99 protein-coding genes and 2 tRNA genes are annotated in these 114724 nt (G+C 59.6%); 48 read left to right on the forward strand and 53 right to left on the reverse strand.

From position 1 onward, the window contains the following. The first annotated feature begins 21 nt into the window (after positions 1-21). Positions 22-2298: an NADP-dependent malic enzyme gene (locus HER32_RS08480; RefSeq protein WP_168681555.1), complete on the forward strand. Its 2277-nt coding sequence runs from the start codon at positions 22-24 to the stop codon at positions 2296-2298. Positions 2299-2331: 33 nt separating this feature from the next. Here the strand turns inward: HER32_RS08480 and HER32_RS08485 are convergent, their stop codons facing one another. Beyond that, a complete protein-coding gene (locus HER32_RS08485; protein ID WP_168681556.1) occupies positions 2332-3516 on the reverse strand; it encodes a carboxypeptidase-like regulatory domain-containing protein in 1185 nt (394 codons plus the stop codon). A gap of 734 nt (positions 3517-4250) precedes the next feature. Here HER32_RS08485 and ruvA point away from each other — a divergent pair. From ruvA to HER32_RS08510, 5 genes are all read left to right on the forward strand, one after another. Then, positions 4251-4856, forward strand: coding sequence for a Holliday junction branch migration protein RuvA (gene ruvA / locus HER32_RS08490; RefSeq protein ID WP_149069548.1), 606 nt, complete (start codon positions 4251-4253; stop codon positions 4854-4856). Positions 4857-4972: 116 nt separating this feature from the next. Continuing rightward, on the forward strand, positions 4973-12274 hold the full coding sequence (gene sprA / locus HER32_RS08495; protein WP_232066448.1) for a cell surface protein SprA: 7302 nt from the start codon (positions 4973-4975) through the stop codon (positions 12272-12274). A 162-nt stretch (positions 12275-12436) separates the two neighbouring features. Further along, positions 12437-12817, forward strand: a complete 381-nt coding sequence (gene gcvH / locus HER32_RS08500) for a glycine cleavage system protein GcvH (RefSeq protein ID WP_149069549.1) — start codon at positions 12437-12439, stop codon at positions 12815-12817. A gap of 11 nt (positions 12818-12828) precedes the next feature. Continuing rightward, positions 12829-13227: a VanZ family protein gene (locus tag HER32_RS08505; protein WP_168681557.1), complete on the forward strand. Its 399-nt coding sequence runs from the start codon at positions 12829-12831 to the stop codon at positions 13225-13227. A gap of 103 nt (positions 13228-13330) precedes the next feature. Next, positions 13331-14539, forward strand: a complete 1209-nt coding sequence (locus tag HER32_RS08510; protein ID WP_168681558.1) for a M28 family metallopeptidase — start codon at positions 13331-13333, stop codon at positions 14537-14539. An 86-nt stretch (positions 14540-14625) separates the two neighbouring features. Here the strand turns inward: HER32_RS08510 and HER32_RS08515 are convergent, their stop codons facing one another. After that, complete coding sequence (locus tag HER32_RS08515) at positions 14626-15168, reverse strand: hypothetical protein (RefSeq protein ID WP_149069552.1); 543 nt, start codon at positions 15166-15168, stop codon at positions 14626-14628. Positions 15169-15500: 332 nt separating this feature from the next. Next, on the reverse strand, positions 15501-16385 hold the full coding sequence (locus HER32_RS08520) for a YicC/YloC family endoribonuclease (RefSeq protein WP_232066450.1): 885 nt from the start codon (positions 16383-16385) through the stop codon (positions 15501-15503). A 175-nt stretch (positions 16386-16560) separates the two neighbouring features. Between HER32_RS08520 and HER32_RS08525 the strand changes: the two genes are divergently transcribed. The 4 genes from HER32_RS08525 (at position 16561) to HER32_RS08540 (ending at position 23639) form a co-directional block, all read left to right on the forward strand. Beyond that, positions 16561-19323, forward strand: coding sequence for a TonB-dependent receptor (locus HER32_RS08525; RefSeq protein ID WP_168681559.1), 2763 nt, complete (start codon positions 16561-16563; stop codon positions 19321-19323). A 105-nt stretch (positions 19324-19428) separates the two neighbouring features. Then, positions 19429-21036, forward strand: coding sequence for a T9SS type A sorting domain-containing protein (locus HER32_RS08530; RefSeq protein WP_168681560.1), 1608 nt, complete (start codon positions 19429-19431; stop codon positions 21034-21036). 101 nt (positions 21037-21137) lie between these two features. Next, complete coding sequence (locus tag HER32_RS08535) at positions 21138-22352, forward strand: glycosyltransferase (protein ID WP_168681561.1); 1215 nt, start codon at positions 21138-21140, stop codon at positions 22350-22352. Between the two features lie 18 nt (positions 22353-22370). Then, on the forward strand, positions 22371-23639 hold the full coding sequence (locus HER32_RS08540) for a lipopolysaccharide biosynthesis protein (RefSeq protein ID WP_168681562.1): 1269 nt from the start codon (positions 22371-22373) through the stop codon (positions 23637-23639). On the opposite strand, the gene HER32_RS08545 is transcribed toward HER32_RS08540, so the two are convergent. Then, positions 23636-24451: a class I SAM-dependent methyltransferase gene (locus HER32_RS08545; protein WP_168681564.1), complete on the reverse strand. Its 816-nt coding sequence runs from the start codon at positions 24449-24451 to the stop codon at positions 23636-23638. The two genes, HER32_RS08540 and HER32_RS08545, sit on opposite strands and share 4 nt — an antisense overlap. A gap of 11 nt (positions 24452-24462) precedes the next feature. Continuing rightward, entirely contained in the window at positions 24463-25422 is a 960-nt protein-coding gene (locus tag HER32_RS08550; RefSeq protein WP_149069559.1) for an AAA family ATPase, read from the reverse strand. A 252-nt stretch (positions 25423-25674) separates the two neighbouring features. Here HER32_RS08550 and HER32_RS08555 point away from each other — a divergent pair, with 252 nt between their 5' ends. The 4 genes from HER32_RS08555 (at position 25675) to HER32_RS08570 (ending at position 29312) form a co-directional block, all read left to right on the forward strand. Beyond that, positions 25675-27906: a T9SS type A sorting domain-containing protein gene (locus HER32_RS08555; protein ID WP_168681566.1), complete on the forward strand. Its 2232-nt coding sequence runs from the start codon at positions 25675-25677 to the stop codon at positions 27904-27906. 47 nt (positions 27907-27953) lie between these two features. After that, positions 27954-28163, forward strand: a complete 210-nt coding sequence (locus HER32_RS08560; protein WP_149069561.1) for a PID-CTERM protein-sorting domain-containing protein — start codon at positions 27954-27956, stop codon at positions 28161-28163. Between the two features lie 117 nt (positions 28164-28280). Continuing rightward, complete coding sequence (xrtX, locus tag HER32_RS08565) at positions 28281-28805, forward strand: exosortase X (protein WP_262383895.1); 525 nt, start codon at positions 28281-28283, stop codon at positions 28803-28805. A gap of 3 nt (positions 28806-28808) precedes the next feature. After that, the gene (locus tag HER32_RS08570) at positions 28809-29312 is read left to right on the forward strand and encodes an XrtX-associated membrane protein (protein ID WP_168681569.1); all 504 of its coding nucleotides are present in this window, start codon (positions 28809-28811) and stop codon (positions 29310-29312) included. Between the two features lie 36 nt (positions 29313-29348). On the opposite strand, the gene HER32_RS08575 is transcribed toward HER32_RS08570, so the two are convergent. The 13 genes from HER32_RS08575 to HER32_RS08635 all read right to left on the reverse strand — a co-directional run bounded on the left by HER32_RS08575 (position 29349) and on the right by HER32_RS08635 (position 45486). After that, a tRNA-Leu gene (locus HER32_RS08575) sits at positions 29349-29431 on the reverse strand. A gap of 60 nt (positions 29432-29491) precedes the next feature. Continuing rightward, positions 29492-29564: transfer RNA gene (locus tag HER32_RS08580), tRNA-Gly, on the reverse strand. A gap of 358 nt (positions 29565-29922) precedes the next feature. After that, positions 29923-30159: a hypothetical protein gene (locus tag HER32_RS08585; RefSeq protein ID WP_168681570.1), complete on the reverse strand. Its 237-nt coding sequence runs from the start codon at positions 30157-30159 to the stop codon at positions 29923-29925. Positions 30160-30262: 103 nt separating this feature from the next. Next, positions 30263-32476, reverse strand: a complete 2214-nt coding sequence (locus HER32_RS08590) for a prolyl oligopeptidase family serine peptidase (protein WP_168681572.1) — start codon at positions 32474-32476, stop codon at positions 30263-30265. Positions 32477-32563: 87 nt separating this feature from the next. After that, positions 32564-33259, reverse strand: a complete 696-nt coding sequence (locus HER32_RS08595) for a hypothetical protein (RefSeq protein ID WP_168681573.1) — start codon at positions 33257-33259, stop codon at positions 32564-32566. 129 nt (positions 33260-33388) lie between these two features. Further along, on the reverse strand, positions 33389-34849 hold the full coding sequence (locus tag HER32_RS08600; protein ID WP_168681575.1) for a hypothetical protein: 1461 nt from the start codon (positions 34847-34849) through the stop codon (positions 33389-33391). Between the two features lie 140 nt (positions 34850-34989). Next, a complete protein-coding gene (locus tag HER32_RS08605; protein WP_149069568.1) occupies positions 34990-36486 on the reverse strand; it encodes a hypothetical protein in 1497 nt (498 codons plus the stop codon). A gap of 205 nt (positions 36487-36691) precedes the next feature. Then, positions 36692-40162 carry a hypothetical protein gene (locus HER32_RS08610; RefSeq protein ID WP_168681576.1) on the reverse strand — a complete coding sequence of 1157 codons (3471 nt, stop codon included), beginning with the start codon at positions 40160-40162 and terminating at the stop codon, positions 36692-36694. Positions 40163-40457: 295 nt separating this feature from the next. Continuing rightward, positions 40458-41906: a hypothetical protein gene (locus tag HER32_RS08615; protein WP_168681577.1), complete on the reverse strand. Its 1449-nt coding sequence runs from the start codon at positions 41904-41906 to the stop codon at positions 40458-40460. Positions 41907-41922: 16 nt separating this feature from the next. After that, positions 41923-42384: a hypothetical protein gene (locus tag HER32_RS08620; RefSeq protein WP_168681578.1), complete on the reverse strand. Its 462-nt coding sequence runs from the start codon at positions 42382-42384 to the stop codon at positions 41923-41925. Positions 42385-42389: 5 nt separating this feature from the next. Beyond that, entirely contained in the window at positions 42390-42782 is a 393-nt protein-coding gene (locus HER32_RS08625) for a hypothetical protein (RefSeq protein WP_149069572.1), read from the reverse strand. A gap of 104 nt (positions 42783-42886) precedes the next feature. Beyond that, positions 42887-44257 carry a hypothetical protein gene (locus HER32_RS08630; protein WP_168681580.1) on the reverse strand — a complete coding sequence of 457 codons (1371 nt, stop codon included), beginning with the start codon at positions 44255-44257 and terminating at the stop codon, positions 42887-42889. Positions 44258-44487: 230 nt separating this feature from the next. After that, positions 44488-45486 (reverse strand): sugar phosphate nucleotidyltransferase, encoded by a 999-nt coding sequence (locus HER32_RS08635; RefSeq protein WP_149069574.1) that lies wholly within the window; start codon positions 45484-45486, stop codon positions 44488-44490. A gap of 222 nt (positions 45487-45708) precedes the next feature. Between HER32_RS08635 and HER32_RS08640 the strand changes: the two genes are divergently transcribed. The 3 genes from HER32_RS08640 (at position 45709) to HER32_RS08650 (ending at position 47674) form a co-directional block, all read left to right on the forward strand. After that, complete coding sequence (locus tag HER32_RS08640) at positions 45709-46287, forward strand: LemA family protein (RefSeq protein WP_149069575.1); 579 nt, start codon at positions 45709-45711, stop codon at positions 46285-46287. A 113-nt stretch (positions 46288-46400) separates the two neighbouring features. Continuing rightward, on the forward strand, positions 46401-46853 hold the full coding sequence (locus HER32_RS08645; RefSeq protein ID WP_149069576.1) for a TPM domain-containing protein: 453 nt from the start codon (positions 46401-46403) through the stop codon (positions 46851-46853). Continuing rightward, the gene (locus HER32_RS08650; RefSeq protein ID WP_168681582.1) at positions 46850-47674 is read left to right on the forward strand and encodes a TPM domain-containing protein; all 825 of its coding nucleotides are present in this window, start codon (positions 46850-46852) and stop codon (positions 47672-47674) included. Before HER32_RS08645 ends, HER32_RS08650 begins: the two co-directional genes overlap by 4 nt. Positions 47675-47770: 96 nt before the next feature. Here the strand turns inward: HER32_RS08650 and HER32_RS08655 are convergent, their stop codons facing one another. Both HER32_RS08655 and HER32_RS08660 read right to left on the reverse strand, forming a co-directional pair. After that, positions 47771-48367 carry an exonuclease domain-containing protein gene (locus HER32_RS08655; protein WP_168681583.1) on the reverse strand — a complete coding sequence of 199 codons (597 nt, stop codon included), beginning with the start codon at positions 48365-48367 and terminating at the stop codon, positions 47771-47773. A 28-nt stretch (positions 48368-48395) separates the two neighbouring features. Then, the gene (locus HER32_RS08660) at positions 48396-49034 is read right to left on the reverse strand and encodes a DUF1684 domain-containing protein (RefSeq protein ID WP_168681584.1); all 639 of its coding nucleotides are present in this window, start codon (positions 49032-49034) and stop codon (positions 48396-48398) included. A gap of 143 nt (positions 49035-49177) precedes the next feature. Here HER32_RS08660 and polA point away from each other — a divergent pair, with 143 nt between their 5' ends. Next, positions 49178-52063, forward strand: coding sequence for a DNA polymerase I (polA, locus tag HER32_RS08665; RefSeq protein WP_168681585.1), 2886 nt, complete (start codon positions 49178-49180; stop codon positions 52061-52063). Positions 52064-52150: 87 nt separating this feature from the next. Here polA and HER32_RS08670 read toward each other — a convergent pair whose 3' ends face one another. Then, positions 52151-52603, reverse strand: a complete 453-nt coding sequence (locus tag HER32_RS08670; RefSeq protein WP_168681586.1) for a lipocalin family protein — start codon at positions 52601-52603, stop codon at positions 52151-52153. Positions 52604-52955: 352 nt separating this feature from the next. On the opposite strand from HER32_RS08670, the gene HER32_RS08675 reads away from it, so the two are divergent. Then, entirely contained in the window at positions 52956-53408 is a 453-nt protein-coding gene (locus tag HER32_RS08675) for a DoxX family membrane protein (protein ID WP_168681588.1), read from the forward strand. 220 nt (positions 53409-53628) lie between these two features. Here the strand turns inward: HER32_RS08675 and kbl are convergent, their stop codons facing one another. Then, on the reverse strand, positions 53629-54876 hold the full coding sequence (gene kbl, locus HER32_RS08680) for a glycine C-acetyltransferase (protein ID WP_149069582.1): 1248 nt from the start codon (positions 54874-54876) through the stop codon (positions 53629-53631). A gap of 161 nt (positions 54877-55037) precedes the next feature. Between kbl and HER32_RS08685 the strand changes: the two genes are divergently transcribed. Then, complete coding sequence (locus HER32_RS08685; protein WP_168681590.1) at positions 55038-55814, forward strand: DUF475 domain-containing protein; 777 nt, start codon at positions 55038-55040, stop codon at positions 55812-55814. An 8-nt stretch (positions 55815-55822) separates the two neighbouring features. Here the strand turns inward: HER32_RS08685 and HER32_RS08690 are convergent, their stop codons facing one another. Then, positions 55823-56899, reverse strand: a complete 1077-nt coding sequence (locus HER32_RS08690) for a patatin-like phospholipase family protein (RefSeq protein WP_168681592.1) — start codon at positions 56897-56899, stop codon at positions 55823-55825. A gap of 121 nt (positions 56900-57020) precedes the next feature. Between HER32_RS08690 and HER32_RS08695 the strand changes: the two genes are divergently transcribed. From HER32_RS08695 to HER32_RS08705, 3 genes are all read left to right on the forward strand, one after another. Next, positions 57021-58007, forward strand: coding sequence for an NAD-dependent epimerase/dehydratase family protein (locus tag HER32_RS08695; protein ID WP_168681593.1), 987 nt, complete (start codon positions 57021-57023; stop codon positions 58005-58007). A 181-nt stretch (positions 58008-58188) separates the two neighbouring features. After that, the gene (locus tag HER32_RS08700; RefSeq protein WP_149069586.1) at positions 58189-58488 is read left to right on the forward strand and encodes a hypothetical protein; all 300 of its coding nucleotides are present in this window, start codon (positions 58189-58191) and stop codon (positions 58486-58488) included. Positions 58489-58649: 161 nt separating this feature from the next. Then, positions 58650-59378 carry a DUF3891 family protein gene (locus tag HER32_RS08705; RefSeq protein WP_149069587.1) on the forward strand — a complete coding sequence of 243 codons (729 nt, stop codon included), beginning with the start codon at positions 58650-58652 and terminating at the stop codon, positions 59376-59378. 124 nt (positions 59379-59502) lie between these two features. Here the strand turns inward: HER32_RS08705 and HER32_RS08710 are convergent, their stop codons facing one another. Continuing rightward, positions 59503-60303: a hypothetical protein gene (locus HER32_RS08710; protein WP_168681595.1), complete on the reverse strand. Its 801-nt coding sequence runs from the start codon at positions 60301-60303 to the stop codon at positions 59503-59505. 155 nt (positions 60304-60458) lie between these two features. Here HER32_RS08710 and HER32_RS08715 point away from each other — a divergent pair, with 155 nt between their 5' ends. Both HER32_RS08715 and HER32_RS08720 read left to right on the forward strand, forming a co-directional pair. Then, positions 60459-61427: a YihY/virulence factor BrkB family protein gene (locus HER32_RS08715; RefSeq protein ID WP_149069589.1), complete on the forward strand. Its 969-nt coding sequence runs from the start codon at positions 60459-60461 to the stop codon at positions 61425-61427. 181 nt (positions 61428-61608) lie between these two features. Continuing rightward, complete coding sequence (locus HER32_RS08720) at positions 61609-62775, forward strand: hypothetical protein (protein WP_168681596.1); 1167 nt, start codon at positions 61609-61611, stop codon at positions 62773-62775. Between the two features lie 96 nt (positions 62776-62871). On the opposite strand, the gene rlmN is transcribed toward HER32_RS08720, so the two are convergent. The 4 genes from rlmN to HER32_RS08740 form a co-directional block, all read right to left on the reverse strand. Beyond that, the gene (gene rlmN / locus HER32_RS08725; RefSeq protein ID WP_373281600.1) at positions 62872-63942 is read right to left on the reverse strand and encodes a 23S rRNA (adenine(2503)-C(2))-methyltransferase RlmN; all 1071 of its coding nucleotides are present in this window, start codon (positions 63940-63942) and stop codon (positions 62872-62874) included. A gap of 117 nt (positions 63943-64059) precedes the next feature. Continuing rightward, positions 64060-64419, reverse strand: coding sequence for a hypothetical protein (locus tag HER32_RS08730; RefSeq protein WP_168681598.1), 360 nt, complete (start codon positions 64417-64419; stop codon positions 64060-64062). Between the two features lie 27 nt (positions 64420-64446). Next, on the reverse strand, positions 64447-65052 hold the full coding sequence (locus HER32_RS08735; RefSeq protein WP_168681599.1) for a hypothetical protein: 606 nt from the start codon (positions 65050-65052) through the stop codon (positions 64447-64449). A gap of 75 nt (positions 65053-65127) precedes the next feature. Beyond that, the gene (locus tag HER32_RS08740) at positions 65128-65559 is read right to left on the reverse strand and encodes a thioesterase family protein (RefSeq protein WP_168681601.1); all 432 of its coding nucleotides are present in this window, start codon (positions 65557-65559) and stop codon (positions 65128-65130) included. A gap of 128 nt (positions 65560-65687) precedes the next feature. Here HER32_RS08740 and mnmD point away from each other — a divergent pair, with 128 nt between their 5' ends. The 4 genes from mnmD to HER32_RS08760 all read left to right on the forward strand — a co-directional run bounded on the left by mnmD (position 65688) and on the right by HER32_RS08760 (position 68509). Further along, positions 65688-66365, forward strand: coding sequence for a tRNA (5-methylaminomethyl-2-thiouridine)(34)-methyltransferase MnmD (mnmD, locus tag HER32_RS08745; RefSeq protein WP_168681602.1), 678 nt, complete (start codon positions 65688-65690; stop codon positions 66363-66365). A gap of 106 nt (positions 66366-66471) precedes the next feature. Further along, on the forward strand, positions 66472-67692 hold the full coding sequence (locus HER32_RS08750) for a DUF2157 domain-containing protein (RefSeq protein ID WP_168681604.1): 1221 nt from the start codon (positions 66472-66474) through the stop codon (positions 67690-67692). Beyond that, positions 67689-68279 (forward strand): GDYXXLXY domain-containing protein, encoded by a 591-nt coding sequence (locus HER32_RS08755; RefSeq protein ID WP_168681606.1) that lies wholly within the window; start codon positions 67689-67691, stop codon positions 68277-68279. The genes HER32_RS08750 and HER32_RS08755 overlap by 4 nt, the downstream gene beginning before the upstream one ends. Beyond that, positions 68276-68509 carry a hypothetical protein gene (locus HER32_RS08760; RefSeq protein WP_168681607.1) on the forward strand — a complete coding sequence of 78 codons (234 nt, stop codon included), beginning with the start codon at positions 68276-68278 and terminating at the stop codon, positions 68507-68509. Before HER32_RS08755 ends, HER32_RS08760 begins: the two co-directional genes overlap by 4 nt. Positions 68510-68539: 30 nt before the next feature. Here the strand turns inward: HER32_RS08760 and HER32_RS08765 are convergent, their stop codons facing one another. The 15 genes from HER32_RS08765 to HER32_RS08835 all read right to left on the reverse strand — a co-directional run bounded on the left by HER32_RS08765 (position 68540) and on the right by HER32_RS08835 (position 82060). Then, a complete protein-coding gene (locus HER32_RS08765; RefSeq protein WP_168681608.1) occupies positions 68540-69049 on the reverse strand; it encodes an ExbD/TolR family protein in 510 nt (169 codons plus the stop codon). Between the two features lie 93 nt (positions 69050-69142). Continuing rightward, complete coding sequence (locus HER32_RS08770; RefSeq protein ID WP_168681609.1) at positions 69143-69715, reverse strand: 5-formyltetrahydrofolate cyclo-ligase; 573 nt, start codon at positions 69713-69715, stop codon at positions 69143-69145. Between the two features lie 12 nt (positions 69716-69727). Beyond that, the gene (locus tag HER32_RS08775) at positions 69728-70603 is read right to left on the reverse strand and encodes a carboxypeptidase-like regulatory domain-containing protein (RefSeq protein WP_168681610.1); all 876 of its coding nucleotides are present in this window, start codon (positions 70601-70603) and stop codon (positions 69728-69730) included. A 135-nt stretch (positions 70604-70738) separates the two neighbouring features. Next, positions 70739-72331 carry a bacillithiol biosynthesis cysteine-adding enzyme BshC gene (gene bshC, locus HER32_RS08780; RefSeq protein WP_168681611.1) on the reverse strand — a complete coding sequence of 531 codons (1593 nt, stop codon included), beginning with the start codon at positions 72329-72331 and terminating at the stop codon, positions 70739-70741. Between the two features lie 104 nt (positions 72332-72435). Then, on the reverse strand, positions 72436-73245 hold the full coding sequence (locus HER32_RS08785; RefSeq protein WP_168681612.1) for a phytanoyl-CoA dioxygenase family protein: 810 nt from the start codon (positions 73243-73245) through the stop codon (positions 72436-72438). Positions 73246-73380: 135 nt separating this feature from the next. After that, positions 73381-74694, reverse strand: a complete 1314-nt coding sequence (gene rimO, locus HER32_RS08790) for a 30S ribosomal protein S12 methylthiotransferase RimO (RefSeq protein WP_168681613.1) — start codon at positions 74692-74694, stop codon at positions 73381-73383. Positions 74695-74857: 163 nt separating this feature from the next. Then, on the reverse strand, positions 74858-76006 hold the full coding sequence (locus HER32_RS08795; protein WP_168681614.1) for an acyltransferase family protein: 1149 nt from the start codon (positions 76004-76006) through the stop codon (positions 74858-74860). Between the two features lie 220 nt (positions 76007-76226). After that, the gene (locus HER32_RS08800) at positions 76227-76694 is read right to left on the reverse strand and encodes a hypothetical protein (RefSeq protein ID WP_168681615.1); all 468 of its coding nucleotides are present in this window, start codon (positions 76692-76694) and stop codon (positions 76227-76229) included. Positions 76695-76843: 149 nt separating this feature from the next. Beyond that, positions 76844-77821, reverse strand: coding sequence for a signal recognition particle-docking protein FtsY (gene ftsY / locus HER32_RS08805; RefSeq protein WP_149069606.1), 978 nt, complete (start codon positions 77819-77821; stop codon positions 76844-76846). Between the two features lie 176 nt (positions 77822-77997). Beyond that, complete coding sequence (locus HER32_RS08810; RefSeq protein ID WP_149069607.1) at positions 77998-78159, reverse strand: DUF4295 domain-containing protein; 162 nt, start codon at positions 78157-78159, stop codon at positions 77998-78000. A gap of 8 nt (positions 78160-78167) precedes the next feature. Further along, complete coding sequence (rpmG, locus tag HER32_RS08815; RefSeq protein WP_022825071.1) at positions 78168-78350, reverse strand: 50S ribosomal protein L33; 183 nt, start codon at positions 78348-78350, stop codon at positions 78168-78170. Positions 78351-78572: 222 nt separating this feature from the next. Further along, on the reverse strand, positions 78573-79361 hold the full coding sequence (locus HER32_RS08820) for a DUF5602 domain-containing protein (protein ID WP_149069608.1): 789 nt from the start codon (positions 79359-79361) through the stop codon (positions 78573-78575). 200 nt (positions 79362-79561) lie between these two features. Continuing rightward, positions 79562-81208, reverse strand: coding sequence for an aminopeptidase P family protein (locus HER32_RS08825; protein ID WP_168681616.1), 1647 nt, complete (start codon positions 81206-81208; stop codon positions 79562-79564). A 194-nt stretch (positions 81209-81402) separates the two neighbouring features. Next, positions 81403-81642 carry a 50S ribosomal protein L28 gene (gene rpmB / locus HER32_RS08830; protein ID WP_044003635.1) on the reverse strand — a complete coding sequence of 80 codons (240 nt, stop codon included), beginning with the start codon at positions 81640-81642 and terminating at the stop codon, positions 81403-81405. Positions 81643-81826: 184 nt separating this feature from the next. Continuing rightward, complete coding sequence (locus tag HER32_RS08835) at positions 81827-82060, reverse strand: DUF5522 domain-containing protein (RefSeq protein WP_168681617.1); 234 nt, start codon at positions 82058-82060, stop codon at positions 81827-81829. Positions 82061-82089: 29 nt separating this feature from the next. Here HER32_RS08835 and rocD point away from each other — a divergent pair, with 29 nt between their 5' ends. Continuing rightward, complete coding sequence (gene rocD, locus HER32_RS08840) at positions 82090-83334, forward strand: ornithine--oxo-acid transaminase (RefSeq protein WP_168681618.1); 1245 nt, start codon at positions 82090-82092, stop codon at positions 83332-83334. Positions 83335-83472: 138 nt separating this feature from the next. Here rocD and HER32_RS08845 read toward each other — a convergent pair whose 3' ends face one another. After that, positions 83473-84648, reverse strand: coding sequence for a glycosyltransferase family 87 protein (locus HER32_RS08845; RefSeq protein ID WP_168681619.1), 1176 nt, complete (start codon positions 84646-84648; stop codon positions 83473-83475). 246 nt (positions 84649-84894) lie between these two features. Here HER32_RS08845 and HER32_RS08850 point away from each other — a divergent pair, with 246 nt between their 5' ends. The 3 genes from HER32_RS08850 to hemB all read left to right on the forward strand — a co-directional run bounded on the left by HER32_RS08850 (position 84895) and on the right by hemB (position 86907). Continuing rightward, the gene (locus tag HER32_RS08850; RefSeq protein ID WP_149069612.1) at positions 84895-85110 is read left to right on the forward strand and encodes a hypothetical protein; all 216 of its coding nucleotides are present in this window, start codon (positions 84895-84897) and stop codon (positions 85108-85110) included. Between the two features lie 130 nt (positions 85111-85240). Next, positions 85241-85783, forward strand: coding sequence for a hypothetical protein (locus HER32_RS08855; protein WP_168681620.1), 543 nt, complete (start codon positions 85241-85243; stop codon positions 85781-85783). Between the two features lie 131 nt (positions 85784-85914). Further along, a complete protein-coding gene (gene hemB, locus HER32_RS08860; RefSeq protein ID WP_168681621.1) occupies positions 85915-86907 on the forward strand; it encodes a porphobilinogen synthase in 993 nt (330 codons plus the stop codon). 299 nt (positions 86908-87206) lie between these two features. On the opposite strand, the gene HER32_RS08865 is transcribed toward hemB, so the two are convergent. Then, positions 87207-88643: an APC family permease gene (locus HER32_RS08865; protein ID WP_168681622.1), complete on the reverse strand. Its 1437-nt coding sequence runs from the start codon at positions 88641-88643 to the stop codon at positions 87207-87209. Between the two features lie 291 nt (positions 88644-88934). Between HER32_RS08865 and HER32_RS08870 the strand changes: the two genes are divergently transcribed. The 6 genes from HER32_RS08870 (at position 88935) to HER32_RS08895 (ending at position 94119) form a co-directional block, all read left to right on the forward strand. Then, on the forward strand, positions 88935-89876 hold the full coding sequence (locus HER32_RS08870; RefSeq protein WP_168681623.1) for a cation diffusion facilitator family transporter: 942 nt from the start codon (positions 88935-88937) through the stop codon (positions 89874-89876). A 95-nt stretch (positions 89877-89971) separates the two neighbouring features. Beyond that, a complete protein-coding gene (locus HER32_RS08875; RefSeq protein WP_168681624.1) occupies positions 89972-91186 on the forward strand; it encodes an amine oxidase in 1215 nt (404 codons plus the stop codon). Positions 91187-91203: 17 nt separating this feature from the next. Then, positions 91204-91929, forward strand: a complete 726-nt coding sequence (locus tag HER32_RS08880; protein WP_168681625.1) for a phospholipase D-like domain-containing protein — start codon at positions 91204-91206, stop codon at positions 91927-91929. A gap of 50 nt (positions 91930-91979) precedes the next feature. Continuing rightward, positions 91980-92480: a methylated-DNA--[protein]-cysteine S-methyltransferase gene (locus HER32_RS08885; RefSeq protein WP_149069619.1), complete on the forward strand. Its 501-nt coding sequence runs from the start codon at positions 91980-91982 to the stop codon at positions 92478-92480. A 101-nt stretch (positions 92481-92581) separates the two neighbouring features. Beyond that, positions 92582-93313, forward strand: a complete 732-nt coding sequence (locus tag HER32_RS08890) for a tetratricopeptide repeat protein (RefSeq protein ID WP_149069620.1) — start codon at positions 92582-92584, stop codon at positions 93311-93313. A gap of 77 nt (positions 93314-93390) precedes the next feature. Next, positions 93391-94119 carry a hypothetical protein gene (locus HER32_RS08895; RefSeq protein ID WP_149069621.1) on the forward strand — a complete coding sequence of 243 codons (729 nt, stop codon included), beginning with the start codon at positions 93391-93393 and terminating at the stop codon, positions 94117-94119. An 86-nt stretch (positions 94120-94205) separates the two neighbouring features. On the opposite strand, the gene HER32_RS08900 is transcribed toward HER32_RS08895, so the two are convergent. Continuing rightward, positions 94206-96152 (reverse strand): M4 family metallopeptidase, encoded by a 1947-nt coding sequence (locus HER32_RS08900; RefSeq protein ID WP_168681626.1) that lies wholly within the window; start codon positions 96150-96152, stop codon positions 94206-94208. Positions 96153-96521: 369 nt separating this feature from the next. Then, on the reverse strand, positions 96522-98927 hold the full coding sequence (locus tag HER32_RS08905; protein ID WP_149069623.1) for a M4 family metallopeptidase: 2406 nt from the start codon (positions 98925-98927) through the stop codon (positions 96522-96524). 276 nt (positions 98928-99203) lie between these two features. Between HER32_RS08905 and HER32_RS08910 the strand changes: the two genes are divergently transcribed. Beyond that, a complete protein-coding gene (locus HER32_RS08910; RefSeq protein WP_168681627.1) occupies positions 99204-99980 on the forward strand; it encodes an SDR family oxidoreductase in 777 nt (258 codons plus the stop codon). A 50-nt stretch (positions 99981-100030) separates the two neighbouring features. Here the strand turns inward: HER32_RS08910 and HER32_RS08915 are convergent, their stop codons facing one another. Together HER32_RS08915 and HER32_RS08920 are read right to left on the reverse strand one after the other, a co-directional pair. Beyond that, positions 100031-100930: a RimK family alpha-L-glutamate ligase gene (locus HER32_RS08915; protein WP_168681628.1), complete on the reverse strand. Its 900-nt coding sequence runs from the start codon at positions 100928-100930 to the stop codon at positions 100031-100033. 23 nt (positions 100931-100953) lie between these two features. After that, on the reverse strand, positions 100954-102264 hold the full coding sequence (locus HER32_RS08920; RefSeq protein ID WP_168681629.1) for an amidohydrolase: 1311 nt from the start codon (positions 102262-102264) through the stop codon (positions 100954-100956). 164 nt (positions 102265-102428) lie between these two features. Here HER32_RS08920 and HER32_RS08925 point away from each other — a divergent pair, with 164 nt between their 5' ends. From HER32_RS08925 to HER32_RS08940, 4 genes are all read left to right on the forward strand, one after another. Beyond that, positions 102429-103214 (forward strand): WG repeat-containing protein, encoded by a 786-nt coding sequence (locus HER32_RS08925; RefSeq protein ID WP_168681630.1) that lies wholly within the window; start codon positions 102429-102431, stop codon positions 103212-103214. 84 nt (positions 103215-103298) lie between these two features. After that, positions 103299-104084 (forward strand): energy transducer TonB, encoded by a 786-nt coding sequence (locus HER32_RS08930; RefSeq protein WP_168681631.1) that lies wholly within the window; start codon positions 103299-103301, stop codon positions 104082-104084. Between the two features lie 63 nt (positions 104085-104147). Continuing rightward, positions 104148-105704 (forward strand): hydroxymethylglutaryl-CoA reductase, encoded by a 1557-nt coding sequence (locus HER32_RS08935; protein WP_197748883.1) that lies wholly within the window; start codon positions 104148-104150, stop codon positions 105702-105704. A gap of 72 nt (positions 105705-105776) precedes the next feature. Next, positions 105777-106583: a hypothetical protein gene (locus HER32_RS08940; protein ID WP_168681632.1), complete on the forward strand. Its 807-nt coding sequence runs from the start codon at positions 105777-105779 to the stop codon at positions 106581-106583. An 89-nt stretch (positions 106584-106672) separates the two neighbouring features. Here HER32_RS08940 and HER32_RS08945 read toward each other — a convergent pair whose 3' ends face one another. The 4 genes from HER32_RS08945 to HER32_RS08960 form a co-directional block, all read right to left on the reverse strand. After that, positions 106673-107212, reverse strand: a complete 540-nt coding sequence (locus HER32_RS08945; RefSeq protein ID WP_149069629.1) for a hypothetical protein — start codon at positions 107210-107212, stop codon at positions 106673-106675. A 79-nt stretch (positions 107213-107291) separates the two neighbouring features. Further along, positions 107292-108575, reverse strand: coding sequence for a hypothetical protein (locus HER32_RS08950; RefSeq protein WP_168681633.1), 1284 nt, complete (start codon positions 108573-108575; stop codon positions 107292-107294). Positions 108576-108597: 22 nt separating this feature from the next. Next, entirely contained in the window at positions 108598-109806 is a 1209-nt protein-coding gene (locus tag HER32_RS08955) for a homogentisate 1,2-dioxygenase (protein ID WP_168681634.1), read from the reverse strand. Between the two features lie 175 nt (positions 109807-109981). Further along, positions 109982-111661: a S41 family peptidase gene (locus HER32_RS08960; RefSeq protein WP_168681635.1), complete on the reverse strand. Its 1680-nt coding sequence runs from the start codon at positions 111659-111661 to the stop codon at positions 109982-109984. 358 nt (positions 111662-112019) lie between these two features. Between HER32_RS08960 and ruvX the strand changes: the two genes are divergently transcribed. The 4 genes from ruvX (at position 112020) to HER32_RS08980 (ending at position 114658) form a co-directional block, all read left to right on the forward strand. Further along, entirely contained in the window at positions 112020-112430 is a 411-nt protein-coding gene (ruvX, locus tag HER32_RS08965; RefSeq protein ID WP_149069633.1) for a Holliday junction resolvase RuvX, read from the forward strand. Further along, positions 112427-113026, forward strand: a complete 600-nt coding sequence (gene def, locus HER32_RS08970) for a peptide deformylase (RefSeq protein ID WP_149069634.1) — start codon at positions 112427-112429, stop codon at positions 113024-113026. The genes ruvX and def overlap by 4 nt, the downstream gene beginning before the upstream one ends. Positions 113027-113217: 191 nt before the next feature. Further along, positions 113218-114192 carry a zinc dependent phospholipase C family protein gene (locus HER32_RS08975; protein WP_149069635.1) on the forward strand — a complete coding sequence of 325 codons (975 nt, stop codon included), beginning with the start codon at positions 113218-113220 and terminating at the stop codon, positions 114190-114192. A 94-nt stretch (positions 114193-114286) separates the two neighbouring features. Next, positions 114287-114658 (forward strand): DMT family protein, encoded by a 372-nt coding sequence (locus HER32_RS08980; RefSeq protein WP_149069636.1) that lies wholly within the window; start codon positions 114287-114289, stop codon positions 114656-114658. Positions 114659-114724 lie beyond the last annotated feature (66 nt).

The raw sequence follows: 114724 nt of genomic DNA on the forward strand, positions 1-114724 counted from the left end.
ACCACCTAGTACTGCACACCCATGCTCAAAATCAACAAGCAAGAGGCCCTTGATTATCATTCCCAGAGTCCGGCCGGCAAAATTGAGGTAATTCCCACCAAGCCCGTCAGCACCCAGTTGGACCTGGCGCTGGCGTACTCACCCGGCGTAGCGGAGCCCTGCAAGGAAATTGCGGCCGACAAAGATGCCGTGTACAAATACACCGCCAAGGGCAACCTGGTGGCCGTTATCAGCAACGGTACGGCCGTGCTCGGGCTGGGCAACATCGGTCCTGAGGCCAGCAAGCCGGTAATGGAAGGTAAAGGCGTACTATTCAAGAAGTTTGCGGGCATCGACTGCTTCGATATTGAAATAGACGCTACTGACCCCGACGAGTTCATCCGCATCGTGAAGGCGCTGGAGCCGACGTTTGGGGGCATCAACCTGGAAGACATCAAGGCCCCGGAGTGCTTCCGCATCGAGACGGAGCTGCGGGATAAAGTGAACATTCCGCTGATGCACGACGACCAGCACGGCACCGCCATTATCTCGTCGGCGGCCTTGCTGAATGCGCTGGAAGTAGTCGGCAAGAAAATCGAGGAAGTTAAAGTCGTGGTGAGCGGGGCCGGCGCCGCGGCCATCAGCTGCCTGCGCCTGTACCTGGAGCTGGGGCTACGCCTGGAAAACATTGTAGTCTTCGACAAGGACGGCATCATTCACCCCGGCCGCACGGACCTGGCCTCCCTGCAGCTGCAGTTTGCCACTTCCCGCCCCATTACCACCCTGGCCGAAGCCCTGGACGGGGCCGACGTATTTCTGGGGCTTTCGGCGGCCAACGTGCTGCCCGCCGAGCTGCTGCTGAAAATGGCTCCCAACCCTATCGTGTTTGCTCTGGCCAACCCCGATCCGGAAATTGCCTATGAGGTGGCCATGGCTACGCGCCCGGACATCATCATGGCCACCGGCCGCTCCGACCATCCCAACCAGGTAAACAACGTACTGGGCTTTCCCTACATCTTCCGTGGGGCCCTGGATGTACGCGCTACCGGCATCAACGAAGCCATGAAGCTGGCCGCCGTGCGCGCCCTGTCTGACCTAGCCAAGGAGCCCGTGCCGGATATGGTAAACCGGGCCTACGGCGACAACACCCTGAGCTTTGGCCGAACCTACCTGATTCCCAAGCCCCTCGACCCACGCCTGATTACCGCCATCAGCCCGGCGGTGGCCAAAGCAGCCATGGAAAGCGGAGTGGCACGCGTGCACATCACCGACTGGCCCGCCTACGAGGATGAGCTGCGGAGCCGCCTGGGCGTGAACCAGAAGCTGATGAACCGCATCACCAACGCGGCAAAGAGCAACCCCAAACGCGTGGTATTCGCCGAAGGCGACACCTACAAGATCCTGAAAGCCGCCCAGATTCTGCAGGACGAAGGCATTGCCCAGCCCATCCTGCTGGGTAACCGCAACAAGATTGCCCGCCTCGCCGCCGAAAACAACCTCGACCTGGAAGGCTGCGAAATTATCGACATCCTGCACGAAGAAGCCAAGCGGGAGCAGTATGCCGAGCTGCTATATGAGAAGCGCCAGCGCCGGGGCATGACGCGCTACGAAGGCCGCCGCCTGCTGCGGGAGCGAAACTACTACGGCTCTATGATGCTGGAAAACGGGGAGGCCGATGCCTTTATTACCGGCCTGAGCAAAGACTACGGCAAAAGCATCATTCCCTCCCTCCAGGCTATTGGGGTGGCCGAAGGCGTCAAGCGGGTAGCGTCCATGTACATCATTCAGCATAAAAAGGGCCCTTACTTCTTCGCCGACACCACAGTGAACATCGACCCCACGGCGGAAGAAATGGTGGATATCATTGGCCTGACGGCCAATGCCGTGCGCTTTTTTGACACCGAGCCGCGGGTAGCAGTTATCAGCTACTCCAACTTCGGCTCCAACCCCGGCGAGCTGCCCGACAAAGCCCGCCGTGCCACGGAGCTGGCCAAGCAGCGCTATCCTGAGCTCATTCTGGACGGGGAAATGCAGGCCAACACGGCCCTGAACCCCGAGCTGTTGCAGGAGCAATATCCCTTCTCGGAGCTGGCCGACAAAGGCGGAGCCAACACGCTCATCTTCCCGAACGTGATTAGCGGCAACATTGCCTACAAGGTTATCCAGGAAATCGGGGGGGCTGAGGTAATCGGGCCGGTGCTGATGGGCATGCGCAAGCCGGTGCACATTCTGCAGCTGGGAGCCTCCGTGCGCGAGATTGTGAACATGGCCGCCATTGCCGTAGTAGACGCGCAAAAAGCGGGTGGCAAAGGACTGTAATATGCTTTCTCCGCAATAAGGCCCGTGCGGGCCTTATTGCGGAGAAAGCATATTGCCAAAAACTTTTTCCCGCTCAAATGACTTGATTACCTCCTCTTCCAGAGGCGTCCGTTTCACCACGCTATTATTTTGCCAAAACACCGGGTCATAGGGCGCCATTTTCACGGCGGCTAAGTCCGCCTGGTTCAAATTAGGCTTTTCGTATGTAACCCCAGGTAATGGGGTAGGTTGTCCTCCGTAGAAGAAAGCAAAGGCCGATACGTGCACAGCCAGCGTAGGCTTCAACTTGCGCTTTGCGTCAGCGGTATAAGTGGTATTGATGTAATTCAGGATGGGCACTCGTTCTCCAGGCAGAAAAGCGCATTCGAAGTTCATAACACCGTTGCGAAGCTCAAAATCTGGATTGCTGGATGTGAAGGAAAACCCCTTCATGGCTACTTTAAGTCGCAATAGTTGCCCGGTCACAACGTCAATGACTGCGCTGCCCGCCATCTGGCTGGACTTACTTACAAACCCAATTTCGGCCAGTTGCTGCGCCCCCTGCTGCTCAATGCCCAGCAGTTTGAGCGTATAGTATTGTCCGGCGTTGGGACTAAGAAAAGACCGGGCCTTCGTGCTGTCAGCATCCGGCATAAAGTCAATATTGCCCCTGGTGTTTACCGAAAAATTCTCAAAGGTCACCAGTGATTTTTTCTTGGCGTACCGGCCTTGCATCAAGGCCGTACCCTTAACCCCGGTATTGCAGGTTTCGGTATTCCACAACTGCTCCTGCACTTCCGTGGCTTCCTTTTGCAGGCGCGTAACCTGCCGATAAAACGCCTGCCCATAGCTGTGGACATGGTTGTTGCGAAGCAGCACCCGATAGGCCCGAGTCAGCAAGTTCTCCACGTAATTGGGCACCTGCACTTCGGGCAACAGCATCGGAGAAGGCTTCAGCTTCACCAACAAGGATTTTTCTTCACCCACGAGCACGCTGTCGGGCACGTACCCAAGCTCCGAGAAGATGAGTTGCTTGCCTTTTGCTGGCAATATCAACTCAAATTCGCCATCCGCATTGCTCGTCGTTCCGAGAGCGGTATCAGGTACCCGCACACTAACGAACGGCAACCCCTGCCCGGTTACCGCATCCGTCACTTTGCCGAGCAGGCGCACTTGTGCAACGACTGGCCAACTTAATAGTATAGCTAGTACGACAAAGAGAAGGAGTCCTTTATACATAGTGTGTGCTTGCGGTAGGATTGAAAACAAAGAAAGTACAAGCTCGTCCGAAAATCGGAGAGTACCTTGCTGTTCAGAGTACTTGTGCTTTCTTGGTCTACTGGAACGTAACGTTGGCTTCCGTCTTAACTCGCGTGCCTCCGTACGTGTATCCGTCTCATTGTCAGCAATTTTTTTGTCATTCGCCGGCTTCGAGGCGCTGCTCCAAGTATTCTGCTTCAAACGCCAGCGTGCCGCTTCGTTCAGTCGGCCGAAGACTGAGCGGAAAAAACGTTTTCATATGGCCGATTCAGACGCCGTGGAGAGAAGCGGCTCTTCGCGTCTTTACGTTCGCGCCGCCTGACCAAAATCCAGCACCGTGGAGACGCGAAGTGTCGCGTCTCTATACCCCCTACACTGTTTGCGAAACCGATATAGTAAAAATTACATACAAAGGGCACTTGTTTAACTAGCTGACAAATAATCATTTACCACTACCAGTGCCAACAGAAAGCGTGCGTAGCGCTACATTTCCTGCGTGCTAAGCTATTACTTCCCGCTAACGGAAAACAGGTTTCCCGTTGGTCTACGACACGTAGTTTCTTTGTGGAGAATACGACTAAATCCATTATCCATTTCACTGGAATGATACAGAAGGCTAACCCTGCTATTGCTGAAAAAAGCCGGTAGATTTGGGAGAGAATCTCATACCTGGTGTTATCTAGCTACAGAAAACCTTTTCTCCTTCCTCACGCATGATTGCTTATATCAACGGAAAACTCGCTTATAAAGACCACGCCCAAGCCATCCTCGACGTGAGCGGCATTGGGTACGAAGTGCGCATTTCGCTGGCTACCTACTCCAAGCTGCCCGCCGAAGGAGAACTGGCCAAGCTCTATACCTATCAGCATATCAAAGAGGACGGGCAAACGCTCTACGGCTTTCTGGACCCGAATGAAAAGGCCCTGTTTATGCAGCTGATATCCGTGTCGGGTATCGGGCCGGGTACGGGCATTGTCATGGTATCGTCGATGTCGGTGGGCGAAATCCGCCAGGCCATTGTGCAGGAAGATGTGCGGGCTATCCAGAGCATCAAGGGCGTAGGGCCTAAAACGGCCCAGCGCGTGGTGCTGGAGCTTAAGGACAAGCTGCGCAAAGATGAGCTGCTGGCCAAAGCCGGCATCGATACCGTGCCCCTGGCCAAAGCACACAATACAAACCGCTCCGAGGCGTTAGCTGCTTTGGTGACCCTGGGCTTTGCGCGCGCCGCCGCCGAGAAGACCCTCGACCAGATTCAGAACCGTCACGGCAACGACCTGAGCGTGGAAGAATTAATTAAATTTGCTCTTAAGTCCCATTAAGTAAGCCGCCTGCTACCAGCTACTTCAGAGCAGCCGGGGAGAAATCCGCTTACGCCTTCCATTCCTCCTACCTAACAGCTTGCGGCTCGTGGCTTGCGGCTTGATGTTTACCCTGCTTGAATACCGGCAAGAAGACCTTTACCACCGTATCCCTAGTTCTGGCGTCGTTGTTGGCGTGGTGGTCGCAGGCGGGTGCCACCGGCGGCGCCAGCGCGGCCTTCCGGCTAAGCTGGGCTACCTGGCGTAATACGGCCGGCCGGCTTGCGTGGTTACCCGATACGCCCCGCACTACGCCCACCGATACCACCCGCTACCGACCCAGCCGCCGGCCCCGCGTAGATCCGGAAGACCGTATCGGCAACCGGCTGAGCCCCCAGCGCCGGGAATCCCCCCTGCTCCTGGAACTGCCCCCGAACGTGAACCTGAACGTAAGCGTGGACGACAGCCTGCAGGGCGTGGATGTGTCGGAGCGCGTGGGAACGGACATTGACTTCCGGGGCCCCACGCGTATGTCGTTTGAGGAGTACTCGCGCTGGCAGCAGCAGCAAACCATCCGCAACTACTTCCGCACCCGCGCGGCGGGCGGTGTAGCCGGGGAAGCCGGCGCACCCGCCGTTGCGCAGCGCCTGATTCCGAAGATTTACCTGGGACCCGCCGCCAACCGCATTTTTGGGGGTAACTACGTCGATATCCGACCCAATGGCTCGGTGACGGTGCGGGCCGGGGCCAAGTTCAACCGCAACCGCAACCCTACGCTTACCCTGCGCCAGCAGAAAACCGGGGACTTCAACTTTGAGCAGAACATGAACCTAAACCTCACCGGCCAGATCGGGGAGAAAATGCGGGTGACGCTCAACTACGATACGAAGGCGGCTTTCGACTTCGAAAACAACATGAAGCTCGATTTCACGGGCTTCGACACCGATATTATCCGCAAGGTAGAGTTGGGGAACGTAAGCCTGCCCCTCAACAACTCCCTCATCCAGGGCGGGCAGAACCTGTTTGGGGCCAAAACCCAGCTGCAGTTTGGCAAGCTATCCGTAACGGCTGTGGCCTCCACTCTGCGCGGGCAGGCCGACGAGGTGCGCGTGTCCAACGGCGGGCAGAGCCGCACGTTTGAAATCAAGGCCAGCCAGTACGAGCGGGACCGGCACTTCTTTCTTTCCCAGTTTTTCCGCGACCGGTACGACGCGTCCCTGCGCAACTTGCCCACCCTGCAGTCGGGTATTCAGATCCGGCGCCTAGAGGTGTACGTGACCAACGACAACCGCACCACCGAGAACCTGCGCAACGTGGTAACGCTCATGGACCTGGGCGAGCCGGAAGTCATCTACCAACGCGACCTGTTCGACAAAGGCGGCAACGCCCGCACCCCTACCGACAATACCGCCAACCGGGAGTACGATCTGGTGAAAGGCAACCGCGACAACCTGGGCGTAGATGCTTCGCTGGCGGGCCTCGGCCTTACCAAGAACATCGACTTTGAGCACGTGCGGGCCCGGAAGCTCGACCCCCGCGAGTACACCTTCAACGAGCAGCTAGGTTACATCTCGCTCAACACCCAGCTGCTGCCCGAGCAGGTGCTGGGCGTATCGTACGAGTACACCTACAACGGCAAGCCCTACAAAGTGGGCGAGACGTCGGAGTCGTATGGGGCCAGCGTAGAGGAAAATCAGGTGGTGTTCCTGAAGATGTTGAAAAGCACCAACCCGGCGTTGCAGTATCCCACCTGGGACTTGATGATGAAAAACATCTACTCCCTGAACGCCACCCAGCTCAACCGTGACCAGTTCCGACTGGACATCATCTACAAAGACGACGCTACCGGCGTGGACCTGCTTTCTCTCAAGGATGGGGCGCAAACCGCCAATATTCCATTGGTGCAGGTATTTAACCTCGACAACGCCAACGCCAACAACGACCGGCCCTCGGATGGCAACTTCGACTTCCTGACCGGCATTACCATCGACCCGGAACAAGGCCGCATCATCTTCCCGCAGGTGGAGCCGTTTGGCCGCTACCTGAAATCGAAGTTTGACACGGTAGCGGAACGCGACCTGGTAGACCGGTACGTGTACCAAGAGCTTTATGAGCAGGTGCAGAGTGATGCCCAGCAGCGCCAGGAAAAGGATAAGTTCTTCCTGCGCGGCCGCTACCAGGCTACTTCCTCCGACGAAATCAACCTACCCGGCATCCGGGTGGCCGAGGGCTCGGTGCGGGTATACGCCGGCAGCACCCTGCTCACGGAAGGCACTGATTACCAGGTTTTTTATGATCAAGCCAAGGTAAAAGTCCTGAACCCGGCTTACCTGAACGCCGCCAACGAGCTGCGCGTGACGTTTGAGAAGGACGCCCTAGTGCAGGTGCAGCCCCGCAGCTTGCTGGGAGCCCGCTTCGACTACCGCCTCAACGACGACATCAACTTTGGGGCGACGGTGCTACACCTGCTGGAAAACCAGGCCCCGGGCATCAACCGCGTGAACATCGGCGACGAGCCCGGCAACAACACCATCTACGGCCTCGATGTGAACCTGCGCCGCGAGTCGCGGGCCCTGACGCGGTACCTGGACATGCTGCCCCTCATTTCCACGAAGGCCCCTTCCACGGTATCATTCAGCGGCGAATTTGCCCAGCTGGTTCCCGGCAAAACTCAGTTGGGCCGCGGGGAAAACGGGGTTTCCTACATTGATGACTTCGAGGCCGCCCGCACGCCCTACACGCTCACGGGCGGTGTAAGCTCCCTCACGGCCTGGCGGCTGGCGGCTACGCCTACCCCGCTGCTGAGCGGCAGCTCTACCACGGACCTGGCCGCCAACTACCGCCGCGCCAAGCTGGCTTGGTACAGCGTAGACCAGAGCTACTACAACAGCGGCCCCAGCCGCCCCAGCAACATCACCGCCGACGACCTGCTGAACCACTACACCCGGGGGGTGCAGCGCAAGGAAATCTTCCCCAACCGCGACGTAGGCACTGTGGGCAATGGCTACGAATACCCCCTGGACCTGGCGTATTTCCCGGCGGAGCGCGGCCCCTACAACTATAACCCACAGGTGGGTGCCGATGGTCGCACGCTGCCCGGTGCTGCAAGCAACTACGCAGGCATTAGCCGGGAAATCACCTTCGATACTGACTTCGACAACGCCAACATTGAGTACCTGGAGTTCTGGCTGATGGACCCGTTCCTGAAGGGAAAGAATGGCCAGATCAACGACTCTCAGAACACACCCACCGAAAATATCACGGGCGGCGAGCTGTACCTGAACCTGGGCACTATTTCGGAGGACGCCCTCAAGGATGGCCGCTACGAGTTTGAAAACGGCCTCTCCGACAACCCCGCGGAGCCGAATCGCGACACGGACGAAACCCAGTATGGCCGGGCCAGCCGCCTGCAGTTTCTCACCGATGCCTTCTCGACTGCCCCCGGTGGCCGCGACCGGCAGGATGTGGGCCTGGACGGCCTGAACGATGCCGAAGAAAAAGCCAAGTTCTCGACGGGGGTGCTGGCCAACGTGGATGACCCCTCCGCCGACAACTTCCGCCACCACCTGAGTGACTACTATTCCTCCGGCGGCCGCGACGTCAAGATTCTGGGGCGGTACAAGGAGTACAACGGGCTGCAGGGCAACTCCGCCGAGAACAGCCAGCAAAGCTCCACGCCCCTACCCGACAAGGAAGATCTGAACCGCGACAACATCATTCAGGACACGGAGCGCTACTACGAGTACCGGGTGCCGCTGCGCCCGGGGGAGCTGGAAGTAGGCCAGAACTACATTATCGATAAGGTCAGCAACCGCATCAACGGGGATATAGTCACTTGGTACCAGTTCCGGATTCCCATCCGTCAGCCCTCGGCCGTGCGGAGCGCCGATGGCAAAAACGAGCCGTTCGGCTTTAAGAGTATCCGCTTCATGCGCCTTTATCTCACGCAGTGGCAGCAGCCCACCGTGTTGCGCTTTGTGCAGATGCAGTTTGTGGCTAACCAGTGGCGCCGCTATCTGGGCACCGTGGCTGAGCCAGGCAAACCAAACGTGAATACCGATACGGATGCGGACCTGTTCACAATCTCGACGGTGAGCATTGAGGAAAACGGCCGCTCCGGCGCCGGCGGCGGCGACGCCATTCCCTACGTGCTGCCCCCCGGCATCCGCCGCGACCAGGAGTACGGCTCCAGCACGGTAAACCGCGAGCAGAATGAGCAGAGCTTGCGCCTGTGCGTGGAAGGCCTGCGGGAAGGCTACGGCAAGGCTTCCTACAAGAACATCAGCACCAATATGCTGCGCTACAAGCGCCTGCGTATGTTCCTGCACGCGGAAAGTGAAACCGGCACCCGCGACGACCAGGTGCGCGCCTTCCTGCGCATCGGCACCGACTACACCCAGAACTACTACGAGTACTCGCTGCCGCTGAAGATTACGCCCCAGGGCAGCACCACCGAAGCCCAGATCTGGAACCCCCAGAACGTAATCGATGTGGCTTTTCAGGACTTCGTCGATGCCAAGGTGGAGCGCAACCGCCTGGGTATTTCTCTCCAGACGCCCTACACCAAAACCCTGGCCGACGGGCGCACCATCACGGTGCTGGGCAACCCTGATTTCTCGGCCGTGCAGGGCGTGATGATTGGCGTTTTCAACCCCACCGACAACGGGAATGATCAGTCGGTATGCATCTGGGCCAACGAGCTGCGCGTGTTCGACTTCGACCGCACGGCGGGCTGGGCGGCCACGGCCCGGTTCAATACCCAGCTGGCCGACCTGGCAAACATTACGGCTACGGGCAGCTATACCTCCATAGGTTTTGGCGGCCTGCAGGACCGGGTGCAGCAACGCTCCCTGGATGACATTACCCGCGGCGACCTGAACGCTACAGTGGCGGTGGACAAGCTGCTCCCGGAGAAGCTGGGGCTGCGTATTCCGGTGCTGGTGCAGGCTGGGCATGAGTCCCGCTCGCCCCAGTACGACCCGCTCGACCCGGATGTGAAGCTTAGCCAGTCCTTGCAGAAATTTGAGGATGCGGGCAAGCGGGAAGAGTACCGAAAAGAGGTTATCGACCAGACCAGCAGCCGCAGCTTCAGCGTGCTGAACCTGCGCAAGGAGCGCACCAATCCCGAAAAGAAGGTGCGCCCCTACGACATCGAGAACTTTGCGCTGAGCTACGCCCTCACCGAGCAGCTGCACACCGATATTCGCACCGATAAGGATTTCACCCGCACCTACACCGGCGCGCTGGCCTACACCTACCAGACGACGCCCAAGAACTATACGCCGCTGGCCAATGTGAAGGCCCTGGACTCGCCTTACCTGAAGTTTTTCAAGGAACTCAACTTCACGCCCCTGCCCAGCCGGTTTGCCTTTCGGGCCGACTTGGACCGTCGCTACAACGAGCGGTTCCTGCAGCGCATCACCCAGCCCGGCGAAGTTCCGTCTCCGGCTGGCATTCCGGGCGTTTTCCAGAAGAGCTTCTTCTTCAACCGCATCTACGACCTGAAGTGGGACCTCACCAAGAGCCTGGCATTTGACTACACCGCCAACAACCGCGGGGTCATCGATGAAGGTCCGGGGGCTACGCTGGGCAATACGCCCGAGGCCGAGCAAAACCGTGCCCTGATTCGGGAGAACCTGAAGCGCGGCGGACGCACCACCAACTTCAACCAGGTTGTAGCCCTTACGTATCGGTTGCCGCTGGATAAGTTTCCGCTGACCGACTGGCTCACGGCCGACACGCGCTACGCAGCTACCTACTCCTGGCAGGCCGCCTCTACGGCGCTGGTAGACCCCATCGACAGCCTGAAAACGCTGAGACTGGGCAACACCATTCAAAACAACAGCGAGTTCAGCGCCAACGGCAAGATTGATCTGGTGAAGCTCTACAACAAAGTGCGCTTCCTCAACATCATCAACAACGCCCCCGCGCCCAAGCGCCCCGCCCCAGCCGACCCCAACGCCCCGCGCGGGCGTACCCCCGCTACGCCAGCGGCGGCCGCTGCTGATACCACCAAGAAGTCGGAGCTGCGCTTGGTGAAGGCCGTGCTGCGCTCCTTGATGACGGCCCGTAGCCTCAACTTTACTTACACCCGCAGTGCCGGCACGCTGCTGCCGGGCTACCTGCCCCGCACCAAGTTCCTCGGCCTGGATGGTGACTTCAATGCCCCGGGCCTGCCCTTTATCCTTGGCCGCCAGTACGAGCTGGAAGAGCTGTACAACCGGGCAAACTCGCGCGGCTGGTACACCCCGGAAAGCCAGTACCTCAATACCCCGCTCAGCAACCTTGCTACCACGGACCTGAACCTGCGCACCAGCCTGGAACCGTTCCGCGACTTTAACATTCAGCTGGATGCCCGCCAGCAGACAGTCCGCAACAACGAGTCGTTTTACCGGCGGGCTATTGACGAAACTACCCAGCTTCCACTGAACGAGTTGGCACCCCGCCTGCCCCTGGAAACGGGTTCTTTCTCCGCTTCCTTTATTTCGGTAGGCACTCTGTTTGGCGACCTAAGCCGGGACGGCACGGATTCCAAGGCCTTCAGCCAGTTTGTGACGAACCGCGGCTTTGTGCGCGACAAGCTGGTAGCCGCTACCGATGCCAACGACCCTAAGTACAGCTACAACTCCCAGGACGTGCTGATTCCAGCCTTCTTGGATGCTTACCGCGGCCGGTCTTCCAGCGGCTACAAAGCCAAGAAGTTCGACCCCTTCTCGGTACTACCGGTTCCCAACTGGCGCGTCGACTACAACGGTTTGAGCGAGCTGCCCCTGGTTCAGCGCTACTTCCGCTCCGTCACCCTGTCGCACGCCTACTCCTCGGTGTACAATGTGAGCAGCTACTCCACCTCGGCGCAGTACCTGAGCAAGCCCGAGGATTTTCCGACGGTGGTGCAGGACGGGCTGTTTGTTCCGTACTACGTGCTGGGGCAGGTAAGTATCATCGAGCGGATGTCGCCGCTGATTCGCCTGAACGTGCAAACGCTGAACAACCTGACCGGCAACGTGGAGTACCGGACGGAGCGTCAGGTTTCCCTGAACACCACCAATGCCCAGGTGACCGAAGTACACACCGAGGAAGTAATCTTTGGCTTTGGCTACGTGACCAGCCAGTTGAAGCTGCCATTCCGCATCGGTGGGGAGCAGCGCATCCTACGCAACGAGCTGACGGCCCGCCTCGACTTATCCATCCGCGACAACACCACGGCGCAGCGCACTATTGTGGATGCCAGCACGACCGAGCTGGGCACCCCGCGCGGGCAGATTGTAAATGGCAGCCGGCAGGTGCAGCTACGCCCTACCATCGACTATGTCCTCAACCAGCGGCTCAACCTGCAGTTCTACTTTACCCGCGTGATTTCGGAACCGCGGGGCACTTCCGGCTACCGCAACGCGGCCACGGAAGGCGGCCTGCAGCTGCGGTATAGCCTCTCCCAGTAACCGCCCGGCGCCAACAGAAAAGCCTCCTATCTTCGTGAGACAGGAGGCTTTTTTCTAACCTCTTCGGCAGCCTTCTGCGTTAGCCAATCCAGGATTTAACCCTTACTTTTGGGCACGGCCCATTGCCGTGGCATCCCAGACTCTTATTTCACCCCTGCTTTTATGAATTTGCCTGCCACCCTCAAGTACACCAAAGAACACGAGTGGGTTCGTGTTGAAGGCGACGTAGCGTATATCGGCATCACCGACCACGCCCAGCGTGAACTCGGCGACATCGTATATGTTGACATCGACACCCTTGATAAAGAAGTAGCTCAGAACGACGTATTCGGTACCGTTGAGGCAGTAAAGACCGTTTCGGATCTGTTCAGCCCCATCACCGGCACCGTACTCGAAATAAACGACAAGCTCGACAGCAGCCCCGAGCTGGTTAACTCCGACCCTTACGGGGATGGTTGGATGGTGAAGATTTCGGTAAGCAACCCCGCCGAGCTGGAAGCCCTTCTCTCCGCCGAAACCTACGGTGAACTGGTAGGAGCTTAATTTTCTACCTGATGTCTCCGCCCACGCCACGCCGCCGCGCCTATCTTGCGCTGCCCGTCGCGTGGGCGGTGTTTATTCTGGTCCTTACGCTTACTCCCGCCAACCAGATGCCGCCTCAGCCCCGCTGGCAACTCCTTTCGTTTGATACGGCGGCGCATGCGGGTGTTTTCTGGATGCTGGCCGTGCTTAGCTACTTTTCGGCCCGCCGCCAGCTTACGTGGCCTTGGTTACAGCGCCACTGCGTGTGGGTACTATTGGTAGCGGGGGTTGCCTTCGGCTTGCTGATTGAGCTACTGCAAACCACCATGGCAGTGGGCCGGCACGGCGAATGGACCGATGGCCTCAGCGACGCTATCGGTATGGGCCTCGGCCTACTAATGGCTTGGGGAGTTAGACATAAGTTCAGCTGATTCCGTCCTGGGTATGCGGCACAACTACTTGCGTGGCGGCTGGGTCGCGTCGCCTTTTCTAGGCTTTTGGCTACTCACTGCACTACCGGCCGCATCTCAGGATATGGCACGTGTTCGTCAGACCCTAACGGTGCTTACCAGTAAGCGGCTGCATGGGCGCGGATATACGCACCGGGGCGACCAACGGGCAGCAGCTTATTTAGCCAAACGCTTCAAGACCTTGGGCCTAAAAAGCTGGACAAAAAAGTACCGGCAGCCCTTTCCCCTCGCCGTCAACACTTTTCCGGGCGCTTTAAGCGTAACGCTCGGCAAGCACGTGCTGCGCCCTGGCAAGGACTTTATTCCTGATCCTACTTCCGGCTCCTTACAGGAGAAATTAGCCGTCGTCTACTTCGATACGCTGGCTTTCACAGATCCGGTTAGCTTAAGCAAACTGCTTCAGCAGGACTTGCGCCACACGGCAATAGTGTACTCGCAAGCAGTCCAGGCACGCTTGGCGCAACGGCCTGAGTTGGTAGCCAAGCTAACCCAGGCATCGGCAGTGGTGGCACTGACTACGGAGAAGCTTACAGCATCTGTTGCGGCTACGCAGCGTGGGCAAGCGCGTCTAATCGTTCGGGCAGCCGCATGGCCCACTAGGGAAGCCTGGCTTTCCCTGAATATTGAAGCAAACCTGCTTCCCCGATATGTTACGCAAAACGTTTTGGGCTATGTTCCAGGCACGGCAGTACCCGACTCTTTTGTAGTGGTAGCAGCCCACTACGACCATCTGGGGGAACTCGGCCGAAAGGCATATTTCCCTGGCGCCAATGATAATGCGAGCGGAACGGCTATGCTGCTGGAACTGGCTGCCTATTTTGCCCAACCAGCCCATCGGCTTCGGTATTCTGTGGCTTTCATTGGTTTCAGCGGGGAGGAAGCAGGCCTGCTCGGCTCGCAGTTTTTCGTGCATCAGCCCACTTTTCCGTTGGCAAACATTCGTTTCCTACTCAACCTGGACTTAGTGGGTACTGGCGCAGAAGGAATAACCGTCGTCAACGGGAAAGTACACGCTGCCGAGTTCCAGTTACTCCAACAACTTAATTCAGAGTCGGGCGCTATAGGCTCCATAGCCGCTAGAGGACAAGCAGCCAACTCAGACCATTTTCCTTTTTCGGAATACCACGTTCCTGCGTTCTTTTGGTACACCCGGGGTGGCACGGTTGCCTACCATGATGTTCACGACCAAGCACCGCAACTGCCTCTTACCCTGTTTCCGCAGGTATTTGATTTAGCCAAACGGTTTTTGACGAAAATTACGCGCACCCTATAAACGCAGTTATTCCGACCAAGCTCGGGATACCGCGAGCTTGGTCGGAATAACTATACTAACGACCTTGAAGAGACGAGTAGGCTAGCTTAGCCGTTCGACTTGAAGGAATTCATGATTTGCTTGGCAACCATTTCCCACTCCGGCTTCTGACGGTCGGCGCAGGTGAAGGTGCACATGAGCAACTTGCCCTCCACGTCAGTGAAGAAAATCAGGTTGTATACCTCATGGCCAAGCTCAGGCTTCATCAGCTCCAGGTAACCTACCTGACGGCCGCTGATTTCCTTGAGACCTTTACCAAACCAACGAGCATCGGGAAACTGCTTGCTGTAGGTTTTGATAAAGTTGTCCGTGTACATCTGGATCATGTCCTGATCAGCCGTGTTGTCGGTGTAGGTAAAGGAGATGCTCGCCTGCTTGTTGTTGGTGTAGATCAGGCTGGGACGGCTCTGCGCTTTGGCGTAGAGGAAGTCCATTTGCTGCTCGCTCATCACCTCAAACCCTTTGGGGATGAGGATTTCAACACGTTCGCTCAGTACGCGCTTTTTGATGAGTTCAACCTCAGCAGCGGGGCGAGCAGCCATCAGCAACAGCATCAGGCTCAAAACAGGAAGGAGTAAGGCTTTTTTCATGGTCGTAGGCTGAAAAAAGTGAGTAATCAAAAAGAATCTGGATGTCTAGCGCAGTGAAGAACTGCTTTCGAACATCTCAAGTTAAGAATTAAATCTGAAACTCCAAGTATTCCGATACAAAAATATCATTATGCCGGAGTTAAGGCAAGTGTGGGGCACAAGAAAAGTATGATCTACTGACTTGTTCTCTACCAGCTTGTGGCAAAGTTACAGCTTCTTCAGTTAATCAACACTAAAAAGTTCAAAAAATATTTAAATAAGCGCATTCGTATTTTTACTCTTTTAAATCCTACTAACCCATCGACTTTCTGTTGCGCACAGTAGGCCGGCTGCTAGAGAATATTGTTGATTTGCTCCTTAATTTTCTCTAGTTCTTCCTTCATACCAACCACTAAGTGCTGAATTGTAGGATCATTAGCCTTGGATCCGATGGTATTGATTTCACGCCCCATTTCCTGCGCAATGAAGGCTAATTTCTTGCCAACAGGTTCAGGCAGAAACACGGTTTCGTTGAAATAGTGCAAATGACTGACCAACCGCACCTTTTCCTCGGCGATATCAAGCTTCTCTATATAATACAGAATTTCCTGCTCGAAACGCGTGGGGTTGAAGTGTTCACTACTGGTTATATCAGCCAAATGATTTTGCAGGCGTAACCGCACTTGCTCGATGCGCGTGGGGTCATGTTTCTCTACGTCGGCGAGCAGAATCCGGATTTTGTCGACGTAGCCTAAAATTTCCGTGGTAAGCGTCTGGCCTTCGTCGCGGCGGAACTGATTGGCCCGGTCGAGGGCCTCCTGCAACAGCGGAAGCAACTCTTCCCACGGCACCTCTTCTTCCTCTTCGGTGGCGGCACTGGTATCAGTTGGGATGCGGAGGGCTCCGGGCAAGGCGTGTGCCAGGGCAATTAGCTGCTCTGTAGAAAGCCCGAGCTGCTGGTTTACTTCCGTGAGTTCCTGCCAGGCAGTGCGCAATGCTTCCTTGTTTACAATAGAGCCCTGGGCGCCCGTGGCGCGGGGCCGGGTGAAATCAAAGTTGAGGTTTACCTTCCCCCGGACTAACTGCCTGGCAATCAGATTACGGATTTCCAGCTCCCTTTCCTGCAGAAAGCGTGGCAAGCGTAAGCTCAGGTCCAGGGTTTTGGAATTGAGGGACTTTATTTCAACGGAAGCTGAGTACCGTTCCGTGTCGCGCTGGGCGCTTCCGAAGCCGGTCATTGAATACAACATAAAGCAGACACTGGTTTTTAAGGCAAAACTACGCTTTTGCAAGGCGCTAAAGCGGCGTAACATAAGCATAATCTTCGCGTCATGCTGGCATAATAGGGCCCGGGTACTTTTGCGGCACCAGACAACAGCCCCCTCTATGCAACGTTCTTTTCTTCTGTTGATTATGCTTCTGATCAGTACCTGGGCCACGGCCCAGCAAGGTACTATCCGGGGTAATGTGAAAGACAAAAAGACCGGCGAGGCCGTAATTGGGGCTACGGTGCTCGTCACCGGAACCATTCAGGCCGCCCCCGTAGGCGTAGATGGTACGTACGCCCTTGAGTTGGCGCCGGGCACCTACAGCATCACTATTACCAACATTGGGTATAAGACGCAAATCTTCCCCAGCATCGCGGTGGCACCTGGCGCTACGACGACTCTCAATGCCACGCTGGAGGAAAATACCACTACGCTGCAGGAAGTAACTGTAACCGGACAGAAGCAAACCGGCACGGAAGTGGCCCTGATCCAGGATCTGAAGAAAAGCGAGGTGGTGGTGAGCGGGATGTCGAACGACCAAATTGTAAAATCCTTAGACCGGGACGCTTCGGAAGTAGTGAAGCGCATACCCGGCGTGACCATCCAGAACAATGCTTTCGTAGTTATTCGGGGCCTTTCTGAGCGTTACAACACGGTTTTGTTGAACGATGCACTTACGCCTTCGGCTGAAACTGATACCCGCTCTTTCTCCTTCGACGTGCTGCCCAGCTCGGTTATCGACCGAATTCTGGTGTACAAATCGGGGGCTCCGGAGCTGCCCGGCGAAATGGGTGGCGGCATTGTGAAGGTATACACCAAGAACTCCGCCATCGACAACAGCACCACGTTTTCCTTGTCGGGCTCGGGCCGCGCGGGCACCACGTTCAACTCCTTTATGCGGGGCAATAATGCGCCCACCGACTGGCTGGGCTTCGACAACTCGCAGCGGGCATTACCTACTGGTACGCCCGGCGTTATTTCTTCCGACAATACTACGCCCGAACAGCTCACGGCGGTAGGCCGGACTCTGCGCAACGACTGGGGCATGCGCTCCGTGACGGCCCGACCTGACCTGCGTGCCTCCCTGGGCCTCACGCGTCGCCTCACCCTGGGCACTGCCGACCTGACCAACATCACCTCGGTGTCTTACTCCAACACGCTGGAACAGTATACCGTGAGCCGGGCCCGCTACAACCAGCCTTCGGGGGGGACTATTCAGCGGCAGTTCAGCTACCAGGACCAGCAAAGCACGGCCGGCGTGCGGCTGGGCATCGTGCACAACTGGGCCGTGCGCCTGAATGCCCGCCACAAGGTGGAGTTCCGCAACCTGTTCAACCAGATTGGGGCCGACCAGGTAGTGCTGCGTACCGGCGTAAACGAAGCCGACGGCTACGACCGGCGCGACTATGCTTTCCACTACACCAGCCGCAGCATCTACTCGGGCCAGTTGCAGGGAACCCACACGCTCGGTGCCCGCGAAGCCACTACCGTAACTTGGACCGGGGGCTACAACTACGTAAACCGCAATGAGCCCGACTTCCGCCGGGCCCGCACCCAGCGTGAGCTGGGCACCGAGGACCCATTCCGCGTGAGCATTGGGCGGGAGCTGGTAGAAACCAGCCGCTTCTACTCCGACCTGCAGGAAAACACCTACATGCTGAGCGGGCAGCTGGAGCGCCGGCTCCGGGGCCGCGACACCACCAGCACCAGTGCCTACAAGCTGCGCGCCGGCTTCTATACCGAGCGGAAGAGTCGCGACTTTAATGCTCGCCTGATTGGCTTTGTGCGGGGCACCGAAAATGGCTTTGACAACAGCATTCTGACGCGCCCTATTGAGCAGGTGTTTGCGCCGGAGAACTTCGGGCCAGAGAAGCTGCAGGTAGATGAGGTGCGTAACCCCAGCCGCAACTACACCGCCGACAATACCCTGATAGCGGGCTACGTGGGCACTACGGCTCCCATTAGTGATAAAGTAAACTTGTCGGGTGGGGTGCGCATCGAGTACAACGATCGGCAGGTGAACACAGCTACGTTGGGCGACGAGCCAGTGAATACCCGCGAGAAGCGCACCATTGTGATGCCGTCCTTCAACTCTACTTACAACTTCAGCCTGCGCAGCCTGCTACGCGCCGCTGCCAGCGTGACGGCCAACCGCCCCGAGTTCCGGGAGCAGGCCCTCTACCCCTACTACGACTTCAACAACACCGCGCTGATTATCGGCAACCCGCAGCTGAAGACGGCTACCATCTACAATGCTGATCTGCGCTACGAGTTTTACCCCAGCCCCACGGAAATGCTGTCGGGCGGTATTTTCTACAAGCACTTCAACGACGCCATTGAGCAGACACAGCAGCCGGCCAGCGGCTCGTTGCCCAACATCAAACCCGCCAATGCCGATGCCGCCTACGACTACGGCGCCGAGATAGAAGTGCGCAAGTCCCTGGCGGGCCTGGGCAAGACCGATATCTGGAACCGTTTTTCGGTCCTGCTCAATGCTTCCATCATCCGCAGCCGGGTAGACCTAAGCAGTGACTCTTCGCAGATTGCGCGCCGGCCGCTCCAGGGCCAGTCGCCTTACGTTGTGAATGCCGGCGTGTTCTACCAGGATACGGACCGGGGCTTGCAGCTAAACGTGCAGTACAACGTGGTAGGCAAGCGCATCTTCCTGGTGGGCAACCGTGACATCTTCACCATCTATGAAATGCCGCGCAACGTGCTCGACATTGCCGTGACCAAGAGCCTGGGCGAGCGGCTGGAAATTAAAGGCGGTATCCAGGACGTGTTTAACCAAGCCGTGCGCCAGGTGCAGGACGTGGACTTTGATGCTAAGATTACCAGCGCCGACCGCGACTTTGCCCGCTACCGCCGGGGCCAGTACACCACCCTGGGCCTGGTCTACCGCTTCTAACAATAAGGTAACATTCGCCTAAAGAAAGCATAACGCCTTCCGTAGCCCGGGAGGCGTTTTTTCATGGGTACTTCGCACCGTCATTTCACCAACGTCTTTCTGACTATGAAAAAGTTTGTACTTCCTGTTCTGGTACTGGCCGCGCTGCTGGGCTCACCTGCCTTCTCGGCACTGGCGCAGGCCCCCGTGGTAACCGTCAAGGACAAGATTACGACGAACACGACCTGGACCAGCAACAACGTCTACCTGCTGGACGGCTTTGTGCGGGTGGCCGATGGTGCTACCCTCACCATTGAGCCCGGCACCGTTATTAAAGGCAAAAAAGACACCCAGGGCACCCTCATCATCGAGCAGGGCGGCAAGCTGATGGCCGATGGCAAACCCAACCAGCCCATTGTATTTACTTCGAACTCGCCCAAGGGCAGCCGCGCCCGCGGCGACTGGGGTGGCGTGATTCTGCTGGGCCGTGCCCCCCAGAACATCAGCGGCACCACGGCCGTGATTGAGGGCGGCGTGAACGGGGTATTTGGTGGCACCGTGGCCAACGACAACTCTGGCGTGCTGCGCTACGTGCGCATTGAATTCCCCGGCGTGGCCTTCCAGCCCGACAACGAAATCAACGGCCTGACGCTGGGCGGCGTGGGCTCGGGCACCATCATCGACCACGTGCAGGTTTCTTACTCCGGCGACGACTCTTACGAGTGGTTTGGCGGCAGCGTGAATGCCAAGCACCTGATTTCCTTCCGGGGCCTGGACGATGACTTCGACTCCGATAACGGCTTCTCGGGCAAGGTGCAGTACGCCGTGAGCCTGCGCGACCCGGAAGTGGCCGACATTTCGGGCTCCAACAGCTTTGAGTCGGACAACGACAAGAACGGCTCGGCCAACTCGCCCAAGACCAGTGCTGTTTTCTCGAACGTGAGCAGCTTCCTGCCGGCCTCCACCAACCTCAACTCCGACTACAAGCGGGCCATGCACATCCGGCGCAACTCGGCTTTGTCGGTTTTCAACTCCGTCTTTACGGGTTGGCCGACGGGCCTGCTGCTGGATGGCACGCCCACTGAGGCCAACGCCACCAGCGGGGAGCTGCAGCTGAAAAACAACGTGCTGGCTAGCAGCAAAAGTAACTTTGCCGCCGCATCCGGCAGCACCTACGATGTGGCGGGTTTCTTTAACGCCGCTACCCGCGGCAACCAGCTGACCACCACCGACGCCCTGGGTCTCGACGCCAACAACTTCAGCCTGACGGCGCCCAAGTTCCTGCCGCAGGCAGCTTCCATCCTGCAGGCCGGTGCCGACTTCACGGACACGAAAATCAGCGGGGAGTTCTTCGATAAGGTTGCTTTCCGCGGGGCCTTTGGGACCGAGGACTGGACTGCCGGCTGGACCAACTTCGACCCGCAGAACACCGACTACTCTTCGGGCATCACAACGGCCAGCCGCGCTAAGTCCGATCAGGTGGATGGCCTCAGTGTATTCCCCAACCCGGCTGCCGGCCAGGCTTCCCTTGCGTTTGTGCTGCGCCGCGGCGCTACGGCGCAGGTACGAGTGCTTGATGTGACGGGCCGCGAAGTAGCAGCCCTAGCCCCTACCGCGAAACTGGCCACTGGTGCCCACACGCTGGCCCTGCCCGCCCTGAAAGCCGGGGTGTACGTGGCCGCCATTACCACCGAGGAAACCACCCAGGCCGTGCGGTTTATCGTGACCAAATAAGCGTCTTGAGGTCTTAGTGGAAAAAGCCTGTTCCGCTGCGGAGCAGGCTTTTTCTGTTCTCCGGCACCAGCCCCCCTCCGGAGTTTGCGTAGCTTGCGCCCATGCCCAAACCCCGCGTGCTGATGCTTCCCAAGTGGTATCCCAACCGCTATGACGACCAGGATGGGGACTTCGTGGCGCGCCATATAGCCGCTATTGCCCCCCACGCGGAGGCAGCCGTTCTTTTCGCCACGGTGACCCGGGGCCCGTTGAATTCCTGGTTGGAGTGCGAGTCGGCGCTTACAGGGCCGGTGCCTACGCTGCGTTACTACTACCGCGCCCGAATTACCGGCTTTGCTTTCATCGATAAGGTTCTGAAGCTGGGCTTGTACTTCTGGTGTATGCAGCTGGGCTACCGCCGCCTGGTGCGGCACTGGGGGGCGCCTCCTACCCTTGCCCACGTGCACGTGCTGCTACGCACCGGCTTATGGGCGTGGTGGCTGCGGATAAGCACAGGCCTGCCCTTTCTCATTACCGAACACTGGACGCTGTATCAACCGCAGAATGCGCACCGCATCAGCTGGCTGCGCCGCCGGCTTACCCGCGCGGTCGTGCATCGGTCAGCTGGCCTACATACGGTTTCTGAAAACCTGCGCGAAGCGCTGGTTAAGCTTGGCGTCCGGCATGAGCACTCAGTCGTCATTCCCAACGTGGTCGATACCGAGCTGTTTTATCCAGATCCTACCGGGCCTCGCCGCCCCGACAGCCTTTTGCACGTAGCGGCGTTCAATGAAGAAGCCAAGAACCTGAGTGGACTGCTGCGGGTAGTAGCCAGGCTGCGCCGGGAGCGGCCGGGCCTCCGCCTGCGGGTGGCTGGCTACGGTCCGGCTCAGCCACAGCTTCAGCAACTGGCCGCCGACCTGGGCTTGCTGCAAGATGGAACGGTAACCTTTTTGGGCAAGCTGGTGCCAGCCGCGGTAGCGGCCGAAATGCGCCAGGCCGCCTGCTTTGTGCTTTTCAGTAACTACGAGAACCTGCCGTGCGTGCTCATTGAGGCCCAAGCCAGTGGGTTGCCGGTCGTCGCCACCCGGGTTGGCGGCGTGCCCGAGCTAGTACCCGATGCTAGTCGGGGCTTGCTGGTAGAAGCCCGGGACGAGGTGGCCCTGGCCGGTGCCCTACAAACTATACTAGACACGCTCGAACTCTACGACCCTGCTGCCTTGCATGCCCATGCTGTCCGGCACTTCAGCTATGAGGCCGTAGGCAAGCAGTTCCTAGCCTTTTACGCTGGCGCAGTTCCTCAAGCAGCTATATCTGCCGCCGCGGCTGCATCTTAACAAGCTTTTACGGGTTTAATGATTCGCCGCTTTCTCCACAACTTCTTTACTCGGCTCAGTACGGCCATCCTCAGCTTCGGGGTGGTATGGCTGACGGCCCGTTACCTGGGAGCCGCCGGGCGTGGGGCCGTGAGCTTGTTTGTGACGGATACAGCGGCTCTGCTGCTGTTTACGGGCTTACTGGGCGGTTCTACCCTCATCTACTTGGCCCCACGCCGCAACGTATGGCACCTGCTGCTGCCCGCCTATGCCTGGGCAGCGCTGGTATGCCTGGCAGGTGTAGCAGCCGTAGCTGTGCTTCGGCAGCCGCCTCTGGCGTATCTGATGCATCTGGCCGGCATCAGCCTGCTACAGGCCTTTTTTTCTATCAACACCTTGCTGTTGCTGGGGCGGCGGCGCGAAAAGGCCTATAACCTGCTCTCGGTGCTGCAGGTGCTTTTACTGGCCGGTTTGCTATGGGGCGCCTTTTCAGCTCGGGCGGCGTGGCTTTCCATCGATACGTACTACGCCGTTTCTTACCTTTCTTACGGTCTACCCTGGGCGCTGAGCTTCTTCTGGCTTCTGCGCCTTGCCGACGGCCGCCAGTTCAGCCGGCGGCTTCGGGCCGTTACCCGGGAGCTAGCCCGCCATAGCCGGGGGGCCCACCTTTCCAACATTCTGGGCTTTGCCAACTACCGCCTCAGCTACTACTTCGTGGCCCATTTCGCCGATGCCCGGGCGCTGGGCATCCTGTCAGTAGGTGTGGCGCTGGCGGAGGCCATCTGGTTGATTCCGCGCAGCACGGCCCTACTGCAGTATGTAGACTTGGTTAATGCCCCCGATGGTTCTCACTTTCCACCGGCGGCGCAACGAGCTGCCCGCCTCACGGTGCTGGCTACTGTAGGCGCCCTGCTGGTTCTGGCGAGCTTACCCACCGCCTTTATCACGGGGGTGTTCGGGCCGGAGTTTGGACCGGCGCGGGGCGTCATTCTGCTTTTAGCGCCGGGCGTGTTGGCCGCCGCCGTGCAAATGCTCATCAGCAGCTACTTTGCCGGGCTGGCCCGCTATGCAGTCAATAATTTTGCGGCCCTGCTTGGGCTGATTGTCACGCTGCTGGGCTGCACGCTGCTGATTCCCCGCTTCGGCATCCGGGGTGCAGCTTTGGCCAGCACCTTTTCCTACCTGGCTTCCACGGGCCTGCTGCTATGGCGCTTCGGGCAGGCTACGGGCGCCGGGCCGGGTGCGTTTTTACCACGTGCGGCCGACCTAAGTGCGGGCTGGAACCTGCTGCGTCAGCGCCTTCGCTAAGAAGTTACTTTAATCGTCACCTCGAAATAGGGTACGGGCTCAGCCAGCGCGTCAGGCGGAGAAGTTGATAAGGCAGCGGGTAGATACACGGCGCATAGGGTGTTGCTTACCTGCACGAGCTGGCCGGAAGCAGCCGTGGGCAAGCCATCCAGGATGCCGGCCAGTACTTCCCAGCGCGGCTGCCCGGGCTGCCGGCTGGCATCGTGCCATACCACCACAGTTTGCGGGCCTACCAAGTACTCAAATACCCGCCGCGTATCCGTGCGCACGGCCTCATACTGATGGTCGCCATCAATGAACACCACATCAAAGTGTCCTAGCGCCGCAAAATCGTAGGTGGCGGAGTTGCCATACAGGTGCTGTACGTTGGCCAGGGGCCGCGAGAAAAAGCCGTGCAACTCGATGTAACGCTCCGGCAGCTGCCGGGCGCGCAGCTCCGCCGCCGATAAATTTAGTGTGTACACTGCGGCAGCGACTTCGGCTACGTTGGCGGCACTTTCGCCGCGCCAGGTTCCTATTTCGAAGTAGCGGCACCGGGGGCTTCGCCGCGCCAGGGCCCGCAGCAAGGCCAGATCCGTAGGCAACGAGCCGCCGTCCCGGAAAGCAAAGGGTCGTACGGTTTCCCCGGCGCTGGAAAGCAGGATCGTGAGGGGCAGCACTGGCAACCCGCCAACCAGCACGCCCCAGCGGGAGCTGTGCATTAGGGCTTGGCGCTGCCAGGCACTTTCATCGGTGGCCAGCACGTGGTTGAGCAGCCACGGGTTGCGCGCTATGCTGCCAAGCGCCCGGAGGGCCTTCGTCAATCGGGACACGGAAACAGGAGTTAGCTGATCGGTACTTTGCGCAGGATGGCCTCAATCAGGTCCTGGGTGCGAATGCCGTCGGCTTCGGCCTCGTAGTTGAGCAGGATGCGGTGGTTGAGTACATCGGCGGCCACTTCCTTGATGTCTTCGGGCAGCACATAGTCGCGCTCATCCAGAAAGGCCACGGCTTTGGCGGCCCGGTGCAGGGCTATGCTGGCCCGGGGACTCACGCCAAACTGCACGTACTGCTGAAAATCTACCAGGTCGTATTCGGCGGGCTTGCGCGTGGCAAACACCAGCTCGATGATGTACTTCTCCAGCGTTTCGGAAATCTGCACTTGGTTGATAAGGCCGCGAATTCCGAAGATATCTTCCTTGGTAAGCACCGGGCTAACCTCGCCCACGTAGCTGAGGTTGGCCATGCGGCGCATCACTTCCAGCTCATCGGCTTTTTTGAGGTAGTCGATGTACACCTTCATCATGAAGCGGTCTACCTGGGCCTCGGGCAGCGGGTAGGTTCCTTCCTGCTCCACCGGGTTCTGGGTAGCCAGCACCAGAAACGGCAAGTCCAGCGGGTAAGTCGTCTCGCCGATGGTTACCTGCCGCTCCTGCATGGCTTCGAGCAGAGCGCTCTGCACTTTGGCCGGGGAGCGGTTGATTTCATCGGCCAGCACTAGATTGGCGAAGATGGGGCCCTTCTTTACTTCGAATACTGCTTGGTTCTGGTTGTACACCATGGTCCCAATCAGGTCGGAGGGCAAGAGGTCGGGGGTGAACTGCACGCGCTGAAACGGCAGGTGCATCACCTTCGACAGGGTGCTGATGGTAAGCGTTTTGGCCAGCCCGGGCACGCCTTCCAGCAGAATGTGCCCGCCCGTGAACAGGCCAATGAGCAGCCGGTTGACCATGTAGTGCTGACCTACTACCACTTTCCCTACTTCGGCAAAGACCTGCCGGATTTTGTCGCGGTAATTTTCCACAGAATACTGTCAAGTGAGAAGCGAAGGTACCGCCCGGCCACGCAAACCAATGACGGGGCTGCTCTCCGGCTAGTTGGTTGCCTGCCCAAGATACGGCATGCGCCACATTCCGCCACCGGGTGGTTTTTCCGGCGGGGGTAGTCGGTTGGCGCTTTCCCCCACCCTAACCGTTCAGATTGCATCTATTGAATATCCTATATAAATTACCTCGCATTTTTTGTATTCCATTCCGCTCTACTTTCAAGTCATCCTATGAAAAAAACCTTACCTACAAACGGCAGAACGGGGCTTTCCCATTACGCGTGGCGCTCATTGCTCGGGCTTAGCCTGGTTACTACTCTGGGGCTGGCTCCGGCAGCTGGTGCGGCCTCCACGCCTGGTAGCGCAGCCGCCAGCCGGACCCTGGCCGAAACGGATTTGCTGGTTGACTCCGACATGACCTTGTCGTATGCTGGCGCACCGGATGGCGCTTACGCCTTTCACAACGTAACGGTCACTAACGGGGCCAGGCTCACTGTGGAGTGGGGCGTAACGGTAGCCGTTTCGGGCAAAATGACGGTTGAGGCGGGCAGTTCGCTGGAGTGCCAGGGCCTCGTGTACGGGCCGGGTAGCTTTGTGCTGGCTGATGGTGCCCAGCTGGCCATTTATGGAACCGAGGGCATTGCGGCCGAAGGTCAGAACTCGGGAGTTATCCAAACGGCCACTCGCTCCTTCAGCGACCTGGCCAGCTACGTATACGCGGTGCCGCCAGTCTTCGTGGTAGACAGCCCGCCCGTGACGGGCAGCGGCCTCCCCGATCAAGTGGAATTCTTGGTCATCGGACCGGACCTAAGCTCATCAGCGCGCCAGCAAAAGCCCAACGACTCCTTCTTCGCGCTGCTCCTGAGCAAGGACGTGAAAGTACGCAGCGCGCTGGGGCTTTTCTCCGCCGATCTTTACTTGAATGAGCATACCCTCACACTGCTTTCTACAGAAAAGCAAACGGCGGAAGTGGCCCTTCTTGACCTTTTCGAAGGCTTTACGGGTGAGGTCATCGGGAGTACGGCCGTTATGCAGAAGTACCTCAGCGCGCCGACTGCTATTGGGTACCATCACTTGTCTTCGCCCGTGCGGCAGGCGCCCTTCTCCAGCCTGAACACCGGCGGCAACTTCAAGGGTATTTTCAATGCAACGTATAACTCGGCGGCCAAGCCTGCGGCCGTAACGCCTTTTCCCAATGTGTTCGGGTACGACGACAGCCGCCGCTCTACCCCCAACGAATCGTACGGCCAAGGCTTTTCGCGGGGCTGGTTTTCGCCTACGGGCGGCAACATGGAGGATGGCCGGGGCTACTCCGTCAACATCAGCAGAGGCCAGACGCTTAAATTTTCCGGGGAGCTGAACGGGGGCGACGTCGGGCCCATTGAGCTTATCAGCGGCGACCAGGAAGATGGGGGCTGGAACCTGCTGGGCAACCCCTACCCTTCGACCATCGACTGGAGCCTGGCGGTTCCCAACGAGGTGATTCCACCCGGCATGGATGCTTCTGCTTACATCTTCACGCCTACCAGCCGCTATGGCGGCACGTACCGGACGTATTTCAACAACGGCGACGGCACCGAGTTTGGCGACCCTTCCATTGCACCGGGCCAGGGCTTCTTCACGCGTTTGCTCAACCAGAACGACTCCCGGGAGCTGACCTTCACTGATGCGCTACGCTCATTTAGCGCGGGCCTGGGTACCACGGAGCTGCGAGCTGGTCAACCATTCGGCTACAAATCCGTGGTCAAGAAAAAAGCGGCTCCCACCGTACCCTATGTCCAGCTGGAGCTGAAGTCGGCGGGAGGGGCCCAGGATGCCGCCTATGTGTACTTCCAGCCAAATGCCACGGCTACAGTAGAAAACCGCTACGATGCGCCTAAGCTGCGCAACCTGGGCGAAGCCTCCCTCTTTACTTTGGTGGGCACCCAGGAGCTAGCCGTGAACGGGCAGGCCCCGCTGGCGGGCAGCGCCATTAGCATACCGGTGGGGCTGAGCGCCGCGGCGGGCACCTACACCATTCAGGCCGGGCAGCTCCTCAATTTTGCCAGCGGACAATCGGTAGAACTTATTGACAACGCGACGGGCAGCACCATCGACCTGCGGCAGCAGCCAGCTTACACCTTTACCTTGGATAAGGCGTTTTCCGGGCAGCGCTTCAACCTACGCTTCGGGGCCAACAGCGTGACGGGCAACCACGATGCCGTGAAGTCGGCGCAGGTAGCCTTATACCCCAACCCCGCCCGCACCTCATTTGAGCTTCATATTCCGGTAGTAGCCGGAGGTAAGACGGTGAAAGCCTCGCTCTACAACAGCCTGGGCCAGCGCGTGCAAACGAAGCTGATACCGATGACCGCCAATGGTGCCGCGGCTTCTTTCGACGTGCAGCAACTGGCCCGCGGGGTCTACTCCCTGCAGCTGGAGATTGGGGCATCCCGCCTCACCAAGCGGGTGGTAGTGGAGTAGAACTCAATGAGTATGTCCTTTTAGTTATTTCTCACTTTTTGTTTCCTATGAAAAACTTTCTCTTGAATCTACTGCTTGTGGGTGGGCTCTTGGTGGCTGGCAGCACGGCTGCATACGCCCAGGGGGAGCCACCGGAAGGTGGGCCCGAGCCGGACGCCCCTACCGATGTGCCCATTGACGGCGGTGCCTCGCTGCTACTGGCAGCCGGAGCCGCCTTAGGCGCCGGTCAGCTTCGCCGCCGCAAAGCCCAGCAGTAACAAGAAAAGTCCCTGCCCACTTGGTCAGGGACTTTTCTTTGCCGGTTATACGGCCTCACCTCGCCGGATATGGTTATCTTGCCTGTATCTGCCTTGCTTACATTTGACTTAGCTCCTGTGGATTCGCGAAAACGACACTTACTTCGTTTTGGCTTGCTTAGCGCAGCCATGTACTTACTCTGGTTTGGCGTATATGAGCACTGGCTGGCCCAAGATGGCCGCCTGGACACGGTGCTGTCGAATAACATTGCCGCCAACAGCGCCGTCGTATTGCGGGTGCTGGGCTTCGACGCCGGTACTGCCCAGGCCAATCTGGTTACCATCGACCAACGGGCCGTGGTGAGCGTGGGGCATCCGTGCAACGGGCTGGTGCTTTACGCTTTGTTCACCGGGTTTATTCTGGCGTTTCCTGGGCCCATCCGGCAAAAGGCGTGGTTTATTCCGCTGGGCCTGGTTATCATCTACGTCGTCAATATTCTGCGGGTAGCGGCCTTGGCCATTAACCACGTGTACGCCCACGGCACGGTGGATTTTAACCATCATTACACGTTTACTTTTGTCGTCTATAGCTTTATTCTGCTGCTGTGGCTGGCATGGGTGCGGCGATTTGCGCAACCTCAGACCGAAGCTGCTGTTGCCTAACTGATGTCCGTCCGCTCCCTTTTTCTTACGCGCTGGCTTCGCTTTGCTGGCTGTGCTGTGCTGCTGGTGCTGCTTTTACTGCTGGGCAGCAACGATTCGTGGGTGTTCAGCAAGCTTACGCAGGGCTGGCAGCACTATAGCGGCAGCTTACCCGCCGCCCTCAGCGCCCCTACCGACCCGGCCATTACGAAACGGCTAGTGCCCGTGGTGGTGCTGTATACGCTGCTGTACATAAGCTTGTGCTTGTTGCTGCTGGCCTTGCTGCTGGGCACCTGGCAGCGCTTCCGCTTTGCCTTGTATGCCTATGCCGGGAGCTTTGTTTTGTGCCTGCTCCTGCTGGTGTTGGGTAAGCTCACCCACAATACGCTGGGAATGTACCAGCTCGGCCGCAACCTTATCGACTTCACCGTTTCCCCGCTACCGGTTATGGGGCTGGCCCCGCTTCTTTACTGGTATTACCCAGCTCCGGCACTTAGCAATAGGCAACAAGAACATAACAGCCAATAAAAAAGCCCCCTTGCTTGTAACAAGGGGGCTTTTTCGTACCAGAGACGGGACTCGAACCCGTACGTCCGTGAAGACAAGGGATTTTAAGTCCCTCGTGGCTACCATTACACCACTCTGGCTTGAGCAGTACCGCTGCACAAAAATAAAAAAGGACGCTGCGTGGGCAACGTCCTTTTTTGAGCGGGAGACGAGGTTCGAACTCGCGACCTCGACCTTGGCAAGGTCGCGCTCTACCAACTGAGCTACTCTCGCTTTTGATCTAGCCACCGTAGTGGCGTTTTGGTGTGACAAAGGTACAACGGCTTTTCTTTCTGTCAAGCCCCTGCCTGAAAAAAAACGCAATTTCTTCCCCATAAAGGAGCTTTTTGACTCATTCTCAGGGAGAAATTTTTCTACGATTCATTAAGCCATTGGGTAATCAACTAGCTAAGCGGAAAATTTGGGCAGCCGTAAAGTGGGATAGGATGAGCCATTGGCTTACGAACCCGACGGACAAGCCGGTTAGCAAACGAGGCGAGCGTATGATACGCTCGCCTCGTTTGGGTTATGCTTTAAACTACCTTACCGAAGCGCAAAACCGGCACAAAGCTGCTGGATGCGCCTAGTCTGTTTACATCTGCGGCTGCATCTTTTTGATGGCCTCGGTGGCATTGACGGCGTTGATTTCCTGCTTGGCAGCGGCAGCAGCGGCGGCGGCAGAATCCTGACCAGCAGCCTCAGCGGGCAGCGGGGGCAGCGGCTGCACCGCTATTTCTTCGTCCTTTTTGTAGTCGGGGTTGCTGCACGACGTCACCGTGAGCGTCAGGGAAGCGCTGGCCAGCAGACCGAGCAAGACTATTTTTTTCATGGATAAGCTAAAAAAGGCAAAGCCGTTCAGGTTTGGGGCCGCAAGATACACACGCGGGTCGGAAACCCCTATACGTGCAGCAACGCAAGCGGGTCGGGTTATATCATTTGGCGAGGGGCTGCCCCTTGCCGTAGGGGTTCAGCCCCATGTTGTAATACGCAAACGACCAGATATCCGCCCACTCCTCAATTAGCAGCTTGGTGCTTTTACCGGCGCCGTGACCGGCGTTTACGTCAATGCGAATAAGCTGGGGCTCGGTCCCCGAATACATAGCCTGCAGGGTAGCCGCAAACTTAAACGAGTGCGCCGGTACTACCCGGTCGTCGTGGTCGGCGGTGGTGATGAGCGTGGCGGGGTACTCCACGCCGGCCCGCAGGTTGTGCAAAGGTGAGAACTTGTAGAGGTTCTGAAACTGCTCGTAGTTATCGGCAGTGCCGTACTCCGGCACCCAGTTCCAGCCAATGGTGAACTTCTGGTAGCGCAGCATGTCCATCACGCCCACCGCCGGAAATGCCACGCGGGCCACGTCGGGGCGCTGCGTCATGGTAGCACCTACCAACAGGCCGCCGTTAGAGCCGCCGGCAATGGCCAGCCGCTCGGGCGTGGTATAGCTCTGGATGGTGAGGTACTCGGCGGCGGCAATAAAGTCATCAAACACGTTTTGCTTGCGGGGTGTCATACCGGCCTGGTGCCAGGCTTCCCCATACTCGCCCCCACCCCGCAGGTTGGGTATGGCCAGCACCCCACCGTTTTCCAACCACAACATGCGGGCAATGCTAAAGCTGGGCGTGAGCGACACGTTGAAACCGCCGTAACCGTAGAGGTAGGTGGGGTTCTGCCCGTCCAGCTTCATGCCCTTCCGATGCACGATGAACATCGGAATCTTCGTGTGGTCCTTGCTGGCGTAGAACATTTGCTGTACCACGTAGTCGTCGGGATTTACGTCCACCGTGGGCTTGCGAAAAACCGTGCTTTGGCCACTGGCTAAATCGTAGCGGTAGATGGTAGTGGGGTAAGCAAAGGAGGTGAAAGCGTAGTACACCTCGCGCGAGTTGGGCCGGCCGCCGAAGCCACTGGCGGTACCGAGGGCCGGCAGCACCACATCCCGCTCAAACTCTCCTTTCGCGGAGTACACCTTCACGGCGCTGCTGGCATCCTTCAGGTACGTGGCAATGAGCTTGCCGCCCACTTGGGCTACTTCCTCCAACTTATCCTCTGCCTGGGGAAGCACGTCCCGCCAGTTAGTTTCCTGGGGCTTAACTGGGTCAACGAGGACGACCCGGTAGCGCGGGGCCTGGTAGTTGGTGAGCACCAGCAGCTTGCCGCCCACGTTGCCAATTACGGAGTGATTGTGCTCGTAATTTTGTCCAATGGCCTGGAAGCTGGCGGAGCGGGAGTTGCGCAGGTCGCGCACGAGCAGGCGGTTGCCATCGGCTTTGCCGTCGGTGAGGTAGATGACAAGGAAACGCTCGTCGTCGGTGGTGCCGGCGTAGCGGAAGCCCAGGGGCATTTTGGCATCTTCGTACACCAGTTTATCGGCGCTTTGCGGCGTACCCAGCTGGTGAAAGTACACCTTGTGAAACTCATTTTTGCCGGCCAACTGATGCTCCCCGGCTTTGGGCGCATCGTAGCGGCTGTAGTAGAAGCCGTTGCCAGCCCAGGCCGCGCCCGAAACCTTCACCCATTCCAGCTCATCCTTCAGCGGCTGCCGCGTTTTCAGGTCCAGCACATGCAGCTTCTGCCAGTCGGAGCCCCCGCCAGACGTAGCATAGGCCAAGTAGCGGTGGTCGGGCGAGAAGTAGGTGCCGGACAGGGCCGTGGTACCATCAGCCGAGAACTTGTTGGGGTCGAGCAGAACCTCTTCCTTTTCCTCCCCCACTTTCTGCACGTACAGCACGGCCTGGTTCTGGAGGCCGTCGTTTTTCTGGTAGTAGAGGTAGTCGCCTTCACGCTGAGGCACGCCGTACCGTTCGTAGTTCCACATCTGCGTGAGCCGCGCCCGAATCTGGTCCCGGAACGGAATCTTCTCCAGATAATCAAACGTGACCTTGTTTTCAGCCGTGACCCAGGCTTTGGTTTCGGGCGAGTCGGGGTCTTCCAGCCAGTGGTAGGGGTCGGTGACGGGCGTGCCATGGTAGTCGTCGGTATGATTGGACTTGCGGGCGGCGGGGTAGCCCGTTACCTGGTGGCGGGCGGCAAGAGAAGCGTTGGTCACGGAAGAAGCAGTTGAAGCGGAGCCCGGCGCGGTAGCAGTGCAAGCCGACAGGGCCGCCGCGGAGGAAAGCAGGAGAACGGCGGGTAAGCGGAAAGTACGCATAGCGGGTGGGAAGAAGGGCGGGACAGACGGACGGAGAGCAGCTACGGCAAGGCAACAGCTCGGCATTATCCGCCGCCAATGCCTCCACTAGAGCCGCTGCATCCGCCCTACTTTGGGGAGTACCTGAATCAGGAAGCGTTTGTTCCGCTCCTCTTGTCCTTTTACGGAAGGATATCGCCCGGTGCCGTAAAAACCGCTGCCCCCAATGATGAGCTCAATGCTTTTATCCTGGCTGAAGTTCAGGCCGTTCTGTCGCCACAGGTTGAGCAGGTTGAGGGCCCGGCGGTAGCTGAGCTGGTAAGCAAACTGCTCGTCGCGGCGGGTGCGGGCGTCGTCGTAGAGGTAGCGCGCGGCCATGCCTTCCACTATCACGAGGTAGCGGACGTTTTGGGCGCGGGAGCTGGCGCTCAGGCTGCGCAGCTGCTTCTGCAGCAGGCGCCCGGCAGCCAGCAGCGCTGCTTTATCGCGTTCCTGAATTTCGTCGCGGCCGGCTTTAAACTGTACGTCCAGCTTCAGCTCGTAACGCTCATTAGTAGCGTCGTAGCGGAAGTAGCGCCCCTCCAGCCGCCGCAGCGACTCGCGGATGCGCTGAATCTGCTCCAGCTCCACGGCCTTGGCGCGTAGCTCGCCGTTGGCCTCCTTCAGCTCCTTTTCGCGGTCTTTGAACAGCTTGAAGCTGTACACAAACAGCACCAGCATCACCACGAACAAGGACGTCATCAGGTCCACGTAGCTGGGCCAGAAGAAGTCGTTGGATTCGCGGTTTTTGGAGGAGTTGTCCATGGTAGATGATTAATACGGGGGCATGCTGAGCGCAGCTAAAGCACCTCTACCGCATACGTTTAGTTTGTTCAACGAAGCAATAGAGATGCTTCGGCTGCGCTCAGCATGACGTTCTCCTTCCTGTATTGACTACTGGGGCCGCACGCCGCCGAAGAGCTTGTCCATGAACCGCTGGAAACGGTTTTTGGAGGTTGCCTTTACCAGCACAGTATTCAGGTTGGAAAGCTCCGAGAGCAGCTTGGCCTGAATCTGGGAGTCCAGTTCCACTTTGCGTAGCAGCTCGCGCTGGGTGGCGGTTACGTCGCGGCTCAGGGCCTGCTGGTTGGCATCCACACTCTTCAATGGGTCGAGCTGGCGCATGATGCGCTCAAATACATTGTCCTGATTGATGCGCTGGAAGTACTCGCCCCACTTCTCGTAGGCCTGCTGGGCGTCGCGCTCGTGGTACTGCAGGCGCTTCTGCATCAGGTCGGTAAGGGAAAGACTGGCCTGGTCGAAATATTGCTCGGTGCGGCTGCGCAGGGCATCCATTTCCTTCTGATGGCGCTGGAAGAAGTCGAGCTGGTGCTGGATGAGGTTGTCGTTCTGCCCGATGTACTGACCCAGGTCGTTGATGCCCCGCTCGAACCCGCGCAGGCGGTCCAGGATGCCGGCCACGCTGTGGGCGGTGCTAGTGCCCTCGGCCAGCATCAGGTTGAGCTTTTGCTGGTAGCCGGTGAACTGGCTGAACATTTCGGCCGACTCCCGTACTTTCTCGAACACGGCAATATTGGCCGCCGCCATCTTGTCGTAGCCGATGGTATCGAGGCGCTCCAGAAATTCGCTCTGCACCCGGATGTTCTCCGTTACCTTTTGCATCAGCGGGTTGAACAGCTCAATCTGCCCCACAAACTGCTGGTTAAACGCATCAAGCACCGACTTGAGGTTGGTGAGCGAGCCGGCCATATCCGAGTGCAGAATGGGTAGCAGCTTTACCTGTAGGAAGGTGTAGTACTGGTTTTGGCGCTCATCCACACTGCGCCGGGCCCGGCGCACGAGGCCCTGTCCCAGCAGCGTCAGCAGCAGCCCCACGAAGGAGCCCGTCATGGCAATGAGCACGCCGGTGAGAAAGGGCGTGAGGGCATTTTCGTCGGAAACGCCGTTGCGGGCAATGCCCACTAACCCAAGTATTACGCCCAAGAAGGTACCCAGCAAGCCCAGGTACAGCGGCGTAGCCACTCCAGATTGTACTTCATTGTCTAGTACCTCGCTGCGGCGCTCCGAAATGTCCTTGAGAATATCGAAGTCCGAAGCGGCCCCTTTGTTGTGGCGCAGGTATTCGTTGGTATCGAGCAGGATGTCGTGAAAGTCGGTGGAGGCCGGCTCGGCCTTCAGCATATCAGCCAGAAACGAGTCGGCGGGGGCGTCGGCGGCGTAGTCGGGCAGGTCACGGCCGTCGGGCGTTACCAAGCGGCGCTCTACGCGCAAGGCGCTGCGCTCGGGATAGAGCTGCTCCAGCCGCCGGGCTCGGGCCCGCGTTTGCAGAAACTCACGCACCTGCAACCCCAGTACAACGAAAACAACAACCAGTTCGAGGATGATTTCCAGCATAGAACAGTAAATAACGGCATTCTTAACGTGTCATCCTCAACACAGCGAAGGACCTTACCACGTTTAGTACGAGCCGTTATTACGCGATTCGTGCAGCCGTGATAAGGTCCTTCGCTTAGGCTCAGGATGCCAAAAGGGAGTTACTCAAACCGGATACCGGCCTTCTGCTCGATCTGCCAGGCGCTGCCGACGCGGCGGAGCGTACCGTCCTCCTCCGTAACGATGCGCGACACCGCCCCGCTTGGTTGTTGGTAGCGACAGGCCTCGCGCAAAGAATACTGGGCACTCTGGATGGCATAGGCGTGTACAGCGGGATTCGGGTTCACGCGGAACGTAGCCATGTCGGGGTTCTGCGGGTTGAGGCTGATCTGGTAGATGCTGTCGTGCTGGGGCTGATCGGACAGATCATACTCACTGAAGCCGCCGTTCACGGGCACCTTCACGTATCGCAGAGCCGGCACCGGCGCTACAGGACGCTCCGGTGCGGGCAGCTGCACGGGTGGCACGAGACTGTTGAACTCATCACTGTCGTTCGTTACCGGCGTATTTGTTTGCGCAGTGGGGGCTTCATAGGCGGAAGGCGCTTCGCTGATGTTCGCAAACGGCGTAACCACTGGTGCCGGAGCTTCTGCTACTGGAGCAGGTGCTGGTGCCGATTGTGGTACAGGGGCGGGAGCTGGCCGGGGCTTTTCCACGGGGCGGCCTTGCGGCTGATTCTGCCCGGTATTCGGCCGCTGGTTTTGGTTGGAGTTCTGGCGAGGCGGGGCGGCTGTGGCTACAGGCGTTGCTGGGCGCTTGCTTAGTTCTTCGGCCACACGCTGCTGCACCAGCAACTCAATCTGCTGGCGCAGTTCGGGTGTGAGGCGGGCCGAGGCCGAGCTACCACCCACACCGGGACTGGTTTGTAGAGCCTGAATTTCCTCCCGGCGCTTATCAATGCGGCTGCTTAGCTCCTTTTGGAAACCATCCAGGCTGCGGCGCATGAGCACGTACAGAAACAAGCTCAGCAATGATACAATAAGGGCCAGCGGGGCGAAGAACTTGCTCATCAGGCTCTCTCCACTTCCACTGCGGGCCGGCGCGGCGGCTACGGTATTGTCGGCCGTTAGCTCCTCACTTACGGGCGCGGCCGTTTCCTCCGTCATGGTGGTATCGGGGGCGGCTTCGGCCGCCGTAGCGGCTACCTCGGTGGGCGGAGTGCCGTTCTGCACGTAGCCAGTCAGCTGCGCGGCTAGGGCCTCCACAGCTTGCATACGCGCCGGATTGCTGCGACGGGCCGGCGAGGACTTCAGCCGGTTGATGATTTCGGTGGCCAGCTTCTGCACCCGCGACTTATCCGAACCCAGCCCCTTGTACATCACGCCCCGGCCTTCCAGCGGCTGATACAAGGCGCTGTACACCCGCTGGCTGTCGGCTTTGATGCTGTTTTCCAGCGCCTTCAACGAGCCCCCACACTGCAGGCTATTCTTGAGGTTGGGCCGCCCAGTGTCGTCATACACGAACTTGATGGTAGCGCACCAGATCTGCACCTTCTGCTCGTCGAGCGTAGGCTGCCCGAGGGCCGTTTGGGCGTGGCTGCTGGCGGCCAGGAGTAACAGACCGAAAAGAAGAGAAACAGCGCGGCGGTAAAGATTCATAGGTTTCAGAGGCAAAAAGAGGGCGCGACGAAAGAAAGCAGCAATACGTGTCAATTATGTTGAGCGCAGCCGATACATCTCATAGGCTGACGTTATAACGGTATTGCTATGCTGAGCTTATCGAAGCATCTCAACCGTTACGTCAGGATTTACCACACTAGCGAGATTCCTCGGCTTCGCTCGGAATGACGGGCTGGCTTGAGAATCATCCGGCTTGCAGCTCCCGGCTCAGATTGTACAGTGCCTGTTTCAGCGGGAGGAAGAACAGGGTTTCTGGCAGAGTTTCGTCGGCCGACAAGAGGCGCTGGAACTGGTGCAGGCCCAGACTCAGGCTGTCTTCGATTTCACGGAGCAAGATGTCCTTCACGCGCTGCCGATCCACATCTACGCCAACTTCGCGCATGTAGGGCGCTATTTCGTCGCCTTCCAGTACCAAGGTGAAGTAGTTACGCACGTTGTCGAGCACTTGGGCTTTCAGGTCGGCATCTACCTGGGCCAGCTTGAGGCGGCGCTGCCCGATTTCGCCCGAGTCCGGGGCGCCGGTGAACTTCACGGGCTTGATCCGGTCGTAGTCGGCGGTGGAGGCGCCGTCTTCGTAGAGCACACCGCCGTTGGTGGTGGCTTCCTTGGGGTTGTCGGCCAGAATCACGCGGAAGTTGTGCGGTGGCTCGGTGCCGGTTACGGCCTGGAAAATGGCTTTCGTAATCTTCTCAATGGCGCCCAGGTTGCTGCCCCCGGCCAGCAGGCGCAGGTACAGGCTGCCTTTGCCCGAGAAGCACAGGTAGCGCGGCGTTTTCAGGCCGAGGTGCTGCACTAGTTGGGCGGTGTGGTAGATGATGCTGGTGTAGTGCAGGTAGAACAGCACCCGCAACTGCCGCCCCTTGCCCAGACCCAGGGCCTGCGAGAAACGCAGGGCATCATCGTACTTAAACAAAAGCGAAGTCACGTCGGCCGAGCCAAAGTCCGCGTTGCGCAAAGCCGCGTTCAGGTAGCCTTTGTACTCCTGGTTTTGCTCGGAATCGGGCAGGCTTTCGGCGTGGGCCACGCCCAGGCGCAGCAGGCCGTTTTGCTTGGGTGCGCCCTGCACACGGGCATATCCGTCGCCCCACAGGTCATCACCGGCAAAGCGGAACGAGGTGCTAAAAGCGGGGTGCTGCTCGGCAAACACCAGCAAGTCCGTCGTGCCGCCGCCGATGTCGATGTTGATGACGTTTTCGTCGCGGTTGGGCACCACCTGGTTGGTGGCCGTGAGGTAGTAGTACGGCGCCACCGATTCGGTGAGGCAGATGGTGGAGCGGCGCACCTTGAACACCTCCTGGAATTTCTCGTCCCATACCTGCTGGAACTGGTTACGCAGGAACCCATCAAAGCTCAACGGGGCAAACCACACCACGCGGGTATCTTCCAAAATACCGCCGTGCAAAGCTGCCTTATGGCGCATCAGCAGCAGCATTTCCTTGAAGAAGGCCTCAATGCGCGATACGCCCTGCGGGTCCAACTCCGCCGACCACTTCAGGTTGGTCACAAAGCGGTTCTGGGGCAGCTCCGAAAGGGTTTCGGTGTTGATGCTGAAGCCCACGTTGATGTTGCTGAGCACCTTGGCCGGCTCATTGGCAAAGCTCAAGGTTTCGCACACGGCCGTCCGAATCGGAAACTCATAGGCGGAGCCGCCTTCGCCAATAAAGCTGGGCACAAACTCGCGGGTTTGGAGCGTAGCTACATCACTCTGCAGCTGCCCGGCCCCCGACCGGTAGCGCTGCGTAGCCGACTGCCCGGCGTCGGGCAACGGAGCGTGCAGCCATTCTACCTGCACATCGGCCTCACCGATGGTGAAGGGACGCGGATGCGCCCGGGGGCTATCGGCGTAGGCAATGTGGGTGTTGGTGGTACCAAAGTCAACGGCAAAGGTAAAGCGGCGGGTTCCGCGCTCCAACTCACGCCAGCGCGGCACTACCAAGCCCCGGGCCGGGGCGGCGCCCAGCACGGCGGGCGGGCAGGTCAGTTCGGCAATGTCGAAATGGGTGCCGGTAATTTCGTAGTATGTGCTGCCGGCGCTGGCCACGCTCTTGGTGGTGCGCTCCTGGCGGGTAGCGCGGCGGGCGGCGCCCTGGTCCGTTATCCGCTCCCCACCGGCAAAGAAAGCCAGTTCGTAGCGGCGCTGTAGCATGGTGGGCGAGTTGTCGGCGTCTACCAGCATCACCTTGTACAGGTCGTTGTACTCGGGCTGCTGACGGAACACGTAGAAGGGGAAGATGCCCACGCCCACATTGGCCCGCACAATGCGGCCCTTCTCCAGAATCTCGCGACCCTGCGCGTCCTTCGGGTTCTGCGGGTTGGTGTAGTAGCTGCGCTCGAACGTGATAAAGCGGCCGCCCTGCACCGGCACCCGCAGCTGCACGCGCACGTGGTTCAGATCGATGGTGAAGGTGAGTAATTCGGCCAGCTCGTGCTCGGTGAAGTACTCGAAGAAGGCCTGACGCAGGGGTAGCAGATACGGAAAACGGGCCCGTCCCTGCCCATCAGCCCCGTATTGGAAGGTGACTTTGCCGGTGTGGTAGCGCTGGGTGTTCAGCTCGTAGGGCAACTCTACCAGGGAATCTTCCAGAAAGTCACCAACGGTCAGATAGGGGTATTTGAAGCCTTTGCCGGGTAGCACGCGGCTTTCCAGCGCCAGCTCATCGTGGTAAGGCACGGGAGTGCGGTCGTCCCAGGGCTGGCCATTGAGGTAGTTGGCTCCGGCCATGGTCAGGTTGGGACGCAGCACCAAGGGGCGCGGGCGGCCAGTGCCGGCTTCGCGCGTGGGCTGAATGAACAAGTCGGAGGAGGTAACGGCCGACTGGTCGGCGCGGCCGGGCAACGGTACCCCTTTCACGGTTACCAGATTGCCTTGCGCATCGGGTAAGGCCGGAAAACGGCTCTGGTACTGCTGGGCCGTCCGGTCGCCCTGCATCTGCATCTGGTTGATGCGGGTGCGGTCGAGGGCGGCGTACACGCTGCCGGCAAAGTCGCGGCCGCGCAGCTGCGGATACGCCAGAAACAGCTCGTACACAAACTCCTGAAACTGCGGGTCGCGCTGCTCCAGCAACACCGTCTGCCCATCAAAGTAATGGCCCCGGGCCTGCGGGCGCTCCAGATCCAGCGGCTTCACGGCCGGGCCGGTAAACAGCAACGTGAGCGGCGAAGTACCGCCCAGCAGGCGCGGCCCGCCCGCCAGCTCCGGCGACTCATAGAAAATGAGGTACATGTCGGAGAAACCCTGGAAGCGCTGGTCCTGGAAGAACAGCTGCAGGGTTTCGCCCAGCAAACGGGTGCCTTCCTCACTGCGCATCTTCCGGATTTCGGCCTCCGTGTTCCAGCGCCGCAGCGTGATTTTGCGGCCCGCTTGCGAGTAGAGGTGGAAGTTGTAGAGCAGCTCCAGCAGGTCCCAGTAGTGCGTCACCAGCTCGTGGTACACCGAGCCCGGGTTGCGCTGCCCTTCGCGGGCCAGGAAGTCAAACGCCGTTTCAAACAGGTGCATCCGCGCAAACGGCGTCGGGATGCTGATGGCCAGATTGCGGGCCTTCCCGCCCGTGGGGTCCGTTACGGTGTTGATTTCGGTACTGGTGACGGGGGCGGTTTTCTGCCAGCCTTGTACTTGCTGGGAACCGTTATTGTGCAGGCGAAGGACTTTAGCCATTCTTAGTTTGCTTTGATTTGAACGGAGTCCCCTCCTTTTTTAAGGAGGGGTGCCCGAAGGGCGGGGTGGTTCAGGCGTTGTTTCGTTGTTTGCTTATTCCGTCATGTCGAGCGTAGCCGAGACATCTCGCTAGTGTAGTAATTACCACTGCAACGCCCGCACGCGAGATGTCTCGGCTGCGCTCGACATGACGGGCGGTTTTTCAGCTAAACAATATCAGCAACGAGGTAACCACCCCAGCGGCAGTAAACTGCCGCATCCCCTCCTCGGTTGAGGAGGGGAATTGACGTTCTGATTACACCACTTTTACCTTTTCCTCGAAGGCCTTGTCGGTCACATCGTAGAACAGCGCTAGCAGCTTCTTGAAGTTGTCGGGCTCGTTGATGGACTTGTCGGCTTTGTTGAGGTTATCGAGCAGCCAGTTGTGGCTGAGGCCTTTGTTGAAGAAGTCGTTCCACTTCTTTTCCACGGGCTTGCCGGCAATCATGGCGTTGAAATCCTCGGTATTCAGGTCGAAGGGGCGGAAGGCGCGGCGGTTCTGGGAGAGTTCCTGCAGCCACTGGTCTATGCCGAACTCGGGGCTGTGCAGCAGATTGTTCAGCTCCCGGAAGATGGGCTCGTTGCGCAGGGCATAGTCCAGCTTCAGGTTGTCGTGGTAGGGCGCCTTGTCGGTGGGCAGGTGCTGCTTGTGGTAGCGCGAGAAGTACAACATCTGGGTGAGGTGCTTGGCTACCAACTCGCGGGTTTCGTCGGGCAAGTGGCCAAATTGCACCTCCATCGAGTCACCACCTAGGCCGTACTCGTGGAAGTGCGGCGCGCCGCTACGCAGCTCAGCATCAGAGTACTGCATGAAGTCCACGATGCTGAGGGCGGCCAGCAGCTCAATCAGGTGAGCTTTGTTTTTCTGCTGGGTGCCGCCGGGCTGGTTGTCGTAGGGTGTGTCAGGCGTGTCGGCTAGGTAGTACAGCGCATCCAGGCCCGGCAGGTTGTGCTCGTAGTAGCTGAGTGCCGCCTTGGTCTTGGTCAGGAAGTTGTTGGAGTCGATAACCTGGTTTTCCTCGCTTTGCAGCGCGAAATAGGGCATTACCGTCACGGCGCCGGTCAGGGCGTCGCGCAGGTAGCGGGCGTTGCTGAGGCGGGTATTGGGGTCTTTCAGGTTTTTGAGCAGCAGCGGAAAGCCAGCCGCGCCGGTACCACCGAAGATGCTGGACACAAAGAATACCCGGTCGCCTTCCTGGAAGTTGTCGGCGAAAAACCGCATTTCCGGGCTTTCCACCACCTTGTTCAGCACCACGGAGCCCACGTTGGGGGAGCCGCGGAAGCCAATGGTAAGCGGACTTTCCAGGTTGTCCTGGGTGAAGAGCAGCTCCACCATGGCCTTGGAGTCTACGGAAAGCTGGTCGTAGTGCAGGTACTGGCGGAAGCTCTGGTTGATGCCGCCGAAGTCGAAGATGAAGGTATCCTTCACCCCGCCGTTGGCATCGGCCGAGATGTTGCTCAGCGTGCTGATGTCGGTTTTGAAGAAGCCTTCCTCCTGCTGGCCCAGGCGGCGGTGCACCTGCTGGTAGCTTTGCAGCAAGGCCACCGTGCGGTTCATGTCGCCGTTGTGGGCGTCGGGGTCGATGATGATGGGCACCACCCGGTCACAGTTGGGCAGCTCTACGCCCGAGGCCAGCAGCATGGTGAGCGAGCGAATGACGCGGGAACCCGTGCCGCCGATGCCGAATAAAAACAGTTTAGCCATGTGGGTACTTTTCAAATTACTCTTCTAGTGATTCGTCCTCTTCGCAGTTGTATATGGCATTACTGAGTACCATATGGATATCCGCAAAGTGACGACACTGTTCTACCAACTCTAGTAAATGAGCTTCTTCAACGAATTGAGTAAGAATGTCATCATCGGCTTTTACACACGCAATGACTCGTTCTTTTAACTCGTCAAGCGAATAGGCTCGGGTAATGACCCATTCGTTTTCAATAGGTATGGAGGCCCAATAGAAATACGATAGAAGTTTCTGAAAAGGACCGAAGCTCCGCTTGAGCGTGATAGTTCGGTCCCATACAGCTCCCTTCTTATCGTAAAATTCTTCTCTTCCTTTCTGCAAGCTATAGTAGCCGGACAGGTTACAGTGAGCAACCCCCGTTTCATCTTCAATGAAATAGCAGTAAGGATCTTTAGGGTACTGATGAAGCGCTAACAGTGGGAATTCAGGCTTCATCATTTACGCTAAAATGGAGTGGTGCTGGCGTTGGTGGAGGTACGCTTGAGCAGCAGGGAGAACAGGAAAAACCAGAGCATGCTTAGCACTGCGTTCCAGGTAGCCAGCCAGTAGATGTAGCTGTGTTGGGTGGCCTGCTGGGCGCTAGTTTGCCAGAGGGTGATAACGAAGGCCAACACCGCGTTCAGCGCCAGGAAAATGCCCCAATGGCGTCCTTTGTTGAAGGTGGCCACGCCCATGGCGCGGTTGATGCCCAGGTAAAACAGCAGCACCAGCGCCAGAGACAAGCCCCAGTTCAGCAGTCCCAAATTGGGAAAGATAACGTCGCGGTACACAGGCGTGTCGGCAGGCGGCTGGGGCTGGCCGATGAGTTCGTAGATGGTCTGGAACAGTGCTTTCATAGAAGCTGAGGGAAACGCGGGAATGAGTTAGGAGAGAGGAACGCGGGGAGATGAAACGGCAAACGGCCGCGGATAGTGTACGCAGTACGGTTGCCACGGGGCAATTACCGGGCCGGCTGCAGGGTCAGGTCGATGCGGAAGATGGGTTGGGCGTCCTGCTCACTGGTCGTTACGGCCTGCACCCCATCCACCAACGAGCTGAGGGCAAACGTCTTGGCGCCGCTCTGGTTGGGGTTGCTGTCGTTTTTGGTAGTCCACTGATTTACCCAGGCCGGCCGCCGGTCATTTAGCACCACTTGCAGGGGCCGGGCCGCTTTGCCCAGACGCGTGAGGCGCACTTTCACAAAGTGGGTGTAGCCGGATTCGGGGCCGCTGCTGGCGCGGGTCTGGTCGGTAGCCGCAAACACCTGGGCGATTTTGGCATCGGTATCCTGGCCAATAAGCTGGAGGTTTTGCTTAAGGTAGGCCACGTCCTGGTACAGAGCCGGCAAGGACTTCAGATTCAGGCCCAATACAAACTCCACCGGCTGCGCGGCCGAGGCTTCGGCTACCGTAATGGTGTGGTAGGAAGCCCCCGCAGCCCGCTTGCTGGCACCTTCATCCCCGTAGTACCAGCTGCCTTGGTTCTGGAATTTGCTTAGCAAGGACGAGGCAGGCACCGGATACGTCACGCCGAAGTGGGCCTGCTCAGCCGACTGCTTACTGAGCAGGGCGGCATCGAAGCGGCGCACGGCATCGGCGGGACCCAGCACCCAGAAGTAGTACGGAATATCGGTGTCGCAGCAGTTGGCGCGTTTGGCTCCGGCGGTTTTTAGGGCGGGGTAAAAGGCGCCCTTGAAGTCGGAGGTGAAGCCGTAGACCGACACAGCCAAGTCAGAGCGGCTAGCCCGGTTGAGGGCGTCGGTAATATCGGTTTTGATGTAGGGAATGGCGCCGGCGTTTTTCGGGGAATAAATAAAGTCCGAAATCAGCACGCTTACGGAGCCGGGCTGGTAATAGCGGCTCACCAGCGTATCGAGCACTGAGGGAATATCCGTGCTCTTGGCAGGCTCCTGAATGCCCCCGCGCACCGTGCCCGAAAGCTGCTGGTACGAGTCGCGGTAAGGCTTTTCCTTGATGCGGAAGAACTGCTTTTGCTGTACGGCCGTGCTGCGGTTTACATCCGATAAAAATTGGGCTACGTGCTGCTGGAACCGCGTATTCTCGGCCCCGCCGCCGGGCTTGGGCATAAACCCTTCCATGGACCCCGACACTTCCAGAAACACGTTCACCTGCGCGAGCGGCGCATTGGTAGCCTCGGTGGGCGCAGCGGTATTTTTGGGCGCTACGGCCCCGGGCACCTCGGTGGGCGGCACTTCAGTGGGCGTGGTGGCCGCCCCCCCTTCCGATTTCATGTCCTCCCGGGAGTAGCAGCCAGTGAGCAGCAAGGCGGCTGCCACGGCCGGCAGCAGGGTAAGCAAAGTGGGTTTTCGCATCGGGCCAAAGTACAGGTTGGCGGCCGAAGCCGCAACCCCGCGTACTGACAAGCCGCCCCGCAGGTTGTGCCGAAACGCAAGGCGCAGCAGAAAATTTTATCTTCGCCGCCCTTTACTGTCATCCTGAGCGAAGCGAAGGACCTTATCACAGTAGAACGACTATCGAAACAACGACTCGTTCCAGCGTGGCAAGGTCCTTCGCTTCGCTCAGGATGACAAATAAAAAAGCTTTAGCTGTAGTCGATTTCCGTGTTGTCGCCGATGTTGAGGCTGTGGTTCATGCCGCGGAAGGAAGCGTCGGAACCTACAATGCAGTCGTGGAGCACCGCAGAGCGCAGTTCGGAGTAAGAGCCGATAATAGCGTCACTGAGGATGGTGTTCTTAACGATGGTCCGGTCGCCGATGGCCACGTTGGGGCCGATGATGGCGTGCGAAATCTGACAGTCCCGGCCAATGCTAACGGGCGGGATGATGATGGTATCCGGAAACTCGGGGTACTCGCGGCGGCCCAGGAACTCGGGGCGGTTAAGCAGGCGGGCGTTGGCTTCGAGCAGGGTTTCCTTGCGGCCGCAGTCAAACCAGTTGTCTACCGGCGTAGTCGTAATGGTTTCGCCCTGCTGAATCATGCGCATGAGGGCATCGGTGAGCTGAAACTCGCCGTGGGTGCGCTGATCTTCGTTTACAATTTGCTCCAGGGCCTCGGCCAGCAAGGCAGGGTTGGCAATCTTGTAGAGGCCCACCATGGCATAGTTCGACTTCGGAATGCGGGGCTTCTCCACCACTTTGGTGACGCGGCCGCCGGCCCCGGTTTCCACCAGCCCAAACATGGTCGGCGTTTTCACTTCCTTCACGGCCAGCACCGTGCCGGGCGTGCGCAGCAGCTGGGGCAGGTCGATGTCCACAATGGTGTCGCCGAGCAGAATCAGCACGCCTTCCTCGTGGCGAAACGTGTCGCGGGCCAGCCACAGGGCCTGCCCGATACCCTCGCGCGGCTCCTGCACCACGAAGGTGGCTTGCAGCTCGGGATACTGGCGGCGCACGTAGCGCTCCACCTTTTCGCCCAGGTAGCCAATGATGAAGACGAAGTCGTCAATACCCGCGCTCAGAAGCCGGTCGATGATGTGACCCAGGATGGTAGTGCCTGCAATGGGCACCAACGACTTGGGCTGGGTGTGCGTGTGCGGGCGCAGGCGGGTGCCAATGCCCGCGACGGGAATGACTGCTTTCATGAACAAGCGGTGGAGGGATAGATTCGCAAAATACAGATTCGATTGGTTTAGCTCCCTACTAATACAACCGCCGACGCCCGAATTCGTACTGGCAGCACGTGTATATAGTTTTTCCTGCATAGGTTAGGGCCCCAAAGCCCCACCGTACCTGCCGCCCCGGCAGCGCCGCCGACCGGCTAGCTTCCCTTGTTTTCTCTCCCTCACTTCCATTTTTTAACTTTTATGAAACGCTTCCTTCTTTACTTCGCGGGCCTGGTAATTATGCTCAGCCAGTCGTCGTGCGGCTACAACTCCATGGTCCAGAAAGACCAGGCCGTGAAAGCCCAGTGGGCCAACGTGCAAAACAGCTACCAGCGCCGCTCCGACCTGATTCCGAATCTGGTGAACACGGTGAAAGGTGCCGCCAACTTTGAGAAATCTACCCTGACGGAGGTGATTGAAGCCCGCGCCAAGGCCACCAGCGTACAAGTAAACTCCGACCAGCTCACCCCCGAGAACATCAAGAAGTTCCAGGAAGCCCAGAGCCAGGTATCAGCCGGATTGGGCCGCCTGCTGGCCGTTTCGGAAAACTACCCTGATCTGAAAGCCAACGCCAACTTCCAGGAGCTGCAGGCCCAGATCGAGGGCACTGAGAACCGCATCAACGTAGAGCGCCAGAAGTTTAACACCGTCACCAACGACTACAACGGCTACATCAAGTCGTTCCCGAACAACATCTTCGCCGGCATGTTCGGCTTTGCCGAGAAACCTTACTTCGAAGCCGACGCCAGCGCCCAGAAGGCGCCCACGGTACAGTTTTAATTAGTTGTTAGGGTCTTGGGGTTTTAGGGTCTTGGGTTGACGTGTCAAGAAACAACAGTTCGTTGCTCGTTAAACCAAGACCCTAAGACCCCAAGCCCCCAAGACCCTAACCCATGACCAACCCACTCACTCCCCAGCAGGAGGCTTCGCTGATAGCCGCTATCCGGCAGGCGGAGGTGCGTACCTCCGGGGAAATTCGCGTGCATCTGGAAAACCAGTGTCCCACCCCCGAACCACTGGACCGCGCCGCGCAAGTATTTGCTCAGCTCAATATGCAGCACACAGCCCAGCGCAATGGGGTGCTGTTCTACGTGGCCTGGGACTCCCGCCTGTTTGCCGTCATTGGCGACGCCGGCATCAACGCCGCCGTGCCCGACGACTTCTGGGAAAGCACCAAGGAAATTGTGCTGGACCACTTCCGCGCCAACAAGTTTGTGACGGGCCTGGAGAAGGGCATTCAGCTGGTGGGTGAGCAGCTTCAGCGGTACTTCCCCTACGACGCCACTACCGACCAGAACGAACTCGACGACTCCATTTCGTTTGGCGATTCAGCGCCGCGTGTATGACCTCTTCCTCCTTTAGGTTTTTTCGATTAACCCGCGTGGCGCGGTGGCTGCCGCTCGTGGCCCTGTGGCTGCTGGCCTCCGCGGCCCTGGCGCAGAACCTGCCGCCGCGGCCCTCCCCACCCCGCCTCGTAAACGACCTAGCCGGCCTGCTCAGCCCCGACGAAGAAGCGCAGCTGGAGCAAAAGCTCATTGCCTACGATGATTCTACTTCCTCGCAGATTGCGGTAGTCACGGTGCCCTCCCTGGAGGGCTACGAAGTGGCCGACTATGCCCAGCGCCTCGGGGAAAGCTGGGGAGTAGGCCGCAAGGGTAAAAACAACGGCCTGCTGATTCTCGTCAGCAACGCCGAGCATAAAGTCACCATTCAGACCGGGTACGGTCTGGAAGGAGCCATTCCGGATGCCCTGGCTAAGCGCGTCATCAGCAACGTGCTGGTGCCCAACTTCCGGGCCGGGCAGTACTACAAAGGCCTGGATGAAGCCACTACCCGGCTGATTGCCCTAGCCAGCGGTGAGTACAAAGCGGAGCCGCGCGCCACCGGCGACTTTGAAGACAGCAGCGGCTCGGGCTGGACGTTCTGGATAGTGCTGGCGGTGCTTATTCTCTTCCTGATCTTCCGCATGCGCGGCGGCGGAGGTGGTGGCGGAGGTGGTTTTGGCAGCCGCCGACGCGGCTTTGGGGGCGGCTTTATCCCACCCATCATCCTGGGTGGCGGTGGTTTTGGCGGGGGCGGCTTCGGCGGCGGAGGTGGTGGCGGGGGCGGCTTTGGTGGCTTCGGCGGCGGCTCCTTCGGCGGCGGCGGTGCCTCCGGCGACTGGTAAGCGGCCTGCTACTCAAGGTCCTGTAACACATAAAACAGTAAGCGCCTGCCGTCGTGCTGACGGCAGGCGCTTACTGTTTGCGGCAGAGTACCATGCTTAATGGGTGAGCTTGTAAACCGGCAGTTGGTAGAAAGGACGCAGGAGCTGCACCACATCCAGGGCATCGGCCAGGGCTTCGTGGGCCACTTCCTGGCTCTCGAAGTTTGCGCGGGCCTTGCAGATGGTCATGGTGGGCAGGCGCGTGTCTTTGTGCCAGTTCAGATAAAAAGCGGCCGGGTCGAGCATAGCAGGCTCCGCGCGCACCAAGGTGCCCCAGCCCGGCAGCTCCCGCAGAAAGCCCAGGTCAAAGACCGCAATGTTTTTGCCGGCCATGGTCACCGTCACGCAGTCCTGCTTGTCGGTTTTGAAGCCTTGAGCAAGCAGAAACTCCCGTAGCTGGGGCAGCAGCTCGGCCGGGTTACACAGCTCGGGGTTAGGCTCTTTGCGGGCTAGTTCCTGGATAAGCCGGGCATTCAGGGCCAGGGCTCCGGCGGTGCCCACGTACTCGGGGTGGCGCACCACCCGCCGGAAAGCGGGCAGTTCCTCCAGTGGCCGCAGGTGCTTAGTGTCTTCTACCACCGCCGCCAGCTCCAGAATCTGATGGCGCTGGGGGTTGCTGCCGGAAGTTTCGAGGTCAAGGGAGACGTAGCGCATCGGGGGGCAGAAGCTAGCCGGCATAAGATTAATGGTCACTCATCACGCCGGCCTCTACTGCCGTGCCCAGCCGGTTCTCGGGCGGGGGCACGGGGCAGGAATAGCCGGTCTGATAAGCACAGTATGGGTTATAAGCCCGGTTGAAGTCGAGCAGCACCTGTCCGCTGCGGAGCTGGCCCCGGCGCAAGTCCAGGTAGCGGCCGCCGCCGTAGCTGCCGCGGCCGTTGGTACGGTCGGTGAAGGGCACAAACAGGTAGTCACGATACTCGGGGTTCTGTTGCAGATCCAGGCTCTGATATACGGTAAGCTGCCGGGGCTTACCGCCGAGCATGAATTCCAGCACCCCATACTTGCGGTACAAGGGCCGCCGGGTGGTGCTGGTCTGCATGGGAAACGGGGCCGCCAGCGAATCGGGTACGAAGCGCGCCCGCACGCAGGCGGCATAGTTGACCCGGTAAAACGACAGCCCGGTAAAAGCCTTCCGGGCAGCGCGCGGCAGCGGCGTGCGGGTAGAGTCGCGGAACTCGGCGTTGAGTTCCTGCTGGAAGGCGGCCACCTGCCGGGCGTGTTCGGCCGGCGTGAGCGGTAAAACGTCGGCAGTCTGGGCCAGTGCGGCCGCAACCGTGAGCCAGAGGAAGCTTACCAGGCAGAGAAAGAATGCGCGCATACCCGCAAAGAAACAATAAACCCTCTGCGGGCAGGCGCAAAATTCCGGAGTTCTTCCATCAGTCAGCCTAAAATTTGCGTAATCCCGGGGGCAGGCCGCTGGTTGTGCTGGCCTGCCTCCTTGCCTTCCGTACCTTCGCCCCTATGACTCCCGACGCCCCCGCTGCCCAACCCCACAAGCTTTTCCTGCTCGACGCCTTTGCTCTGATCTACCGCGCCCACTTTGCCTTCAGCAAAAACCCGCGCGTGAACTCCAAGGGCCTGAACACCGGGGCCATCCTGGGCTTTACTAATACGCTGGTGGAGGTGCTGCAGAAGGAAAAGCCCACCCACATTGGGGTAGCCTTTGATGCGGCCAAGAAAACCTTCCGCCACGAGCAGTTTGCCGAGTACAAGGCCCAGCGCCAGGCCATGCCCGAAGACATTGGGCTGGCCATTCCCTACATCAAGCGCATTATCAAGGCCTTTCACATTCCCATCTTGATGGTGGAAGGCTTCGAGGCCGATGACGTGATTGGCACCCTGGCCCGCCGCGCCGAGGCCCAGGGCTTCGGGGAGGTGTTCATGATGACGCCGGACAAAGACTACTGCCAGCTCGTTACCGACTGCATCAAGATTTACCGGCCGGCTTTCATGGGCAATGCCGCCGAAGTGCTGGACGTGCAGCACGTGCTGCAGCGCTTCGAGATTGAGCGTCCCGAGCAGGTAATCGACATCCTGGGCTTGCAGGGCGACGCTTCCGACAACATTCCCGGCATTCCCGGCATCGGCGAAAAGACGGCCAAAACCCTGATTCAGAAGTACGGCTCGGTGGAAAACCTGATTGCCAACGTGCACGAGCTCAAAGGCAAGCAGCAGGAAAACGTGCGCAACTTCGCCGAGCAGGGTTTGATGAGCAAGGAGCTGGCCACCATTCACCTGGACGTGCCCATTGAGTTTGAGGCCGAAAAGCTGGTGCTGGACAAGCCCGACGAAAATGAGCTGCGCCAGTTGTTTGAGGAGCTGGAATTCCGGCAGCTGGCCGCCCGCGTGCTGGGCGGGGGCAGCCCGGGCAGCACCAGCACCGCCCCTACCCCGCGCGGGGCCCGGCGGCCTAAAGTAGCCGAGGGCCAGGGTAGCTTGTTTGGCTCTTCCGCCGACGCAGCGGTAGGCATAGCCGCCGAGGAAGGCGAAACCGGCTCCTTTGGGGCTCCCGCCGGGCCGCGCCTGACGTTGCAGGATGTGCCGCACCAGTACCACCTGATTGATACACCGGAGCTGCGCAAGTCCCTGCTTGAATTCCTGTTGCAGCAAACGGAGGTCAGCTTCGACACCGAAACCACCGGCCTCGACACCATGACGGCCCGGTTGGTGGGGCTGTCGTTTTGCTGGCTACCCGGCGAGGCCTACTACGTGCCCGTGCCGCACGATGACCACGCCGCCGCCCAGGCGCTGGTAAATGAGTTCTGCCCGTTCTTCGAGGCCGCGCACATCACCAAAGTGGGCCAGAACATCAAGTACGACCTTACTATTCTCAAGCACTACAAGGTGCAGGTGAGCGGTCCGCTGTTCGACACCATGCTGGCTCACTACCTGCTGGAGCCCGATATGCGCCACAACATGGACGTGCTGGCCGAAACCTACCTGCACTACACACCCGTGAGCATTCTGGAGCTCATCGGCCCGAAAGGCAAAAATCAGAAAACTATGGCCGACCTGCCCCCGGCCGAGGTGTCGGACTACGCCTGCGAGGACGCCGACGTGACGCTGCAGCTCAAGCATGTGTTCGAGCCCATGCTCAAGGAAGTAGGACTGCTGGACTTGCTCAACCAAGTAGAAAATCCGCTGGTGCCGGTGCTGGCCGATATTGAGTACGAAGGCGTGAAAATTGACTCTTCGGCCATGGGCGAGTACTCAGCCGAGCTGCAGGGCTACATCCAGGATATTGAAAAGCAGATTTTCTCGGAAGCCGGGCAGGAGTTCAACATCGGCTCCCCCAAGCAGCTGGGCGAAGTGCTGTTTGATAAGATGGGCCTGGGAGGCGGCAAAATCAAGAAAACGAAAACCGGGCAGTACGCTACCGGCGAGGAAATCCTGAGCCAGCTGGCGGCCGATGCGCCCATTGCCGGGCTGATTCTGGAACACCGCCAGCTTACCAAACTGCGCAGCACCTACGTGGAGGCCCTGCCCCAGCTGGTGTGCGAAGTAGATGGCCGCGTGCATACCTCCTTCAACCAGGCCGTAACGGCCACGGGCCGCCTCAGCAGCACCAACCCCAACCTGCAGAACATTCCCATTCGTACCGAAAAAGGCCGCGAAATCCGGAAAGCCTTCGTGCCCCGCGACGAGAACCACGTGCTACTGGCCGCCGACTACTCTCAGGTGGAGTTGCGCATCATGGCCGACTTCTCGGGCGACAAAACCATGATTGAAGCCTTTCGCCAGGGCCTCGACATTCATACCAGCACGGCCAGCAAGGTATTCCACGTGCCGCTGACGGAGGTAGACGGGGAGATGCGCCGCAAGGCCAAAACCGTCAACTTTGGCATCATCTACGGCATTTCGGCATTCGGCTTGGCCCAGCGCATCGGTATTTCGCGCAAGGAAGCCACCGAGATTATCGACACCTACTTCCAGGAGTTTTCGTCGGTAAAGCAGTTCATGGACGACAGCATCAACAAGGCCCGGGAGCTGGAATATGCCACCACGTTGCTGGGCCGCCGCCGCTACCTGCGTGACATCAACTCGCGCAACGCCACCCTGCGCGGCTACACCGAGCGCAACGCCATCAACGCCCCCATCCAGGGCACGGCCGCCGACATCATTAAGATGGCCATGATCAACATCCACGAGTGGCTGATTCAGGAAAAGCTCGGCACCAAGATGATCCTGCAGGTCCACGACGAACTGGTGTTCGACGCGGTGCAGGAGGAAGTAGAATTCATTACCCCCAAGATCAAAGAGCTGATGTCCAACGCCTTGCTGCTCCCCCACGGCGTGCCCCTGGAGGTAGAAGTAGGCACCGGCCGCAACTGGCTGCAGGCTCACTAAGACCAGGGCTCAACCTGACATATACACATCAAAAAACGCCCGTTTCTCGATTGAGAAACGGGCGTTTTTTGATGCAGCTACTGCGTCTTATTCGCCTACATAAGTCGTACGGGTAGTGGTAACAACCCCATTATCCGTGTCCTGGGTGGTTAGTACCAACTTGTTCTCGCTCAACTCGGTTATATCGAATTCGACGGCAGCAATAAATACTGTAATCAGCAGCTTTGAGTCGTTGGATGTCAGGGTCCAATTACCGGCGAACTGCTGCGGATCCGATGGGTCGCATTTGGTTTTTCCTTCGTCGGCAATGAATATCCCATTGGCCATGAATTTCGCCAGATCGTCCTTCGTACAGTCCTCTTCGCTACTAAAAGTGTCCTGAGTATTTGAACCAACGGTTTCCGTCTGGGCCGTTACGCGCCAGCTTTTTGCCATTAGCAACTCGCTTTTGGACTTTGGAGCCGGGTCTTTGTCTTTGCCGCAGCCAAAAAATGCGCTACTGGCTACGATAGCCAAGGCGAGGAAAGGAATACGCTTCATTGAATTGATATGATAAAAAGGTGAATGAATACACAAGTGATACCTGTAATTATGCTAGTATGAAAACTGATTAAAAATCATACTGCGTTAACTATCCGCCGCTATTACCTTATCCCTTGCGGTCCGAAGATAAGAGGGACCGGATGATAATTCCTAAGCGGGCTCCATTCATCTATCACCTATTTGGCCTGTCATATCAGGATGCGCCCCCGGCTCCTAAGGGCGTATCTGGCTGCTCCTGAGTCGCGGCTTTTGCGGGTCTTTCCTCGTAAAATACTGCCCCTGGGTTCTATCCACAGTCGATACTTAGTCGTATAGCCCATCCGTACCGCTCACCCTACAACCTGCCCGCATGGCTTCTCACCCCCACACCACTACCCTGCAAAACGTAGCCCGCGCTCTGATGGGCACCTTTATGGTGGCCGCCGGTACCGGCCACCTCACGTTTCAGCGCCGGGAGTTTCAGGCCCAGGTACCCGACTTTGTGCCGCTGAGCAAGGATACCACGGTACTGGCTTCGGGGGTGGTGGAAATCGGGCTGGGGCTGGCGTTGCTGCTGGCCAAAGGCCGCAACCGGCAATTGATGGGCATAGGCTTGGCAGCTTTCTACGCGGCCGTCTTCCCCGGCAACATCCACCAGTATACGCATCATCTCTCCGCCTTTGGCCTCGATACGGATGAAAAGCGGCTGGGGCGCTTGTTTCTGCAGCCGGTGCTCATGGGCTGGGCGCTGTGGTCGACGGGGGCACTATCCTTATCATCCCGAGCCAAGGCAACACGGCCGACATCATCAAGGCGGCCATAACCAACCTCTCAGCATGGTGGGGCCGGAAAAGCTTCGCAGCAAGGCAATGCTGTAAGCTCACGATGCCTCATTTCCGCCGTAGGGCACAAGGAATTGGATAGTCTAACAACCAGACCCAAAAGCTTTGGGCCAATAACCTACTGCTATACAAAAGGCCCCGGTTTGCGCACTTGTTGGGCAAACCGGGGCCTTTTGTATAGAGCCTAGATAGCAAGATGGCTTAGGGCGTGTTGGTTACTACCTGGCCTGCTTCGGGCTGCTGGGCGCTGCGGTCTTTCAGGGTGCCCAGTTCCCGGCCTACCGCAATAAAGGCCGCAATAGCCTTTTCCAAATGGGCGCGGGTATGCGCCGCCGACAGCTGCACCCGGATGCGGGCCTGCCCCTTCGGCACTACGGGGAAGTAGAAGCCCACGACGTAAATGCCTTTTTCGAGCATTTTGGCGGCAAACTCCTGGGCCAACTTGGCATCGTAGAGCATAACGGGCACGATGGGATGCTCGCCGGGCTTGATGTCGAAGCCGGCTTCCGTCATTTTCTCCCGGAAGTACTTGGTGTTTTGCTCCAGCTGGTCGCGCAGGGCCGTGCTTTCGGTGAGCAGTTCCAGCACCCGCAGGGAGGCGCCCACAATAGCCGGCGCGAGGGTGTTGCTGAATAGGTACGGGCGGCTACGCTGGCGCAGCATGTCGATGATTTCCTTGCGGCCCGAGGTGAAGCCGCCCATAGCCCCGCCCAGGGCCTTGCCCAGCGTACCCGTGATGATGTCGACGCGGCCCATGGCGTTGCGGTACTCGTGGGTGCCGCGGCCGGTTTTGCCCAGGAAGCCCATGGAGTGGCACTCGTCTATCATCACCAGGGCCTGGTACTTATCGGCCAGGTCGCAGATTTTGTCGAGCTGGGCAATGGTGCCGTCCATGGAGAAGGAGCCGTCCGTCACGATGATGCGGTGGCGCGTGCCTTTGGCTACGGCATCCTGCAGCTGAAGCTCCAGGTCCTGCATGTCGTTGTGATTGTAGCGGTAGCGCTGGGCCTTGCACAGGCGCACCCCGTCGATGATGGAGGCGTGGTTCAGCGCGTCACTAATAATAGCGTCCTGCTCGTTGAATAGGGGCTCGAACACCCCGCCGTTGGCGTCGAAGGCGGCGGCGTAAAGGATGGTGTCTTCAGTGCCCAGGAACTCGGCCAGCTTTTTTTCCAGCTCTTTGTGAATATCCTGGGTGCCGCAGATAAAGCGCACCGACGATAGGCCGTAGCCGTGGGTGTCAATGGCTTCTTTGGCCGCTTTGATTACCTCGGGGTGGGAGGACAAGCCCAGGTAGTTGTTGGCGCAGAAGTTCAGCACTTCGCCGGCTTCCTGGGTTTCAATTTCGGCGCCCTGGGGCGAGGTTATCACGCGTTCCTTCTTGTAGAGGCCCGCGTCTTTGATTTCCTGGAGCTGCTGCTGGAGGTCGGGTTGGAGGGTGGTGTACATAAGGTGAACAAGCGAATGGGTGAATGAGTGGGCGGTTATGCGAAAGTACGGAGGCTTTTGGTACGGCATTGCGCCGGCGTGGTGTAGGTTTGCAGTTGGCTGGCCCGTCAGCCTTTCCCCCGGCTCGTCCGTATCACTCGTCCGGCTCTACCGCATCCTGCATGAACGTACATATCCAACAAATTCTGGACAACCCGCTGGCGGCGCTGGCTATTGTGGGCAACCTTATCATCATTGAAAGCCTGTTGAGCGTGGATAACGCCGCTGTGCTGGCGACCATGGTGGGCGACTTGCCCAAGGAGCAGCGCCAGAAGGCCCTGCGCTACGGCATCATTGGAGCCTACGTGTTCCGGGGGCTGTGCATTGTGTTTGCCTCGTTTCTGATTGAGTTCTGGTTTCTCAAGCCCCTCGGCGGCCTCTACCTGCTGTACCTGGCCTACGCCCAGTTCAAGCCCAGAAACCACGGCAGCTCCGACGACGACCAGGGCCCCGACAAAGAGAAAAGCTGGGTATACCGGCACACGCTGGGTTTGTTTGGGCAGTTCTGGGCCACGGTGGCCCTCATCGAGCTGATGGACCTGGCCTTTTCCATCGACAACGTGTTTGCCGTGGTGGCCTTCACCGACAACCTGATTCTGATTTGCCTGGGCGTGTTTATCGGGATTCTGGCCATGCGGCTGGTGGCCCAGGCCTTCGTGCTACTCATGGCCAAGTACCCGTTTCTCGAAACCGCCGCCTTCCTGGTTATCGGTATTCTGGGGCTGAAGCTGCTGCTCTCCCTGGTGGAGCACTACCAGCCCGAATCGGCCTTCAGCCGCTTCCTAGGCAGCCACGCCGCCGACGTGGGCCTGACGGTGCTGACGGTAGTTATTTTCCTGATCCCGCTGCTCACCTCCTACTTTTTCAACGTGCCCAAGCGCAACCATTTTCCGCGGTAACCGGGTCCCTACCGGCTTGCCGCCTCAGCCCGATTGAAAAACGCCTGCACGCCCTGCCGGCCGCTGTCCATCAGCTCCTGTTTTTGCGGGGCGGATAGCCGCTTGATTTTGGGGTTGAACCCGCGCGTGTCGATGCTGATGGTGCGGGGCCAGTCTTCGGGGCGGGGGGCGTTCAGGTTTTCCAGGGCTACCGTGTACAGTGCCCCGATGTAGGAACCAAAGTCCTGCACCGCGTAAGGTGCCAGCTGCTGCCGGCCCCCGGGGCGCGTGTCGTAGGCCACTTGCTCGGCGCGGTCGAGGCGCAAACCCAGCGTTTCGGGGTTGATAAAAGGCCCGGCGGCTCCAGGAAGGTAGCGCGGGTGGTCAAATAAATCCAGCGGGTAGTTGGCCAGCAGGCCCCCATCTACCACCACTTCCACCAGCTGTCCTTTGGCCGGGTGCGGCACCACGTGGCCGGCGGTATCCAGCAGCACGGCCCGGAAGTAGAGCGGGATGCTCATGCTGATGCGCACGGCGTCGGCCACGCGCATATCCGGGTGGGTTTCGTAGCTGAACGTCTGGCGGCACTGGCGGGTGAGGTTGGTGCCGGTGGTGTACAGGTCGCGGAAGCGGGCCGGCTCCTGCTGCGCCAGCACGTGTAGCTCGGCCAGCGTGAGGTGGGGGCGCTGGGTTTTGCGGGCCACCAGCTCGGTGAGGTAGCGCGTGAGCTGGTCGCCGCGGTACCAGCCGTATTGGCGGATCAGGCGCGTGCTGCCCCCGAAAAACAGCCCCCGGCCGTCGTTGAGGCGCTGCACGGGCGTTTGATTTACCACGTCAATGATTTCCTGGGGCGAGTAGCCCACCGCCAGCAGGGCCGCCTGAATGGCCCCGGCCGAGGTGCCGCCCACCCGCCGAATACCGGCCAGCACACCCCGGCTTTCCAGCTCCTGCAGCGCGCCCCCGTAGGCAATGCCCCGAATACCGCCGCCCTCCATCACCAGGTTGCGGTACACCGGGCGAGCAGCCGGCTCCGGGCTTTGTGCCGACGCGGAAACGGTGGGTTGGAGCGCAAACAGCAACACCAGAAATAAAGAGAAGTAGCGCATAGGCAGGTCGATAAGCTATGGGAAGGAGCCGGTCCTTACCCGGATGGTTGTATGGGCCGTAGAATGACGCAACTCCGCCGCATCCGTATCTTTGCCCTCCACCCATTCCCCTGTTTTCCGCATGCCTACTTCTTCCTCCGCCCCCACCCCCGGCGACACCATTCTCGTTATCGGCGCGGGCGGGCAGCTCGGCCTGGAGCTCACCCACGAGCTGCGCCAGCGCTACGGCGCTTCCCACGTAGTAGCCGCCGACGTACGCACCCCCAAAGACCTCGAAATTCAGCAGGCCGGCCCGTTTGAGCTGCTGGACGTGCTCGACAAAAACCGGCTGACGGAAGTTATCCAGCAGTACAAGCCCAAGCAGGTATACCACCTCGCGGCGCTGCTGTCGGCCACGGCCGAGAAGAACCCCAAATTTGGCTGGCAGCTGAACATGGATGGTCTGTTTCACGTGCTCGACGCGGCCGTGGACCTGGGCGTGCAGCAAGTGTACTGGCCCAGCTCCATTGCCGTGTTTGGGCCCGATACGCCCCGCCAGAACACGCCCCAGCTCACCATCATGAACCCCAACACGGTGTACGGCATCAGCAAGCTAGCTGGGGAGCAGTGGTGCGAGTGGTACTTCCGCAAGCACGGCCTCGATGTGCGCAGCCTGCGCTACCCCGGCCTCATCGGCTACAAGAGCCTGCCCGGCGGCGGCACCACCGACTATGCCGTGGACATCTACCACAAGGCGGTGGCCGGCGAAAATTATGAGTGCTTCCTTTCCGAGGACACCTACCTGCCCATGATGTATATGCCCGACGCGCTGAAGGCCACCCTCGACCTCATGCACGCCCCCGCCGACAGCATCAAGGTGCGTAGCTCCTACAACCTGGGCGCCATGAGCTTCAGCCCCCGGGAAATTACGGCCAGCATCCAGCGCCACTATCCCGACTTCCAAGTTACCTACAAGCCCGACCAGCGTCAGCAGATTGCCGACTCCTGGCCCGCCAGCATCGACGACACCCAGGCCCGCCAGGACTGGAACTGGCAGCCCCAGTACAATCTAGATAAGATGACGGACGACATGCTGCTTCACCTGAAGGAAGCTGTGGTGCTGAAGTAGTATGGGCGTTATTGGATTCTTGGTTGGGCTGGCCCTAAATGCCGGCGCTGTTTACCTGATATATTGGTTTTTTCGTACCATCATCCGGCGCTACTATGGCAACGTGCAGTCAGCTAACCCTTTCGGGCCCGGCTGGGCACAGTTGCTGGACCAATATGAAAGTTCACATGGCGTGCTACGCATGGTCCAGTTCTCAGCCCGCATTGGAGGAATATGGTACAACGACGTGCTACAGATTGGCTTTGATGTGCAGGATGTAGTCATTCGTAACAACCTGGGATTTTCTTCCCTGGTCAGAATTCCCCTCAATCATATCGAGCTACTGCAGCAGCCGGAGCCATTCCAGGCAACGTCCCTGAGCGAAACAGAATATACTCCCGGCTTATTTCAGGTTGGCAGGGTTGAGGTTGGGCTGGACGCGTACTGGACCGCGCAACTCCTGCAACGCATGGCCGCTGCTGCCCCCCCAGCTACTTTCTGATCATTTAACTACTGAGATTTTTAAACGCCTCACCTTTCCGGTGGGGCGTTTGTATTAATGTTCCACCCGAAAACCTCTGGCATGCCCACCCGTTTCTGCAACTGCGCATCCAACGCCCCGCCCGTACAAAACCAAGACCCCAAGTTCCCAAGTCCCTATTTATGATTGTAAATCATACGCCCGCCGGCTGGCAAATCATCTACCAGCAGGCCCACGCCCTGCTGGCGGCCCAGCTGCTGCACCAGTGGCCCGCGTTTCTTCCCTGCGACCAGTGGGTGGGCCTCCTGGCTGCCGCCGCCCAGCACGACGACGAGCAGCACCAGTGGAATGGACACTACGGCCTCACGCCCGCCGGGGCTCCGGCCAACTTCACCATGAAGGAGTTTTCGCTGGAGCAAGCCACCGGCGTAATGCGCGCGGCCCGCTTCCAGGGCCGCTGGCGGAGCCTGCTTACCAGCATGCACCTGAGCACGCTCTACGAAAGCCTGCGCGGTCAGAATAAGGCAACCGATGCCTTTCTGGATGAGCAGCTGGCTGGTCAGAAGACGTGGCGGCGCGAGCTAAAAATCCGCAAAGCCGAGGCGGAACGCGCCTACGCCCTGCTGCACTGGTGCGACCGGCTCAGCCTGATTCTGTGCCGCCACGAGCTGCCGGAAATGGGCCGGGCCCTGGAAGTCTATACCGGCCCCGATGGTCACCGCCACGAGGTAGTGCGCGCCGAGGCCGATGGCCCCGTAACGGTACAGCCCTGGCCCTTCCGTGAGCCGCAATTTACCGTGAGCGTGGAGGCCACCGTGCTAGGCCAGCTGCAGTTCGCTAACGATGCCGAGCTGGCCGCTGCCCTGCGCACCGGCCCCATCGAAACACTACGCTGGGAGCTGCGCCGGTAACTAAACTACTTTTCACAAACCGGCTGTCATCCTGAGCAGAGCGAAGGACCTTATCACACTGCAGCAAGTCGTGCGAGTGTGATAAGGTCCTTCGCTCTGCTCAGGATGACAGCTTAATGGTAGGCTACAGCTTTGCCACCGGCTTCGGGTTCTGCATCAGGCCGGCGGGAACTTGCTGGGTGAGCGAAAGGTGACCCAGGGCGCGGCCGTCTTTCCCATCAGTGCGGTCGGTAGCCAGCAGCAGGGCACCGTAGCGCTGGTAGCCGGCCCAGCGGCGGCGAAACGCGGGTTGGGCATCGGTGGCTTTTGGGAAAAAAGCCCACTCCTCTACCAGGTTGGTTTTGGGGTTGATGAGCACTTCGTACTTGTTATCGGGCGTCACGCCCACGTTCTTGAAGGTCATGTGCAGCACCTCGGCGGGCGTGCCGTCCATGAGCTTGCCGGCGCCGTGGTAGGTAAGTGTCACGCCGGAATCCTTGAGCTTGAATGGCATCAGCAGCCACCAGGAGTTATTCACCCAGATGGGGTACATTTTGGCCAGCAGCTTCTGCCCGTCGGGGGTGGCCGAAACGTCTTGGCCGGCACGGTACACCTTGCCCTGCTTGGTGCCCAGGTTGTAGAGCGCGACGAGGCTGTCCTTCTGCCAGCGGAAGTCGCCGGTTTGCTTGTCCCAGAGCTGGTAGGAGCCATCCAGAAAGTCCCAGCCAAAAAGACGGGCCTGCTGCCAGGCCGGGTAGCCGCCCATAGCCCGCATTGCCTTATCGGCCAAGCGCAGGGCGCGGGGGTCGGAGCCTGATTGGTCGAACCCGGCCGCGGCTGGGTAAGCGGCCGTATCAGCAGCGGCGGCGGTAGTAGTGGCTGGTTGCTCCGTGGGGCCCGACTGGCAGGCACCCAGGCCAGCCAACAGCAGAAAAGCAAAGAACATAGCGCGCATAGAAAGCTGAACAGTGTACAACCCGGGCCGGCTTCGTGCCGGTAGGGGCATCCCACGCAAAGATGCATAAACCAACCCGATGGCCCCAACGCCCGGCGCAATCTGCCCGTACTACCGGCAACCCTGTGCTCTGACGTTTCTACCTTATGGCCACACATTACCGCGTTTCGGATATTTTCAATATCCTTAAAACCACTGCCAGCGAGTTCATGGTCAACAACTCGTTTCGCCACGCGGCGGCGCTGTCGTACTACACCATTTTCTCGCTGCCCCCGCTGCTGCTCATTGTCATCACCATTGCCAGCTCCATCTATGGGGCCGAGGCCGTGACGGGACAGGTGTACGGGCAGCTACGCGGATTTCTCGGCGCCGATTCGGCTAAGTTCCTGCAGGATTCTATTGCCGAGTTCACCAAGCAGCAGAAAGGCGGCCTGGCTACGGTTATCGGCATCGGTACGCTCATCTTTGCGGCTACTACCTTCTTTGTCACCCTGCAGGAAAGCATCAACGACATCTGGAACCTGAAGGTGAAGCCACGCAACGGTATCTGGCAGTTTGTGCGTGACCGGCTGCTGAGCTTCGGCCTGATTTTGAGCGTGGCGCTCTTGCTGCTCATTTCCTTTGTCGTCAGCGCCATCCTGAGTGCCTTCACCGGCAAGCTGCAGCAGTGGTTTCCCGAAATCGGGGTGGTTGTTATCAAGCTGGTCGACTTTTTCCTCTCCCTGGGTGTCACGTCCTTGCTGTTTGCCCTGATCTACCGGTTTTTACCCGACGCCGTCATCCGCTGGCGCGACGTGGGCATTGGCGCAGTCATCACGGCCACACTGTTTGTGCTGGGCAAGTTTCTCATTGCCTTCTACATCGCCAAGGCCAACCCCGGCTCGGCTTTCGGAGCAGCGGGCTCGGCCATTGTGCTGCTGCTCTGGGTAAACTACTCTGCCCTCATCATCTTTTTCGGGGCCGAGTTCACCCAGGAGTTTGCCGATGCCTTCGGGCAGAAAGTGCAGCCCAAGGCCCACGCCGTGCGCATCGAAACCCGGGAGGTACCCGAAGGCGAAACCAAAGAAGAAATTACCACTGGCCGCCCCCGCTCTACCGGGCGCTGGAAAAGCTGAAAAGTCCAGGGCAGCGGCATAGTATTGCCCCCTCAGCTTGCCAATATGGCTATTAAGGATGGTTTTTATTCCCAGCAGCTCCGCTTATATGCTTTGTTGTAAAGTCTGGGGTTACATGATTGTGTGATGCGGATTGCGCGGCAGAACGCTACGTTTGGGAAACCTTTTCCCTTGCTCCGCTATGCGCTTCTTTATTCCCTTACTACTTGCGCTTGCCGTTGCCTTCGGTGCTCAGGCCCAGCAACCCGGCCGCATTCTGATTGTGAGTCCGCACGTGGGCGAAGTTATTGATGCCCAGGAGAAGGCAACGTACGGCTTGTTCCCGTATTACTCAGCCAACGACTTTCAGCAGGCGCGCTTCGAGCAGGCCCCCGACAGCGCTATTACCCTTTACGCCCAGCTGCGCGACGGCCGCACGGTGCTGCGCCCGTTTACCCGGGCGCAGTTCGAGCAAACCAGCCAAGCCATTGAGCAACGCGTGCAGGAGCTGAAGCAGGCGGGCGTCGCCGTCAACCAGCCCGCCACACCCGCCGCTGCCGATTCCATCGGCCACCGCTACCAGGTAGACCTGCTCACGGGCACTGCCTTTGTGGGGGAGCTGGTGGCCCTCCGCCCCGCGCAGCTGGAGTTCCGCACGTCGGACCTGGGCATTGTGCAGGTGGAGCGCGCCAATATCAAACGCCTGGAGGACCTGACGCCCGGTGCCATTCGCCCGCTGGCCGAAGACTGGTTTGACATCGGCAACGGAAACCGGCTGTTTTTTCAGCCCACGGCCCGCAACCTGCGCAAGGGCGAAGGCAGCCTGCAAAGCATCAACCTGCTGCTGCTGGGCGCCAACTATGGCGTTACCGATAACTTTTCCATTGGCATCCTTACCTCTGTGGTACCTTTTGTGCCGCTAAACGACCAGCTGCTGGCCTTCACGCCCAAGCTTTCCGCCAAGGTGTCGGAGACTACCCACGTGGGAGGCGGTATCCTCTACATTCGGGTAGCGGGTGAGAGTGCCGGCATTTTCTACGGCAATGCTACCTTCGGCTCGGCCGACAACAATTTTACGGCTGGGCTGGGGTATGCTTTTGCCAGCGGCGAGGTGGCCCGCACCCCGGTAGTGCAGCTGGGCGGACAGCGCCGCATTTCGCGGCGCGTGTCATTGCTGACGGAGAACTACCTTATCACGGATTCAGAAGCAGGTATTGCCGGCCTCTACGGCATCAAACTAAACTGGCGGCGTACGTCGCTGGGGCTGGCAGGTGGCTATGTCCTCTCCTACTCCGATGGCCTGAGCAGCACCTACGCCGTGCCTATTTTCTATGACTTCACGTTCCGCTTCGGCAAGCCAGGTAAGTAAAGCCGCCGGCCATGGTGCTGCCTACGCGCAAAAACGAAAAAGCCCCACTCGCCGGAAATTTGGCAAGTGGGGCTTTTTCGTTTTTGCCGGAAGCGCTTACGCGGCTACCTCGGGCTTCTGCTTCACGGCCAACTGCCCGCAGGCGGCGTCGATGTCCTTGCCGCGGCTGCGGCGCACGTTGGTTTGCACGCCCCGGTCGGCCAGGTACTTGTGGAAGGCCACCAGCTTGTCGTCGGCGGTATTCACGTAGCTGGCGTTTTCGATGGGGTTGTACTCAATCAGGTTCACCTTGCAGGGAATCCACTTCGAAATCTGGAACAGCTCCTCCGCGTCCTGCAGCGTGTCGTTGAAGCTCTCGAACACGATGTACTCGTAAGTAACCTTGCGGCCGGTTACTTGGTGGTAGTGCTGCAAGGCATCCTTGAGCGAAGCCAGGGAGTTAGCCTCGTTGATGGGCATGATTTCGTTGCGCTTCGCATCGTTGGGTGCGTGCAGGCTCAGGGCCAGGTTGGCTTTCACGCCGTCGTCGGCCAGCTTCTTGATCATCTTAGCAATGCCGGCGGTGCTGACGGTGATGCGGCGCGGGGCCATGTTCAGGCCGTCTGGGGCGGTGATGCGCTCAATGCTTTTTACCACGTTGGCGTAGTTGAGCAGCGGCTCGCCCATGCCCATGTACACGATATTGGTGAGCGGAGTACCATACTGCGCCTCGCATTGTTCCCGGATGCGCACCACCTGGTCGTAGATTTCGGCGGCATCGAGGTTGCGCTTACGCTCCATGTAGCCTGTAGCGCAAAACTTACACGTGAGCGAGCAGCCCACTTGTGAAGAAATGCAGGCCGTCATGCGCGTATCGTGCGGAATGAGCACGCCCTCTACAATGTTGCCATCGTGCAGCCGAAATGCCGATTTGATAGTGCCATCGTTGCTGAGCTGCTGGTTTTGCACCGCCACGCCGTTGATGACGAAGTGCCGGGCCAGCAGCTCCCGCGTAGCCAGGGAAATGTTGTTCATTTCCTCAAACGAGCCCGCCGTGTTTTTCCACAGCCACTCCAGCACCTGCTTGGCGCGGAAAGGCTTTTCGCCGTGCTCTACCATAAAGGCTTTGAGCTCGTCGGGGGTGAGTTTGCGAATGTCGCGCTTGGTCAGTACGGGCAGGTCAATCATCATAGCCGCAAAGATACAATACAGAAGGCGCTTGAGTTCCACGGATTTGCTGCCCCAACTTACACGCTGCCAACCGTTCTGCTGCTTAGTGAGCTTTTCCCGGGTCCGGGCGGCAAGCTAGGCGCCGGGCTTTTCTACCCGGTTGAGGTAGTAGCCGGCCGCCGCGCCACCAGCCCCCGCACCTATGGTCAGCAACCAGAAGGCACCCGGGTTCGGGGGCATATTGAACCCGATCAGCAGGCTCAGCCACCACGTCAGGCAGCCACAGCCTACCGTGAGCCTGGGGCTGGCCGTGTAGTGGGCGTTGCTCAGGCGCATGAGGCCGTACGTAGCCAACCCAATTGCCACTGGTGCGCCTACCAGCAGCAGGAGCACGCCCCACAGAAAGTCTTCCAGCCTGCCGCCGCCTTTAAATGCCTCTCCAAAGGCCCCGCCAGCGGGCAGCAGCAGCAACATCAGGAGCTTAACACGTCTCATTCGGGCAAGATACTACCGGCCGGGCTGCTAGCAGCAGGTGTAGTAGACTACGGCTTTGCCCCGCTTAGGCGAGTAGCCAATCATCTGCCCGTTTTCTTCGCCCAGCTGGTAGGCAAACCGCGGCAAGCCGGTTGCCTTCACTTCGGCCCAGGCGGCCTGGTTCAGCTGCTTGGGGGAGGCACTCGGTGGCACTTCGGCTCGCATGGAAAAGGCTTCGTCCGTGAAGAATTCGGCGGCCCGCTTGCGGATGTAATGGGCCCGCTGGGCATCGGTAGGGTTTTCGCCGTACTTGTTGATGCCGTAGTTGAGGAGGGCAGTGGCCGGAAAACGCTCGGTCCAGAGGGTGTCACCGGCTGCCGACACGATGGAAAACTGGGCCGAGGCCGTCAGGACGGAGTCGCCGCGCAGCACCAGGCGGAACTCGTCGGGCTGCCGGGCATTGGAAAACAGGTGGGTTATGCGCACATCACTCAGCACGCTGGGTTGGGGCTGCGGCGCGACAGGAACCGCGGGCGCCGCAGCCCCTCTCTGCGCAGCCGGGAGCGGCGGAGTAGGCGTGGAAGAAGTTTCGGAGGGGGAAGGAGAAGAACAGGCGGCAGCGGTCAGCAGCACACCGAGCAGGGAAAGGCGCATACAGATGAGCGGATGATGAGGTGCCTTGTACGCAGGCTGAACGGGATAAGTGGCTGGTGCTACCCGCCTCTCTGGTTACCCCTCACCCCGCAGCCGGCGGGCATATGCCTCGTCGAGGGGCCGCAGCTTGCGGGTACCATAGTCAAAGCAGAGCATGCCGGTTTTGGCGCGGGCTATTTCCCGGCCTTCCTGGTTTTTCACCCAATACACCACATCAAAGCCGTATTTGGTCACGTCGGCGGCGGCCATCTGCACCTGCAGCGTATCCCCGTAAAACCCTTCGCCCTTGTACTCTATGGCTACGTCGGCCATTATGTGGCCAATATGCGTAGTGGGGTCCAGCTCTACCTGCCCCAGAAAGCGCAGAAACTGCACCCTGGCCTCGTGCAGAATCCCCAGCAGGGCATCGTTGCCGAGGTGGGCGCCGTAGTTGAGGTCGGTGATGCGCAACGGAATTTCTACGGTCAGCAGGAATGTATCGGGCAGCGCTACTTTTACGCGGGGCATGGAAGGATTTTCTAGTTACTGGTTGCTCGTTTCGAGTTACTCGGAACCAGCCGCCGAAGTTCGCCGAAATTGCCGTTAGTATTCATCCCCGCTACCCCAAAACCAGGAACTCGTAACCAGAAACCGCTATGGATGTAGAAGTGCGTACTACCGCCGATGGGTCGAGCACCTTATACGTGCCCGCGCTGAATGAGCACTACCATAGCACCCACGGGGCCGTGCAGGAGGCCCAGCACGTGTACTTAATGGCCGGCCTGGAACCGCTGCTGGCGGCCGCAAGTGCGCCGGTGCGGGTGCTGGAAATTGGCTTTGGCACCGGCCTCAATGCTCTGCTCACCCTGCAACGCAGTTTAGTGTCCCCCGTGCTCATTACCTATGACACCCTGGAAAAATACCCGCTGCCGCTTTCTGTCATCGAGCAGCTGGGCGTGGAGCGCTACATCCTGAACCCCGAGCTGCAGGACCTACACCGGCAGCTGCACACGGCCCCCTGGAATGAGGATGTGCTGCTGGCCCCGCACTTCCGGCTCCGCAAAATCGACCAGGAGCTGCAGCAAACCACGTTGCCGGAAAATCAGTACCACGTCATCTACTTCGACGCCTTCGCCCCCGAAAAGCAGCCCGATATGTGGACGGATGCCGTATTCACGCAGCTCTATGAGGCTACCGCCCCGGGCGGCTGCCTGGTGAGCTACTGCGCCAAGGGCTCCTTCAAGCGCAGCCTGCTGGCGGCAGGCTGGCAGGTAGAGAAGATTCCTGGCCCGCCCGGCAAGCGCGAAATGACGCGGGCCTGGAAACGGGGGTAGCGGGGCGCTAAGCCAGCTAATTGTTGGACCCTACGGGCACCTGCTCGATTTAACGGGAGCAAGCTAGCCGTCCGTTTCAAGGGTTTCTCCGTAGGTTAGAGCTTCTATGAGTCGAAAACTGCTGGAAACAGACGGTCAGGAATGGGTGGAGAAAGGCATCATCACGCCGGAGCAACACGCCCGGCTGCTAGCCCTCTACCCGCTCGATACCCACGCCATCGGGCTGCTGCCGCTGCTGGGCTCCCTGCTGGTGGGCCTGAGCGCGCTGAGTTTGGTAGCCGCTAACTGGCAAGGCCTGCCGGAACTGCTGCGCCTGGGGCTGCTACTGGTTTCTTTAGGTGCGGCCTACATGACGGGAGAGTATTTCTACCGGCGCGGCAACGACCAAGTAGGCCTGGGGCTGATTGCCCTGGGCTTGATCTTGTTTGGGGCCAGCATTATCCTCACCAGCCAGCTCTACCAGCTCATTGGCTACGATCTGACGGGGCTGCTGGCCTGGGCTGTGGCCGGCATGGCCCTCACCTGGCTGTACCGCAGTCGGCTGCTGTTTCTGCTCACGGCTATTATTAGTGGCGTAGTGCAAGGCTACAACACGGGGCAGTTGGGCGCCTTCAGCTACCTCACGGCGGCTTTTACGGCGCTGGGCTTGGGCTACTACTGGTGGCGCCGCCCCGATGCTCTCACGGGCGCCGTGCTGGCTACCGGGCTGCTCTGGCAGTCGGCGCTGCTTGTTAGCTACCTGCACATCAAGCTCACCTGGTTTTTCGTGCCGGCCATGCTCATCTATACCCTAGGCGACTGGCAGCCCTACCGGCCAGCTGCCCGGGCCGTGCAAGGCCCCCCTCTGGTAGCGGCCTTTCTGTTTACACTGGGGCTGGCCTTGTTCGGGGAAGCCGATTCGTATACCGATACCCTCCGCCCTCCTCTTCTGGCTTATCTGGCCACCCTGGGCGCGGTGCTGGCTTTGTCGCTCTGGGGTAAGCAGCGGCGTGGGCGTCTGAGCAGCGCTACCGACTGGCTGCTGCTCTTGCCGGGGTTCTACTTCCAAGGCGGGCTGGCGTTGGCCGTGGCTACGCTGGTGGTGCTGTATGCCTACTCGGGAGCGGTGCTGGTGCGCGCCCACCAGGAGCAAAACCAGGACCGCATCACGCTGGGCACTGGGCTTTTTATTCTTACCACGGCCGTAGCTTACTTCAAGCTCACCTGGGGCTTTATGGATAAGTCGTTGTTTTTCCTGGTGGGTGGGCTACTCCTGCTGGCTTTGTGGTGGTATCTGCGCCGCCGGGCCAGCCGCACGGCCGCGGCCTCTTCATCCCAGCAAGTATGAACGCCTCGCTCCCATCTGCCACCAATGTACCGACCCTAGCTACTACCTCGGTGATGACTGAGCCGCAGCGCCGTCGTTGGCTGCGCTGGCTGGTAGCGGCCCAGGCACTGTTTGTGGTGGGCGTGGCGGCCAGCGGCTATGCAACCAGCTACTGGGGCCGCACCATCTGGCTGCAAACCGCCCCCGTAGATCCGCGCGACCTGCTCTACGGCGACTACGTCACGCTCAACTATACCATCAGTCAGCTGCCCGGCCGCCTGTGGCGAGGGCCGCAGCCGCCCCGCGCCCAGCAGGCCGCCTACGTGCTGCTGCAAGCCCGCCCCGACAGCACTTACGCGGCCGTTGGCATCTACCCCGAAAAGCCTTCTGCCACCGAAAACCAGGCGGTGTTGCGGGGCTCGGTGCAGGATACCTGGCGGCGAAGCGTGCGTTTGCGCTACGGCCTGGAACGCTACTACGTGCCCGAAGGCACTGGCAAGGCCTTGGAAAAGCGCCGTCACCTGAAAGTGCAGGTGCGCATTGCCCCCTGGGGACAAGCCCGGATTACGCAGGTGGTACCCCTCCCAGTTTCTGCCACTACCCGATGAACAAGCATCCATGGCTTTATTGGTGGCTGCAGATCCTGCTGGTTTTAGGCGGAGCCGTGCTGCCGGCGGGCTACCTGGTTGGATTCAAGGCCCTACTGCAGCCAAGGCTAGACATCCAGATGCATAATACCTACTTCATTATTTCGCCTTTCTGGCTGGTGCTGGCTATGGCGCTGCCCCTCGTGCTACTGATTTGGCTAGTGAGGCACTTAGCTCAGCGGCTTAAGTAAGAGGTTGCCTTGCTCTACAGAGAGCTGTCATTAGCGCATTGCCAGCCATTGTTGATCATGCTGGTCCAGGTCGGTGAGGGCATATTTCTGCTGGCCAGTGATGTTCATTTCATCCAGCGCATCTACCATATCCTGGTAGGTAGCGTCTTTGCTCGTCTTAATGAGGACCATGCCATGCCCCGCGTTCTGCTGAAAGCGCAGCAAAACCTGCCGCAGTCCGTTGGCGGCCAGCGTGGTAGTTTGTACACTGGCCCCAGCCGGCGCATCGTTGGCCAGCGGATTCAGGCCGAAGTAGTAATGCACCCGGTGCTTATCCAGAATCAGGGTTAGCGCCTGCGAGTCGTCAATGGTGGTAGCCGGACCCTTGGCGGGCATCGAAAGCTGCATCACCGTGGCCTTGTTGAAGGTGGTGGTGAGCATGAAGAAAGTGAGCAGCAGAAAAGCCAGGTCCACCATGGGTGTCATGTCGAGGCGGAAGTTGAGCTTTTTAACGCGGGGCTTGCCACTTCGGGCGGCGGGAGCAGCTTGGATTTCAGCCATGACAGTGAGTTGGTTACGGGTGTTTCCTACCAACGGCCTGGCTTCGTCCCTTATTGCCCGGCAGCTACACAGGCTGGCGGCCGTGGGCTCCTGCTAAAACCACCATACCTTTTCCGGCGTGAGGCAGGCGTGCAACCGCACGTCGCCGGACCAGGCATCGGCAATGCGCGGCACCGGAGGATCCAGACTTACCCCAATCCGCACCGCCTCAGGGCGGCATTCCATAAGGAACCGGTCGTAGAAGCCTTTGCCGTAGCCCACGCGGTGGCCGCTCTCGTCGAAAGCCAGCAGCGGAACGAGTACGGCATCCAGCTGCAGCGGGAAGACTTCGGTAGCATCCACAGGCTCAGGAATTCCCCAGCGGTTCACGGCGAGTTGGGTATTGGGCGTCAAATGAAAGTGGCGGAGCGTCTGGCCATCAGGCTGTACCACGGGCACGGCCAGCTGCAGGTACGGGTGCTGCGCCCACAACGCCCGGATCAGCGGCCACATGTCAGGCTCGTGCTGGTGCGGAATAGGCAAAAACACGTGCAGCCAGTGCCAGTCGGCTACTAGCAGATGGCGAAAGAACTGTTCCGTAAGCAAGTGGCTGCGGCGGATTACCTCGGCTTCGGGCAAAGCGCGGCGGGCAGCTAGAGCGGCGCGCCGCAGGGCGGCTTTGGTCATTTAATAGTTGCGTCAGTCCTGTACCATAACGTAGAAGCTAGCGCGGGGCTGCATGCCCGCCAGATACGCCCCTACCGATTGCCGTTCCCACACGCCTTGGCTGGTTTTGCGGATGTATAGGTCGTTGTTGGTATAGCCCACGCTGGCGGTAAAGGCCAGTTGGTTGCTGACTTTCTTGACGTCCGCCCCACCAATCCATTCCAGGGCCAGGAAGAAATCTTCTTCCAACACCAATTGGTCGGCGGTCAGGTCTACGGTAATTGGGCCTTCGGTCACGCCGCTGGTCACGATAATGTCGCGCTGCACCAGCTTCACGTTGGAAGGCTGGCCGTTGGACAGCAGACGGTACAGGTTTACGCGGTAAGTAAGGGAGCCGGCCCGGTTGTAGGCCACGTTGAAGTTGGCGGTGAGCACCTTCGTGGGCGTATGTTTCAGCCGGATAACGGTGCCTATCTCCGCCCCCAAGTCACTGGCCGACAGGTTTATTGTGCCGCTGGCGTTGCCCGTGTTGCCCAGCGTCCGGGTACGTTTGTACAGACCTTTGGCTTTTACTTTCACTTCGCGCAGCGTCACGGCTTCTTCCGCTAGCCGCACGGTGGGGCGGGCCAGCAGGTCGCGCAGCAGGAGCCGCTGGGCCCGGTACCCGATGCTCGACACGCGCACCGTATCGTTGAGGTTGGCCTCCGAGTACTTCAGCTGGAAAGCCCCTGTATCGTCGGCTACCGTACCGATTCCCTTGCCCAGAATGCCAATATTGGCAAACGGCACCCCCTGCTGGCTGGCCGCTTCCGTGACAGTACCTGATACTACTTGTGCCTGAGCCGTTACAGCTGCTATAAGACAAAGCACAAGGGTGGCAAGTCGGCGTGAGCCACGCTCGAAATCCATAGAGAGAATAGGGAAAGGCATAAGGCTACTGCGTATGGTGAAGCGACTTTCCCTCAGAGTCCGCGGCGCGCCGAGACGTTGCCTGACTTTCAGGAAAAATCCGTGGACCCAGGAGCGACGGTCCTTTCCTCGGCTCTACTCCTCTTCCAGCACCGTAAACTCCAGGGCCAGGGGGTCGAAGGCAGCCAGCAGCTGCTGAATGAACTGGGGGTTGTTGATGAGGATGTTCAGCACGTTGTCGGTGCGCTCCTGCAGGTGGCCGCCGGGCATGAGTTTGTCTTTGAGGGCCGTGAGCTGCGAATACGCGGTTTCGTGCTTGGCTTCGGCAGCCTTGCTTAGCCGCTTTTCCAGCCCGGCCACAATGCCCGTTACTTTCTGCTGCTCGGCAGCCACGGTGCGCACCAGCGTGGGGTCGAGGCGCTGGGCCAGATCGGCTATAGCCTGAAAGGCGGCGGCCAACTCGGTCTGCTGCTCAGTCAGGCTCACTTCCTCCTGCCCCAGCGTAGCGCCTACCTGCTTTTTCAGCTCCGGCAGGGGCCGGAAGATGTCGGTGGCCGTCAGCCCGAGCTTGCGTAGCTTGCCCACGCTGGCTTTGCCAATAAACTGGGCCGAGTTGCGGGGCAGCAGAATGGGAAACGGGACGCCGTTTTCGGCAAACACGCCTTTCAACTGAAACCAATAGGCCACCTCGGCCCCGCCGCCGATGTAACACAGGTTGGGCAGCAGCAGCTCCTGGTACAAAGGCCGTAGCACTACGTTGGGGCTAAACTGCTCGGGGTGTTCCTGGGCCAGCGTCAACAGTTCTTCCTGGGTATGGCAGCGGCCGGTGTTGCGCACAGTAATCTGCACGCAGTCCTGGGCGGCATCGTATTCCAGTCGCTCCCGCTTGCCGGTGTCCGTCAGGAAAAACAGATTGAGGGGGCGCGAATACACTTGGGGCTTGTAGCCTGCAGCTTCCAGCTGGGCATTAGCGGCTTGCACCGCCCGGTTGGAGGCCTGCTCCCGAATTTCTTTGGTCAGCACCGGCACCAGGACCTGCTTGAGCGCCGGGCTATCCGCATCAAGGCTTACCAACCCCAGATCCCCAAACAGGGCGTGGGTCAGGCGCAGGGTTGCTTCGCTTAGGGTTTTAGACTCTTGATACGCTTCCCGGAACGCGGCCGGCACGTCGGCGGGCAGCTGATCCAGCACTTCCTCCTGGAGCCCGGCCAATGGCAGACGGCCCACCGGCCCACCGGTGTCGGCAGCATTCCACTCGTACTTCTTCCCAAACAAGCTGAAATGATTGATTTCGGCGAAGTCGTGGTCTTCGGTCGCCATCCAGTACACCGGCACAAAATCGTATTGCGGGTACTTCTCCTTGAGTTGGCGGGCCAGCTTCACGGCCGTCACAATCTTATAGATAAAGTACAGCGGCCCCGTGAACAGGTTGAGTTGGTGTCCGGTGGTGATGGTGAACGTCGTTTCCTTTTCGAGCAGGTCTAGGTTGGCCTGCACGGCCGGGTGTACTTCGCTGAGAGCAGCGTACTGGCGGCGCAGGTCGGTTATCAGGCGCTGGCGGTCTTCGGCGGCGTAGGAGCTGCGCTTTTCTTCCAGCTGCGCGGCAAATTCTTCGAGGGCAGGAAAGCGGTGATAGAAAGGCGCAAGGGCTTCGTGGCGGGCCAGATAATCGATGAGCAGCGGGGAAAACGCGCCGGTATCGGCGTAGCGCAGAGTCGTGACAGACATACAGGGGAAAAGATATTCGGCAATAACCGGCCAGCGGCCACAAAGTAACTGGCTATTTTTCGACTACGCGGGCCGGGCAGCCGCCAGCAATTCCTGAAAGTGGCCTATTCGGCCCAGAAGCGCATTTCCAGAGAAATGCGGGTGGCATCAGCATTCAAATTCAGAGCACCGCCGTGCAGCAGGTAAGGTGAAAAGAGCAGCACTTCGTCGGCGGAAGGGTTGGGGCGCACCAGCTCCAGGGGCTCGGCCGAGGCCTTCAGGGCCGGGACACTGTAGCGGGCCCCGTTGTAAACGGCCCCGCCGGCCGTGCGCTCGGTGCGGCTTTCTGGCCAGCGGTGGCTGCCGGGCACCAGCGTGAGGGAAGAATGTTCGGTGCTGCCAGCCACGGGAAAGTACAGGTTGAGGCCGTCGCGCAAACGGTCCAGCCACGCGTCGCGGTGCAAGGGGTTATTGTCGGTGCGGCCGGGGCGCGCCAGTCGGAGGTGAAAAGCCCGCTGCCCGTTGTGTGGGTTGAGCGCGCGCACGGCCTGACCACAGAGTGCACTTACGCGCTGCTCTACCCGCGCCACGGGCACCGGCAACTCCTCTAGGGCATACTCCTTCGTAAAGTTTACCACCGCCAGGTGCCGCTCCTGGTTGTCGCCGATGAGGGTGTGATACTGCTCCACGGGCCAGTTGGCTGGCACCGGGTGGCCTACTTTGCGCAGGACCTCGCGCACTTTTTCGGCTAGCCCGGCCCGCAACGCGGCGGTTTCAGCGGGCGTGAGGAAAGGTGCCACCGTATAACCAGCTGCACTCCACGGCTGCCCGGCCGTCAGGTCGACGTCACTGGCCAGGAGCACGCGGTCCTCGGCGGGCTGGCTTTCTCCTTCCACGTTGTACTCTACCTGCTGCTGCTGAATCCGAGCTTTCATAGTTGATGAGGCTTGCAGCCGAAAGGTACGTCACGAGGTGGCATCGGGCCTATTATAGATGGGACAGACGTGCAAAAGCCCGGCTTCAACTAACTGGAACCGGGCTTTTGTATGGAATGCACTAACGTGGGTCGGCTAGATCAGCTTGCCGTACAGGTCGAAGTCGGAGGCCTCCGTAATCTGCACCTGGGCAAAGTCGCCGAGGCGCACGTAAGTGTCTTTGGTGGCGGGCACCAACACTTCGTTGTCTACCTCGGGCGAGTCGTACTGGGTGCGGCCCACGAAGTAGCCGCTCTCCTTGCGGTCGAATAGCACTTTGTACGTCTGGCCTACCTTCTCCTCGTTCAGCTCCATGGAAATGCCTTGCTGCAGCTCCATAATCTGGTCGGCGCGGTCCTGCTTCACCTCGGCCGGCACGTCGTCGGGGAGGGTGAAAGAGTGGGTATTGTCTTCGTGGGAGTAGGTGAAGATGCCGAGGCGGTCGAAGCGGGTTTCCTCCACGAAGTTGTAGAGGTCCTCAAAATCCTGCTGCGTCTCGCCGGGGTGGCCGGCAATAAGCGTGGTGCGCAGGGCAATGTCGGGCACGCGCTGGCGGATGGTGTCCACCAGCTCAATGGTGCGGCGCTTGCTGATGCCCCGGCGCATGGTTTTCAGCATGTTATCGGAAATATGCTGCAAGGGCATATCCAGGTACTTGCAGATGTTCTCGCGCTCATTCATCACGTCGAGAGCATCCAGCGGGAACTGGGAAGGATAGGCGTACTGCAGGCGAATCCAGTCGATGCCGGGCACGTCGGAGAGGTTGCGCATCAGGTCAGCCAGCTTCCGCTCCCCGTAGTGCTGCAGGCCGTAGTAGGTTAGGTCCTGGGCAATGAGAATCAGCTCCTTGGTACCCATGCTAGCTAGGCGCTTGGCTTCCTTTACCAGATCTTCGATGGGGCGGTCCATGTGCTTGCCGCGCATGAGCGGGATGGCGCAGAACGAGCACGGGCGGTTGCAGCCCTCCGCAATCTTGAAGTAAGCGTAGTGCGCGGGCGTGGTCAGCAGCCGCTCCCCTACCAACTCGTGCTTGTAGTCGGCTTCCAGGGTTTTGAGCAGTTGGGGCAGCTCCAAGGTGCCGAAGTAGGCGTCGACCTGGGGAATTTCCTGCTCCAGGTCGTCTTTGTAGCGCTGGGAAAGGCAGCCCGTTACGTAGAGCTTCTCCAGCTTGCCCGCTTCCTTTTCGTCGGCGTAGCGCAGGATGGTGTCGATGCTTTCCTGCTTGGCGTTATCAATAAAGCCACAGGTGTTGATGATGACGATGTTGGCGTCGCTCTTGTCCGCCTCGTGGGTTACGTCGAACTGGTTGGCACGGAGCTGGCCCATCATCACCTCCGAGTCGACGAGGTTTTTGGAGCAGCCTAGGGTAATGACGTTGACTTTATTGGCCTGCTGGCTTCTTACTTTCATGGGCGTGTGATGGACGGGCGGCCGGGCAATTTCTTAGAAGTGAGAAACTTGCCCGCATGGGCCCGCGGCGAATTGAGGACCGCAAAGGTACGAATCCGGCAACGCCTTTTCCTACTCCGAACGTTCCTTTCGCTACGTGCAGCCGGCATGGCGCTACCTAGGCTTATAGGCCGCGCCCGCCCGTGAGCACGCCGTACACGCCAGGCACCAAGCGCCGCAATGCCGCCCCCAGCAACACAGCCAGCGCCACAATGGCCAAGGGCAGCAGCAGAAACACCAGCAGGTTCTGGCCGGGCCAGGCTCGCAGGGCGGCCTCGGTGGCGTAATTCACCAGGGGCACGTGCAGGACATAAATCATGAAGGAAAAGCCCGTGAGCCAACCAAACCAGGACCGGCGCATGGCCGCCCGCACCAAGCCATCAGCCCCGAACCACATGACCAGCACGCCCAGGGCCTCCGCTGTTTTGTGCAGAAAGAGCATCAGCAGAAAAGGCGGGTGCTCGAAGTAAAAGGCCAGCCAGGTTTTCACGGCCAGCAGCAGCACCCACACCGCCGCAAACAGCCCTAGCCGAAACCAGCGAGGCGGCGTCAGCACGTTGAACTCCGTTTTGCGGAGCCATACGCCCAGGGCAAAGAACACCAGCCCCGTGCCTTCGAAAAGGGGGGGAATGCCGAACTCCGTAAACCATAGCAGGCCGGCAATAGAGAAATATACCCACGGCCCGCGTGCTACAGCCTTACGGATCCACGGGTAGGCCAGGTTGTACACCAGCAGACTTCGCAGAAACCACAGTTGAAAGGGCACCGGCAGCAGCAGCCACCGCAGCAGCAGCTCACCAGGGCTGTAGCCGCTCACCAGCGGGTTCTGGGGACCAAAGATGCTCAAGGCCGCCTCCACCACCAGCTGCCGGGTAGGTGGATACTGCTCCAGCGCCCAGGTGAAGCCCAACCCGATGGCGCTCCACAGCAAATACGGCAAAAGCAGGGTACGCAGGCGCCGTTTCACGCGTACCCCGTGCGGGGCGCTGGCGTCGTGGTGGGCAAACAGGTAGCCAGAAATGGCAAACAGAATGGGAATGCGGAAGCGCAGCAGTCCATTCGCCAGGAAGTACTGTACGAAAGTACCCGGCGAAAGCGCCTCATCCACGGGCGTCCATGGCTGCAGGTAGCGGGAGTGCAGGTTGTAGCCGTGCACGTACACCAGCAGCACCATGGCTACCAACGACCAAAACCGCAGCTTTTGGCTTAGAAAAGGGTCCAGACGGGCAGGCCGCGTAGGTGGCGGAACCGGCGCACGAGAAATGGCATTCATACCCCGCCAGACGCCGAAAGCAGCACAACGGTTGGCTGCCCCCGCAGAGAATTATTGCAGATGTCTATGCAGTGCCCCGCCAGCAATGCGGCAATTGATTTTGTGAGGCGTAGCGCAGCAGTATAGGCTGCCCGTGGCTTAATCCCGTTCACAGCCGGTTCAGCAGGGCAGTGCTTGCTAGCGTAATACTTTGCCGCAAGACGGGTGACTGTCGGCCGCGCTAATCGCGCAGCAAGTTTGCCGTGAGAGTGAGGCGGTGCAGGCTGGTGGCCGGAGTACGGTAGGTTCCGAGAGGGGCGTTGTAGCCGTAAGTGAAGTTGGCGAAGCCAAAGAAACTTAGCCCTGCTTCAGGCAGCAGCCGCAAGTCCACTTGCCCCTGATCCACGTAACCCACCAAATTGGCCCGCAGCGCCACTAGTATGAAGTCGAACTCATACCCGATTTTGGGCGCATAGACCAAATGGTCGCGGTATCCAGCCTCCACCCCAATGCGGGGGCCGTGTACCAGTACCGCACCAGGGCCGAACTGCACGTTGGCGTACATAGCACTGATTTCCCCGAAAATCTGCTTCTGGTACGAAATACCCGGCGACGCAATGAGTGACCAATCCCCTTTGGCTTGGGCCCAAGCCGATACGCTTAAGCTGCTAAGGCCTACTAGCAGCAGTGTCAGCCAGACTATTCTCATCCCATTATCAGCCCCTTGGGCAGTTATTTCCAGGCAGACGTAAGCCCCTGGCCGCCACATCCCAGCGCACTGACCCTATGCAGCTAACGTTAGTCGCATGCGGCGACCAGTCAGGTAGAAGCCCTCCACCCCATGTCGTATCCCAGGTGCTACTTCTTAAACAGCGAGTTCACGAACGTGTGCCGGTCGAAAAGCTGCAGGTCGGTCATCTTCTCTCCTACCCCAATGTAGCGCACCGGCACCTGGAGCTGGTCGCTGATGCCGATAACCACGCCACCCTTGGCCGTGCCGTCGAGCTTGGTGATGGCCAGGGCCGATACCTCGGTGGCCTTGGTGAATTCCTTGGCCTGCAGGAAAGCATTCTGGCCGGTGCTGCCATCGAGCACCAGCAGTACCTCATGAGGCGCGTCGGGAATCACCTTCTGCATCACGCGCTTAATCTTGCTTAGCTCGTTCATCAGGTTCACCTTGTTGTGCAGGCGGCCGGCCGTGTCGATGATAACGACATCTGCCCCCATCTCTACGCCTTTCTGCACCGCATCATAAGCTACGGAGGCCGGGTCGGTGTTCATGCCGTGCGAAATAACCGGTACGCCCACGCGCTGCCCCCAGATGATAAGCTGGTCGACGGCGGCGGCCCGGAAGGTATCGGCGGCGCCCAGCACTACTTTTTTACCGGCGGAGTGGAAGCGGTGGGCCAGCTTGCCAATGGTCGTGGTTTTGCCCACCCCGTTCACGCCCACCACCATAATTACGAAGGGCTGGCCGGTGTTGTCGGGGCGGTCAAGGATGGCGCGGGAGCCGGTAGCGCCGCTGTTGCGGTCCAGCAGGTCGGCAATTTCTTCGCGCAGGATGCGGTCCAGCTCCGAGGTACTCACGTACTTATCGCGGGCCACGCGCTTCTCGATGCGGTCAATCACCTTCACGGTGGTATCGATGCCCACGTCGGCGTGCACGAGCAGGGTTTCGAGGTCGTCGAGCACGGCCTCATCCACCGTAGCCTTGCCTACTACCGCTTTGCTAAGCTGGTCAAAGAAGCTGGATTTGGTTTTCTGCAGGCCTTCGTCGAGGGCCTGCTGCTGCTCTTTGCTTTCCTTATCCTTCTTAAAAAAATCGAAGAGGCCCATATCGTAGGTCTTAGGGGGTAGGTCTTAGGAATTAGCGCGGCGACACCAAGCCAACGAAGAAGCTGAGGGAGCCCGCGACTAAGACCAAGGCCCTAATCACTAAGCCCTAACATGCAAAAAAGTCCCACGATGGCGGGACTTCTTCACTTCAGTTGGCAGGCCACGAGGGCGCCAGGTTACTTAACGCCAGTGGCGAGGTAATCCTGAACTTTATCAACGGGCACCATCTCCTCGCGGAAGGTATAAGCACCGGTTTTCTCCGATTTCACGGCACGAATCACCTTCGCCCAGTCTTTGCCGGTAGCCGTTTTCAGGGTTGCTACTACTTTCTTAGCCATTGCTCAGGTTACTTAATTTCCTTGTGAACGGTCATCTTCTTGAGCACGTTGTTGAACTTCTTCAACTCAATGCGCTCAGGCGTGTTCTTACGGTTCTTGGTGGTGATGTAGCGCGAGGTGCCCGGCTGACCCGAGTTCTTGTGCTCGGTGCACTCGAGGATTACCTGCACCCGGTTTCCTTTTTTAGCCATCTCGACTTTGTTTTTGGATTAAGGACTGCAAAGGTACACGGCTTTTTGGAATTGTCAAACACTCAACTGAATAATCCGCAAGCGAATATTCTTTGCCTGGCGGCCTCGTGCCAACAGTCATCGATACACGCAGCCGCGCTGCCAATGCCAGAAGGCTGAAAACCCCGCTTTAAAAGCAGAATTCTCAGCCTTCGTACTGGTAACTCGTCAGGCAGTCAGCTTTTAGCGCAACACCATGTCGTGCAGTTTCACCAAGTATTCCTTGGTGGCGGCATCGTAGCCAATAGTGTACTTGGTAGGATAATACACGCCGGTTCTGGCTACGGCGGCGGGCTGGGGCAGTGCGAAGGTTTCGGTTTTTTTCGCTTCAAAGTACGCCTTGGTAATCATGGGTTCTTCGAAGATAACGGCACCATTATAGGAGCCATAAATGAAGGTTTGGGTGAAGTCCATGCCGTGGTACTCGTGGCTGGTGGGGTCTATCCAGTGGCGGCCCATCATGGGAATTGTACGGCCCGGGGCCACGTTGGGGGCCGTTGCGTAGCCCGTCGGAAGCAGATTGGCCGCAGGCAGCACGTCGCCTTTGGCGTCATCCAACTCAATCTTCATCCGCTCGGCCATGGATACCATGTAGAAGTGAACGTCGAAGTGGGGCAGGTCGTACACGTGCTCGGGCTCGTGACCGTTGGGGTTCCAGTCGAAGGACAAGTGGTCGAAAGGCAGTTTGAAGTCACCGGCGGGCAAGGCCAGGGTGCTCATGCCGGGCGTGGCGGGCAGGCCCGCAAAACCGGCCTCCGTCACGCGCATTCCGATTTCGGTAGGCTTGCCGCTGGCGTCCATTGTGATGTAGCTGCGGGCCTGCCCGTTGCCAATGGCCGTGGTAGCGCCGTAGCTGGTCGTAGGCTGCGGATCTACCTGGTCCTCGGTGCAGGCGCCAAAGGCCAGGCTACCAACCACCAGCATCAGGGACAGACGCAACCGGGTTTTCGGGAAAAGAGGGGGCGTTTTCATAGAAGTAAGGGAAAGTGAGGGGGCTAAAAACACTCCCGGGCCGGGGCGTTTCCCCGCTGCCCGACAGCAGAGCAAAAGTAGATAGCCTCTCCTCTATCTGCCGCCACACAATGATGTGAGCCGTAGCCCTTACTCTCCCCGAAATCCAACATTCCCGCCGGACTCCACTACATAATTCGGGCAGCAGCCCTACGGAACAGCTACTTCAGCGCCGGCAGCCTGAAATTCTCGAGGACGCTTTTTTTGGCCATCAGCTTTTCAATGTCCGCCACGGTGCGGGGGGCCTCCGCCGACAGGTTTTCCCACCCTTTGTCCGTAATCAGGATGTCGTCTTCGATGCGCACCCCGATGTTCCACCACTTTGGGTCACAGGGGCTGCCCTCGGGGATGTAGATACCGGGCTCCACGGTTATTACCTGCCCGGCGGCCAGCGGCCCGTAGGTACCCCGGTCGTGCACATCCAGGCCCAGGTAGTGCGAGGTACCGTGCGGAAAGTAGCGGCGTACTTCTTCGGGCTTCTGAATCAGGCCAAGTTTGAGCAGGCCGTCGGCAATAACTTTCTCGGCGGCTTTGTGCGGGTCGCGGAACTCGGCGCCGGGCTTACAGGCGGCAAAGCCCGCCTCCTGCGCCGCCAGCACCAGCTCGTAGATCTGGCGCTGGGCCGGGCTGAACTTCCCCGAGGGCGGCACCGTGCGGGTTACGTCGGCCGTGTAGCCGTGGTACTCGGCCCCGCAGTCCATCAGCAGCAGGTCGTTTTTCACCTGGGGCTTGTCGTTGGCAATGTAGTGGAGCACGCAGCCGTTGGCCCCGGCCCCTACAATGCTGGGGTAGCCTTCGAACTCGGCGCCGTATTTTCTATACACGTACTCGTGCAGGCCCTGAATCTCCATTTCGCCCATATCGGGGCGCACAGCTTTCATCACTTCCTGTTGGCCCACGGTGCTGATGCGAATAGCTTTGCGCAGGTGCTGAAGCTCCTCCGGGGTTTTGGCCTGGCGCAGCACATCCAGCGCATCGTTCAGGGCCGCATTATCGAAGCGGCTAGCGGGCCGGGCGGCCAGGGCCTTCTGCCGCTCGGCGTCGGTGGTAGCCTTCAGGTATGCCTGTACATAAGTGTCCTGAGCCAGGGCCGGAATTTGCTTGGTCAGGTTCTCGAGGTAGCCTCTAATATTAGGCGCGTTAATCAGGCCGTAGCGCTGCATAGTGCGGTACAGCTCCGCCTGCTTCGGGTTGAAGTCGGCGGGAACACCGGCCTGCTGCCGGAAGGTGGCTACTAAGCTGAACAGGTCGGCGGGGTCGGTGGAGTCGTCGCGCACATCAGCGGGCAGGTCCGTGAACAGCACCGTGTTGAAGCCAGCCCAGTTGATACCAGCCCCCGCAAATTCCTTGTTATCGGCCGTGTACTGCAGCTTGAGCTGCTCCCGGGCGCCAGCGGCGCCCAGGCGGCGGCCCGTCCACTGCTCGCGCTGCGGATCGCGGGGCTGCACAAATAAGGCCTCGGTAACGCCAGCCTGCCCGCCTACGGTTTGGGCTTCCTTGAACAGCACCAGCACGGCTTCGGGCTCATCGTAGCCCGTGAGGTAAAACAGGTCGGGGCTTTGGTGGTACCGGAAGTCGACGTCGTTGGCGCGGTTGCGCACGGGCGCGGCAAACAGCACCGCCACGGAACCCGCGGGCATGGCCTGCCGGAGCAGCTCGCGCCGCTGCTTATGAAAAGCGGGGTCCAGAAAATCGGCGGGGCGGTCGGGGCCGGCAGTGCGTTGAGCAGAGGCTACCGGCGCTACGGCCAGGAGCAAGCCGGCGGCCAGCAGCAGCCGGGCCGGGGTATTTCGTAAAAAGTGAGCCATTGAAAGCAAAGACTACCAAGCCACTTCGGCGTTGCGCAGAAGCCAGGTGCAAGAAAACAATATTTAACCCGCTTCCTGCCAACAACAACAATGCGCAGCACCCGCGGCAAAACTCCCTGTATCAGGAAATTTTGCCGCGGGTGCTGCGCACAACTATTCTTTACGTTTGCTCTGGCCGCCGCAGGCGGAAAAAGCTAGTAAACGATGAAGCCCTGCTCTTTGGCCTTCTTCAGCACCGACATGATGCCGTTCTTGTTGATGGTGCGGATGGTGCTGGTAGCAACCTTCAGCGTAACCCAGGCGTCCTGCTCGGGGATGTAGAAACGCTTCTTCTGCAGGTTCGGGTAGAACTTGCGCTTGGTTTTGTTGTTGGCGTGCGAAACGTTGTTGCCTACGCGGGTACGCTTGCCGGTCAGATCACAAACTCGGGCCATGATATCTAGGAACTTGAAGGTGTCAATACTGGAAAAGGGACGCAAATATCGGTAAAAGTCTGACACTATCAAACCGGCAGGCTGAAAAATAGCAGGTTAGCTCTCTTGGAGAGGCAAAGAATAAAGAATGAGGAGTGAAGAATGAGAAATTGATACGATGAATCTTTCTCTAATTCCGCATTCTTCACTCCTCATTCTTCGTTTTCTTTCGCCAAGGGCAATGCCGGCAGCCGCTGCCGCAGCAGGAGCCGCGGCGGCGGTGGTATTGTTCGGTAAAAACCATCAGCCCCTCGGGGGTGAAGTAGTAGTCGCCGGGTTGCAGGGGTTGGGGCGCGGGAGAAGGCAAGGCAGCAGAAACACTTTTCGCAAAGATAGAACCCTCCGCCGAACGGGCCTTTTTGCGTAGTTTTGAGCCCATTGCATCCTGCCCTTAACCCCCCTACCCACATGGAAGCTACCTCCACGACTACTGCCCGCAGCCAGGAGCTGATGGCCCTCGAAGACCGTTACGGCGCCCACAACTATCATCCGCTGCCCGTGGTGCTTAGCCGGGGCGAAGGCGTGCACCTGTGGGATGTGGACGGCAAGCACTACTACGATTTCCTCTCGGCTTACTCGGCCGTCAACCAGGGCCACTGCCACCCGCGCATCATCGGGGCCCTCACGGAGCAGGCCCAGAAGCTCACGCTCACTTCGCGCGCCTTCTTCAACGACCAGCTAGGCGCGGCCGAAAAGCAGCTGTGCGAGCTGTTCAACTACGACAAGGCCCTGCTGATGAACTCCGGGGCTGAAGCCGTTGAAACTGCCCTGAAGCTGGCCCGCAAGTGGGGCTACCAGGAGAAAGGCATTGCCCCCAACCAGGCCCGCATCATCGTGGCCGAGCACAACTTCCACGGCCGCACCACCGGCATCATCTCCTTTAGCACCGACCCCGACTCTACGGGCGGCTTCGGGCCCTACACGCCCGGCTACCAAGTAGTGCCCTACGATGATCTGGCGGCTCTGGAAGAAGCCGTGAAGGATCCGCACGTGTGTGGCTTCCTGGTGGAGCCCATTCAGGGCGAGGCCGGCGTGATGGTGCCGTCCGAAGGCTACCTGTCCAAAGCCGCCGCTATCTGTAAGGCCCACCACGTGCTGTTCATTGCCGATGAAATTCAGACCGGCCTGGGCCGCACCGGCGAACTGCTGGCCGTGTGCCACGAAGGCGTGCACGCCGATATTCTGATTCTGGGCAAGGCCCTTAGCGGGGGCGTGTTGCCGGTATCGGCGGTGCTGGCCCGCAACGAGGTGATGCTCACCATTCAGCCCGGGCAACACGGCTCTACGTTCGGCGGCAACCCGCTGGCTTCGGTGGTGCTGCGCGCGGCCCTGGATGTGCTACTGGATGAGAAGCTGACTCAGAATGCCCGTACCCTGGGCGAGGTATTCCGCGAAAGAATGCGCCGCGTGCAGGCCCAGCGCCCCGAGGTGGTAGAACTGGTGCGCGGCAAAGGCTTGCTGAACGCCGTGGTCATTAAGCCCAGCGCCGATGGACGCACTGCCTGGGACGTATGCGTATCGCTGATGGAGCACGGCCTGCTGGCCAAACCCACTCACGGCGACATCATCCGGTTTGCGCCGCCGCTGGTAATTACCGAAGAGCAGATGCACGAAGCCTGCGACCTGATCGAACAGGTGATTCTGGCTTTCTAAACAAAAGATAAGGAGCACGCACAGAAGAAGGCAGCTGCCTTCTTCTGTGCGTGCTCCTTTCTTGCAAGCCGCCGCGCCTGCCCGGACCGCCACAGCAAGGCTATCCTTGCCGTACGGTCCGGGCAGGCGCGGTAGCGTTTAGAGCCCTTCGGACTGGGCAGCGCTGGCCTCAGCCGCTTCCAGCCGGGTACGCCAGCGAGGGTACATGAGCAGCTGCGTTTGTATGACCAGCCAAGCCAGCACCATGGGCACGGCTTTGAGCTTGTACACATCGAAGTAGTTGCGGCGGATGAAGGGCGGCACCAGATCGGTAGCCGACAAGCAGGTGAAAACTACCACGAAGGCAAACAGCCCCCAGCCCCAGGCTAGGGTGCGCCGGTAGCTCAGAAACCAGAGCATGAAGCCGGCCACCGCAATAACGAAGGTGGGCGACTCGGCCATCTGGTTGAAAATCACCACAAAAATCAAAATAGACGCCACGTAGAGGCGCCGGTAGCTGTCCTCTTGCCAGCTGCGCCAGTAGGCCAGCGGCAGCAGCAGCAGCAGCAACCCCAGGGCCTGGACTACCCCTTTGGCCTGAGCTGGTACTCCAAACCACGTTTCCAGGATGCCCATCAACGACAGCTGGATGCCCGTAGCCGAGGCGCGCACGATGCTGTACCAGCCCTGGTAAATCATCTGGAAATCAGCCCAGGACACCACCAGCAGGGGGGCAAAGGCCAGCACCAGAATCCAGAAAACGGCCCATAACCCATTGCGGAAAGGCTGCGGGTACAGCAGGAACAGCAAGCCGATGCCAACACCGTATATCTTGATGAGGGCGGCCAGGGCCACGCACAGCCCGGCCCAGGCATAGTGCTTCTTCTCCAGGTGAATGTAGGTCCAGAGCATGAGCCCCACCAGCAGGCAGTTGGCCTGGCTGTTGTGCAGGGCCGTCATCATGTCTACCAGCACCAGCAGCAGAAACCAGGACTGGCGCCGCTGGTCGGCAAACAGGCGCCGGCCGGCCGTGTAGAGCACTACGCTATTGAGCGTGTTCCAACTGAGCAGCCCCAGCCACGTGGGCAGGTAGGCAAACGCACCCATGAACAGGGCAAACGTAGGGCTGTACTTGTAGGTATCGTAGTAGTACGCGGGGTACTCCAGGTAAAGGTTTTTGCCTTCCAGCAGGTTAAAGAAAGGCTTGACGAAGATCAGGTAGTTGTTATAGGAGCCTTTGAAATAGTGCTGGAAGCTGACTACCACCGTCAGCAGCGCATACAGAATAAGTTGGACCCGTGGGGTAAGCAGGAACTTCAGGCGGCCATTTTGCATGAATAACGGAAAGAAATTGGGCAGGTAAAGATAGAGGATAGAGAATAGGGCCCGGATAACCCAGGTAACACGCACAGCCGCTCGGCTCACTCCACCCTCCGACAAAACCCTTGGCAGTTTTTCAGCGTGCAATTGAACTTGTAGAAGAATAACCACTAATTCAACGGGTAAAGGAACAGTTTGGGCGAATAGCGTAGTTGGGGAGCCGCAAAGCACCGTAGCTTTGTATCGTTTTACTGCTCCCCCATGGCCAACTCTACTCGCTACCTTCTCCTTTTGTGTGTTTCGGCAGTGTCGCTGGCCAGCTGCCAGAGCAGTAAAACTGCTCTGCAGCACCGCTCTACCCAGCCCAGAACCAATGAGCAGGCCGTGGTGCTCATGCACGACTCGCAGGGCCCCGAGCCTACGTCCGTCCTGCTCTCGGCCGACGCCGAGCCTACGCCGCCCCGGAAAAACAACTAGGCATTTCCCGCTCTTCTGATATACTCGCCGCGTTGAACTATTCCTGGTTCGGCGCGGCGCGGTTGCTTTTGGGGCCAACGGGGTGGCAGGGGCTTACGTACCTTGGCCGCAACTATTCCCCTTTTCGTGTATGCCTGGTATTGGTCCCCGTTGGGCCTGGCGCTGCGCCGGCCTGTTTGCCTTGGTAGGGCTGCTGCTCACCGGCTGCCACAGCCAGCAGGCAACTTTTTCTTTTCGGCCAGCGCCCGTAGCGGCCACCCTGCTGCCCACTGCAACGGACACGGTGCCCGGCCCACCGCTGCTGCAGGCATCCATTGAGCCGGCTCCCGCTGCGCCTGTCCGCACTCGTTTGGGCGTTTTTACCAGCCACTCGGCTACAACGGCCATCAATCAGGCCGAAACGAGAAGCGCTGCCCCGGTTGCTTCCCGGCAACAGCCCCAGAAAGCCCTGCGCCGGAGCGCCAAGCCTCAAGACCGGGAACACGATACGCTGCACCTGGTGCTGGGTGGCTTGCTCATTGTTGGCGGGATTCTCGCGGGCTTGCTGCTGGGCGGCTGGCTGGGCCTGGGCGTAGGCGCGCTGATTGTGGTGCTGGGCTACTACTTCCTGGTGATGGGCATCGGGGGCAGCCATGCCTGGCGGGAAGTCTTCCAGGAGTTCTTTAACATGTAGCGCGCTGATGATGCCAGTATAGCGCGTAAGCTCCTTACGCCCTACATATCGGCGACATATCGGCGACGCTCCCGCCTGCAACCTTACCTTTGCCCTGGTTGTTCTCTCCCGTCTTACCAATTGTAACGTCCATGCCGAATCTGCCAACGCACCGGCCCCGCCGCAACCGCAAGTCCGAGGTTATCCGGGATATGGTGCAGGAAACCCGCCTCACCACCCACGATTTTATTTACCCCGTTTTCCTGATTGAAGGCCAGAACCAGAACGTGCCCGTGGCCTCCATGCCGGGCATCAGCCGCTTTTCCGCCGACCTACTCATCGACGAAATCGGGCGGTGCGTGGAGTTGGGCGTGAAGGCCTTTGCGCCGTTTCCCAGCATCAACGACGCGCTAAAGGACCGGCTGGCCCGCGAATCGGCCAACCCCGAGGGGCTGTACCTGAAAACCGTGGCCCATATCAAGCGCCAGTTCCCCGACGTGGTTCTGATGACCGACGTGGCCATGGACCCCTACTCCTCCGACGGGCACGATGGCGTGGTGGATGCGGAGTCGGGCGAAATCCTGAACGACGCTACCCTGGAAGTGCTGGGGCAGATGGCCCTGGCCCAGGCCCGCGCCGGCGCCGACATCATCGGGCCCTCCGACATGATGGATGGCCGCGTGGCCTGGATCCGGGAAGTGCTCGATCAGAACGCCTTCTCGCACGTGAGCATCATGAGCTACACGGCCAAGTACGCCTCAGCTTTCTACGGCCCCTTCCGCGACGCCCTGGACTCGGCCCCCAAGAAGGGTGACAAGAAAAGCTACCAGATGAACCCGGCCAACCGCCGCGAGGCCCTGCGCGAGCTGGCCCTCGACGAAGCCGAAGGCGCCGACATGGTGATGGTAAAGCCCGCTCTGAGCTACCTCGACGTGATTCTGGACGTGAAAACGCACACCAACCTGCCTGTGACAGCCTACAACGTGTCGGGCGAGTACGCCATGGTGAAGGCCGCTGCCCAGAACGGCTGGCTCGACGGAGAGCGGACCATGATGGAAGTGCTGACCAGCATCAAGCGCGCCGGCGCCGACGCCATCCTGACCTACTTCGCCAAGGAAGCTGCGGCCGTGCTGCGCCGGGGATAGTCGCCACCGCATTATTCCAGTGAAAAACGCCCGACATCAAACCAGATGTCGGGCGTTTGCTTTTAATGTTACAGTCGGGAAACCGGTAGCAGCACCCGGAGCCACCGGCGTTACACCCGAAACCGTTGGAACCAGGGACGGAACGGTTGGTACCGAACCCGGAACACCTGAATCTAAGGCCGGAACGATTGGCGCTACACACGGAACGACTGGAACAAAGGACGGAACGACCGGCGCTACACCCGGAACCGTTGGAACCAAGGCCGGAACGATTGGAACATAAGCCGGAACGACTGGCGCTACACCCGGGGATTTTGGTAACCAGAACCGGGGATTTTGGGTAAAAACGGCCACCGGCCAAGCCTCCGACTCCAGAGCAGGAACACTACGGTACCCAGCCCCATCATAAGCACGGCGCCCAACTGGAAGGGCAGCACCCGGCCCGGCAGCCCGGCCCAGGCCAGCGGCACCCCATCCTGAATGCTGTAGAACATCCAGAGCCATACGGCCACGGCCACGATGACCGGCAGCGGGTAGAGCGGCATGCGGAACGGCAGGCCCACCGTGCCTCGGCGCCGGCGCAGCAACACCAGCCCCACGGCCTGCCCCACGAATTGCACCAGGATGCGCATGGCCAGGATGGCGCTGATGACTTCGCCCAGTTTAAACAGCAAGCTGAACACGAAGCCCAGCCCGCCCAGTAGCAGCAACGACACGTGCGGAAACTGCTTGGTGGGGTGGGTGCGGCCGAACAGGGGCAGAAACTCCCCATCGGCGGCGGCGGCGTAGGGAATGCGGGAGTAGCCCAGCAGCACGGCAAACAGGGAGGCAAACGCCACCCACAGCACCAGCGCCGTGGCGGCTTTGGCGGCAGCGGCCCCGTAAAGCTTCTCCACGAACGTACTCACGATGAACTCGGAGTGCTGGGCCTCCTGCCAGGGAATGACGGTGCCCACGCTCCAGTTGAGAAGCAGGTACAGGGCCATGATGCCCAGAATGCTCAGGAAGATGCTGCGGGGAATGAGCTTGTGCGGCTCCTTTACCTCGCCCCCCAGGTGGCACACGTTGTAGTAGCCCAGGTAGCTGTAGATGGTCTTGACGGCAGCCTGCCCCATAGCGGCGGAAAGCAGCACGCCCGGCAAGGCTGAAAACCCGCCTTCGGGCAGCCAGGCCACCGCATGCTCGGCGTGCGTGACACCTCCGAAGATTAGCCAGCCCATGAGCCCCAGCACGCCCACCCAGAGCATCACGCCCAGCTTGCCAATGGCCTCGATGCGGCGGTAGAGCAGGGCAATGAGCAGCAGCACCACCACCCCCGACACCAGCTTGGGCTGCCACCACTCGGTGAGTGGCACGAGGTAGCCGAAGTACTGCGCGAAGCCGATAGCGCCCGAAGCCACCACCAGCGGGGCCTGAATGAGCGTCTGCCACACGTAGAGAAACGACAGCAGCCGGCCCCAGGTATGCTCGCCGTAGGCCAGCTTGAGGAAGCGGTAGGACCCGCCCGCCTCGGGATAGGCCGCGCCCAGCTCACTCCAGATCAGCCCATCCACCAAACTCAAGCCCGCACCCACCAGCCAGGCCAGCAGAAAGTTCGGCCCCATGAACCCCATCACCAGTGGTAGCGTGACAAATGGCCCGATGCCCACCATATCAATCATGTTGAGGGCGGTGGCTTGCAGCAAACCGAGGCGGCGGTGGAGGGGCGCTGAGGCCGGAGTAGCAGTTTTGGTCATAGGGCAGTAAAAGCCGGACAAAAGCAGAATGTTCGGGCCAGGGCACAAACCCCGGCCGGGAAGGCCCGTACCACCGGGGCCGGCAACCAATTGGCTATGGCAGTACTTTTCTGGCCGACTGAGTGGTAGTCGGGCATCCAGGAGCCAATGTAGCCATTGCGGCAGCTAAAACTGCCGATACCGGACCGGGGCGCAGGCGGCACAGCATCCTGCGGCCGCTTTTACCTTCAGGCCCGCAGCTACTTTTCGGCTAACCGTACGTATCAGCAGGCATTCGTTTTTTGTTCCTTTATGGCAAACCCCAACTCCTCAAAATCCGCGCTCTACGGCGGCCTCGTGGCCAACATTGGCATTGCGCTCAGCAAGTTTGTGGCGGCGTACTTCACGCGCAGCTCGGCTATGCTGTCGGAGGGTATTCACTCCCTGGTCGACAGCGGCAACGCGATTCTGCTGCTTTACGGCGTAAGCCAGAGCCAGAAGCCGGCCGACGCCCGCCACCCGTTTGGGCGCTCCAAGGAGCTGTATTTCTGGGGACTGATTGTGGCCGTGCTGATTTTTGCCATCGGCGGCGGCATGTCGTTCTACGAAGGCATCAAGCACATTGAGCACCCCGAGCCCCTCACCGACCCGCTCTGGAACTACTTAGTACTAGGCATTGCCATCGGCTTCGAGGGCTGGGCTTTTTGGCTGGCCGCCAAGGCTCTGAGGCAACAAAACACCGACGCCAACGCGGGGTTCTGGTCGATCCTGCGCCGCAGCAAGGACCCGGCCGTATTTGCTTCCGTGCTCGAAAACCTGGCGGCCCTGCTTGGTCTGGTCATTGCGCTGCTGGGCGTGTATTTCGGCCATGCGCTCAACAACCCCTTCCTGGATGGGGCCGCTTCCATTGCCATTGGCGTGCTGCTGATGCTGGTGGCCGTGTTTCTGGTGAGCCGCACCAAGGGCCTGCTGGTGGGTGAGGGCGTGGACGAGGAAACGCTGCTGGGCTTGCAGGAAATTGCCCGCAGCCAGCCCGCCGTGGAGCACATCCGCCCCCCGCTCACCATGTACCTCGGCCCCCAGGACGTGATGATGGCCCTCGACGTGGAGTTCCGCGACAAGTTGACGGCCGTAGAAGTAGAGCAGGCCATCGACCAGCTGCAGGATGCCATCCGGGCCAAATACCCGTACGTGCAGCGCATTTTCGTGGAGGCCAAGGCCGTGTCGGCCCGCCAGCGCCAGGAGCAGTCTTAGCCGTTGCCCCTAACCTTCCGGTCCCTTTCCCGGTAAACGTCAGCTAACTCGGCTCCAGTCAGGGGCTGTTTGTCTTTTCCCTTTATGCCGTGCCTATGTCTGTTCCTACGCCCACGCACAACCCTTTTCAGTCTTTTTGGATGGCTGGTTACGAGTGTACCGACCAGCAAAACTGCTTTGGCCACCGGGTAGACTTCCTCCCGCTCACGGGCCACTTGCAGCTGATTGAGCAGGATTACCAGGACCTGCAGTCGTTTAATCTGGGCACCGTGCGCGAAGGCATCCGCTGGAGCCAAGTGGAGAAAGCGCCGTATCAGTACGACTGGAGCACCGTAGCCGCTATGCTGGCGGCCGGGCAGCGCAACGGTATTCAGCAGGTGTGGGACCTGTGCCACTTCGGCTACCCCGACGACCTGACGCCCCTACACCCGATGTTTGCGCGGCGGTTTGCAGCCTTATGCCGGGCCTTCGTGGCTTTCTACCGCAGCGTGCGGCCTGCCGATGAACTGATTGTGACGCCCATCAACGAGGTGAGCTTTATGAGCTGGCTGGGCGGCGATGCCCGCGGCACCGTGCCCTACTGCGTAGGCCAGGGCTGGGAAGTAAAGTATGGCCTCATGCGCGCCTACATTGAAGGCGTGGCGGCCCTGCGGGAGGCCGACCCTACCGTGCGCATCATGACCACCGAGCCGCTGATTCATATTGTGCCGCCCCTGAACGCCAGCCGCGCCGACAAGCAGCGGGCCAAAGAGTTTACCGAGCACCAGTTTCAGGCCGTGGACATGCTCTGCGGCCGCATGTGCCCCGAGCTGGGCGGCAAGCCCGAGTACCTCGATATTCTGGGCTTCAACTACTACTACAACAACCAGTGGGAGCTGCATACCCACCACCGCCTCAACTGGGTGAATGAGCCCTATGACCCGCGCTGGAAGCCCATGAGTGCCCTGCTGCGCATGGCCTATAAGCGTTACCGTAAGCCCATTGTGCTCAGCGAAACCAGCCACCCGGGTATGGACCGCCCCTCCTGGATGCAGATGGTGGGCGAGGAGTGCGCGCAGGTACTTCGCCAGGGCATTCCGCTCTGGGGCGTGTGCCTGTACCCCATCCTCGACCGGCCCGACTGGGACCACCTCGACCGGGACTGGCACCGCTCTGGCCTCTGGGATGCCGTACTGCGCCCTGATGGTCCGCCGGTGCGGGTACTGCACGAGCCCTACGCCGAGGCCCTGCGGGAAGCCCAGGCGCTGGTGGAGCCCTGGCTGACCACCGCCCCGGCTGCCACCGAACTTGCTACCCTCTCCGCTCTCTGATTTTTTAGTTGCCTGCTATGTCTGCTTCCTCGCACGAGCTGCTTGCGCTGTTTCGGCAGTCCTTTGCCGACAATACCCTCTCAGCCGAAGAAGCCCGCCAGCTGCGGGCCCAGCTGGCAGCGCATGGGCAGCAGGGCAATGCCCTGGACGAATTGCGGCACCAGTTGTTTGCCGTCGTGCGGGAGCGGTTCAACACCCTCCCCGACAAAGCGGCTATTGACTGGCTGGAGGCGGCCGGCGCCCTGCTCATGCCACTGGCCGCCGCGCCGTCCACGCATACCGAAGTGTACTTCAGCCCGCTGGATGACTGTACCGATGCCATCCGGCGCTTTATTCAGCGGGCCGCGCACTCCCTGCAGGTGTGCGTTTTCACCATTTCCGACGACCGGATTACCGATGCCCTGCTGGCGGCGCACCGCCGCGGGGTGCGGGTGCAGCTGCTTACCGACAACGAGAAGCTCTACGATAAAGGCTCCGACATCCGGCAGCTGCACGCGGCGGGCATTCCGATTCACCTCGATGCCACGGCCAACCACATGCACCACAAGTTTGCCGTAGCCGATGGCCGCTCCGTACTGACCGGGAGCTATAACTGGACGCGTTCCGCCTCGCTCTACAACCACGAAAACCTGCTCATCACCGACGACCCGGAAGCTATTCGCAGCTACCAGCAAGAGTTTGAGCGTCTCTGGGCTGAGCTTCCCCCCATGCCGCCGCCTGTAGGCAAAGACCAAGCAGAATAGTCGTAAAAGCGCGACCTTCGGGCCATTCTTTGTCCGTTGCGCATTCTTCTATGGCATCTTTGGCCTGTGCTTCGTTGGTTTCGCCGGTAGGCTTGCTGGAGCTGCGGGGCTCCGAGGCTGGTCTGCAGGCAGTTGAGTTTGTGCGGTTGCCCACCGAGCCCGCTACCTCCACTCCACCCCGCGAGGTAGCCACCTGTCTCAAGCCGGCTTACGAGCAGCTGCGGGCCTACTTCGGGCGCGAGCTGCGCGACTTTGACCTCACGTACGATCCGGCCCTGGGCACGGAGTTCCAGCGGCAGGTGTGGCAGCAGCTCACGTATATTCCCTACGGGCAAACCATTTCCTACCTCACCGTGGCCCACCGCCTGGGCAACCCACTGGCGGTACGGGCCGTGGGCGCGGCCAATGGGCAGAACCCCCTGGCCATTGTGGTGCCCTGCCACCGCGTGATTGGGGCCAATGGCCGCCTGACGGGCTACGCCGGGGGCCTGATGCGCAAAAAATGGCTGCTGGATTTCGAGCAGCCGCCCCGGCAGACCACCTTGTTTTAGTTGGCTCCGGCAAGTCGATTTGCTTTTTCTCCGGGTAGTATATTTGTCGGAACGCGTTGGGAGCTTGCAACCTCCCGGCTGGTTTCCTGACCCATATCCTCATGAAAAAACTCCTGTTGAGCAGCACTCTGTTGCTCGCCTGCTTGCTGAACCTGACGCCGGCCTCAGCCCAGAAAGTTAAGATAAAGCAGAAAGCCGGGGCCAGCACGCTCTCCGATGCCGCCCGCCGCACACTGGCACTTTTCGGGGGCGTTTCCGCCACCGAAGCGGAGCGTCTGGCCGGCCCTGCTATTATGGCCGATGCTACGCGCAGCTTCGCCTCACGCACCGAGGCCAGCCGGTTTTTCTCTGAGAAAGGCTTCGAATACCTGGCCGAAAACCAACCCGATACGGCCATGTACCGCTTTAACCTGGCCTGGGCCCTCGACCCGCGCAACCCCGATGCCTTGCGCGGGCAGGCTGTGGTGCTGAGCCAGCGCAACGTCCCGCCTACCGAAATCATGCCCCTGGTGCAGCAAGGACTCGTGCTGGCGCCCAACAACGCGGCCCTGCTGGGCGACCTGGGCACGCTGCAGTTGTTGCAGTATAGCATCAGCAAAAAGAAGCGCGACCTCACCGAGGCCGTAGCCACGCTGGAGCATGCCACCCAGCTGCAACCCACCAACGGAGCCGCCTGGAACCAGCTGGCACATGCCTACTACAGCCAGGAGAAGTATGCCGAAGCCTGGCAGGCCGTGCACGCTACCCAGAAAGCCAATATGGCCCTCGTGGATTTCAACCTGGTAAGTGAGCTGATGAGCAAGCTCCCCGACCCCCAGGGCACGTTCAAATAAAACCGGCGTTCCATGCGTTGGGCAACGACCGGGGCCCGGCTGGCGTATGCCGGGCCATTACCAAGCATTTCCTGCCCGTGAATTTTCGTTTTCTTCTTGTTGCTACGCTGGCTGCTTTTGCCGCTCCTGCGGCCGTTGCGCAAAGTCCAAACCACGGCAAACGCCACTATAACCACCAGTCCCGACCTTATTACCGCGGCCCGGTTCGGTTCACATTTGGTGGCGGCATCACCTATTACAATGGCGACCTGACCGGCTCCCTTGCCGAAAACTTTATCGGCCCCGCTATCAGCGCCGGGGTGCTCTACAAGCTTTATCCGGGCCTGCAGGTGGGGGGCGAGTTTACTTATTTTCAGCTAGGCGCCAAAGACCAGTTACCTTCCCGCGGACTGGCTTTCCGGGGCCGGAATGCCTCCCTGATTGCGCAGGCCCGCCTGAGTCTCCTGCGCGACCCCGCCGACTTTTCGGATGGCACGGGCGTACCGGCGGTAATCAAACCCTACCTGCGCTTTGGCGTGGGAGCACTGCTGTATAGCCCGGAGTCCTACCAGGGCACCGAGCGCCCCACCAGTAACACCAACTTTGGCTCCCCCGAGCGCAACGACTACCCCGCCACCGCCCTGATTGCCCCGGTGGGACTGGGCCTGTCGGTGCGAGCTTCCCGTCGGGTAAGCGTCGCCCTGGAGGGTACTTACTTCTTCACCACCACCGACCACCTTGACGATGTAAGCACCCGTGCCAATCCGGCCCGCAATGATGGCTATGGCCTTCTGGAACTTAAAGCAGAATACGCCTTACGCCCGTAAGGCAGCAGCTGAGGAAGTTACTACTAAACAGAAAAAAGGGCCTTCACCAATGGTAAAGGCCCTTTTTTCTTAAGAGAAGCCGTTAGTTATTTCTTCTCGAAACGCTGACGGAAGGTTTGCTCTCCGTCGCTGGCCGATACGATGTACAGGCCCTGCGCCAGGCGGCTGATATCCAGCGTGCCGTTGCCGTTGTAGCGGGCACCGCTTACCGTAGCGCCGCGCATGTCAACCACGCGCACGTTGCTCAGCGAACCAGCGTGACGCAACGAGAGCGTCAGCTCATTGGTAGCCGGCACCGGGAATACATCCAGCCCTTTAACGGCAGCCACGATACCCGTATTAACGGCAGGTGCCGACGTAGTGCCGGAAGCGGCCAGTGCAGCTGCTGAGCCTACGCCTACGGCGTACCAGGCGTTGGTCACGGAGGTTACCTGCGTAGAGCCGGCCCCGTACAAGTCGGTAGCGGCCTGAATGCTGGCCGTGCGGGCGTTGGCGTAGGTGGCCGACGCCGTGAGGTACACGCTTTCTGTGCGGAAGGCAATTTTAGCGGCGGCATCCATGCCCAGGCCCGTTACCGAGAAGCTCTGACCTTTTTCGTTGGTGCCGGTTTTGCCCTGGGCAATCAGGTAGAACCAGTAGTTGAGTACCCCCGAGTTCGTGTGCACGCCGCCGTTGTCGGAAGTACCCGTGTACCACTTCAGTCCTTTGTAGTAAGCCGGCTGGCCCAAGGAGTTCGGGTCGCTCATGGAGCGCAGGGCTACCTGCTGCTTGTCGATTTCCTCGCCGATGAGCCAGGTGTTCTTAGCCTTCACTCCACCGGAGGTAGCGCCCAGGTTCGATACGGCATACGCCTCCACGGCAGCCCCCCAGATGTCGGAGAAGCCTTCGTTCATAGCGCCCGACTCGTTGGAGTAGACCAGGTTAGCGGTGTTTTCGCACACGGCGTGGCCGATTTCGTGGCCGCAAACGTCCAGCGAGGTCAGGGGGCGGAAGCGCGTGGCCCCGTCGCCGTAGGTCATTACCGAACCGTTCCAGTAGGCATTTTCGTAGCTGCGGCCGTAGTGCACGTAGCTCTTGATTTTGGCGCCGGCGTTATCGTACGAGTTGCGGCCATGCACGTTTTTCCAGTAGTCGTACGTGGCCTGGGCCCCAAAGTGCGCGTCGCCGGCCACATTGTCGAAGCTGGCGTTATTGTATTCGGCGGCCGTCCAGTTGTTGTCGGCGTCGATGAAGTCTACGGCCCGGCTGTACTGCTGGCCCTTCTTCATGTTGTAGGTTTCGATGCCGAGGCCACGCGTCAGCTCCCGCAGGCGGTAGCCACCCGTTGCCGTTTCGTCGGCCAGGGAGCGGCTACCGCTGTAGGCGGTAGCAAACGTAGCAGTAGCCCCAGCGTGCTTGATGATGTCGTTTTTCAGGACGATTTCACCCGAGCGGGCATCTACGTAGATAAGAGCGCGGCTCACGGGCGCCTGGGCATATACGTCGAACTTGTAGGCCAGGGTCGGCTTGCCGGCCGAAGCGCCTCGGCCCAGCTCGTTGCGCACAATCACCAACTCCCCTTTGGGCTTGTAGCTGGCCTTGGGGTTGCTGGTTTCCTTCCGCAGATGGGCCTCTTCTTCGGCATCCTGCCACATAAACTTATCGGCGCCTACGAAGGCCGTAGCCCGGGCCAGGGCCTGTGCTTCCGACAGGGCGGGCGCCGTGCTTACTTTTTCCAGCCCCCGCTCCAAGCGGCCGTTGATTACTTCGACGGCCCCCTGACGGGCGTGCAGCAGGTAAGCTCCGTGCTCTACTTTGTAGCCTTTGTAGTACTGCTGGTAACGCTCGTTCACAAAGCCCAGCTCATCCTGCTGGCTCTGGCTGCGCACCAGCGACTCGTCTTTCAGCAGGCCCAGTTGCTCGCGGAACATCTGCTGCGCTTCCGCCGCCTTGTAGGACCGGCCGGGTGCGAAGGAAATCAGCTCGGGCTGCCCGTCAGCCGATGTTACCCGCTGCTTCACCCGCTCGTTGCCCTGGGCTTGAGCGTCAGACACAGAAATCAATCCACCAAGCGCGAGCAAGGCTGCTACTGAGTACTTCTTTTGCATGTTGAAAGGAGGTTGGGGTGATGTAGAAAAATGAACCCGTCCAATTTTGTCAGTAAGAGAGTTAACGATTGTTCGGGCATACAATATAGCTATAAATTTTAATGTAAATTTAATGTCACGCCCTTTCTGTTAAAATTTCTTTCCCTCAAGCCTGCTTTTCCTGCAGATTTCATTAAAAACCTCGCCCTTATTTGAAACTTACCACGAGGCTTGCACTTTGCCCATACAGCAGCCCTGATAATTGCACCTTTTGTATACAAAAAGGCCCGGCGCTAAGCACCGGGCCTTTCGGGTATTACCAGGGTTGATTACTCCCTATTGCTTTACAAAGCGCTGGTGGAAGGTCTTTTGACCGTCGCTAACCGTTACAATGTACATGCCTTTGGCCAGGCTGCTGATGTTCAGCTCACCTTCGCCGTTGTAGCGGGCCCCGGCTACGGCCGCGCCGCGCAGGTCTACTACTTTCACGCTGCTGGCTTTAGCACCGCCGGGCAGAGCAATGCGCATCCGGTCCGAAGCAGGGTTCGGGAATACTTCCAGGCCACGGTCTACCGCGTTGCCCAGTTGTTCCGTCTTGCCGCCCACGATACCAGCATTTACGCCGGCTGCCAGCGTACCACCCGTGATGTTAACCGTGTAGTCTTCGGTTTCGCCGTAGCTGTAGCTGTTGCAGCTGGTGGTGGCCGAAGCGTCGCTCATGATAACGCGCAAACGAGTAGCGCCCGACTTAGCCGTGGCCGGTACCGTGAACGTGCTGCTCAGCGTGCCGCTGCTCGAAGACGAGCCCGAAACTACCAGTTCGCCAGCGTCCGTAAACACGCCGTTCTGGTTGTAGTCGATGTAGATCTTCCAGTATTCGGTGTAAGCCGTGGAAGCGAAGCCCGCGCTGAAGCTGATGGTCTGCGAAGAACCGGCGGCCACGGAAGTGCTGGTAGCGGTGCCGTTGTAGTAGCCAGCATCTTTGCTGGAAGTGCGGGCAATAGTGCCCAGCTTCACGTAGTCAATCCACTCGTAGGAAACGTTAGTGCCTTTCGAAGCGCAGTACGTAACCGTGGTCGGAGGAGGCGTGGTGCCACCGCCGCTGTAAGCAGCGCCTACCCCTACGGCATACCAGGCGTTAGTTACCGCCTGCTCTTCTGCCGAGCCAGCGCCGTACAGGTCTTTGGCGGCCTGAATGGAGCCCGTGCGGGCCGCGGCGTAGTTGGAAGAAGCCGTGAGGTAAACGGTTTCGGTGCGGTAGGCAATTTTAGCGGCTTTGTCGATGCCGATGCCCGTTACGGAGAAGGAGCTGCCGATATCGTTGGTGCCGCTGCCCCCTACCGACAGCCGGTAGAACCAGTGGTTGAGCACGCCGGAGTTGGTATGCACACCGCCGTTGTCGCCGGTGCCGGTGTACCAATAAGTGCCTTTATAAGTGTCGGGCTGGCTTTCGGCGTTCGGGTTGCTCATGGAGCGCAGCGAAGGCCGCACTTTGTCGATGTCTTCGCCAATCAGCCAGGTAGCCTTAGCGGGGTCTTTGTAGTACTCCACGGCGGCGCCCCAGATATCGGAGAAGCCTTCGTTCATGGCGCCCGACTCGTTGGAATACGTCAGGTTGGCCGAATAGGAGCACACGGCGTGACCAATCTCGTGGGCCGCAACGTCCAGCGACGTCAACGGGTCGAAGCGGGAATAGCCGTCGCCGTAGGTCATGCGGGTGCCATCCCAGTAAGCGTTTTCGTAGCCTTTGCCGTCACCGGGGGTGTCGTCGAAGTGTACGTAGCTTTTGATAGCAGCCCCGGCGTTGTTGTAGGAGTTGCGACCGTGTACATTTTTGAAATAGTCGAACGTGCTCTGCGCGCCGTAATGAGCGTCGAGGGCCGCGTTGTCGAAGTTGGTGTTGTTGTACTCCGTCCAGCTGTTATCGGCATCGGTGAAGTCTACTGCCGCGGTGTAGCTATTGCCTTTTTTGCAGTTGTAGGTTTCAATACCGTTGCCCCGGGTGTACTCCCGCAGGCGGTAGGTGCCGTTGTAGCTATCGGTTGCCGACGACTTAGTACCGCTGTAGCGCGTAGCGAAAGTACCCGTAGCGGCGGCGTGCTTGATGATGTTGTTGCGCGAAACTACCTCGCCCGAGCGAGCATCTACGTAGATGTAGGCACGGCTTACCGGCGCTTTGGCGTACACATCGAACTTGTAGGCCAGCGTAGCTTTGCCAGCGCCCTTGGCCAGATCGTTCTGCACAATCACCAGCTCGCCTTTGGGCAGGAAGCTGTTGTCTTCTTCCCACATGTACTGCTTGGCGCCCACAAAGCTCAGAGCGCGGCTCAGGGCTTGCTTCTCGCTCATGGCTGGGGTGGTGTTCACCTTATCCAAGCCGCGTAGCAGGCGGCCGTTGATTACTTCGACGGCTCCCTGACGGGCGTGCAGCAGGTAAGCTCCGTGCTCTACTTTGTAGCCTTTGTAGTACTGCTGGTAACGCTCGTTCACAAAGCCCAGCTCATCCTGCTGGCTCTGGCTGCGCACCAGCGACTCGTCTTTCAGCAGGCCCAGCTGCTCGCGGAACATCTGCTGCGCTTCCGCCGCCTTGTAGGACCGGCCTTCAGCAAAGCTGACCATTTCCAGTTGTCCGTCTTCAGCTACAACGCGCTGTTTTACACGTCCAACATTCTGTGCTTGTGTGGGAGCGAACATGGCGCTGCCAAGCACCAGCAGGGCTACTGCCGGGTAATTCTTTTGCATAATGCGTTTGGTTGGGGTGGTGTGAAAGAATTTCAGCCAAGTGCCAGCAGCGAGAGAGGGCGCTTTTAACAGATTGGCGACCCAAACTATCAATAATTGGAATAACTTGTATCAATAGGTTAAAATTTTGTTAAAATTTTATTTATCCAAGCACCTACTACGAAGATTGCAATTACACTAAAAATGAGCTGTTTATTTGTTTAATCCTAAAACAAACGGACGTAAGCCGTACTTTAGTGCAACTATGCCCTTTTTTTGACTCCGGAAGATTTTTGCATGCGTAACGAAACAAACCGCTGGCATTTGCGCGGCAAGGTGGCCCTGGTAACTGGGGCTTCCAAAGGAATTGGGGCCGCCGTGGCCGAAGAGCTCCTGCAGCTGGGCGCAGTAGTGGTAGCGGCCGCCCGTAACCCAGCCCCCCTCCGGGAGCAGGTACAGCGGTGGCAGCAGCTGGGGTTTCCGGCACACGCCGTAGAGGCCGACGTGAGCCGGCCCGATGGCCGCGCCCAGGCCCTGGCCGCCGTAGCCGCGCTTGGCTCCCCGCTGCATATTCTGGTCAATAACGTGGGCACCAACATTCGCAAGGCTACGGTAGACTACACCCCGGCCGAATACCAGCAGCTCATGGCGACCAACCTGGAATCGGTGTTTGGTATGTGCCAGGCGGCGCACCCGCTGCTGAAAGCTGCCGGTAGCGCCAGCATCGTCAACGTGGGCTCGGTAGCTGGCCTTACCCACCTGCGCACGGGCGCCATCTACGGCATGACCAAGGCCGCCATGACGCAGCTGGGGCGAAACCTGGCCGTGGAATGGGCCCCCGATGGCATCCGGGTGAACACCGTAGCACCCTGGTACATTCGCACGCCCCTGGCCGAAACCGTTTTGCGCAACCCCGACTACCTGGCGCAGGTGGTGGCCCGCACCCCCATGCAGCGCATAGGGGAGCCAGAGGAAGTAAGCGCCGCCGTGGCCTTTCTGTGTCTGCCCGCCGCCAGCTACATCACCGGCCAATGCCTCAGCGTTGATGGTGGGTTCGTGGTAAATGGCTTCTAGCCCGACCACGCGGCGCTTATGAAGCTTCTTTGCAGCAGGCTTTGCGGACGCTAATGCGTGCCCTTAAGCGGCGCTAGAGTCCGTAGCGCCTGCTCGTAGCGCGCCCAGGAAGCGGGCTCGGTGGCCAGGTACAGGAAGGGCTCAATCAGCTCCAGCTCCATAAGCAGAAACTGCCCATCTACCACTACCCCATCGACGCGGGCATACAGGCACCCGGCGGCGAAGCGCCGCACTGTGTCATCGGCGGCTTGGTGTACCGAAGCCGGGGCCGGCAACGCGGCAATGCCGCCCCCCAGGTAGTGCTGCACGCGGAAGTCGCCGGACTTGGGCGTTTTCAGCACGGAATGACTGAAAGTTCCACCTAAGTACACCAAAGACCACTCACCCTGAGTCTGAATCTGAGGCAGGAAGGGTTGGGCCAGAAAGTCCTCCTCTGCCAGCAGCTCAGCTAGCTCTGGCGACTTTGCTGCGGCCTCAGCGGCCGTGAGGGCAAACGTGTTTTTGGCACCGCCGCTGACAGCTGGCTTGATAATAATACGTTCGGGGGCGCCTAGAGCGGCAAACAGGTCCGCCGTATTGAGGGAACTGCCGCGGGCCAGCCATTGAGTAGGTACTACCGACACGCCAGCCTCGGCCATTTCCAGCAGGTAGCGCTTGTCGGCGTTCCAGCGTACCACGGCAGTAGGGTTCAGCAGGGAAACGCCCAGCTTTTCCAGACTGTCGAGCCAGGCGTAGAACTCCGCTATTCGGTCGAAATAATCCCAGGGTGACTTGAGCACGACGGCCTCGTACTGCTGCCAGTTGACCGCGGCATCCGACCAGATTTCGATGGTAACCTGGTGGCCCTGGCCCAGCAGATAACGCTCCAGCAGGGTATCTTCGTCTTCGACAGTAGCAACCGCGTATTGGGAGCTGGTGCGGCCAGCGTAGGAAACAAGGGCAATATTCAAAACAGAGAGGTTGGAAGCGGTGGTTAGGGTTTAAGGAGCAGGTAGTCGAAGGCCAGGGTGGTCAGGGCTTTTACTCCTAGCCCTAGCCCGCTCTCATCAATGAAAAAGCCGGCCGTGTGGTGGGGCGCGGTATCGGCCGGGTTTTTCCCTTTGGGCATGCCACCCACGAACACGAACAGGCCAGGTATCTTTTCCTGGTAATAAGCGAAGTCCTCGGCCCCGGTCACGGCTTTCTGCAGCTGTACGTGCTCGGGGCCGGCAGCGCGGCGCAGGCTGGGCAGCATCTGCTCGGTCAGGCGCGGGTTGTTATAAGTAACGGGCGTGTAGTTTTCGATGGATACCTCGGCAGTGGCCCCGGCGCTTTCGGCAATGTTGGTAGCCGTGCGGCGGACAGCTTCCCAGATTTTGCTTTGCGTTTCCTTGCTGAAGGTACGGATGGTACCTGTCAGCTCTACCTGCTCGGGAATGATGTTGTTGCGCACCCCGCCGTGAATCATGCCCACCGTGAGCACCGCGGCATCTTCGGTAAGCTGCGTCTGGCGGCTGATGATGGTTTGGAGCCCGGTCACAATCTGCGCCGCCGTTACCACGGGGTCCACGCTCAGCCAGGGATACGCCCCGTGCGCCGATTTGCCCTTCACCACAATCTTGAAGACATCGGAGGCTGCCATTTCACCTTCCGGGCGGTACTTGATGGTGCCGACTTCCGTTTGGGCGTTGATGTGCACTCCGAAGATGGCGTCAACTTTCGGGTTGTCGAGTACGCCTTCCTTCACCATCAGGCGGGCTCCCCCCTCCTGCCCGGGCAACGAGCCTTCCTCCGCCGGCTGGAAAATAAACTTTACAGTGCCGGGCAGGTCTTTGCGCATAGCCGTAAGCACGCGGGCCGCGCCCAGCAGCATGGCCACGTGGGTGTCATGGCCGCAGGCGTGCATGACGCCCACCGTTTGCCCGTTATAGGTAGTGGTGGCTTTCGAGGCAAAGGGCAGGTTGGTGCTTTCCGTCACGGGCAGGGCATCCATATCGGCCCGCAGGGCCACTACCCGGCCGGGCTTGCCCCCACGCAGCACGCCCACTACGCCGGTACGCGCCACACCGGTTTGTACCTCCAGGCCCAGGCGCCGCAGCTCCGCCGCAATCAGCGCGGCCGTTTGGGTTTCCTGGTTGCCCAGCTCCGGGTGCTCGTGCAGGTCGCGGCGCCACGCTACTACCTGCGCCTCCTCCTTGTCGGCTAACTGGGTTATACGGGCCTGAAGCGCAGTAGCCTTCTGGGCCGCCGCCGGCGCGCTGCTCAGCAGCAAGCTCAACAGGAAGATTTTCGTTGCGGATTTCATAAGAAAAGGGAAGGAAAACAAAGAAAAGACAACTTGCCCGAAACGTCAGCATCCTCTTACGCCACCTCAACAACAAGCCGCCTCGTTCGACCTTGGGGACGGAAGCGCCGACCATTTCCGCCCAACGAGTATCTTTAGGCACACCTAAGACCTCCGGGATGTTGATGGCTAGCATGAAATGGTCGTGGCAGTTTGTTGGACTGAGCTTGCTGGCGCTGCTACTCACGGCGGCGCAGGAGCTGGTGAGTGGGCGGCTGGTGCCTTTTCGCAAAGGCACCAAGTGGGGCTATGCCGACCACAGCCGGCGGCTGGTGCTCCCGCTGCAGTATGAGGAAGCCGGGCCCTTTGTGGAAGAAGTAGCCTGGGTGCGGCAAAATGGCCTTTACGGCTACATCGATGGGGGTGGCAACCCCATTACGCCCGTGCATTTCACCAAAGCTTCTACTTTCTATAAAGGCCGGGCCACCGTAGAGCTACAGGGCGAAACCTTCGACATCGACGCTACCGGCCGCCGCCTGACGACGCCCCCCGAGCCGGCTCCTGAGGAAGATTACCTTTCCCTGGGCGACCTGGTGCGGCAGCAGGGCAAGGTGGGGTTTCGCTTCACGGTAGGCTCGGCGGTGGTGCCGGCCGAGTACGATGAAATCCGGGAAGACTACCGCCAGCTGCTCTTTGTGCGGCAGGGCAATAAGTGGGGCGTCCTCAACCGCAAAGGCAAGCTCACCCTGCCGCTGCAACTGGACACCATCGTAGCCACGCCGCAGAATGATTTCCGGTTTCCCATTGCCCGGCAGCAGGGCCGTTATGGCTACCTCAACGCCGAGGGCCGCTGGCTCGTGGCGCCCAAATACCGCCTGGCCGAGCCCTTCATCGGCGACGTGGCCCGGGTGGAAACCCCCGACGGCCGCACCGGCTACATCGACAGCAGCGGCAAGGAGTTTTTCGAGTAAGCCCCGGCTTGCCTGCTACTGATATACTGCCCGGTTGCCGGAACGCGTTACCCTCCCGCAACCGGGCTTTCTATTTATTCGACTATGCTGGACTTACCTATCCTGAACGTACAGCTACGCGTCTGCCACGAAGACTGGCAGCAGATGACGCCCACGGAACAAGGCCGCCACTGCGCTGTGTGCCAGCGCACGGTTATCGACTTCACCAACGCCACCCAAGCCGCACTAGATGCCGCCCGTGCCGCCTCACCCGATGGGCGTCTATGCGGCCGGTTTCGAGCGGAGCAGCTGGCCGCGCCGCCCAAGCTGCGGCCCCGGCTGCGGAGGTTTGTGGTGGCGCTGGTATTAGTGTGCGGGTTGGGACTCTCGGCTCGGGAAGTGGTGGCGCAGGTGAAGCCGGTCCTGCGGGATAATGCTGCTATGAGTTCTACGATGGACAAGGTATGGTTAGCTCCCTTGATCCAGGCGGATGAGCTAAGTCAGGCAGCTAATAAGCCCGCCGAGAAGACGTTCCTTGGGTATATAGAGCAAATGCCTGTTTTTAGAGGAGGAATGGAACGGCTGCCAGACATTATCCGTCAAAACAACCATTATCCGGTTGGCATAGATTCTATAAAAGGGAAGGTATTCGTCTCCTTTACCATCAACGAACAAGGCCGCGTAGTCAAACCTGTAATAACCAAAGGCCTGCACCCGAAACTGGATGCCGAAGCGTTGCGACTGGTGCAGCTGCTGGATGGCGAGTGGACGGCAGGCAGCCAGAACGGCCGGCCGGTCCCGGTACAGTTCACGCTGCCTATCACCTTCGACTCAACGCCAGAAAACCCTGCCCTTCCCGGGAAGAAACCGCCAAAACGCAAACAACGGTAGCCTGCTATCCAAATCCTTTCTATTTTACCCCACCCGAATCTACTCCCTGACTATTCCCGCCATATGATCTTCACGCCCAGCCCCATGCTGCTCAAGCTGCTCTACACCCGCGGCAGCCTCCACAACACGCCCGAAGGCGTGGCCTTCAGCATCAAAAACCGCCTCGACACGGTGCGCATCACCCGCATCGACCACGTGCAGATTGACGGCGTGAAGATTGGGGTGGAGCAGATTGCGCTGGACCTGGGCGAGGGCGACGTGCGGCCCGCCACCACCTTCAACGCCGACAGCGCCGGCTACACGCTGCCGGTGGGCCAGGCCGCCACCTTTCACCTGGCCACGGAGCACCTCAAGGAGGGCATCCATACCGTGCAGGTGCAGTTCGCGGCCGACCCATTCGGCGACCTGAGCGTGGAGGTGGAAGATGCCATTGCCCAGCAGCACGAAAACAAAACCCGCATTCCACGCCAAGACCAGGACGACTATTCCGAGGCCGCCATTCAGGCCCGGCAGCGCTTCGCCGAGGAGTTTTCGGGCCAGGAGTTCAAGCACCTCAAGCACTACTCCTTCGACGCGCACATCCTGCAGGGCAACTGCGAGCATTTCACGGGCGTGGCCCAAATTCCGGTGGGTCTGGCCGGCCCGCTACGCGTAAACGGGGAGCATGCCCAGGGCGACTTTCTCATTCCCATGGCCACCACCGAGGGGACGCTGGTTGCCAGCTACAACCGCGGCATTCAGGTGCTCAACCTGTGCGGGGGTGTGAAGTGTACCGTCATCGGCGACGCCATGCAGCGCGCCCCCGTGTTTGTGTTCGATGATGCCCGCGGAGCCCGCGACTTCGGCCAGTGGGTAGAGAAGGAAATTGACAAGATCCGGCCCGAGGCCGAAAGCACCTCCCGGGTAGCCAAGCTGCAGTACATCGATACCTACCTGAGCAACAAGTTTGCGTACCTGCGCTTCAACTTCTCTACCGGCGACGCCGCCGGCCAGAACATGGTGGGCCGGGCCACGTTTGCCGCCTGCTCCTGGATTCTGGAAAACTACAAAGGTGCCCCCATCCGCCACTTCTACCTCGAAAGCAACTTCGCCACCGACAAAAAGGCCTCACAGATCAACGTGATGCGTACCCGGGGCAAGCGCGTGGTCGCCGAGGCTGTGGTGAAGCGCGACGTGCTGCAGCAGCGCATGCGCGTAACGCCCGAGCAGCTGGCTTACCACGGGCAGGTGAGCAATGTGGGCGCATTCATCTCCGGGGCCAACAACAACGGCGCCCACTCCGCCAACGGCATCACGGCCATGTTCATCGCCACCGGCCAGGACGTCGCCAACGTCTCGGAATCCAGCGCGGGCGTGCTGTACTCCGAAGTGACGCCGGAGGGCGACCTGTACCTGAGCATCACTATTCCCTCCCTCATTGTGGCTACCCACGGGGGCGGCACGGGCCTGGCTACCCAGAACGAGTGCCTGCGCATGTTGGGCTGCGTGGGCCGGGGCACCGTCAATAAGTTCGCCGAAATTGTGGCCGGGGTGGTGTTGGCCGGGGAGCTCAGCCTGGGCTCCGCCATCAGCTCCTCCGACTGGGTAAGCTCCCACGAGCAGTACGGCCGCAACCGGTAATCCAATTCATATATTTTCTACATATTAAGTACCCATACTCATCAAATCTTTCCTCTTTGTCTGTTCTTACCTATGAGAATAACTTTCTACCTAGGCGGTATTGCTGGCATGGCTTTAAGCCTTTTAAGCATAACGTGCTATGCTCAACAACCAGCCAGGATGGCCTATGGAGCGGTTATTGCGCCTAGAAGAACCATGTCGCCCGAAATGATAGAGGCACTGGCTCGGTATAGCCAACGCATGTCCGATACTGAATTTCAGGAATTACTTACTAATGCTAAGCTTTCACCCAATCAGGCTTACCTATTGCCCGACTGGCTGCCAGCATCATTTACCTTGAAGGATAACGTAAAGAAAACGCATCCTTTTGCTCGTTACAATATTGTACTGCGTCGTTTGGAATTACGTGATTCTCTAAGCACTCAGACTAATGCTTTTTACTCACACGACGAGTTGAAGGCCTTTATGATAGGCAACGAGAAGCAACGTGCCTACAACTTTGAACTGTTACCTTATGTAGCTTCTAAGAATATAGGTCCCACTACTTTTTTCGAGACTGTTAATACTGGCGCAATTCGACTATTACTTCTGCATGAGTTGGACATACGACCAGAAGTAAGAAATGAAGTTTTAAACATTGAGGTAAAACCCGCCGAGTACTACCGAATTACGCGGCTGTTCTATCTAGTTGAAGGCCAAAAGGCGGCACACGAACTAGCATTGAACCGTCGGTCAGTCCTACGAATTTTTGGTGAGCGTGCAAAAGAGGCGGATGCTTATGCAGCTGAAAAGCACTTTGACTTCACCAAACTGGACGATGTATTGCAACTGGTAGAGAAATTTAACGTGCCAATAGCATCTTCTTCTGACTTTAGATAGTAGTATAGGAATCTTCTGTATAAAATATAAATGCCCGCCTGAATACAATCAGACGGGCATTGCTCCTTTAAGTAGTATGAGGCAATTCCCTACAGCGGGTCGGCGGTTACTTTAAAGCGGCTTTCCTCTTTCACCGTGATTTCGCGGGTGGTAGCCTGGCGCACGGTGGCCTCGGTGTAGAGCGTGTAGTTCGGGGCCTTGATGTACTTATCCAGCTTGGCATTGGTAGACTGCAGCTCGATGCTGGTAGCACCCCGGGGCACCTCAGTAAGCTGCGCCATCACCACTTTGTCGTTCTGGTCGGTGCCGATGGAGATTTTGATGCTTTGCAGAAAGTCGAAGTTCTCGGTGGTGGGGTCGGTGATGGTGAGCGTGAGCTTGCTCAACGAGACGTCCTTTACTAGGTCGGCGCTGGTGTTGTTTTTACTGAACGTTTCCGAGGCCTTATTGGTCACGGGCACGGGCAACGTCAGGGTAACGGGCAGCCCACCTACCAGCGGTGTGGCCGGAATCGTGAAGTTCTGCGTGTCGGATATTTCAAACGTGAGCAGGTCGTTGATTTTCTCGCAGCTGAACGTGACAACGGCTAGCAGCACCAGCAAAGCGGCCGAGAGAAGGGATTTTTTCATAAGAAGTCAATTTTGATCCGCAACATACGTTGCGCGTTAGATAGTAGTTCCTTGCTGCAGTAAGATAGCCGAACGGCAGCTAACCTGCCCACTCGCCCGTCAGAAAACGAAACAGCAGCCAAATCATCAGGGCGCTATTACCGCTCACGCTCAGCCATAAAGCGGCTTTCTGCACCTTGGCATTGATGTGCAGGTTGGCCAGCAACACGGCCCCATACGCCCCCAGCAGAACATACATCAGCAAGGTGTGAATGTGGCCAAACGAGCGGAAAAGCAACAGCCACACCAGCTCGGCACCCAGCACCAGCCACAGTAGCTGCCTGGTGGAGAGCCGCTGGTTGCGGCCTTCAACCAGCATCACCAGGAAGAAGGGCGTGGCAAACGTATACCGGCTCAGGCTGGCCAGCCAGCCGCCTTTGGTGGCCAAGGTCAGAACCGTTACGCCTACCAGGTACAGCGCCGAGAAGGCCACGCCGAAGGCAGGTGCTTTCTGCGGCGCCTGCCGCCATGCCTTGTATAGGTACAACAGGCAAGCCACGGCCGCGGCCATGGCTACGGCCTCGTAGCGGGTAACGGCTGGCCCGCCCCAATTCTCGAGTGGCCACTTGGGCCATTGCAGGTGGTTGTCCCAAAATTGCTGCTGAGCCTGAGAAAACGCCAGCCACACCCCGGTAGCGCGGTAATGCACGTACACGCTGAACGCCAGCCCACCCAACGCCGCCACGCAGCTGCCGCCTAACCGCCGCCACGGCGCGGCCAGCTCCCGCCGGGTTAGCCAGCCGGCCAGCAGCAGCGCGGGCACAAACACAAAAGCGGCCGAGCGCGTGACACTGCACAGCAAGATGCCCAGCCACGCTAGCCCCTCCTGCTCGCGCCGCCAACCCAGCAAAGCCAGGGTACCCCCCAGAAAGAACAACGCCTCACTGTAGGGAACCGCCATAAAGAGGAGCGAGGGCACCGACAAAGCCAGCAGCTGCTGAGGCCGTGTCAGCTTCCATTCCTTGGCCAAGGCCATGAACGTGGCGACGAAGACTACCAGGTTCACGCCGGAAATGCCCGCTGCCGACAGCTGCAGCCAGCGCCAGAAGTAGGGGAAAGCCGGGAAGAAAGCCGTCCGCTGTAAGTCGTAGCCCTGGTTTTTGATGATGAGGTAATGCTCCACGTCCCACTGGCTGAGACTAGCTGAGTTCAGCGCCAGGCCTGGCACCAGATAAGGGGCGACCAGGACAGCGCCCAGGGCCATGAAGGAAGCATACAACACCGGAACTACGGCGTAGTACCGCCAACCCAAAGTCGGCTCGGCCACCTCAGCCGCAGCGGGGGCTACCGCCGCAGCGGAGGTGGAAAACTCAGGTGAACTCACTGACTAGCGTAAGTAAGAAACATTAATCCATCATATCGGCCGAGCGCGGGGCTTCGTGCACGAAGCCGGGGTTCCAGCTCATCGGATACTTCTCGTCGAGGTAAGGCAGGGCCGTTTCCGTGAGGTAGAGCGGGCGGAAGGTATCCACCATCACGGCCAACTCGTGGGTTTCCTTTTTCCCAATGCTGGCCTCTACCGTGCCGGGGTGCGGACCGTGCGGCAGCCCGCTGGGATGCACCGTGAAGGAAGCCAGATCAATGCCCTTGCGCGACATAAAGTTGCCGGCCACGTAATAAAGCACCTCGTCAGAGTCGACGTTGGAATGGTTGTAGGGCGCCGGAATGCTTAGTGGGTGGTAGTCGAACAAACGGGGCACAAAGGAGCAGATGACGAAGTTGTGCGCCTCGAAATGCTGGTGCACGGGTGGGGGCTGGTGGATGCGGCCCGTAATCGGCTCAAAGTCGTGGATGCTAGTGGCGTAGGGGAAGAAGTACCCATCCCAGCCCACCACGTCGAAGGGTGAGTGGGCGTACACCAACTCGTGTAGAAAGCCTTCTTTCTTCACTTTCACCACGTATTCTCCCGATTCGCGCACGTCGTCCTGTACCAACTCGTGGGGTGGGCGGATGTCCCGCTCGCAGTAGGGGGAGTGCTCCAGCAGCTGCCCGAAGTGGTTACGGTAGCGCCGGCACGTTTCGATGGGGCTGAACGACTCGATAACGAGCAGCCGCACCGGGCCTTCCTCAAAGTGAAACTGATGAATGATGGTGCGCGGAATCACCACGTAGTCGCCGGGCTCGAAGGCTACTTTGCCCAGCTGGCTCCACAGCTCGCCCCGACCCTCATGGACGAAGATAACCTCATCGGCCAAGGCATTTTTGTAGTAGTAGTTCATGCGCCGCTCCGTGGGGCTGCAAATGCTTAGCATCACATCGGCGTTGCCGAGCATGGTCTGGCGGGCCTGCAGGTAGTCGCCGCCGGTGCTGGTCTGGGCCAGGGTGCGCAGGTGGCTGGGCTGCAGGGCGCGGTCTTTCAGCAGCTTAGGAGCATAGGCTACCGGCTCCCCCACCCGCCGGATTTCGGTGGGCGCGTGCCGGTGGTACAGGAGCGACGACACGCCCGAAAAGCCCAAGGTACCAACCAGCTGCTCGTGGTAAAGGGTGCCATCGGGCTGGCGGAACTGGGTGTGGCGCTTGCGGGGAATCTGGCCAAGGCGGTGATAATAAGGCATAGCGGGTGGGTAGGTGGGTGCAGAATCAGTGGCTTAAATATACAACGTGCGGCGGCTTGCTGCTGGCAACCGGTCGGGAACCAGCGCGGGCCGCTGCTGAAATCCGGCTTCATAGAAAAGCCAAGGCCCTGCCCAGAATAACCGGGCAGGGCCTTGGTAAGCACCCGGCAGCGGGCTAGTGGTCTGACAGGTTCTGGGCAATCATGGCCCGTCCATCGGCTACGGCTTGCAGAGCGGCCTGCAATTCCGCGTCCCGGGTATTAAGCACCATGTAGTAGGCGGGTTTGCCGTAGGCGCTCCGGGCAATATGAGCTTTCAGCTGGTTGCTGAGCAGCGGGGCACACTGGCTCAGCGCGGCCGCATCGGGCGCTATGCCCGCCTCTTCGGCCCGGTCGGCCAGCTCTGCCAGTTGGGCCGCGCTTATCTGGAAGGAGGCCTGGAACTGTTCAAAGCGCAGGGCTTCCAGCTCGGCTTTGTGGTTCTGATAAAACTGCAGGGCATATTCACGTACCAGATTCTGACTTTGCAGGCGCGCATAGTATGGCGAAAGCGAGGCCTGGTCGCGGGCTACAAACACATCCGGCGTGATGCCGCCCCCCCCGTATACCGTGCGGCCGTGGTCGGTGCGGTAGCGGAGGGCGTCGTCTACGTGAATGCTGTCGGCGTGCTGAAACTCTCCCTGCCGCTGCCGGTTGCGCAGCTCCTGGGAATAAGCGGCGGCGCCTTCCGCGTACGACTTCTGAATGCAACGCCCCGAAGGCGTATAGTAGCGGGCTATGGTCAGGCGCAGCTCGGAGCCATCATTGAGCACAATGGGCTGCTGCACCAGGCCCTTGCCAAATGTGCGGCGCCCCACCAGCAACGCCCGGTCGTGGTCCTGCAGGGCCCCGGCCACCACCTCGGCCGCCGAGGCGCTGCCTTCATCGATGAGCAGCACCAACGCTCCTTCCTCAAACTCCCCGGTTATCCGCGAATACGTTTGGGTATCAAACTGGTCCCCTTTCCCATCGGTGTACACCAGCTTGCGGGTGCCGGCAATAAACTCATCCGTGAGCTTGGTGGCCCGGTCGAGGTAGCCGCCGGGGTTACCGCGCAAATCCAGCACCAGCTGCGTCATGCCCTCCCGGGTAAGGTCGCCTAGTGCTTGCTTAAACTCGTCGTAGGTACCGCTGGCAAAGCGGCTGATCTTGATGTAGCCCGTACGCTCGTCCAGCAGATATGCCGCCTCGACGGAGGTGTTGGGAATGCGGTTGCGCGGAATGCTCAGCTGCAGGGGCTTGGTACCGGGCCGGCGCAGCAGCTGCAGCTGCACCACACTACCGGCCGGCCCGCGCAGCTTCGCAAACATCTGGTTCATGGTGATGTGACGCCCCGAAACCGGCTGGTTATTTACAGCCAGAATTCGGTCGCCAGGTTGCAGGCCGGCCTGCTCGGCAGGGCCGCCCCCCAGGGGCGCTATCACGGTGACGGTGTCCCGAAACAGGTTGAACTCGACCCCGATGCCGTCGTAGTCGCTCTGCAGGAAGGCCGAGGCTTGCTCCCGCTCCCGGGCCGGAATAAACGTGGAATGGGGGTCCAGCCGCTCCAGCATGCGGGCAATGGCAAAGTCCGACAGCCCCTCCACATCCACCGAATCCACGTACTCCTCGTCGACGCGGCTGAGCACTTCCCGAAAGCGCAGGTAGCCGCGCAGGGTGCCTTCGGGGTTTTGGCGGGAAGGCTGAAACCGCCCGGCACCCAGCAGCACCCCGGCAACCAGCGCCGTGCCAAGCAGGAGCGGCTGGCGCCACCGACGCACAGCCACACCCTGAACGGGAAACACAGTCTGAATTAAGCGGGTAAGAATTCCTGCCATGTACGCGGGGTAAAGGAAGTCGGGGTTGCTCAAAACTACTGAAACTTTTCCGGGAATATGCAGCTCCTCAACTCTTTCCACCATTGCTAAGTGAGCTTGGGCTCTACCTGCGCCCCGGCTGCGCAAATCACTGTACATACACTTATGCAGCTGGGCGTTGCCCGTCAACAACCAGCATGCGTGCCCGCGTCATCCGGCCCCGGCAGTAGCACTATTCCCAGCAGCCCGGGTGGCCCAGGCAGGCCCGCGGCCACGCTTGCGCAGTAGCGTAGCCGCCCCAATAGTTTACGCCTGAGTTGTATCTTTGCACCTCACCTGCGGGGCCGGCCTTGGCTGCCCTGTGCTTTGCCAGTTGCCCATGGGCCGCATTCTTGCTATTGATTACGGCCACAAGCGGGTAGGTCTGGCCGTGACGGACCCGCTGCAGATCATAGCCACGCCCCTGGAAACCGTGCACAGCCAGGATTTGCTAGCCTACGTGAAGGCGTATCACCAGCGCGAACCGCTGGCGGCGCTGGTGGTAGGCATGCCCCGCACCCTCAGCAACGAGGCCACCGATGCTACCAGCGCCGCCGTAGGCCTGGTGCGCACGCTCCGCCGCGAGCTGCCGGAAGTGCCGGTGCACGAAATCGACGAGCGGTTTACGTCCCGTATGGCCCACGCCGCCATGCTGGCCGGGGGCCTCTCCAAGAAAGACCGGCGCGACAAAGCCACCGTCGACCGGGTGTCGGCCACGCTCATTTTGCAATCTTTTCTGAATTCCCGATGATTTACCCCATTGTAGCCTTTGGCGACCCGGTGCTCAAAGCCCGCGCCAAGGATATTCCCGCCGACTTTTCACCGGAAGAGCTGAAAAAGCTGATTGGCGACATGTACGACACCATGTACTACGCCCACGGCGTAGGCTTGGCTGCCCCCCAGATTGGCCGGAGCGTGCGCCTGTTCGTTATCGACTCGGCCCCCATGGTGGACGATGAGGACGAAGAAACCGGGGAGATAAAGCCCGGAGCCGAAACGGGTATTAAGCGGGCCTTCATCAACCCACAGATGGTAAGCGAAACCGGCGAGGAATGGGGCTTCGAGGAAGGCTGCCTGAGCATTCCGGGCGTGCGCGAGATGGTGTACCGCCACCCCACCATTGTGCTGCGCTACGAAGACGAAAACCGCCAGCAGCACGAGGAGACCTTCACGGGCATGACGGCCCGCGTAATTCAGCACGAGTACGACCACTTGGAAGGCGTGCTGTTTACGGACTACGTGTCGGGCCTGAAAAAGCAGCTGCTCAAGGGCAAGCTGGCTCGCATCAGCAAAGGCGACGTGAAGGCCGACTACCGCATGAAGTTTGCCGGCCAGAGCGGGCGGTAACGCGCTTCTTTCTCGCACTATGGCTATCCAGCCCGGCTACCTGTGATGCAGGCGGCCGGGCTGTTTTTTGGGCCGCGGTTGACTGAATGAACCGGCGCGGGGCTCATTAGTCCGCGAGCCGGACAATGGCTATTTGGTGGTCCCGAAAAGCCTGGTTATCTTTCTTCTACCTGTATCTGACTAGTTGCTCTATGACTCGTATAGCGGCCGTTTTCCTTGCGCTTGTATTAGCCCTATGGCCGCAACGGCCGCAGGCGTGGGGATTTTTCGGGCACCGCACCATCAACCGGCTAGCCGTATACACGCTGCCGCCCGAGCTGCTGAGCTTCTATAAGAGCAACATCGACTACCTCACCGAAAACGCCACCCGCCCCGACTCGCGCCGCTCCGTGGTGCCCGAGGAAGCCCCGCGCCACTACATCGACCTGGATGTGTACGGGGACAGCGCGGCCTATAAGCTCCCGCGCAACTACGCCGATGCCGTGGCCCGCTACAGCCTCGATACGCTCCAGCGCCACGGCATTGTGCCCTGGCACGTGGTGGTGATGAAGAACCGCCTCACCGAAGCGTTCCGCAGCCGCAATGCCGACCGGATTCTGAGCGTATCGGCGGACCTGGGGCACTACGTGGCCGACGCCTGCGTGCCGCTACACACCACCCACAACTACAACGGGCAGCTTACCGGGCAGCGCGGTATACACGGCCTCTGGGAAAGCCGCCTGCCGGAGCTGCTGGCTGGGGGCTACGACTTTTTCACCGGGCCCGCGCCGTACATCGAACGTCCAACAGCTACCATCTGGGCCACCGTCACGCGCTCCAGCAACGCCGTCGACTCAGTGCTGCGGTTTGAGAAAGAGCTGACGGCCAAGTTCCCCGACGACAAAAAGTACACCTTCGAGCAGCGCGGCAACGCCACGGTGCGCACTTACTCCCGTGAGTTCAGCCGGGAGTACCACCAGCGCCTGAATGGGCAGGTGGAGCGGCAGATGCGCTTGGCCGTGCGGCTGGTGGGCGCCTTCTGGTACACGGCCTGGGTAGATGCCGGCCAGCCCGACCTGCGCAACCTGCCCCGCGCTGTTTCGGCCGAAGAGCAGCAGCGCCTGGCCCGCGAAACCGAGCAGCTTCAGCAAGCTCCGGTTACCAATGCCCCCGGCCACACGGATTGAGCGGCCACAATCGTGAGTTGACGTACACTATGCGCAATTTGCGCCAACAGGCGGGGTTAGCGCCAGTACACCATTCAACTTACGATGTCACCTTATGAAAAGCTTGCTTACGTTAGCGCTGCTCACGGTATCCAACCTGTTTATGACGTTTGCCTGGTACGGGCACCTGCAGTTCAAGAAGCTCCCGTGGTTTAGCAAGCTGGGCATTGTGGGCATCGTGCTGGTAAGTTGGGGGCTGGCGTTTTTCGAGTACGTGTTTCAGGTGCCGGCTAACCGCATCGGCTTCGAGGAGAATGGCGGCCCTTTCAGCTTATTTCAGCTCAAAGTCATTCAGGAAGTCATCTCCCTCACCGTGTTTACGCTGTGCGCCGTGTACGTCTTCAAAACCGATAAACTGGGCTGGAATCACGTGTTGGGCTTTGGGTTGCTGGTGGCCGCCGTGTATGTTATTTTCCGGAAGTGGTAAGCTCCTCCGTAGGCTACAACTTCGCCTTCTGGTATGCGTAGGAAGCGGGCCACCTTATCCCGGCTG

The organism is Hymenobacter sp. BT18 (genome assembly GCF_012273015.1).
Classification (GTDB): domain Bacteria; phylum Bacteroidota; class Bacteroidia; order Cytophagales; family Hymenobacteraceae; genus Hymenobacter; species Hymenobacter lutimineralis.

Bases quoted from the DNA above. Each gene is read 5' to 3' on its own strand.
- HER32_RS08750 (WP_168681604.1), top strand. From the start codon at position 66,472: ATGAGTCGAAAACTGCTGGAAACAGACGGTCAGGAATGGGTGGAGAAA.
- HER32_RS08960 (WP_168681635.1), bottom strand. From the start codon at position 111,661: ATGGCAGGAATTCTTACCCGCTTAATTCAGACTGTGTTTCCCGTTCAG.
- HER32_RS08625 (WP_149069572.1), bottom strand. From the start codon at position 42,782: ATGAAAGCACTGTTCCAGACCATCTACGAACTCATCGGCCAGCCCCAG.
- rocD (WP_168681618.1), top strand. From the start codon at position 82,090: ATGGAAGCTACCTCCACGACTACTGCCCGCAGCCAGGAGCTGATGGCC.
- HER32_RS08630 (WP_168681580.1), bottom strand. From the start codon at position 44,257: ATGCGAAAACCCACTTTGCTTACCCTGCTGCCGGCCGTGGCAGCCGCC.
- HER32_RS08940 (WP_168681632.1), top strand. From the start codon at position 105,777: ATGAGAATAACTTTCTACCTAGGCGGTATTGCTGGCATGGCTTTAAGC.
- HER32_RS08930 (WP_168681631.1), top strand. From the start codon at position 103,299: ATGCTGGACTTACCTATCCTGAACGTACAGCTACGCGTCTGCCACGAA.
- HER32_RS08890 (WP_149069620.1), top strand. From the start codon at position 92,582: ATGAAAAAACTCCTGTTGAGCAGCACTCTGTTGCTCGCCTGCTTGCTG.
- HER32_RS08880 (WP_168681625.1), top strand. From the start codon at position 91,204: ATGTCTGCTTCCTCGCACGAGCTGCTTGCGCTGTTTCGGCAGTCCTTT.
- HER32_RS08535 (WP_168681561.1), top strand. From the start codon at position 21,138: ATGCCCAAACCCCGCGTGCTGATGCTTCCCAAGTGGTATCCCAACCGC.
- HER32_RS08730 (WP_168681598.1), bottom strand. From the start codon at position 64,419: ATGAGACGTGTTAAGCTCCTGATGTTGCTGCTGCTGCCCGCTGGCGGG.
- gcvH (WP_149069549.1), top strand. From the start codon at position 12,437: ATGAATTTGCCTGCCACCCTCAAGTACACCAAAGAACACGAGTGGGTT.
- HER32_RS08480 (WP_168681555.1), top strand. From the start codon at position 22: ATGCTCAAAATCAACAAGCAAGAGGCCCTTGATTATCATTCCCAGAGT.
- HER32_RS08865 (WP_168681622.1), bottom strand. From the start codon at position 88,643: ATGACCAAAACTGCTACTCCGGCCTCAGCGCCCCTCCACCGCCGCCTC.
- HER32_RS08920 (WP_168681629.1), bottom strand. From the start codon at position 102,264: ATGAAATCCGCAACGAAAATCTTCCTGTTGAGCTTGCTGCTGAGCAGC.
- HER32_RS08885 (WP_149069619.1), top strand. From the start codon at position 91,980: ATGGCATCTTTGGCCTGTGCTTCGTTGGTTTCGCCGGTAGGCTTGCTG.
- HER32_RS08925 (WP_168681630.1), top strand. From the start codon at position 102,429: ATGGCTAGCATGAAATGGTCGTGGCAGTTTGTTGGACTGAGCTTGCTG.
- rpmG (WP_022825071.1), bottom strand. From the start codon at position 78,350: ATGGCTAAAAAAGGAAACCGGGTGCAGGTAATCCTCGAGTGCACCGAG.
- HER32_RS08600 (WP_168681575.1), bottom strand. From the start codon at position 34,849: ATGCTGGAAATCATCCTCGAACTGGTTGTTGTTTTCGTTGTACTGGGG.
- HER32_RS08655 (WP_168681583.1), bottom strand. From the start codon at position 48,367: ATGCGCTACGTCTCCCTTGACCTCGAAACTTCCGGCAGCAACCCCCAG.
- HER32_RS08590 (WP_168681572.1), bottom strand. From the start codon at position 32,476: ATGCGTACTTTCCGCTTACCCGCCGTTCTCCTGCTTTCCTCCGCGGCG.
- HER32_RS08595 (WP_168681573.1), bottom strand. From the start codon at position 33,259: ATGGACAACTCCTCCAAAAACCGCGAATCCAACGACTTCTTCTGGCCC.
- HER32_RS08695 (WP_168681593.1), top strand. From the start codon at position 57,021: ATGCCTACTTCTTCCTCCGCCCCCACCCCCGGCGACACCATTCTCGTT.
- HER32_RS08685 (WP_168681590.1), top strand. From the start codon at position 55,038: ATGAACGTACATATCCAACAAATTCTGGACAACCCGCTGGCGGCGCTG.
- HER32_RS08735 (WP_168681599.1), bottom strand. From the start codon at position 65,052: ATGCGCCTTTCCCTGCTCGGTGTGCTGCTGACCGCTGCCGCCTGTTCT.
- HER32_RS08690 (WP_168681592.1), bottom strand. From the start codon at position 56,899: ATGCGCTACTTCTCTTTATTTCTGGTGTTGCTGTTTGCGCTCCAACCC.
- HER32_RS08700 (WP_149069586.1), top strand. From the start codon at position 58,189: ATGGTCCAGTTCTCAGCCCGCATTGGAGGAATATGGTACAACGACGTG.
- HER32_RS08675 (WP_168681588.1), top strand. From the start codon at position 52,956: ATGGCTTCTCACCCCCACACCACTACCCTGCAAAACGTAGCCCGCGCT.
- ftsY (WP_149069606.1), bottom strand. From the start codon at position 77,821: ATGGGCCTCTTCGATTTTTTTAAGAAGGATAAGGAAAGCAAAGAGCAG.
- HER32_RS08530 (WP_168681560.1), top strand. From the start codon at position 19,429: ATGAAAAAGTTTGTACTTCCTGTTCTGGTACTGGCCGCGCTGCTGGGC.
- HER32_RS08855 (WP_168681620.1), top strand. From the start codon at position 85,241: ATGCCTGGTATTGGTCCCCGTTGGGCCTGGCGCTGCGCCGGCCTGTTT.
- HER32_RS08850 (WP_149069612.1), top strand. From the start codon at position 84,895: ATGGCCAACTCTACTCGCTACCTTCTCCTTTTGTGTGTTTCGGCAGTG.
- kbl (WP_149069582.1), bottom strand. From the start codon at position 54,876: ATGTACACCACCCTCCAACCCGACCTCCAGCAGCAGCTCCAGGAAATC.
- HER32_RS08800 (WP_168681615.1), bottom strand. From the start codon at position 76,694: ATGAGAATAGTCTGGCTGACACTGCTGCTAGTAGGCCTTAGCAGCTTA.
- HER32_RS08775 (WP_168681610.1), bottom strand. From the start codon at position 70,603: ATGGATTTCGAGCGTGGCTCACGCCGACTTGCCACCCTTGTGCTTTGT.
- def (WP_149069634.1), top strand. From the start codon at position 112,427: ATGATTTACCCCATTGTAGCCTTTGGCGACCCGGTGCTCAAAGCCCGC.
- HER32_RS08505 (WP_168681557.1), top strand. From the start codon at position 12,829: ATGTCTCCGCCCACGCCACGCCGCCGCGCCTATCTTGCGCTGCCCGTC.
- HER32_RS08620 (WP_168681578.1), bottom strand. From the start codon at position 42,384: ATGATGAAGCCTGAATTCCCACTGTTAGCGCTTCATCAGTACCCTAAA.
- HER32_RS08795 (WP_168681614.1), bottom strand. From the start codon at position 76,006: ATGAATGCCATTTCTCGTGCGCCGGTTCCGCCACCTACGCGGCCTGCC.
- HER32_RS08770 (WP_168681609.1), bottom strand. From the start codon at position 69,715: ATGACCAAAGCCGCCCTGCGGCGCGCCGCTCTAGCTGCCCGCCGCGCT.
- HER32_RS08825 (WP_168681616.1), bottom strand. From the start codon at position 81,208: ATGGCTCACTTTTTACGAAATACCCCGGCCCGGCTGCTGCTGGCCGCC.
- HER32_RS08485 (WP_168681556.1), bottom strand. From the start codon at position 3,516: ATGTATAAAGGACTCCTTCTCTTTGTCGTACTAGCTATACTATTAAGT.
- ruvA (WP_149069548.1), top strand. From the start codon at position 4,251: ATGATTGCTTATATCAACGGAAAACTCGCTTATAAAGACCACGCCCAA.
- HER32_RS08555 (WP_168681566.1), top strand. From the start codon at position 25,675: ATGAAAAAAACCTTACCTACAAACGGCAGAACGGGGCTTTCCCATTAC.
- HER32_RS08710 (WP_168681595.1), bottom strand. From the start codon at position 60,303: ATGTTCTTTGCTTTTCTGCTGTTGGCTGGCCTGGGTGCCTGCCAGTCG.
- rimO (WP_168681613.1), bottom strand. From the start codon at position 74,694: ATGAAAGTAAGAAGCCAGCAGGCCAATAAAGTCAACGTCATTACCCTA.
- HER32_RS08945 (WP_149069629.1), bottom strand. From the start codon at position 107,212: ATGAAAAAATCCCTTCTCTCGGCCGCTTTGCTGGTGCTGCTAGCCGTT.
- mnmD (WP_168681602.1), top strand. From the start codon at position 65,688: ATGGATGTAGAAGTGCGTACTACCGCCGATGGGTCGAGCACCTTATAC.
- HER32_RS08540 (WP_168681562.1), top strand. From the start codon at position 22,371: ATGATTCGCCGCTTTCTCCACAACTTCTTTACTCGGCTCAGTACGGCC.
- HER32_RS08810 (WP_149069607.1), bottom strand. From the start codon at position 78,159: ATGGCTAAGAAAGTAGTAGCAACCCTGAAAACGGCTACCGGCAAAGAC.
- HER32_RS08845 (WP_168681619.1), bottom strand. From the start codon at position 84,648: ATGCAAAATGGCCGCCTGAAGTTCCTGCTTACCCCACGGGTCCAACTT.
- polA (WP_168681585.1), top strand. From the start codon at position 49,178: ATGACTCCCGACGCCCCCGCTGCCCAACCCCACAAGCTTTTCCTGCTC.
- HER32_RS08870 (WP_168681623.1), top strand. From the start codon at position 88,935: ATGGCAAACCCCAACTCCTCAAAATCCGCGCTCTACGGCGGCCTCGTG.
- HER32_RS08760 (WP_168681607.1), top strand. From the start codon at position 68,276: ATGAACAAGCATCCATGGCTTTATTGGTGGCTGCAGATCCTGCTGGTT.
- HER32_RS08515 (WP_149069552.1), bottom strand. From the start codon at position 15,168: ATGAAAAAAGCCTTACTCCTTCCTGTTTTGAGCCTGATGCTGTTGCTG.
- HER32_RS08785 (WP_168681612.1), bottom strand. From the start codon at position 73,245: ATGAAAGCTCGGATTCAGCAGCAGCAGGTAGAGTACAACGTGGAAGGA.
- HER32_RS08645 (WP_149069576.1), top strand. From the start codon at position 46,401: ATGACCAACCCACTCACTCCCCAGCAGGAGGCTTCGCTGATAGCCGCT.
- HER32_RS08835 (WP_168681617.1), bottom strand. From the start codon at position 82,060: ATGGGCTCAAAACTACGCAAAAAGGCCCGTTCGGCGGAGGGTTCTATC.
- HER32_RS08705 (WP_149069587.1), top strand. From the start codon at position 58,650: ATGATTGTAAATCATACGCCCGCCGGCTGGCAAATCATCTACCAGCAG.
- bshC (WP_168681611.1), bottom strand. From the start codon at position 72,331: ATGTCTGTCACGACTCTGCGCTACGCCGATACCGGCGCGTTTTCCCCG.
- HER32_RS08910 (WP_168681627.1), top strand. From the start codon at position 99,204: ATGCGTAACGAAACAAACCGCTGGCATTTGCGCGGCAAGGTGGCCCTG.
- HER32_RS08585 (WP_168681570.1), bottom strand. From the start codon at position 30,159: ATGAAAAAAATAGTCTTGCTCGGTCTGCTGGCCAGCGCTTCCCTGACG.
- HER32_RS08650 (WP_168681582.1), top strand. From the start codon at position 46,850: ATGACCTCTTCCTCCTTTAGGTTTTTTCGATTAACCCGCGTGGCGCGG.
- HER32_RS08560 (WP_149069561.1), top strand. From the start codon at position 27,954: ATGAAAAACTTTCTCTTGAATCTACTGCTTGTGGGTGGGCTCTTGGTG.
- HER32_RS08935 (WP_197748883.1), top strand. From the start codon at position 104,148: ATGATCTTCACGCCCAGCCCCATGCTGCTCAAGCTGCTCTACACCCGC.
- ruvX (WP_149069633.1), top strand. From the start codon at position 112,020: ATGGGCCGCATTCTTGCTATTGATTACGGCCACAAGCGGGTAGGTCTG.
- rlmN (WP_373281600.1), bottom strand. From the start codon at position 63,942: ATGATTGACCTGCCCGTACTGACCAAGCGCGACATTCGCAAACTCACC.
- HER32_RS08955 (WP_168681634.1), bottom strand. From the start codon at position 109,806: ATGCCTTATTATCACCGCCTTGGCCAGATTCCCCGCAAGCGCCACACC.
- HER32_RS08640 (WP_149069575.1), top strand. From the start codon at position 45,709: ATGAAACGCTTCCTTCTTTACTTCGCGGGCCTGGTAATTATGCTCAGC.
- HER32_RS08520 (WP_232066450.1), bottom strand. From the start codon at position 16,385: ATGACCGGCTTCGGAAGCGCCCAGCGCGACACGGAACGGTACTCAGCT.
- HER32_RS08605 (WP_149069568.1), bottom strand. From the start codon at position 36,486: ATGAATCTTTACCGCCGCGCTGTTTCTCTTCTTTTCGGTCTGTTACTC.
- HER32_RS08875 (WP_168681624.1), top strand. From the start codon at position 89,972: ATGTCTGTTCCTACGCCCACGCACAACCCTTTTCAGTCTTTTTGGATG.
- HER32_RS08765 (WP_168681608.1), bottom strand. From the start codon at position 69,049: ATGGCTGAAATCCAAGCTGCTCCCGCCGCCCGAAGTGGCAAGCCCCGC.
- HER32_RS08820 (WP_149069608.1), bottom strand. From the start codon at position 79,361: ATGAAAACGCCCCCTCTTTTCCCGAAAACCCGGTTGCGTCTGTCCCTG.
- HER32_RS08510 (WP_168681558.1), top strand. From the start codon at position 13,331: ATGGCACGTGTTCGTCAGACCCTAACGGTGCTTACCAGTAAGCGGCTG.
- HER32_RS08755 (WP_168681606.1), top strand. From the start codon at position 67,689: ATGAACGCCTCGCTCCCATCTGCCACCAATGTACCGACCCTAGCTACT.
- HER32_RS08980 (WP_149069636.1), top strand. From the start codon at position 114,287: ATGAAAAGCTTGCTTACGTTAGCGCTGCTCACGGTATCCAACCTGTTT.
- HER32_RS08570 (WP_168681569.1), top strand. From the start codon at position 28,809: ATGTCCGTCCGCTCCCTTTTTCTTACGCGCTGGCTTCGCTTTGCTGGC.
- HER32_RS08715 (WP_149069589.1), top strand. From the start codon at position 60,459: ATGGCCACACATTACCGCGTTTCGGATATTTTCAATATCCTTAAAACC.
- HER32_RS08975 (WP_149069635.1), top strand. From the start codon at position 113,218: ATGACTCGTATAGCGGCCGTTTTCCTTGCGCTTGTATTAGCCCTATGG.
- HER32_RS08720 (WP_168681596.1), top strand. From the start codon at position 61,609: ATGCGCTTCTTTATTCCCTTACTACTTGCGCTTGCCGTTGCCTTCGGT.
- HER32_RS08905 (WP_149069623.1), bottom strand. From the start codon at position 98,927: ATGCAAAAGAATTACCCGGCAGTAGCCCTGCTGGTGCTTGGCAGCGCC.
- HER32_RS08615 (WP_168681577.1), bottom strand. From the start codon at position 41,906: ATGGCTAAACTGTTTTTATTCGGCATCGGCGGCACGGGTTCCCGCGTC.
- HER32_RS08740 (WP_168681601.1), bottom strand. From the start codon at position 65,559: ATGCCCCGCGTAAAAGTAGCGCTGCCCGATACATTCCTGCTGACCGTA.
- HER32_RS08670 (WP_168681586.1), bottom strand. From the start codon at position 52,603: ATGAAGCGTATTCCTTTCCTCGCCTTGGCTATCGTAGCCAGTAGCGCA.
- hemB (WP_168681621.1), top strand. From the start codon at position 85,915: ATGCCGAATCTGCCAACGCACCGGCCCCGCCGCAACCGCAAGTCCGAG.
- HER32_RS08610 (WP_168681576.1), bottom strand. From the start codon at position 40,162: ATGGCTAAAGTCCTTCGCCTGCACAATAACGGTTCCCAGCAAGTACAA.
- HER32_RS08660 (WP_168681584.1), bottom strand. From the start codon at position 49,034: ATGCGCGCATTCTTTCTCTGCCTGGTAAGCTTCCTCTGGCTCACGGTT.
- HER32_RS08635 (WP_149069574.1), bottom strand. From the start codon at position 45,486: ATGAAAGCAGTCATTCCCGTCGCGGGCATTGGCACCCGCCTGCGCCCG.
- rpmB (WP_044003635.1), bottom strand. From the start codon at position 81,642: ATGGCCCGAGTTTGTGATCTGACCGGCAAGCGTACCCGCGTAGGCAAC.
- HER32_RS08525 (WP_168681559.1), top strand. From the start codon at position 16,561: ATGCTTCTGATCAGTACCTGGGCCACGGCCCAGCAAGGTACTATCCGG.